The sequence below is a fragment of the Lacrimispora algidixylanolytica genome, assembly GCF_003609635.1.
In the GTDB taxonomy this organism is placed as follows: Bacteria; Bacillota; Clostridia; order Lachnospirales; family Lachnospiraceae; genus Lacrimispora; species Lacrimispora algidixylanolytica.
Window position 1 is genome coordinate 1 of sequence record NZ_MCIA01000007.1, and the last position, 115,343, is coordinate 115,343.

General features: G+C 41.3%; 116 protein-coding genes and 1 riboswitch (1 of these 117 running past the window's edge). Of the genes, 94 read left to right on the forward strand and 22 right to left on the reverse strand.

All coding sequences use genetic code 11. The annotated features are described in order from the left end of the window. Positions 1-63: 63 nt before the first annotated feature. From asrC to BET01_RS05570, 6 genes are all read right to left on the reverse strand, one after another. Positions 64-1,026, reverse strand: coding sequence for a sulfite reductase subunit C (gene asrC / locus BET01_RS05545; protein ID WP_120195785.1), 963 nt, complete (start codon positions 1,024-1,026; stop codon positions 64-66). Between the two features lie 15 nt (positions 1,027-1,041). Then, positions 1,042-1,836, reverse strand: coding sequence for an anaerobic sulfite reductase subunit AsrB (gene asrB / locus BET01_RS05550; protein ID WP_120195786.1), 795 nt, complete (start codon positions 1,834-1,836; stop codon positions 1,042-1,044). Continuing rightward, positions 1,826-2,845: an anaerobic sulfite reductase subunit AsrA gene (gene asrA, locus BET01_RS05555; protein WP_120195787.1), complete on the reverse strand. Its 1,020-nt coding sequence runs from the start codon at positions 2,843-2,845 to the stop codon at positions 1,826-1,828. The genes asrB and asrA overlap by 11 nt, the downstream gene beginning before the upstream one ends. Before the next feature lies 1 nt (position 2,846). Further along, complete coding sequence (locus BET01_RS05560; RefSeq protein ID WP_120195788.1) at positions 2,847-3,614, reverse strand: formate/nitrite transporter family protein; 768 nt, start codon at positions 3,612-3,614, stop codon at positions 2,847-2,849. Between the two features lie 83 nt (positions 3,615-3,697). Continuing rightward, entirely contained in the window at positions 3,698-4,384 is a 687-nt protein-coding gene (locus BET01_RS05565; protein WP_120195789.1) for a Crp/Fnr family transcriptional regulator, read from the reverse strand. A 70-nt stretch (positions 4,385-4,454) separates the two neighbouring features. Further along, positions 4,455-6,008: a putative polysaccharide biosynthesis protein gene (locus BET01_RS05570; RefSeq protein WP_120195790.1), complete on the reverse strand. Its 1,554-nt coding sequence runs from the start codon at positions 6,006-6,008 to the stop codon at positions 4,455-4,457. 182 nt (positions 6,009-6,190) lie between these two features. Here BET01_RS05570 and nifS point away from each other — a divergent pair, with 182 nt between their 5' ends. The 6 genes from nifS to BET01_RS05600 all read left to right on the forward strand — a co-directional run bounded on the left by nifS (position 6,191) and on the right by BET01_RS05600 (position 11,749). After that, positions 6,191-7,375, forward strand: coding sequence for a cysteine desulfurase NifS (gene nifS, locus BET01_RS05575; RefSeq protein WP_120195791.1), 1,185 nt, complete (start codon positions 6,191-6,193; stop codon positions 7,373-7,375). Between the two features lie 61 nt (positions 7,376-7,436). After that, complete coding sequence (nifU, locus tag BET01_RS05580; protein WP_120195792.1) at positions 7,437-7,874, forward strand: Fe-S cluster assembly scaffold protein NifU; 438 nt, start codon at positions 7,437-7,439, stop codon at positions 7,872-7,874. A gap of 99 nt (positions 7,875-7,973) precedes the next feature. Further along, positions 7,974-9,053: a tRNA 2-thiouridine(34) synthase MnmA gene (gene mnmA / locus BET01_RS05585; protein WP_120195793.1), complete on the forward strand. Its 1,080-nt coding sequence runs from the start codon at positions 7,974-7,976 to the stop codon at positions 9,051-9,053. Further along, positions 9,050-10,168: an N-acetylmuramoyl-L-alanine amidase gene (locus tag BET01_RS05590; RefSeq protein WP_243117132.1), complete on the forward strand. Its 1,119-nt coding sequence runs from the start codon at positions 9,050-9,052 to the stop codon at positions 10,166-10,168. Before mnmA ends, BET01_RS05590 begins: the two co-directional genes overlap by 4 nt. Before the next feature lie 180 nt (positions 10,169-10,348). Continuing rightward, positions 10,349-11,239: a patatin-like phospholipase family protein gene (locus BET01_RS05595; protein WP_120195794.1), complete on the forward strand. Its 891-nt coding sequence runs from the start codon at positions 10,349-10,351 to the stop codon at positions 11,237-11,239. Between the two features lie 36 nt (positions 11,240-11,275). Continuing rightward, positions 11,276-11,749 carry a GNAT family N-acetyltransferase gene (locus tag BET01_RS05600; RefSeq protein WP_120195795.1) on the forward strand — a complete coding sequence of 158 codons (474 nt, stop codon included), beginning with the start codon at positions 11,276-11,278 and terminating at the stop codon, positions 11,747-11,749. A gap of 134 nt (positions 11,750-11,883) precedes the next feature. Here the strand turns inward: BET01_RS05600 and BET01_RS05605 are convergent, their stop codons facing one another. Then, positions 11,884-13,107 carry an argininosuccinate synthase gene (locus tag BET01_RS05605; RefSeq protein WP_120195796.1) on the reverse strand — a complete coding sequence of 408 codons (1,224 nt, stop codon included), beginning with the start codon at positions 13,105-13,107 and terminating at the stop codon, positions 11,884-11,886. 220 nt (positions 13,108-13,327) lie between these two features. Between BET01_RS05605 and argC the strand changes: the two genes are divergently transcribed. The 15 genes from argC to BET01_RS05680 all read left to right on the forward strand — a co-directional run bounded on the left by argC (position 13,328) and on the right by BET01_RS05680 (position 29,409). Beyond that, positions 13,328-14,368, forward strand: coding sequence for an N-acetyl-gamma-glutamyl-phosphate reductase (gene argC, locus BET01_RS05610; protein ID WP_120195797.1), 1,041 nt, complete (start codon positions 13,328-13,330; stop codon positions 14,366-14,368). Positions 14,369-14,397: 29 nt separating this feature from the next. After that, positions 14,398-14,844: a GNAT family N-acetyltransferase gene (locus BET01_RS05615; RefSeq protein ID WP_120195798.1), complete on the forward strand. Its 447-nt coding sequence runs from the start codon at positions 14,398-14,400 to the stop codon at positions 14,842-14,844. 10 nt (positions 14,845-14,854) lie between these two features. Next, positions 14,855-15,229, forward strand: coding sequence for an ACT domain-containing protein (locus BET01_RS05620; RefSeq protein ID WP_120195799.1), 375 nt, complete (start codon positions 14,855-14,857; stop codon positions 15,227-15,229). An 18-nt stretch (positions 15,230-15,247) separates the two neighbouring features. After that, positions 15,248-16,471: a bifunctional glutamate N-acetyltransferase/amino-acid acetyltransferase ArgJ gene (gene argJ / locus BET01_RS05625; RefSeq protein WP_120195800.1), complete on the forward strand. Its 1,224-nt coding sequence runs from the start codon at positions 15,248-15,250 to the stop codon at positions 16,469-16,471. A 24-nt stretch (positions 16,472-16,495) separates the two neighbouring features. After that, entirely contained in the window at positions 16,496-17,392 is an 897-nt protein-coding gene (argB, locus tag BET01_RS05630; RefSeq protein ID WP_120195801.1) for an acetylglutamate kinase, read from the forward strand. Continuing rightward, positions 17,382-18,581: an aspartate aminotransferase family protein gene (locus BET01_RS05635; RefSeq protein ID WP_120195802.1), complete on the forward strand. Its 1,200-nt coding sequence runs from the start codon at positions 17,382-17,384 to the stop codon at positions 18,579-18,581. The genes argB and BET01_RS05635 overlap by 11 nt, the downstream gene beginning before the upstream one ends. 173 nt (positions 18,582-18,754) lie before the next feature. Then, a complete protein-coding gene (locus BET01_RS05640; protein WP_120195803.1) occupies positions 18,755-19,639 on the forward strand; it encodes a helix-turn-helix domain-containing protein in 885 nt (294 codons plus the stop codon). Between the two features lie 69 nt (positions 19,640-19,708). Next, complete coding sequence (locus BET01_RS05645) at positions 19,709-20,341, forward strand: cyclodeaminase/cyclohydrolase family protein (protein WP_120195804.1); 633 nt, start codon at positions 19,709-19,711, stop codon at positions 20,339-20,341. A 17-nt stretch (positions 20,342-20,358) separates the two neighbouring features. Next, positions 20,359-21,204, forward strand: coding sequence for a bifunctional 5,10-methylenetetrahydrofolate dehydrogenase/5,10-methenyltetrahydrofolate cyclohydrolase (locus BET01_RS05650; protein WP_120195805.1), 846 nt, complete (start codon positions 20,359-20,361; stop codon positions 21,202-21,204). Positions 21,205-21,545: 341 nt separating this feature from the next. Continuing rightward, entirely contained in the window at positions 21,546-21,635 is a 90-nt protein-coding gene (locus BET01_RS22485; RefSeq protein WP_120195806.1) for a potassium-transporting ATPase subunit F, read from the forward strand. Further along, positions 21,632-23,317, forward strand: coding sequence for a potassium-transporting ATPase subunit KdpA (gene kdpA, locus BET01_RS05660; protein WP_120195807.1), 1,686 nt, complete (start codon positions 21,632-21,634; stop codon positions 23,315-23,317). Before BET01_RS22485 ends, kdpA begins: the two co-directional genes overlap by 4 nt. A gap of 14 nt (positions 23,318-23,331) precedes the next feature. Beyond that, positions 23,332-25,389 (forward strand): potassium-transporting ATPase subunit KdpB, encoded by a 2,058-nt coding sequence (gene kdpB / locus BET01_RS05665; protein WP_120195808.1) that lies wholly within the window; start codon positions 23,332-23,334, stop codon positions 25,387-25,389. Positions 25,390-25,402: 13 nt separating this feature from the next. Then, positions 25,403-25,960: a K(+)-transporting ATPase subunit C gene (kdpC, locus tag BET01_RS05670; RefSeq protein ID WP_120195809.1), complete on the forward strand. Its 558-nt coding sequence runs from the start codon at positions 25,403-25,405 to the stop codon at positions 25,958-25,960. Between the two features lie 45 nt (positions 25,961-26,005). Further along, positions 26,006-28,699: a sensor histidine kinase gene (locus BET01_RS05675; protein ID WP_120195980.1), complete on the forward strand. Its 2,694-nt coding sequence runs from the start codon at positions 26,006-26,008 to the stop codon at positions 28,697-28,699. A gap of 2 nt (positions 28,700-28,701) precedes the next feature. After that, on the forward strand, positions 28,702-29,409 hold the full coding sequence (locus BET01_RS05680) for a response regulator transcription factor (protein ID WP_120195810.1): 708 nt from the start codon (positions 28,702-28,704) through the stop codon (positions 29,407-29,409). 73 nt (positions 29,410-29,482) lie between these two features. Here the strand turns inward: BET01_RS05680 and BET01_RS05685 are convergent, their stop codons facing one another. Beyond that, positions 29,483-31,045, reverse strand: a complete 1,563-nt coding sequence (locus BET01_RS05685) for a class I SAM-dependent methyltransferase (RefSeq protein WP_243117133.1) — start codon at positions 31,043-31,045, stop codon at positions 29,483-29,485. A 121-nt stretch (positions 31,046-31,166) separates the two neighbouring features. Between BET01_RS05685 and BET01_RS22490 the strand changes: the two genes are divergently transcribed. Genes BET01_RS22490 through BET01_RS05700 form a run of 3 tightly spaced genes read left to right on the forward strand, consistent with a single transcriptional unit; the run spans position 31,167 to position 33,324 of the window. Beyond that, on the forward strand, positions 31,167-31,349 hold the full coding sequence (locus BET01_RS22490; protein ID WP_408610151.1) for a DUF6783 domain-containing protein: 183 nt from the start codon (positions 31,167-31,169) through the stop codon (positions 31,347-31,349). 13 nt (positions 31,350-31,362) lie between these two features. After that, positions 31,363-31,818, forward strand: coding sequence for a MarR family winged helix-turn-helix transcriptional regulator (locus tag BET01_RS05695; RefSeq protein ID WP_243117134.1), 456 nt, complete (start codon positions 31,363-31,365; stop codon positions 31,816-31,818). 54 nt (positions 31,819-31,872) lie between these two features. Next, positions 31,873-33,324 carry an MFS transporter gene (locus tag BET01_RS05700; protein ID WP_120195982.1) on the forward strand — a complete coding sequence of 484 codons (1,452 nt, stop codon included), beginning with the start codon at positions 31,873-31,875 and terminating at the stop codon, positions 33,322-33,324. A gap of 65 nt (positions 33,325-33,389) precedes the next feature. Here the strand turns inward: BET01_RS05700 and thiT are convergent, their stop codons facing one another. Next, entirely contained in the window at positions 33,390-34,061 is a 672-nt protein-coding gene (thiT, locus tag BET01_RS05705) for an energy-coupled thiamine transporter ThiT (RefSeq protein ID WP_120195812.1), read from the reverse strand. Positions 34,062-34,087: 26 nt separating this feature from the next. Continuing rightward, a riboswitch (TPP riboswitch) is annotated at positions 34,088-34,186 on the reverse strand. A gap of 141 nt (positions 34,187-34,327) precedes the next feature. On the opposite strand from thiT, the gene BET01_RS05710 reads away from it, so the two are divergent. The 48 genes from BET01_RS05710 to BET01_RS05945 all read left to right on the forward strand — a co-directional run bounded on the left by BET01_RS05710 (position 34,328) and on the right by BET01_RS05945 (position 78,772). Beyond that, complete coding sequence (locus BET01_RS05710; RefSeq protein WP_120195813.1) at positions 34,328-34,753, forward strand: DMT family transporter; 426 nt, start codon at positions 34,328-34,330, stop codon at positions 34,751-34,753. Between the two features lie 102 nt (positions 34,754-34,855). Beyond that, the gene (locus BET01_RS05715; RefSeq protein ID WP_166428721.1) at positions 34,856-35,506 is read left to right on the forward strand and encodes a helix-hairpin-helix domain-containing protein; all 651 of its coding nucleotides are present in this window, start codon (positions 34,856-34,858) and stop codon (positions 35,504-35,506) included. Positions 35,507-35,527: 21 nt separating this feature from the next. After that, on the forward strand, positions 35,528-36,226 hold the full coding sequence (locus BET01_RS05720; RefSeq protein WP_120195814.1) for a response regulator transcription factor: 699 nt from the start codon (positions 35,528-35,530) through the stop codon (positions 36,224-36,226). A gap of 123 nt (positions 36,227-36,349) precedes the next feature. Continuing rightward, positions 36,350-38,206, forward strand: a complete 1,857-nt coding sequence (locus tag BET01_RS05725; RefSeq protein WP_120195815.1) for a DUF6320 domain-containing protein — start codon at positions 36,350-36,352, stop codon at positions 38,204-38,206. A gap of 24 nt (positions 38,207-38,230) precedes the next feature. Beyond that, on the forward strand, positions 38,231-39,259 hold the full coding sequence (locus BET01_RS05730; protein ID WP_120195816.1) for an alpha/beta hydrolase: 1,029 nt from the start codon (positions 38,231-38,233) through the stop codon (positions 39,257-39,259). Between the two features lie 9 nt (positions 39,260-39,268). Continuing rightward, the gene (gene rlmH, locus BET01_RS05735; protein WP_120195817.1) at positions 39,269-39,748 is read left to right on the forward strand and encodes a 23S rRNA (pseudouridine(1915)-N(3))-methyltransferase RlmH; all 480 of its coding nucleotides are present in this window, start codon (positions 39,269-39,271) and stop codon (positions 39,746-39,748) included. Between the two features lie 409 nt (positions 39,749-40,157). Further along, positions 40,158-40,820, forward strand: coding sequence for a pentapeptide repeat-containing protein (locus BET01_RS05740; RefSeq protein WP_120195818.1), 663 nt, complete (start codon positions 40,158-40,160; stop codon positions 40,818-40,820). A 213-nt stretch (positions 40,821-41,033) separates the two neighbouring features. Next, positions 41,034-41,336: a CD3324 family protein gene (locus BET01_RS05745; protein ID WP_120195819.1), complete on the forward strand. Its 303-nt coding sequence runs from the start codon at positions 41,034-41,036 to the stop codon at positions 41,334-41,336. A 101-nt stretch (positions 41,337-41,437) separates the two neighbouring features. Beyond that, on the forward strand, positions 41,438-42,046 hold the full coding sequence (locus BET01_RS05750) for a DUF1062 domain-containing protein (protein ID WP_120195820.1): 609 nt from the start codon (positions 41,438-41,440) through the stop codon (positions 42,044-42,046). Positions 42,047-42,179: 133 nt separating this feature from the next. After that, on the forward strand, positions 42,180-43,118 hold the full coding sequence (locus tag BET01_RS05755) for a M14 family metallopeptidase (RefSeq protein WP_120195821.1): 939 nt from the start codon (positions 42,180-42,182) through the stop codon (positions 43,116-43,118). Then, a complete protein-coding gene (locus BET01_RS05760; protein ID WP_120195822.1) occupies positions 43,115-44,050 on the forward strand; it encodes a M14 family metallopeptidase in 936 nt (311 codons plus the stop codon). Before BET01_RS05755 ends, BET01_RS05760 begins: the two co-directional genes overlap by 4 nt. A 92-nt stretch (positions 44,051-44,142) precedes the next feature. Further along, entirely contained in the window at positions 44,143-44,682 is a 540-nt protein-coding gene (locus BET01_RS05765) for a DUF3877 family protein (protein ID WP_120195823.1), read from the forward strand. Positions 44,683-44,706: 24 nt separating this feature from the next. Beyond that, complete coding sequence (locus BET01_RS05770; RefSeq protein WP_120195824.1) at positions 44,707-45,243, forward strand: C40 family peptidase; 537 nt, start codon at positions 44,707-44,709, stop codon at positions 45,241-45,243. Between the two features lie 191 nt (positions 45,244-45,434). Continuing rightward, positions 45,435-47,204, forward strand: a complete 1,770-nt coding sequence (locus tag BET01_RS05775; protein WP_120195825.1) for a sensor histidine kinase — start codon at positions 45,435-45,437, stop codon at positions 47,202-47,204. Positions 47,205-47,216: 12 nt separating this feature from the next. Continuing rightward, on the forward strand, positions 47,217-48,806 hold the full coding sequence (locus tag BET01_RS05780) for a response regulator transcription factor (RefSeq protein ID WP_120195826.1): 1,590 nt from the start codon (positions 47,217-47,219) through the stop codon (positions 48,804-48,806). Positions 48,807-48,933: 127 nt separating this feature from the next. Next, positions 48,934-50,619 carry a type 2 periplasmic-binding domain-containing protein gene (locus BET01_RS05785; RefSeq protein WP_120195827.1) on the forward strand — a complete coding sequence of 562 codons (1,686 nt, stop codon included), beginning with the start codon at positions 48,934-48,936 and terminating at the stop codon, positions 50,617-50,619. 72 nt (positions 50,620-50,691) lie between these two features. After that, positions 50,692-51,627 carry an ABC transporter permease gene (locus BET01_RS05790; protein ID WP_120195828.1) on the forward strand — a complete coding sequence of 312 codons (936 nt, stop codon included), beginning with the start codon at positions 50,692-50,694 and terminating at the stop codon, positions 51,625-51,627. 14 nt (positions 51,628-51,641) lie between these two features. Then, a complete protein-coding gene (locus tag BET01_RS05795) occupies positions 51,642-52,541 on the forward strand; it encodes a carbohydrate ABC transporter permease (RefSeq protein ID WP_120195983.1) in 900 nt (299 codons plus the stop codon). A 12-nt stretch (positions 52,542-52,553) separates the two neighbouring features. Then, positions 52,554-53,681, forward strand: coding sequence for a glycosyl hydrolase family 8 (locus tag BET01_RS05800; RefSeq protein WP_120195829.1), 1,128 nt, complete (start codon positions 52,554-52,556; stop codon positions 53,679-53,681). A 199-nt stretch (positions 53,682-53,880) separates the two neighbouring features. Then, positions 53,881-54,885: a stage III sporulation protein AA gene (gene spoIIIAA, locus BET01_RS05805; RefSeq protein WP_207667576.1), complete on the forward strand. Its 1,005-nt coding sequence runs from the start codon at positions 53,881-53,883 to the stop codon at positions 54,883-54,885. After that, complete coding sequence (locus BET01_RS05810) at positions 54,878-55,408, forward strand: stage III sporulation protein AB (protein ID WP_120195831.1); 531 nt, start codon at positions 54,878-54,880, stop codon at positions 55,406-55,408. The genes spoIIIAA and BET01_RS05810 overlap by 8 nt, the downstream gene beginning before the upstream one ends. A gap of 10 nt (positions 55,409-55,418) precedes the next feature. Beyond that, positions 55,419-55,613 carry a stage III sporulation protein AC gene (gene spoIIIAC, locus BET01_RS05815; protein WP_024838702.1) on the forward strand — a complete coding sequence of 65 codons (195 nt, stop codon included), beginning with the start codon at positions 55,419-55,421 and terminating at the stop codon, positions 55,611-55,613. Between the two features lie 57 nt (positions 55,614-55,670). Then, positions 55,671-56,057, forward strand: coding sequence for a stage III sporulation AC/AD family protein (locus BET01_RS05820; RefSeq protein ID WP_120195984.1), 387 nt, complete (start codon positions 55,671-55,673; stop codon positions 56,055-56,057). A gap of 17 nt (positions 56,058-56,074) precedes the next feature. Next, the gene (locus BET01_RS05825) at positions 56,075-57,259 is read left to right on the forward strand and encodes a stage III sporulation protein AE (protein ID WP_120195832.1); all 1,185 of its coding nucleotides are present in this window, start codon (positions 56,075-56,077) and stop codon (positions 57,257-57,259) included. Between the two features lie 5 nt (positions 57,260-57,264). Next, positions 57,265-57,921 (forward strand): stage III sporulation protein AF, encoded by a 657-nt coding sequence (locus BET01_RS05830; protein ID WP_243117135.1) that lies wholly within the window; start codon positions 57,265-57,267, stop codon positions 57,919-57,921. Beyond that, a complete protein-coding gene (locus tag BET01_RS05835) occupies positions 57,869-58,495 on the forward strand; it encodes a stage III sporulation protein AG (RefSeq protein ID WP_120195834.1) in 627 nt (208 codons plus the stop codon). The genes BET01_RS05830 and BET01_RS05835 overlap by 53 nt, the downstream gene beginning before the upstream one ends. A gap of 15 nt (positions 58,496-58,510) precedes the next feature. After that, on the forward strand, positions 58,511-59,341 hold the full coding sequence (locus BET01_RS05840) for a SpoIIIAH-like family protein (protein ID WP_243117136.1): 831 nt from the start codon (positions 58,511-58,513) through the stop codon (positions 59,339-59,341). Positions 59,342-59,417: 76 nt separating this feature from the next. Beyond that, the gene (locus tag BET01_RS05845) at positions 59,418-59,807 is read left to right on the forward strand and encodes an Asp23/Gls24 family envelope stress response protein (RefSeq protein WP_120195835.1); all 390 of its coding nucleotides are present in this window, start codon (positions 59,418-59,420) and stop codon (positions 59,805-59,807) included. Between the two features lie 154 nt (positions 59,808-59,961). Continuing rightward, positions 59,962-61,389, forward strand: coding sequence for a sensor domain-containing diguanylate cyclase (locus BET01_RS05850; protein WP_120195836.1), 1,428 nt, complete (start codon positions 59,962-59,964; stop codon positions 61,387-61,389). Between the two features lie 113 nt (positions 61,390-61,502). Then, positions 61,503-61,946, forward strand: coding sequence for a transcription antitermination factor NusB (gene nusB / locus BET01_RS05855; RefSeq protein ID WP_120195837.1), 444 nt, complete (start codon positions 61,503-61,505; stop codon positions 61,944-61,946). A 1-nt stretch (position 61,947) separates the two neighbouring features. After that, positions 61,948-63,246 (forward strand): exodeoxyribonuclease VII large subunit, encoded by a 1,299-nt coding sequence (gene xseA, locus BET01_RS05860; RefSeq protein ID WP_120195838.1) that lies wholly within the window; start codon positions 61,948-61,950, stop codon positions 63,244-63,246. Between the two features lie 11 nt (positions 63,247-63,257). Continuing rightward, positions 63,258-63,470, forward strand: a complete 213-nt coding sequence (gene xseB / locus BET01_RS05865; protein WP_120195839.1) for an exodeoxyribonuclease VII small subunit — start codon at positions 63,258-63,260, stop codon at positions 63,468-63,470. Then, positions 63,448-64,347, forward strand: coding sequence for a polyprenyl synthetase family protein (locus BET01_RS05870; RefSeq protein ID WP_207667577.1), 900 nt, complete (start codon positions 63,448-63,450; stop codon positions 64,345-64,347). The genes xseB and BET01_RS05870 overlap by 23 nt, the downstream gene beginning before the upstream one ends. A gap of 15 nt (positions 64,348-64,362) precedes the next feature. Next, positions 64,363-66,288, forward strand: a complete 1,926-nt coding sequence (gene dxs, locus BET01_RS05875; RefSeq protein ID WP_120195840.1) for a 1-deoxy-D-xylulose-5-phosphate synthase — start codon at positions 64,363-64,365, stop codon at positions 66,286-66,288. After that, the gene (locus tag BET01_RS05880) at positions 66,285-67,100 is read left to right on the forward strand and encodes a TlyA family RNA methyltransferase (RefSeq protein WP_120195841.1); all 816 of its coding nucleotides are present in this window, start codon (positions 66,285-66,287) and stop codon (positions 67,098-67,100) included. Before dxs ends, BET01_RS05880 begins: the two co-directional genes overlap by 4 nt. 11 nt (positions 67,101-67,111) lie before the next feature. Continuing rightward, positions 67,112-67,969 carry an NAD(+)/NADH kinase gene (locus BET01_RS05885; RefSeq protein WP_120195842.1) on the forward strand — a complete coding sequence of 286 codons (858 nt, stop codon included), beginning with the start codon at positions 67,112-67,114 and terminating at the stop codon, positions 67,967-67,969. Between the two features lie 12 nt (positions 67,970-67,981). Then, a complete protein-coding gene (argR, locus tag BET01_RS05890) occupies positions 67,982-68,431 on the forward strand; it encodes an arginine repressor (protein WP_120195843.1) in 450 nt (149 codons plus the stop codon). A gap of 12 nt (positions 68,432-68,443) precedes the next feature. Beyond that, on the forward strand, positions 68,444-70,114 hold the full coding sequence (recN, locus tag BET01_RS05895) for a DNA repair protein RecN (protein ID WP_120195844.1): 1,671 nt from the start codon (positions 68,444-68,446) through the stop codon (positions 70,112-70,114). Positions 70,115-70,217: 103 nt separating this feature from the next. Continuing rightward, positions 70,218-71,492 (forward strand): SpoIVB peptidase, encoded by a 1,275-nt coding sequence (gene spoIVB, locus BET01_RS05900; protein ID WP_120195845.1) that lies wholly within the window; start codon positions 70,218-70,220, stop codon positions 71,490-71,492. Positions 71,493-71,970: 478 nt separating this feature from the next. Further along, positions 71,971-72,777, forward strand: a complete 807-nt coding sequence (gene spo0A, locus BET01_RS05905; RefSeq protein ID WP_120195846.1) for a sporulation transcription factor Spo0A — start codon at positions 71,971-71,973, stop codon at positions 72,775-72,777. Positions 72,778-72,884: 107 nt separating this feature from the next. After that, positions 72,885-74,330, forward strand: coding sequence for a glycogen synthase GlgA (gene glgA, locus BET01_RS05910; protein ID WP_120195847.1), 1,446 nt, complete (start codon positions 72,885-72,887; stop codon positions 74,328-74,330). Positions 74,331-74,471: 141 nt separating this feature from the next. Continuing rightward, positions 74,472-74,936 carry an HD domain-containing protein gene (locus tag BET01_RS05915; protein WP_207667578.1) on the forward strand — a complete coding sequence of 155 codons (465 nt, stop codon included), beginning with the start codon at positions 74,472-74,474 and terminating at the stop codon, positions 74,934-74,936. 13 nt (positions 74,937-74,949) lie between these two features. After that, the gene (locus BET01_RS05920) at positions 74,950-75,408 is read left to right on the forward strand and encodes a divergent PAP2 family protein (protein ID WP_120195849.1); all 459 of its coding nucleotides are present in this window, start codon (positions 74,950-74,952) and stop codon (positions 75,406-75,408) included. A 111-nt stretch (positions 75,409-75,519) separates the two neighbouring features. Then, positions 75,520-76,077, forward strand: coding sequence for a putative ABC transporter permease (locus BET01_RS05925; RefSeq protein ID WP_120195987.1), 558 nt, complete (start codon positions 75,520-75,522; stop codon positions 76,075-76,077). A 62-nt stretch (positions 76,078-76,139) separates the two neighbouring features. After that, positions 76,140-76,739: a Maf family protein gene (locus tag BET01_RS05930; RefSeq protein WP_120195850.1), complete on the forward strand. Its 600-nt coding sequence runs from the start codon at positions 76,140-76,142 to the stop codon at positions 76,737-76,739. Beyond that, positions 76,732-77,517 (forward strand): HAD family hydrolase, encoded by a 786-nt coding sequence (locus BET01_RS05935; RefSeq protein ID WP_120195851.1) that lies wholly within the window; start codon positions 76,732-76,734, stop codon positions 77,515-77,517. The genes BET01_RS05930 and BET01_RS05935 overlap by 8 nt, the downstream gene beginning before the upstream one ends. Positions 77,518-77,536: 19 nt before the next feature. Next, a complete protein-coding gene (locus BET01_RS05940) occupies positions 77,537-78,508 on the forward strand; it encodes a foldase protein PrsA (protein ID WP_243117137.1) in 972 nt (323 codons plus the stop codon). Positions 78,509-78,535: 27 nt separating this feature from the next. Further along, the gene (locus BET01_RS05945; protein ID WP_120195853.1) at positions 78,536-78,772 is read left to right on the forward strand and encodes a hypothetical protein; all 237 of its coding nucleotides are present in this window, start codon (positions 78,536-78,538) and stop codon (positions 78,770-78,772) included. Between the two features lie 104 nt (positions 78,773-78,876). On the opposite strand, the gene BET01_RS05950 is transcribed toward BET01_RS05945, so the two are convergent. Beyond that, positions 78,877-80,163, reverse strand: coding sequence for a M18 family aminopeptidase (locus tag BET01_RS05950; RefSeq protein WP_120195855.1), 1,287 nt, complete (start codon positions 80,161-80,163; stop codon positions 78,877-78,879). A gap of 155 nt (positions 80,164-80,318) precedes the next feature. On the opposite strand from BET01_RS05950, the gene BET01_RS05955 reads away from it, so the two are divergent. The 5 genes from BET01_RS05955 to BET01_RS05975 all read left to right on the forward strand — a co-directional run bounded on the left by BET01_RS05955 (position 80,319) and on the right by BET01_RS05975 (position 86,184). Further along, positions 80,319-80,816, forward strand: coding sequence for a DUF5721 family protein (locus BET01_RS05955; RefSeq protein WP_120195856.1), 498 nt, complete (start codon positions 80,319-80,321; stop codon positions 80,814-80,816). 150 nt (positions 80,817-80,966) lie between these two features. After that, positions 80,967-82,967: a molecular chaperone HtpG gene (gene htpG, locus BET01_RS05960; protein ID WP_120195858.1), complete on the forward strand. Its 2,001-nt coding sequence runs from the start codon at positions 80,967-80,969 to the stop codon at positions 82,965-82,967. 159 nt (positions 82,968-83,126) lie between these two features. After that, positions 83,127-83,969 (forward strand): DegV family protein, encoded by an 843-nt coding sequence (locus BET01_RS05965; protein WP_120195860.1) that lies wholly within the window; start codon positions 83,127-83,129, stop codon positions 83,967-83,969. A 361-nt stretch (positions 83,970-84,330) separates the two neighbouring features. Continuing rightward, positions 84,331-84,636, forward strand: a complete 306-nt coding sequence (locus tag BET01_RS05970) for a hypothetical protein (protein ID WP_120195862.1) — start codon at positions 84,331-84,333, stop codon at positions 84,634-84,636. Positions 84,637-84,957: 321 nt separating this feature from the next. Next, entirely contained in the window at positions 84,958-86,184 is a 1,227-nt protein-coding gene (locus BET01_RS05975; protein WP_120195864.1) for a CapA family protein, read from the forward strand. Here the strand turns inward: BET01_RS05975 and BET01_RS05980 are convergent, their stop codons facing one another. Beyond that, on the reverse strand, positions 86,185-87,144 hold the full coding sequence (locus tag BET01_RS05980; protein WP_120195866.1) for a TIGR01212 family radical SAM protein: 960 nt from the start codon (positions 87,142-87,144) through the stop codon (positions 86,185-86,187). A 171-nt stretch (positions 87,145-87,315) separates the two neighbouring features. On the opposite strand from BET01_RS05980, the gene BET01_RS05985 reads away from it, so the two are divergent. After that, the gene (locus tag BET01_RS05985; protein ID WP_120195867.1) at positions 87,316-88,614 is read left to right on the forward strand and encodes a galactokinase; all 1,299 of its coding nucleotides are present in this window, start codon (positions 87,316-87,318) and stop codon (positions 88,612-88,614) included. 81 nt (positions 88,615-88,695) lie between these two features. Beyond that, positions 88,696-89,343: a cytidylate kinase-like family protein gene (locus BET01_RS05990; RefSeq protein WP_120195868.1), complete on the forward strand. Its 648-nt coding sequence runs from the start codon at positions 88,696-88,698 to the stop codon at positions 89,341-89,343. An 83-nt stretch (positions 89,344-89,426) separates the two neighbouring features. On the opposite strand, the gene BET01_RS05995 is transcribed toward BET01_RS05990, so the two are convergent. The 4 genes from BET01_RS05995 to BET01_RS06010 all read right to left on the reverse strand — a co-directional run bounded on the left by BET01_RS05995 (position 89,427) and on the right by BET01_RS06010 (position 91,309). Continuing rightward, entirely contained in the window at positions 89,427-89,957 is a 531-nt protein-coding gene (locus BET01_RS05995; protein ID WP_120195869.1) for a flavodoxin family protein, read from the reverse strand. A gap of 81 nt (positions 89,958-90,038) precedes the next feature. Next, a complete protein-coding gene (locus tag BET01_RS06000) occupies positions 90,039-90,329 on the reverse strand; it encodes a putative quinol monooxygenase (protein ID WP_120195871.1) in 291 nt (96 codons plus the stop codon). A 15-nt stretch (positions 90,330-90,344) separates the two neighbouring features. Then, positions 90,345-90,848: a nitroreductase family protein gene (locus tag BET01_RS06005; RefSeq protein ID WP_120195873.1), complete on the reverse strand. Its 504-nt coding sequence runs from the start codon at positions 90,846-90,848 to the stop codon at positions 90,345-90,347. 11 nt (positions 90,849-90,859) lie between these two features. Next, positions 90,860-91,309 (reverse strand): MarR family winged helix-turn-helix transcriptional regulator, encoded by a 450-nt coding sequence (locus BET01_RS06010; protein WP_120195875.1) that lies wholly within the window; start codon positions 91,307-91,309, stop codon positions 90,860-90,862. A 188-nt stretch (positions 91,310-91,497) separates the two neighbouring features. On the opposite strand from BET01_RS06010, the gene BET01_RS06015 reads away from it, so the two are divergent. Next, the gene (locus BET01_RS06015; RefSeq protein WP_120195877.1) at positions 91,498-92,046 is read left to right on the forward strand and encodes a glutathione peroxidase; all 549 of its coding nucleotides are present in this window, start codon (positions 91,498-91,500) and stop codon (positions 92,044-92,046) included. Between the two features lie 36 nt (positions 92,047-92,082). After that, positions 92,083-92,526: a MarR family winged helix-turn-helix transcriptional regulator gene (locus tag BET01_RS06020; RefSeq protein WP_120195879.1), complete on the forward strand. Its 444-nt coding sequence runs from the start codon at positions 92,083-92,085 to the stop codon at positions 92,524-92,526. A 46-nt stretch (positions 92,527-92,572) separates the two neighbouring features. Here BET01_RS06020 and BET01_RS06025 read toward each other — a convergent pair whose 3' ends face one another. Both BET01_RS06025 and BET01_RS06030 read right to left on the reverse strand, forming a co-directional pair. Continuing rightward, entirely contained in the window at positions 92,573-94,360 is a 1,788-nt protein-coding gene (locus BET01_RS06025; protein ID WP_120195881.1) for a methyl-accepting chemotaxis protein, read from the reverse strand. A 446-nt stretch (positions 94,361-94,806) separates the two neighbouring features. After that, a complete protein-coding gene (locus BET01_RS06030; RefSeq protein ID WP_120195883.1) occupies positions 94,807-96,165 on the reverse strand; it encodes an FAD-dependent oxidoreductase in 1,359 nt (452 codons plus the stop codon). A 298-nt stretch (positions 96,166-96,463) separates the two neighbouring features. On the opposite strand from BET01_RS06030, the gene BET01_RS06035 reads away from it, so the two are divergent. Then, the gene (locus BET01_RS06035) at positions 96,464-96,670 is read left to right on the forward strand and encodes a hypothetical protein (RefSeq protein ID WP_330512464.1); all 207 of its coding nucleotides are present in this window, start codon (positions 96,464-96,466) and stop codon (positions 96,668-96,670) included. A gap of 12 nt (positions 96,671-96,682) precedes the next feature. Here BET01_RS06035 and BET01_RS06040 read toward each other — a convergent pair whose 3' ends face one another. The 3 genes from BET01_RS06040 to BET01_RS06050 all read right to left on the reverse strand — a co-directional run bounded on the left by BET01_RS06040 (position 96,683) and on the right by BET01_RS06050 (position 98,412). Next, entirely contained in the window at positions 96,683-97,432 is a 750-nt protein-coding gene (locus BET01_RS06040) for an MBL fold metallo-hydrolase (RefSeq protein ID WP_120195885.1), read from the reverse strand. 42 nt (positions 97,433-97,474) lie between these two features. Continuing rightward, positions 97,475-97,948, reverse strand: a complete 474-nt coding sequence (locus BET01_RS06045; protein ID WP_120195887.1) for a glutathione peroxidase — start codon at positions 97,946-97,948, stop codon at positions 97,475-97,477. Positions 97,949-98,124: 176 nt separating this feature from the next. Further along, positions 98,125-98,412: a PAS domain-containing protein gene (locus tag BET01_RS06050; protein ID WP_120195889.1), complete on the reverse strand. Its 288-nt coding sequence runs from the start codon at positions 98,410-98,412 to the stop codon at positions 98,125-98,127. A gap of 510 nt (positions 98,413-98,922) precedes the next feature. Between BET01_RS06050 and BET01_RS21840 the strand changes: the two genes are divergently transcribed. The 5 genes from BET01_RS21840 to BET01_RS06080 all read left to right on the forward strand — a co-directional run bounded on the left by BET01_RS21840 (position 98,923) and on the right by BET01_RS06080 (position 102,704). Continuing rightward, the gene (locus BET01_RS21840; protein WP_207667572.1) at positions 98,923-100,383 is read left to right on the forward strand and encodes a LysM peptidoglycan-binding domain-containing protein; all 1,461 of its coding nucleotides are present in this window, start codon (positions 98,923-98,925) and stop codon (positions 100,381-100,383) included. A gap of 181 nt (positions 100,384-100,564) precedes the next feature. Next, complete coding sequence (locus BET01_RS06065; protein ID WP_120195891.1) at positions 100,565-100,921, forward strand: GIY-YIG nuclease family protein; 357 nt, start codon at positions 100,565-100,567, stop codon at positions 100,919-100,921. Then, a complete protein-coding gene (locus BET01_RS06070; RefSeq protein WP_120195893.1) occupies positions 100,905-101,189 on the forward strand; it encodes a DUF2087 domain-containing protein in 285 nt (94 codons plus the stop codon). Before BET01_RS06065 ends, BET01_RS06070 begins: the two co-directional genes overlap by 17 nt. A gap of 22 nt (positions 101,190-101,211) precedes the next feature. Then, the gene (locus BET01_RS06075; protein ID WP_120195895.1) at positions 101,212-101,796 is read left to right on the forward strand and encodes a helix-turn-helix domain-containing protein; all 585 of its coding nucleotides are present in this window, start codon (positions 101,212-101,214) and stop codon (positions 101,794-101,796) included. Between the two features lie 86 nt (positions 101,797-101,882). Then, the gene (locus BET01_RS06080; protein WP_120195897.1) at positions 101,883-102,704 is read left to right on the forward strand and encodes a MerR family transcriptional regulator; all 822 of its coding nucleotides are present in this window, start codon (positions 101,883-101,885) and stop codon (positions 102,702-102,704) included. 269 nt (positions 102,705-102,973) lie between these two features. Here the strand turns inward: BET01_RS06080 and BET01_RS06085 are convergent, their stop codons facing one another. Continuing rightward, a complete protein-coding gene (locus BET01_RS06085; protein ID WP_120195899.1) occupies positions 102,974-103,585 on the reverse strand; it encodes a TetR/AcrR family transcriptional regulator in 612 nt (203 codons plus the stop codon). Between the two features lie 523 nt (positions 103,586-104,108). Here BET01_RS06085 and BET01_RS06090 point away from each other — a divergent pair. Together BET01_RS06090 and ppsA are read left to right on the forward strand one after the other, a co-directional pair. Further along, the gene (locus BET01_RS06090) at positions 104,109-105,815 is read left to right on the forward strand and encodes a CocE/NonD family hydrolase (protein ID WP_120195901.1); all 1,707 of its coding nucleotides are present in this window, start codon (positions 104,109-104,111) and stop codon (positions 105,813-105,815) included. Positions 105,816-106,275: 460 nt separating this feature from the next. Beyond that, positions 106,276-108,888, forward strand: coding sequence for a phosphoenolpyruvate synthase (gene ppsA, locus BET01_RS06095; RefSeq protein WP_120195903.1), 2,613 nt, complete (start codon positions 106,276-106,278; stop codon positions 108,886-108,888). A gap of 308 nt (positions 108,889-109,196) precedes the next feature. Here ppsA and BET01_RS06100 read toward each other — a convergent pair whose 3' ends face one another. Further along, the gene (locus tag BET01_RS06100; RefSeq protein ID WP_330512468.1) at positions 109,197-109,781 is read right to left on the reverse strand and encodes a GNAT family N-acetyltransferase; all 585 of its coding nucleotides are present in this window, start codon (positions 109,779-109,781) and stop codon (positions 109,197-109,199) included. 80 nt (positions 109,782-109,861) lie between these two features. Between BET01_RS06100 and BET01_RS06105 the strand changes: the two genes are divergently transcribed. From BET01_RS06105 to BET01_RS06125, 5 genes are all read left to right on the forward strand, one after another. Beyond that, a complete protein-coding gene (locus tag BET01_RS06105; RefSeq protein WP_120195905.1) occupies positions 109,862-110,506 on the forward strand; it encodes a TetR/AcrR family transcriptional regulator in 645 nt (214 codons plus the stop codon). Continuing rightward, positions 110,496-111,812: an MFS transporter gene (locus BET01_RS06110; RefSeq protein WP_120195907.1), complete on the forward strand. Its 1,317-nt coding sequence runs from the start codon at positions 110,496-110,498 to the stop codon at positions 111,810-111,812. The genes BET01_RS06105 and BET01_RS06110 overlap by 11 nt, the downstream gene beginning before the upstream one ends. Further along, a complete protein-coding gene (locus BET01_RS06115) occupies positions 111,779-114,097 on the forward strand; it encodes an FtsX-like permease family protein (RefSeq protein WP_120195908.1) in 2,319 nt (772 codons plus the stop codon). The genes BET01_RS06110 and BET01_RS06115 overlap by 34 nt, the downstream gene beginning before the upstream one ends. Before the next feature lie 3 nt (positions 114,098-114,100). Further along, the gene (locus BET01_RS06120; protein WP_120195909.1) at positions 114,101-114,859 is read left to right on the forward strand and encodes an ABC transporter ATP-binding protein; all 759 of its coding nucleotides are present in this window, start codon (positions 114,101-114,103) and stop codon (positions 114,857-114,859) included. 419 nt (positions 114,860-115,278) lie between these two features. Continuing rightward, a protein-coding gene (locus tag BET01_RS06125) for an ABC-F family ATP-binding cassette domain-containing protein (RefSeq protein WP_120195911.1) crosses the window boundary here: on the forward strand, positions 115,279-115,343 show its 5' portion. It continues 1,465 nt past the right edge of the window; the window shows 65 of its 1,530 coding nt (coding positions 1-65); the start codon lies at positions 115,279-115,281; its stop codon lies off the right edge, out of view.

Consider the following 115,343-nt stretch of genomic DNA (forward strand, 5'->3'; position numbering starts at 1 on the left):
AAATCGGGAGATGGATTCAAGCCATTTTTTTATTTGTATAGAATTATAATCACAACACAAAGATTAATATTTCACGCCTTTCCAGTAAAGTGGCTTATAAACATCAGCCTCCTCTGGCAATGAAACATCTTTCATGGCCCACTTATAAAACTCTTCAAAGCCGGTTCGGTCCACAATATATCCGATGTGTTCTTTTCCACCGGGAGCGGTGAGATCGATGTATTTTGCAACATAGTCATAGGTATTTAACATGATTTTAAGAATACTTTCTTCATCCGCCCATTTTATGAAGTCCTCACCCAGACGAGGATTTTTCTTACCGGTACGTCCAAGGAGCGTAAGGCGGTAAAACTTTTCCCGGCTTCTTGTCCAGGCGCGGGTAGGACAGGCAAGCACACATTCCCCACAGCCGATGCAGGACTCATGATTTCTAGCAACCTTACCATTCACGGATGTAAGAGCACCGGTTGACTTTCTCTTACATGCTTTGACACAAGCACCACAATTGACGCAACGGTCCGCATCATAATGGGGGAGTGTCATTCCCATAATTCCAAAATCGTGCATCCGCACCTTGGCACAATCATTGGGGCAGCCAGTTAAGGCAACCTTAAAGTGGAGATTGTTTGGGAAGATTGCTTTTTCGATTCTTTTGGCAAAGTTGGTTGTGTTATAGCAGGCATAAGGGCATACATTGTTGCCGATGCAAGCGGTAACATTTCTAGTGCCGGCAGCGCTATATCCCTGTCCCTTTTCCGCCTGATTGATATCCAGTTCTTCGATAATAGGCTGTAACAGGGCATTGACCTTTGGTATATCGGCAAATGGTATGCCAGGAATTTCAAAGCCCTGTCTGGAGGTGATTTGTACGGTACCGTTACCATAGGTTTCAGCGATGTTCTGAATCATAGTCAGTAATTTGGCATCTAAGTATCCCCCGGGAACCCGGATTCGGGAAGCAGAAAGCCCTCTGTGCTTGGTGATTCGGAATGCATTTTTTTTCAGTTCCTTTGTGTTAATATCCATTCGTCATTCCCCTTTCTAGTCCAAAAGTTTGCGGCCTTTGGTATATGGAAAGACAGGTCCGTCCAAACACACATAGGTATCATCAATTTTACAGTGTCCGCATTTGCCGATTCCGCAGCACATTTTCCGTTCATGAGAGATCCAGATGTTCTCTTCTTTAAGTCCAATATCCAAAAGTCCCTGAGTGGTAAAACGCATCATGGCAGGAGGTCCTACCACGATTGCAGTAGTTTCTTCCTTGTTCTTAAGCTTTAAGCCTGGAATATACTGAGTGACTAGTCCAATCTGGCAGGCAGTATCATCATCGGCACAGTCAACGGTCAGGATAACTTCCATCGCCTGTTTCCATTTGCCGAAATCCTCTAAAAAGAGAATATCCTTTGGAGTTTTAAATCCGGCAACTAGTGTCATTCCATTTGTCTCTTCGATATGGTCGGAAAAATAGTCAACTACGGCTTTGACCGGAGAAAGTCCGGTACCTCCGGCAATGACAAGCAGTTCTTTTCCCCGATAATTCTCTACGTCAAATCCATTGCCGTAAGGACCTCTTAAAAACAAGCTGTCTCCCTGATACCGTTCAAAGATTTCTCCAGTAACGGTTCCCACCCGGCGAATGGTTAAATCTACGGAATCCTCACGAATGCCGCTGACCGATATGGGGGCCTCTCCAAACTTTGGAATGGAGACCTCGAAAAACTGACCCGGTTTTACGTCTCCTTCATAGGCCATACGAAACGTATATTCAATGTCTGTATGCTTCATCACTTCTTTGATTTCAGACCGGAAGGGAAGATATTCATTATGATTCATGTTCCGTTACCTCCTTCATGCCATTCTCCAACTGATTGATGCAGTGAGAAAATGAGATGTACTCCGGGCAGACATCGTCGCAGCGGCCGCAGCCTACGCACATATGAATCCCATTGCGTTTTTTATAATCATATACTTTGTGAAGTACCTTAAAGCGCATGCGCTGACCGTTATTCTTACGGTAGCTGCCGCCTCCGGCTACATCTGTAAAGCCATCTGTCATACAAGAAGCCCATACTCGGCGTCGTTCTCCGGTCTTACCATTATCCGTATAGAACACATCCTGCATGGTAAAGCAAGTGCAGGTAGGACACACAAAATTACATCGTCCACAGCCAATACAGCGACTGTCATATTGATTCCACATGGTTGATTTCATGATGTCTAAGGAAAGAGATTTAGGAATATTTACGCGAGTCTCTGTTTCCGTTACATAAGAAGGGGTTACGTCAGCCTGCTTCGTGCAGTTGGCGGTTAGGAGCTCATCCCACTCTGGATTTTTGTTATCAATCCGAACTCCTTCCTCGGAAAGATCCATGGAAGCATGGTAGTCATCAGACCGATTGGTCTCCATATCCACGCAAAAACAGCTTTCATAGGACTCTTTGCAGCCCATAAGTATAAATTTCACCCGATCCCGAAGTCTCTTATAATAGTGATCTTCGGCACCGTTATGCAAATACATGGTATCCAGCCGTTTCACCGCATGAAGATCACAGCTTCGTAAAAAGATGATGGCCTGTTTTTCTGGCGTAGCCGGTTCCATAACGGAATCCTCTGTAAAATAAAATAAGGTTTCAGAGATGGGAAGTAAGATTTCCTTAAAAGAGAAGTCTGACTTTCTATCAAAGACAATTTCTTCTATAGAAGTGACCTCACCGTAATGAACTGAGTCTGTGTCAGAAAATGCCCCTCCGTCTGGAATCAACTTTGGTGCGTAGATAACAAAATTCTTGTTCCACTGACGAAGCACCTCATTGATTTCTTTCAGTCCTAATAGGTAACCCATGTTAGACCTCCTTCTGTTTGGATATGAGATGGTAAGGAACTGCTATGAATAAAATTCCTCCAACCATATTGCCAAGGATTGCTACCAAAATATTATAAAAATATCCAGATAAGGAAACCGCAGCGCCGCCTGGATTTAAAATTCCGACTGTCAGCAGTGTCATGTTAGCTATGCTGTGTTCATAACCACTAGTAATAAAAGCAAAGAGACACCAAAAAACCATAATCAGCTTACCGCTTTCTGATTTGCAGCGGAAGCCGCACCAGATGGCAAGACAGACTAACGTATTACAGAGAACGGCTCTAAAAAAGAGAGGCGCCAAAGGGATGGCCATTTTCGCAGCAGCGGCTTTTGCCATGAATTCCCCAACAGGACCCGTTGCAAGACCAGCTCCCCAGAAAACAAGGGCAATGACAATGGAACCAGCCCAATTTCCAATCAAGCAGATCACCCACAATTTCATTGTCTCAGACAGTGTGACAGTACCCCGAAAAAGTCCTCCCGCCATAACTAAATTATTTCCAGTAAACAGTTCCGCACCTGCCATGATAACAAGGCTGAGTGCGATACCAAAGGATATGCCCATAATAATCTTGACGTAAGGCTGATTGGAAATCATTCCTCCGGCAGTAAAAATGAGCAGTACGCCGAACCCCACATAAATACCGGCTAACATAGAAGCAATCAAATAACCAATTGGATTGCTTTTTAATAAATTCGATTTGCTTTTGGCTGCGTTTGCTAACGTTGAATATTCCTCCTGAAACATAAACTACCTCCTTTGTTTATTTTTTATCAATCTTCCTATAAGTACAGTATAATCAACAAATTAAAAAATCACCGTGATATAAATCACGGTGACTTGAAAAAAACAGATAAGGCATTTCGGTCAGGAATGACGATTCTTCCCTTTTGAACCTGTATCAAACCTTGTTCGCTTAGATGCTTTAGCTGACGAGATACGGTTTCACGTCTAGACCCCAGCATATCCGCCAGATAAGTAACACTGATTTCCATATTAATTAAGGTACCATCACCATCTGCAATGCCGTAATCCTTAGATAACCTCCACAGCTTTGCAGCAATTCGTTTTTCTCCATGTAAAGAATTGGAGGTGTTTTTAAGCTGACGATAGAGGCGGCGGTTTTTTAGAGCCAGGGAATCGAAGATAGCCTTTGTTAGAGTAAAGTCATGGCGCATCACAGATAAAAGCTCCATCTTTCCAAAACAAAGAAGAAGGGAAGGTTCAAAGGCCTCGCAGTTAATGGAGGCAGGCATATTTTGAAGAACCTCTTCATTGACGACATCTCCCTTACCAAGAAGAAATATGGTCTTTCTCTCGCCTTGGGAATTGATTTTATAAAGGGATACAAATCCGCTTATAACAATATAAAGGGTTTGGTTCATTTCCTTATCCCAAAAGAGGTGGGTCCCTTTTGGAATACGCCGAAGGCTTCCGAAGGCCTCTAGGGCGGCGGTTGACTTTTCTGAAATCGATTGAAAGATTTCAACTTGGGAACATGCTTCTTTCACATCCATGAGATTGACCCTCTCCTTTTGTATCATTATATCAGTCAGGAGCCTTAAGTCAAGACAGGGATACCGTTTTTTAAAAAGCTTCTCCCTCCGGATCTTTTTTCATCATATGAACGCCTAAAAGCAATACCAGGTAGAAGATACTCAAGATTCCAATATGTAGGGCTGTTTTAAAGAACAGGGAAAGACCAGCAAAGGGATCAAAAAGGGAGAATGCAGCATAATAGATCCCAATTGCCAGTATCATAAGAGTCGATGGTTTCACAATCATATCCCATGCGTTCCAGACAAAATCCACAATCTTTTTTAAGGTAAGAACATGCATAAGAGCCAGCATAAGTTCACTAACCAGGGTCCCCACCAGGTAAGCCACAATACCAAACTTTGGAATCCCAAAGAGTACAAAGAAAAGGCGGACCATCATGCAGGCTACATTTTGGACAAAGGTAACAGAGGTTTTTCCTAGTCCATTTAGGATGCTTCCCATGGTAGTGACCAAATAGATAAATGGACATAACCAGGCAAGGATGGTCATATAGCTTCCAGCCGTATTATCTTTAAATACGCTGACGCCTAAATCATTACCAAATAAGGTAAATATACCAATACATAAGATACCAACATACAAACAGTAACGAAGAGACATGGAAATGGCTAATCCGATCCTACGATCATTCCCTTCTGACTGAGCTTCTGCAACGGTAGGTAGTAAAAGAACAGCAAGTGAATTAAATACTGTAGAGGGGAAGAGGATAAAGGGCAGAGCCATTCCGGTCAAAACACCGTATACAGAAAGCGCCGCAGAGTCAGAAAGACCTGACATCTGAAGTCTGCTGGGAATTAAGATTGCTTCTGCACTAAAGAGGATATTTAAAATTAAACGGTTTCCCATAAGAGGAAGAGCAACCTGAATCAGCTCTGGCGCGGTATCTTGAAAGCCAGAATGAATCTGAGAGACACCCGGAGCCATCTTGGGAGGAAAGAAACGGTAAGCGGTAACCGTAAAAAGAGAAGAAGCAATCTCTCCTATTAAATGCCCTAAAACAGCAAGCTGTACGGTAATGGTAATTCCAGACCGAATCATAATATCTGCGATCAGGAAAACGGCTCCAATCCGGATGGACTGTTCTATAATCTGTGCCAAAGCCGGAACCTGTGGTTTTTGCATACCATAATAGTAACCGTTGATGCAAGCATGAACGGCGGCGCAAGGAACCGATACGGCAACAAAGATAAGAAGAGGGGCACATCGGGGTTCCATGAGAATGTTATTGGCAATAATATCTTTAAACTGTATGATTGCATATGCCAAAACCACAGAAATCCCCATTGAAATAATAAGGCCTGACCGAAAAACGGATCGTCCTTTTCTGGCATTGGCGGCGACAGACTGGGAAATGGCAGTTTGAATGGAGCCTGCGCATAAGGCAAAACAGATACCAAAGACTGGGTGAATCAGATTAAAGACTCCAAGACCCTCAGCACCAATGGTTCTGGAGAGAAAGATCCGGTAAAAAAAGCCCAGGACTCTGGTAATAAGTCCGGCGGAGGTGAGAAGAATCGTACCGGTCAGTAGTGCATATTTCGTAGGAGAGAGTTTTCGGGGGATCTTTAAGGATTCATTCATAAAATCTCCTGTAAATGAGAATTGTTATAATATATGGAAGGGATTCTTTCTTAATGACAGTTTCATATTCACATAATTATAATGAGAATCATTCCTATTGAAATTCTAGGAAATGTGTGTATAATAGAATTTGTAGATGAAGCTTTTAACTTTAGAACTACAGAAAGGCGGAATTAACAACTATGAAACAATTGATTTATCTTGACAATGCAGCTACGACAATGACACGACCAGAGGTCGTGGAAGCCATGCTGCCTTATTTTACGGAATTTTACGGCAATCCATCATCCGTATATGAGTTTTCCGGGATCTCTAAAAAGGCCATTACAGGAGCCAGAGAGACCATAGCCAATGCGCTTGGCGCAAAATCCAATGAGATTTATTTTACAGCAGGAGGTTCTGAAGCCGATAACTGGGCGCTGATAGCAACTGCAGAAGCTTATGAATCAAAGGGAAAACACATCATTACCAGCAAGATTGAACACCATGCGGTTCTTCATACCTGCGAATATTTAGAAAAACGTGGCTTTGAAGTTACCTATTTAGATGTGGATGAGAACGGTGTGATAAAACTGGAGGAGCTTAAAAAAGCCATACGTCCAGATACCATTCTTATTTCCATTATGTTTGCGAATAACGAGATTGGTACCATTGAACCAATTAAGGAAATCGGCCAGATTGCAAAAGAGCATGGAATTTTCTTCCATACGGATGCTGTCCAGGCTTTTGGTCACGTACCAATTAATGTAGATGAATATAATATCGATATGCTCAGTACCAGTGCCCACAAGGTGAATGGTCCAAAGGGCATTGGCTGTTTATATATTAGAACCGGAATCAAATCCCGTTCCTTTGTACACGGAGGCGGACAGGAACGTAAGCGCCGTGCAGGAACAGAGAATGTCCCAGGAATCGTTGGCTTTGGGAAGGCCGTTGAGCTTGCAGTTGCCGAGATGGATGAGAGAATCCAGAAGGAAACAGAGCTTAGAGAATATTTAATGAATCGTGTTATGGATGAGATTCCATATACCAGGATCAATGGACATAGAAAGAACAGACTTTCAAACAATGTAAACTTTGCATTCCAGTTTATTGAAGGAGAATCTCTTCTTATCATGCTGGATATGAAGGGCATCTGCGGTTCCAGCGGTTCCGCTTGTACTTCCGGGTCATTAGATCCATCCCATGTATTGTTAGCCATTGGGCTGCCTCATGAGATTGCTCATGGATCTCTTCGCCTTTCTCTGGATCATATCAATACCAAAGAAGAGATGGATTTCGTAGTAGATTCTACGAAAGAGATCGTAGCAAAGCTGCGCAGCATGTCACCTCTTTATGAAGATTATTTAAAACATCAGGCAAAATAAATAGATATCGGCTGACTAGTTATAATCGGGAATCATTACCTGGAAATGGAGAATATAGAATATGTATACAGATAAAGTAATGGATCATTTTGAGCATCCAAGAAATGTTGGAGAAATAGAGAATGCAAGCGGTATGGGTACCGTAGGAAATGCAAAGTGCGGAGATATCATGAGAATGTATCTGGACATCGATGAGAATCAGATCATTCAGGATGTGAAGTTTAAAACCTTTGGCTGTGGCGCGGCGGTTGCCACCAGCAGTATGGCAACTGAGCTTGTAAAAGGTAAGACAGTAAAAGAAGCCATGGAGATTACAAACCAGGCTGTATGTGAGGCACTCGACGGACTTCCTCCAGTAAAGATACACTGTTCTTTATTGGCAGAAGAAGCCATTCATGCCGCATTATGGGATTATGCAAATAAGAACGGGATCATGATTGATGGCCTTAAGAAACCAAAGTCTGATATTGGTGAAGAAGAGGTTGAGGAAGAATATTAAGATGCCGGGCTTTTGCTTACCCGGCGGAAGAGATGAAAAACACCCTTCGGGTATACCTCTATGCCCAAGAGCATGGGCGGAAAGTGGAAGCGTGAAGCTATGAGTAAAGAAAAAGTAGTAGTAGGAATGTCAGGAGGCGTGGATTCCTCAGTCGCCGCCTGGCTTTTAAAAGAACAGGGATACGACGTAATCGGAGTAACCATGCAGATATGGCAGGATGAGGATACCAGTTCCCAGGAAGAGAACGGAGGCTGTTGTGGGCTTAGTGCCGTAGACGACGCCAGACGTGTTGCCTGGGATCTTGGTATTCCTTATTATGTTATGAATTTTAAAGAAGAATTTAAATCAAATGTCATTGATTATTTTGTAGAAGAGTACCAAAAGGGAAGAACTCCTAATCCATGTATCGCCTGCAATCGGTATGTAAAGTGGGAATCTCTTTTAAAGCGGAGTCTGGATATTGGAGCGGATTACATTGCAACGGGTCATTACGCCCAGATAGACAAGCTTCCAAACGGACGTTTTGCCTTAAAGAAATCAGTGACTGCCGCAAAGGATCAAACCTATGCCCTTTATAATTTGACTCAAGAGCAGCTCTCCCGTACGTTGATGCCGGTAGGTGCTTATTCTAAAGACCAGATCAGGGAAATTGCAACCCAGATCAATCTTCGGGTAGCCCATAAGCCAGACAGCCAGGAGATCTGCTTTATTCCTGATAATGATTATGCAGGTTTCATTGAAGAAAATGTAGGTGAGAAAGCACCGGAAGGTGATTTTGTGGATTTAGACGGCAAGGTAATTGGACGTCATAAAGGCATCACCCATTATACGGTTGGACAGAGAAAAGGTCTTAACTTATCCATGGGATATCCTGTTTTTGTAGTTGAGATCCGTCCTGAATCTAACGAAGTGGTCATAGGAAAGGGAGAAGATGTTTTTTCTACGACGCTCCGTGCCGGCCATATCAACTGGATGTCAATTGACGGAATCCATGGGGAAACCAAGACGGTAACAGCTAAGATCCGTTACAGCCACAAAGGTGGCACCTGTACCATACAGGAAGTGGAAGACGGACTTATCGAGTGCCGTTTTGAAGAACCACAAAGGGCCATTACGCCGGGGCAGGCCGTGGTATTTTATGATGGAGATTATGTTGTGGGAGGAGGAACCATACTGTGAGATATATAAGAAAAGGAAAAGTCTGGTTTCTCTTGTCCATGATTCTTATTTGTGCATCCATCCTTATGGGTTGCCAGAAAAAGTATACATCCATGGAAGCTCCCACGGTGGAAGAAGCCCAGGGAGGTCTGCCTCAGGAAGAAAAAGAGTCTACTCCTGTTTCTATTAAAGATAGTTCTGGAAAAGCGGAAACAAGCTCCCTAGAGGCATCGGTCACCAAAGAGACAGCTCCCGCCTTTCAGGGCGCAGATGAGACGGTATACGTAACGGCTACTTCTGTTAATGTAAGAAAATCCCCTTCCTCTGACGGCCAGGTTCTAACAAAGCTTGATAAGGGGACATCCCTAAAGCGCACTGGTTTTAACAGTTCCTGGAGCCGGGTGGTATATGATGGCAAGATAAGTTATATCTCTTCTCAGTTTCTATCTAAGGACAAACCTGTGGTAGAGGAAACAAGCAAAGCCACATCTGTAACCTCAACAGGAGCTGGAAAGATTATAGCAATTGATGCAGGTCATCAGGCAAAGGGGAATTCAGAGAAAGAACCAGTTGCCCCAGGTTCTTCCCAGATGAAAGCAAAGGTAGCCTCTGGAGCAACCGGAGTAAAGTCGGGAATACCAGAATATAAGCTTACCCTAGCCGTATCCTTAAAACTGAAAAAAGAGCTGACAGACCGCGGTTATCAGGTCTATATGATTCGGGAAACCAATGATGTGAATATCAGCAATGCAGAGCGCGCCGAGATGGCAAACAAAAGCGGAGCCGATATTTTTATCCGGGTACATGCCAACTCCTTAAACGACAGCAGTGTCCATGGAGTTCTTAACATGTGTCAGACCTCTAAGAATCCATACAATGGAAATCTCTACGACAAGAGCCATGCTCTTTCAAAGTCAGTTGTGGATGGCATCGTGGGACAGACTGGATTTAAGAACAAAGGAATACAAGAGACCGACTCCATGAGTGGTATCAATTGGTGCAAGATTCCGGTAACCATTGTTGAAATGGGTTTTATGAGCAATCCAGAGGAAGACCAAAAGATGGCTACGGAAGAATACCGAGATAAGCTTGCCAAGGGAATTGCAGACGGAGTTGACGATTATTATTCAAAATAGATCATTGCCGCAGGATATGTTTAGCAATGGAACTTAATAAAAGAACAGTTTTTAAGAAAATACCTCAAATAAGAGGATTGTCTTAAACTCTGTTCTTCTTTGTATCCGTAGGACAGTTATATATTCGATCTGATAGGCATAAATTTTTCTAAAACCTAGCTGAAAAGCGAGGAGAGAAAAATGGCAGATTACGGACTGGCGCTGGCAGGGGGCGGTACCAGAGGGGCTGCCCATGTGGGAGTTTTAACAGCCCTGGAAGAAGAGGGACTTCTTCCAAGTCAGATCGCAGGAGCTAGTGCAGGAAGCATTGTGGCGGGGCTTTACGCATCGGGTATGGGCATCGGGGAGATGAGGGATACTGTGCGGTGGTTAGCAAAGCATGGAAAGAACCTGATTGATCCTGATGTTTTTGGAATTGCTCTGTTTCTTCCTCAAATCATCTTGGGAAAGCAGACATCACTTCGAGGACTGATTAAAGGAAATCGACTTCAAAATTTTCTCTGTGATCTTACCATGAACATGGATATACAGGGAAAATGTAAAGGGATATTAATACCGGCAGTGGATATTAACAGTGGCGATACCGTGGTATTTACCAATCTATTTCACGAACAGATACCGCTCTCCGCTCTAAGGCTGGAGCATGTAAAATGGGAGAGAAGTGGATCTCTGTGTGAGATCATGATGGCCAGTTCCTCTGTGCCCGCAATCTTTCGCCCAAGACCAATAAAAAACTTTCTTTTAGTGGATGGAGGCGTGACCAATAACCTTCCCGTAGATTTACTCATTGCAGCTGGAGTTCCCAAAGTCTTAGGGGTAGATATTGGGGAGAAGTATGAAAAGCCTCATGATGATTCCATCATTGAGATTGCTTATCATTCCTTTTCCGTTATGAGTAGAGATTTAAAAGATTGCGGAAGTGGGGGTGAGGTCATGCTCTTAAAACCTACCCTTCCTAAGGACGCGGGACTTCTTACCTTTGATTGTATGGAGGAGTGCATGGATAGCGGTTACGTTTATACAAAGCAGATGATTCCCCGCATCAGAAAAGTGCTGGAAAAGCGTTCATAGATAAACAATATAGAATATTACATTTAGGAGGAACAAATGGAGATTACATTTCGATATGCTAAAAAACAGGACCTGGCTTTGATCTTTGATTATATCAAAGGATTGGCAGAATATGAGAACTTAGAAAATGAAGTAGTGGCAACTGAGGAGATTCTGGAGGAATGGATATTCAATCAGAAAAAGGCAGAGGTGATCTTGGCGCAGGCAAATGGAGAGGAAGCTGGCTTTATCTTATTTTTCCATAACTTCTCTACCTTCCTTGGAAGAGCTGGTATTTATCTAGAAGACCTTTATGTAAAGCCAGAATTTAGAGGTTCTGGAGTGGGGAAAGCGCTTCTTAAAAAACTGGGAGCCATAACCGTGGAGCGAGGCTGTGGAAGGCTTGAATGGTCCTGTCTTGACTGGAACCAGAAAAGTATTGATTTTTACCGCTCCCTTGGTGCTGTTCCAATGGATGAGTGGACCGTTTACCGGGTGACTGGAGATACATTAAGACAATTGGCAGAATAAAAAGAGACTGTTGCAAAATAGCAATCATAAAAACACGTTTTGATTGAGCTTTTATAAGCCAATCAAAACGTGTTTTTGTATAATGTATAACTATAATGTTATGATACAGCAACCTTATTTTTTGTATTCATGAATTAATTCTTCTTTTCTGCTTCCTGCATCTTCATAGCACGAACCTTCAATGGTAGGCCAAAGAGTGTAATAAATCCCTCTGCATCGTGGTGATCGTAAAGATCTCCAGTAGTAAAGGAAGCGAGTGATTCGCTGTATAAAGAATAAGGAGAGGTAGTTCCAGCTTTGATAATATTTCCTTTATAAAGCTTAAACTTCACTTCACCAGTCACATACACCTGAGTAGAAGTTATAAATGCCTGAACGGCTTCACGAAGTGGGGTAAACCATTTTCCTTCGTAAACGATCTGAGCAAATTTATTGCCCATATCTTTTTTTACTTCCATCGTAGCACGGTCTAAAACAAGTTCTTCTATTTGCTGGTGAGCTTCCATAAGAATGGTACCGCCTGGCGTTTCATAAACACCTCTTGATTTCATTCCAACCACACGGTTTTCTACAATATCAATGATACCAATTCCATGTTTTCCGCCCAGTTCATTTAAGGTGGTTATGATATCAGAAACTTTCATCTCTTTTCCATTAACGCTGACTGGAACGCCCTTTTTAAAGGTCATGGTCACATATTCGCCTACGTCTGGTGCCTGTTCTGGGGAAACACCAAGAACTAAGAGGTGATCGTAATTTGGCTCGTTAGCAGGATCTTCTAGTTCCAGACCTTCATGGCTGATGTGCCATAAGTTGCGGTCACGGCTGTAGCTGCTGTCTGCGGAGAAAGGAAGATCAATGCCATGCTGCTTACAGTATTCGATCTCATCTTCCCTGGACTGCATGGTCCAGACATCTGTCATACGCCATGGAGCGATGATTTTTAAATCAGGAGCAAGTGCTTTAATTCCAAGCTCAAAACGAATCTGGTCATTACCTTTTCCGGTGGCTCCGTGACAGATGGCAGTAGCGCCTTCGATTCTTGCGATCTCTACCAAACGTTTGGCAATGGCAGGACGAGCCATGGAAGTACCCAGCAGGTATTTATTTTCATATACAGCATTCGCTTGTACACAAGGAATGATGTAGTTATCGCTAAAATCATCAACCAGATCTTCAATATATAATTTGGAAGCACCAGATAACTTGGCTCTCTCTTCCAGACCGTCTAATTCATTCCCCTGGCCGCAGTCGATGCAGCAGCAGATAACGTCATAATCAAAATGTTCCTTTAACCATGGGATAATTGCTGTTGTATCCAGTCCTCCGGAATAAGCTAAAATAACTTTTTCTTTCATTCTATGTTTCTCCTCTGCTTAATTGTATTTTGTCTGTTGAACTTACATAAATATACACCAAAATATTCAATAATGCAAGCATTAATATAAAATATAAAAAGAACTTGCATAATATACAATGTAGATGTATAATTATGAACTAATAAAACCTGAAGCATAAAACGTGCTTTTGTAACAAAGAATGAGAGTATTATAATAGGAACGAAAAGGAGAGATGGATATGATAAAGGCAGGTATCATCGGTTCCACCGGATATGCAGGCGGAGAACTTGCAAGACTCTTGCTACAAAGAGATGATGTAGAGATCATATGGTATGGTTCTAAAAGCTATGTGGATCAAAAATATGCATCGGTCTATCAGAACATGTACAAAATAGTGGATGACAGTTGCCTTGATGATAATATAGAAGTATTGGCAGAAAAAGCAGATGTAATCTTTACCGCTACCCCTCAAGGATATTTGGCCTCCCTTTTGAATGATACGATATTGTCAAAGACAAAGGTCATAGATTTAAGTGCTGATTACCGGATTAAAGATGTGGCTGTATATGAATCGTGGTATAAAATGGTGCATAAAACACCTCAATATATAGAAGAAGCGGTCTACGGACTTCCTGAACTCAACCGAGAGAAAATAAAGGACGCAAGGTTAATTGCGAACCCTGGATGTTATCCTACCTGTTCCATTCTAAGCATTTATCCTCTTATAAAAGAAGGGCTAGTGGATCCGTTAAGCATTATCATCGATGCGAAATCAGGGACCTCGGGTGCTGGAAGGGGTGCTAAGACAGATAACCTTTACTGTGAAGTCAATGAAAACATCAAGGCTTACGGCGTAGGTGTTCATAGACACATACCTGAGATCGAAGAACAGCTTTCCTACGGATCGAATAATCCGGTGACTATCAGCTTTACCCCTCATCTAGTTCCCATGAACCGTGGTATTTTGGTAACTGCTTATGGAACTCTTAAAAAAGAGGTTTCAAGCGAAGAGATCAAGGCCATCTATGATAAGTATTATAAAGATGAATATTTTGTCCGGGTGTTAAAAGATGATATTACCCCGCAGACGAAATGGGTGGAAGGCAGCAATTTCGTAGATGTAAACGCTATCGTGGATAAGAGAACCAATCGTGTCGTTATGATGGGAGCTATGGATAACCTGGTAAAAGGAGCGGCAGGGCAGGCGGTTCAAAATATGAATCTACTCTTTGGACTTCCAGAACAAAAAGGACTTAAGCTTGTTCCCATGTTTCCATAATAATAAGTACATTTTATAAGGAGCAAAAGATGATCATTCGAACCATGACACTTAAAGATTATGATAAGGTCTATGAGCTTTGGTCTGGGATTAAAGGATTTGCACTTCGCAGCTTAGATGATTCCAGGGAGGGCGTAGGAAAGTTTCTAAAGAGAAATCCGGAAACCAGTGTGGTTGCGGAGGAAAATGGCAGAATCATTGGTACCATACTAAGTGGTCATGACGGGAGATCAGGAAGCTTTTATCACGTTTGTGTGGCCAGTGATTACAGAGGCAAAGGCGTGGGTCATCAGATGGTATCAGAAGCCCTTTTAAGACTTAACAAAGAGCAAATCAGCAAGGTGAGCCTGATTGCCTTTTGTTCCAATGAAATAGGAAATAAGTTCTGGCAGGATTTAGGCTTTACTTTGCGAGAAGATATTAATTCCTATGACTGTGTGTTAAATGAAGGAAACAAATACAATATAAATTCATAGGAGGAGCAAGATGAAATTAAAACAAATCACGGGAGATTATACCGTATGCAGGTTGTCCGGACTTTCGGAGCTGACGAAAGAGATTCAGTCGTCTCCGTTTTGGTTCTTTGGAAAGACTGATGATGAGTTTTCCCTGGTATGCGAAACTTCTCTTGCTCCAGAAAATCCAGTGGAACGTGAAGATGGATTTAGAGCATTTCGCATGGAAGGGGTTCTGGATTTCTCGTTAATTGGTATTTTATCCAAGCTATCCACTGTATTGGCAGATCAGGGCATAGGAATCTTTGCCGTATCCACCTTTCAGACGGATTACATACTGGTGAAAAAAGAATCTTACCATAAGGCAATGAAAGCGCTACAGGAAGCAGGATATACAACTATATAGACGAGAGAGGATAATCATATGAAGGAAATCATCGGCGGAGTTACAGCGGCGCAGGGATTTAAAGCGTCTTGCACAGCAGCAGAAATTAAATATAAGGACCGAAAAGATATGGCTATGATCTACAGCGAAGTGCCATGTAAGGCAGCAGGAACCTATACGACTAATATCGTAAAAGCAGCACCAGTAAAATGGGATAAGGAAATGGTGGATCATTCCCCATTTATCCAAGCAATCGTGGTCAATGCAGGAATTGCCAATGCCTGTACCGGTCAGGAGGGCTACTCTTACTGTAAGGAGACAGCAAAGGAAGCGGCTGAGTGCCTGTCCATTCCAGAAGATTCTGTATTAGTCGCATCTACCGGAGTTATCGGCATGCAGCTTCCTATGGACCGCATACGTGCCGGAATCAAAGTCATGACACCAGATCTTTCTCCTTCGATTGAGAGTGGAACCAATGCGGCTACTGCCATTATGACCACAGATACCGTGAAAAAGGAAGTGGCAGTTCAGATCGAACTAGGTGGAAAGATCGTGACCATCGGCGGCATGTGTAAAGGCTCTGGCATGATTCACCCAGATATGTGCACCATGTTAAGCTTCATCACTACAGACGTTGCCATATCAAAGGAACTTCTTGTGGAAGCCTTAAGAGTAGACATTAAAGATACGTATAACATGATTTCCGTAGATGGAGATACCTCCACCAATGACACCGTTCTCCTCCTTTCAAACGGTCTGGCAGGAAATAAAGAGATCACGGAAAAGAACGAAGATTATGATACTTTTTTCAATGCGCTTCATTATGTCAATGAAACACTGGCAAAAAAGATGGCAGGAGACGGAGAAGGCTGTACCGCTTTGTTTGAAGTGAAAATCATAGGCGCCGAATCAAAGGAGCAGGCAGTGACCCTTTCAAAGTCAGTCATCACCTCCAGCTTGACCAAAGCAGCAATATTTGGACACGATGCAAACTGGGGCAGAATCCTTTGTGCCATGGGTTACTCCGGAGCACAGTTTGATCCAGAAAAGGTGGACCTATATTTTGAAAGTGCAGCAGGAAAACTTAAGATCATAGAAGACGGCGTAGCTCTTCCTTACAGTGAGGAAGAAGCGACTAAGATATTATCAGAACCAGAAGTGACAGCAACCGCAGACATTAAAATGGGTGAGGCAAAAGCCACAGCATGGGGCTGTGATTTAACCTTTGACTATGTAAAAATAAATGCAGATTACCGCTCATAACCGGAAATAGGGAAGGAAAACATTATGGAATTAGATCAAAGCATCATGCAAAAGGCAGAAGTACTCATAGAAGCCCTACCATATATCCAAAGATTCAACAAAAAGATTATTGTAGTAAAATACGGCGGCAGTGCCATGGTAGATGAAGAACTGAAACGACAGGTTATCCAGGACGTGGTATTATTAAGGCTGGTAGGATTTAAACCGATTATCGTCCATGGAGGAGGTAAGGAGATCAGCCGATGGGCAGAAATGGCTGGTATGGAACCACAGTTTGTGGGTGGTCTTCGTGTAACCGATGAGCCGACCATGGAAATTGCTGAAATGGTTCTTAACCGTGTAAATAAAAGTCTAGTGCAGCTTGTCAACGAGCTTGGAACCAAAGCGGTTGGAATCAGCGGTAAAGATGGCATGATGTTAAAATGCAAAAAGCGTTTCTCTAACGGTGAGGACATCGGATACGTGGGAGAGATTACGCAAGTGGATCCTCAGATCATTTATGATTTGTTGGAGAAGGACTTTCTGCCCATTATCTGTCCCATTGGTTTTGATGAGGATTTTAAGACGTATAACATCAATGCCGATGATGCAGCCTGTGCAATAGCAACTGCCGTAAAAGCGGAGAAGCTGGCTTTTTTGACGGACGTGGAGGGGGTTTACCGGGATTTTAAAGATAAAGAATCCCTGATCTCTGAAATGCACATTGAGGAAGCAGAAGAATTTGTAAGCAGTGGAACGCTTGGAGGTGGCATGCTCCCAAAGTTGCAAAACTGCATCGATGCCATGAAGGAAGGCGTATCCAGAGTACATATCATGGATGGACGTATCCCCCACTGCCTTCTTCTTGAAATATTTACCAACAAAGGAATCGGAACTGCTATCATTAGTTCAGGAGAGGAGCGTTTCTATCATGCGGAGTAAACAAGAGTATATTGATAAATCAGAAGAAAATATTTATAAGACTTATAACCGTTTTCCTGTGGTATTCCATCATGGAGAAGGGGTTTCTCTTTACGATACCGATGGTAATCAGTATCTTGATTTTGCAGCGGGAATTGCAGTTATGGGTCTTGGATACCATGACAAGGAGTTTGACGATGCCTTAAAATCCCAGGTGGATCAGTTGCTTCACACCTCAAATCTGTTTTATAACGTTCCAGTTGTAGAGGCCGGAGAACGTCTTTTAAAGGTCTCACAGATGGATAAAGTGTTTTTCACCAACAGCGGAACAGAAGCCATTGAAGGAGCCTTAAAAATCGCCAGAAGATATGCTTATAATAAGGATCACAGTCATGACCATGAGATCATAGCCATGAACCATTCCTTCCACGGAAGAAGCCTTGGCGCTCTTTCCGTAACTGGAAATGATAAATACCAGGAGCCATTTAAGCCCCTCATTCCAGGAATTAAGTTTGCAGATTTTAATGATCTGGAAAGTGTGAAAGCTCAGGTCAATGAAAAGACATGTGCCATTATCATGGAGACGGTTCAGGGAGAAGGAGGAATCTATCCCGCCACCGAAGAATTTTTAAAAGGTATAAGAGCGTTGTGTGATGAACACGATATGCTTCTTATTCTAGATGAGATTCAATGCGGAATGGGACGGACAGGAGTTATGTTTGCCTGGCAGAGATACGGGGTAAAACCGGATGTGATGACGACAGCAAAAGCCCTTGGTAACGGCGTTCCCATTGGAGCCTTTTTAGCATCAGGTAAGGCAGCTACTGCTATGGCCCCGGGTGACCACGGAACCACCTATGGCGGCAATCCTTTTGTGACGGCAGCCGCCGCAAAAGTTTTAGAACTGTTCGAGAACCGTAATATCGTAGAACACGTGAAAGAGATTGGAGAATATCTTTGGGAAAAGGTAGAAGAGCTTGCCTCCAAATATCCAGTCATTACGGAACACAGGGGAGTTGGTTTAATCCAGGGAATTGAATTTTCAATACCGGTGGCACCAATTGTGGAGAAAGCTATTTTTCAGGAAAAACTTGTTATAATCAGCGCAGGGGCCAATATTATCCGACTAGTGCCACCTCTTGTGATAGAGAAAGAGCATGTAGATGCCATGATTCTAAAACTGGAGTCAGTATTAAAAACTTGTGAGTAAGAATTCATCTTCTTTCTATCAATATATTTAAAGTTTAATAACTCTTTATCTTAATTATAATTTTTTTCTAAAAGTCTATTTATTCAAAAAAAACATATTTGGAGCAGCGAACCATGTTTCATTCTGCTATAATCAGGTTACCACGTGGGAAACCAATAACAGGAGGCAGCGGAATGAAACATGGAGAATGGGCAGTTTTATGCACCCTGTATATCAATGAGCATTTAAAAGATGATCTGTCAGTGGAAGCCTTGAGTGCATGGGCAGGATACTCTCCCTGGTATTTTTCCCGGTGTTTTAAGGAAAAGGTGGGAGTATCTCCTATGGAATATTTAAAGCAAAGGCGTCTGCTGGCAGCAGCCGGAGAGATTGCCAAAGGCTATAGGATCTTAGATGTGGCTCTTGATTACGGCTGGGAAACCCATGGTGGCTTTGCCAAAGCTTTTATCAGCCAATTCGGCTATTCTCCCGTATTGTTAAGAGCCTTTCATATCCGTGATGTCTCATTGAAAGGAGAAGCAATGGGATTATCAATCAAACAAACAGAACTTAATAAGAAACCAGAAGAGCTTTTTGCAATACTTTTAAATATATTAAAAGAGAATGGTACAGAATATGAAGCGGAAAAACTGAGAAACCTATACGCGAAAGCGTCCCAGTACCATTACAATCAAAAACGCTATTCTGGAGAAGAATATATTACCCATCCGATCAATGTCTCTATTATTTTAGCTGACATGGGAGCAGACTTTGAAACTGTTTGCGCCGGACTTATTCACGATGCAGTGGATTTGGAAGTAGGGGGAAGAATCAAAGACATCTTAGATGCCTTCCAGGAATTTAAGAAAACAGGTAAATGTACCGATGACAATGGTGCATTGGTTGCGCTGGCAGATCGCCTTCACAATATGCGGACCATAGAATTTGTAGATCCTTCTACTTGGAAGAAGAGAGCAGAAGAGACCGTTAGAATCTTTTCCCCTCTTGCAGCAAAGTACGCAGATCTCAGACTGCGAGCAGAGCTTGATGATCTTTCTTTCAAACACCTTTCAAGTTAACCTTGTGTTTTTTCAAAAAGCCTTATATAATGTTAAATAAATTTTCAGTTTGAAAGGCGGTATGAACAAATGATACAGGATTTTACGGTTTCTTCCTTCTTAGAAGAACTATCCTCGAAAAAATCGACTCCAGGAGGCGGTGGAGCGGCTGGCCTTGCTGGCGCAGTTGGAACGGCTCTTGGTGAGATGGTAGTGAACTTAACACTGGGGAAAAAGAAGTATGCTGATGTGGAAGAAGAGATGCAGTCGATTCTTATGACTCTTACCCAGATGAGAGAGGAATTTTTAAGACTTGCCGATGAAGATGCCGTTGTGTTTGCACCTCTTGCTGCCGCCTATTCACTCCCTGCTACTACGGAAGAGGATAAGAAAAAGAAAGAAGCTATCCTGGAAGACCTCCTTGTATCAGCGGCACTGGTGCCCCTTTCTGTTATGGAGCTTTGCTTAAAAACGTTAAATCTTTTAGAGGTTTTAGGTGAAAAAGGAAGCCGTCTGGCAGTCAGTGATGTGGGAGTAGGGGTTCAGATGATCCGTGCTTCCATTCTGGGAGCTAAAATGAATGTGTATATTAACACGAAAACCATGATCCAAAGAGAAAAGGCCAGAGAATTAAATGCTAGGGCTCAGTCTGTTTCAGAAGAAGCAATCCGTTTGGCAGATACTATTTATACGCAGGTAGAAGCGGCGTTAAAGACAGAATAAAGGAGGCAGAAAAAGCCGTGATAACATTAAAGGGAGCAGAAGTTTCTGCTAAAATCAAAGAACAGGTGGATGAGCTTTATAAGGGGATTACTGGAAGTAAGCCTAAGCTTGCAATCGTAAGGGTAGGAGAACGGCCTGATGATCTTTCTTATGAGCGGGGAGCATTAAAAAAAATGGAGGCATTCGGTCTTTTGGCAGAAAGCTTTTCATTCCCCTGTGATATCTCGGATGAAGACTTTAAAAGAGAATTTTCAAAGATTAATAAAAATCCAGAAATACAGGGAATTCTTTTGTTACGTCCCCTGCCAAGTCAGATCCTGGAAAAAGATATCGAGCAGATGATTGATCCCAAAAAGGATTTAGACGGAATATCCCCCTATAACATTGCCAAGATTTTTGCAGGAGAAGAATCAGGATTTGCACCTTGTACGGCTGAAGCAGTGGTTGAGGTTTTAAAAACCAATGACATTGACTTGACTGGAAAAAAGGTCATCATCGTTGGCAGAAGTATGGTGGTTGGACGCCCGCTTTCCATGTTATTGTTAAAAGAGAATGCTACGGTCACCATTTGCCACACCCGTACGGAAAATTTAAAAGATACCTGCAAAAATGGAGATATTATAATTGCAGCCGTAGGACGGGCAAAGATGCTTGACGGCTCCTACATTGGAAAGGATGCCATTGTTATTGATGTAGGAATTAACGTAGATGACAATGGTAAGCTTTGCGGAGACGTGGATTTTGATTCTCTGGAAGGAATTGCTTCTATGGCAACGCCTGTACCTGGAGGTGTAGGTGCAGTTACAACCGCTGTGCTTGCAAAACATCTTGTTATGGCGGCATTGTCACAAGCAGAACATTAAGATAGGAAAAACAGGAAAAGAGTTTGTTTTGGTTTTGTAACAGGAACCGAAACAAACTCTTTTTTTCTTGCCAACTTTTTGACATGGATTGTTTTCATCTTGACACCGTTTTGATTTTATTTTTGATAAAATTACAAATGTAAGGAAGTTAAACGCATTAGAGGAATGCTTAAGAGGAATGCTTAAGAGGAATGCTTAAGAGGAGAGGGTGAAGGACTTGTTTGGATTGATTCTTTTAATTCTAGTCATTGTTTTATCAATGCTTTGCATGATTCAGTGGTGGATGATACCCATCGTTGAAAATCGGTAGCAAATAAAGGATGCAACAGGGAGATGATAAGATGGGTATTATTTTAATTGCAGCAGGCATCATTGGGCTTGCCTTGCTGATTTATTTGTTCTACGTGTTATTTCGAGGTGATGAATTATGAAGTATATGATTATGCAGGATGTTTTTTATATCGTTGTTTTGATGGGATTATCCATTCCCCTGGGCAATTATATCTATAAGGTAATGAGTGGAGAAAAGGTGTTTTTAAGTCCTCTGCTTGTTCCGGTGGAAAAAAAGATTTATAAGCTGATGGGAACAGATGGTCAGGAGGAAATGAGTGCAAAGAAGTATGCTTATTCCGTAGTTTTATTTAGTGTTGCAGGCTTTGTTTTCCTGTTCCTTTTGCTGATGTTACAAGGTTTTTTACCATTGAATCCCCAAAAGATGAGGGGAACAAGCTGGCACTTGGCTTTTAACACAGCAGCAAGCTTTATATCCAATACAAACTGGCAGGCGTATTCAGGGGAAAGCACTTTGTCTTACCTGACCCAGTTCTTAGGTCTTACGGTTCAGAATTTTGTATCGGCTGCTACTGGGATCGCGGTCCTTTTTGCACTGATCAGAGGTTTTACTGCAAAACAGAAAACTACGCTGGGAAACTTTTGGGCGGATTTAACTAGAATTGTAATCTATGTTCTGATCCCTCTTTCTATGGTAGTAGTCTTGCTTTTAGTTTCTCAGGGAGTTGTTCAGACTTTCAGCCAATATAAAGAGATTGCCTCTTTTGGAAGCGGGGAGGCCCAGGTAATACCTTTAGGTCCGGCAGCCAGTCAGATAGCAATTAAGCAGCTTGGAACAAACGGAGGCGGTTTCTTTGGTATGAATTCAGCATTTCCCCTGGAAAATCCTACGATTTTGTCGAACTTCATTCAGGTCTTATCCATCCTCCTGATTCCAGCGTCTCTTTGTGTAAGCTTTGGGAAGGCAGTAAAGGATGGAAAGCAGGGACGTACCGTTTATGCTGCCATGTTGATTTTCTTTGCAGCCGCTTTGATTGCTGCAACCGCAAGCGAACAGTTGACTGGCCCTATGTTAAATGGGGCAATTTCTTCTGGCAGTATGGAAGGGAAAGAAGTGATTCACGGCGTGGGAGGATCTACGCTATGGGCTGTAGCAACTACGGCTGCATCAAATGGTTCTGTAAATGCAATGCATGACAGCCTTACTCCCATGGCAGGACTGGTGACCATGTTTCTCATGCAGCTTGGAGAGATTGTATTTGGAGGTGTGGGAAGCGGTTTGTATGGAATGTTGGCCTTCGTGCTCCTGACGGTCTTTATAGCAGGGCTGATGGTGGGTCGAACTCCAGAGTATTTAGGAAAGAAGGTGGAGCCATTTGATATGAAGATGGTGTGCTTACTCGTTCTGACTCCTCCGCTTTTAACCTTGCTTGGAACAGCCGTAGCTGTCAGTATGCCTTTTGCAGCTTCCTGGCTGACAAATTCAGGCGCTCATGGATTTTCAGAAATCCTCTATGCCTTTTCTTCCATGGCAAATAACAACGGAAGCGCATTTGCCGGATTTAACGCAAATACGGTATTTACCAATGTGACAGGCGGGATCATCATGCTTTTGGTCCGCTTTATCCCCATAGGGGCAGCCATATTCCTTGCGGGAAATATGGCCAAAAAGAAGACCATTGCCGTCAGTGAAGGAACCTTGTCCACAAGCAATCCAACCTTTATCGGGCTTTTAATCGGAGTGATTCTGATTGTAGGTGCGCTCAGCTTTTTACCTGCTCTGGCGCTTGGTCCCATTGCTGATTTCGTTACTTCAAGATAACAGAAGGTGATAAAATGGAAAAAAAACGTATCAATAAAAGTGTTTTTGCAGATGCGGTGAAGCAGTCCTTTATAAAACTGTCTCCCCGTATACAAGTAAAAAATCCAGTGATGCTTGTGGTTTACTTAGGCGCAATACTGACCACGGCATTCTATGTACTCTCATTTTTAGGAATCAAAGACGAAAGGGCTGGCTATACTCTTGCCATCGCATTAATCCTTTGGTTTACCGTATTGTTTGCCAACTTTGCTGAATCCATTGCAGAGGGACGGGGGCGGGCTCAGGCAGCCAGTCTGCGCAGTGCAAGAAAAGATGTAAAGGCCAAAAAGTTGAAAACGGTCTCCAATATGATGGATTATACTGAGGTCCTTTCAAGTTCCCTGAAAAAAGGCGATATCGTATACGTCAAAGTCAATGAGCAGGTTCCCATGGATGGAGAAGTCATAGAAGGGGCAGCGTCCGTTGATGAAAGTGCCATCACCGGGGAATCGGCTCCCGTGATCCGTGAATCCGGTGGAGACAGGAGCGCAGTTACCGGGGGAACGACCCTAGTGTCTGATTGGCTGGTTATTAAGGTTACGGCAGAAGCTGGTGAAAGCTTTCTAGATAAGATGATCTCTATGGTGGAAGGAGCATCTAGAAAGAAAACGCCAAATGAAATTGCATTACAGATTCTTTTGATTACCCTAACCATTATCTTTCTTGTAGTAACGGCCTCTTTATTGCCCTTTACTGATTTTGCAAGCAAGCAGGCTGGTTCTGGTGCGGCTATTTCCCTAACCAATGTGATCGCCCTGCTCGTCTGCCTTGCCCCTACCACAATTGGAGCTCTTCTTTCTTCTATTGGAATCGCTGGAATGAGCCGTTTAAATCAGGCCAATGTTCTGGCTATGAGCGGCCGTGCCATTGAAGCCGCTGGAGACGTGGATGTATTATTGCTGGATAAAACAGGAACCATTACATTAGGTAACCGCCAGGCCAGTGAGTTTTTGCCGGTTTCCGGAGTAACAGAACAAGAACTTGCCGATGCGGCCCAGCTTTCCTCTCTTGCAGATGAAACTGCAGAAGGGAGGAGTATCGTGGTGCTTGCAAAAGAGCGATTTGGCTTGCGGGGAAGAGAGCTTTCAAAGCTTGATGCAGTTTTCGTGGAATTCACAGCAAAAACAAGAATGAGCGGAATTGACTTTCAGGGAAATGAAATCCGCAAAGGAGCTGCAGATACCGTAAAAGAGTATGCTTTAAAAAAGGGTGGCAAGTACCCAAAAGAATGTGACGAGATCGTAAAGCGGGTTGCCCAATCTGGTGGAACGCCTCTAGTTGTGGTAAAAAACAGCCAGGTGCTTGGCGTAATCCACCTAAAGGATATTGTGAAAAATGGGGTAAAGGAACGTTTTGAAGATCTGAGAAAAATGGGAATTAAAACCATTATGATTACAGGCGATAATCCAATGACTGCAGCGGCTATTGCTGCAGAGGCAGGAGTGGATGATTTTCTGGCAGAGGCGACACCAGAAGCAAAGCTGGCCCTCATTAGGGAGTATCAGGCCAAGGGACATTTAGTAGCTATGACAGGAGATGGAACAAACGATGCTCCTGCACTGGCCCAAGCGGATGTTGCTGTTGCCATGAATACAGGGACTCAAGCTGCAAAAGAAGCTGGTAATATGGTTGATTTAGACTCTAGCCCAACAAAGCTTATCGACATTGTGCGGATTGGAAAACAGTTGTTAATGACCAGAGGCTCCTTGACCACATTTAGCGTAGCAAACGACGTTGCAAAATATTTTGCCATTATTCCGGTGCTGTTTTTTGGCATCTATCCACAGCTTTCAACCCTTAATTTTATGAGACTGACCAGTGCGTCAAGTGCCATGCTCTCTGCAATCATTTATAATGCAGTCATCATAATTGCATTGATTCCACTTGCATTAAAAGGAGTAAAATACCGTGAACTGCCTGCTGGCAAGCTACTAAAAAGAAATCTGCTGGTCTATGGGCTTGGCGGAATAACCGCCCCTTTCCTGGCAATTAAGCTGATAGATATGCTTCTGACTGCCAGTGGTCTGGTATAAGGAGAGTGAAACGATGAAACGATTGAAAGAATTAAAACCCGCACTTGTATGTTTTGGCATTATGACAATATTGTGTGGCATGCTTTATACTGCTGTCATTACAGGAATATCCCAGATCTTGTTTCCAGTTCAGGCCAATGGCAGCATCATAACCATTCTTCAAAAGGATGGAACGGAAAAGGAATATGGTTCTAAGCTGATTTCCCAAGACTTTAAAGAACCGGAATATTTAATAGGAAGGCCGGCTGGAGTCACAAATCTCTCTCCTGTCAGCAAGGAAGAAAAAAAGCTGGTTCAGGAACGGATTGATTGGTGGCATTCCTTTGATCCCGGCAATCCCTCAGATATTCCTATGGATCTAGTCACTGCCTCAGGAAGCGGTGTGGATCCTCACATCACGCCACAGGCAGCCGAATATCAGGTAAATCGGATTGCAAAGGCCAGGGGAATGACAGAGGATGAGGTGCGAAATATTATAAAGGATTATACAAGTGGTCGGTTTCTAGGGTTCATCGGAGAACCTGCCGTCAATGTATTAAAGGTGAATTTAGCTCTGGATGGATTGCTATAATTTAAAAAAGTGGTATGATTCTTGAATAAAGGTGGTGAAGCAGGAATGGATAAGAATGATCAGAGGCCAGATCCGGATGAAATTTTAGAGAATATTCAGTCCCAGATGACGAAGCCAGCAGGGAAGCTTAAAATATTTTTTGGGTATGCCGCTGGCGTTGGAAAAACGTATGCCATGCTTGACGATGCCCAGGATCGTTTCCGAAGCGGAATGGATGTTTTAGTTGGTTATATTGAACCACATACCCGCCCTGAGACCATGGGAAAGCTTCAGGGCCTCCCGCTGTTATTGCCAAAAACTGTGTCATACCGAAATATAGAATTAAAGGAATTTGATTTAGATGAAGCACTGAGGCGAAAGCCTGAACTGATCTTGGTTGATGAACTGGCGCACACCAACGGAGAAAGCGGGAGAAATAAAAAAAGGTATCAGGATATTGAAGAGCTGCTGGCAGCAGGAATTGATGTTTATACCACTGTGAATGTCCAGCACATGGAAAGTCTTAATGACGTAATAGAGAACATTACAAATATCAGGGTTCAGGAAACCGTCCCAGATCATATTTTTGACCGTGCAGAGGAAATAAAACTGGTAGATATTGAACCGGAGGAGCTTTTGCGCCGACTTGAAGGTGGAAAGATTTACCGGCCTGAGCGGGCCAAAACGGCGACTCAGAACTTCTTTACCCGGGAAAACTTAAGGCTTCTGCGGGAAATTGCCCTTAGATGCACGGCTGATAAGATCAGCCTGGATAACCAAAGCCAGAGAAGTTTATCCAATAAGATGGCAAATACAAAAATGCTTGTCTGTATCGGTCCTTCTCCCTCCTCTGCCAAATGTATCCGGTGGACGGCCCGGGCGGCGGATGCCTTTCACGCAAGTTTCACAGCTCTTTATGTGGAAGATGCAAGAGGGGAAAGGCTAACAAAGGAGCAGCAAAAGACAATTCAGGAAAACGTTGAGCTGGCAGAAACACTTGGGGCTGAAATTGTAAACCTGACTGGGCACGACCTTGCTGTTGTCATATCAGAATATGCGAAGCTTTCTGGCATTACTAATATCGTGGTGGGCAAAAGCAGGAATAAAAAGACACTGAAAAGTCTGTTTGAGACAGATCTTGAAGACAAACTGATCTCACTTTTGCCGACCATTGAAGTTCATATCATCCCAGGGAACCCAGGAAAACGTAAATATAAAAAGCCAAGAAAAAATTTGAATCGTGAATCCCTTCATTTATCCTGGGGGGATTCCATTAAGACGCTTTCTATTTTAGTGCTAGCCACCCTGCTGTCCTATGGATTTCATCGTCTTAATATTTTGAACCAGAATATTATTATGGTTTATATTTTTTCCGTACTTCTGATTTCAAGGGTCACGGAAGGGTATGTGTATGGTATTGTTTCATCTGTCATCAGCGTCTTAACCTTTAATTTCTTTTTTACCGAGCCTTATTTTACCTTAGCTGCCATTCAATCCGGCTACCCACTTACATTTCTCATTATGCTTTTGGTGGCCTTTATCACAAGTACCATGACTGTAAGGATTAAGTCGGAAGCGAAGTTGGCTGTAAAGCGGGAGCACCGCACAGAGGTGCTTTATGAGATTAATAAAGGATTTTTGGCTACAAGGGGTCTTGAAAAAATAGTTGCCCTTACCAATGACTATATCATCAGGTTGTTTGACTGCTCTATTGTTTTTTTTACGATCGATCCTGAGCATGGAGAAGATGGATACGTAATGCAGGCTCCAGATGATTTTGACGCTTCCATTTTAAATTCACCAGATGAAAAGGCAGTGGCACATTGGGTATTCTTGAATCAAAAACGTGCAGGAGCAGGAACAGATACCTTAATGGGAGCTGCTGCTTTCTACATGCCAGTTATCTCACAGGGAAAGGTTCTTGCTGTATGGGGGATATCCAGTCTAAAAGGGAAGTTAGATCACGATACCCGCCTGTTTTTGCGCATGATAGCATCACAGGCTGCCATGGCCCTGGAGAGACAGAAGCTTTCCGATGAGCAGAACAAAATCATGTTGGATTCAGAAAAGGAAAGAATGCGAAGTACTCTTTTGCGGGCCATTTCCCACGATCTTCGTACCCCGCTTGCCGGTATTTTGGGCTCCAGTTCCGCTATCTTAGAAAACAAACACCCACTTGACGAAGCCACAAGAAACAGTCTCATTGCCAACATACAAGAGGAATCCCAGTGGCTAATCCGCATGGTGGAAAACTTACTTTCAGTTACAAGAATTAATGAGAATGCATCAAATCTGGTAACTAATCCAGAAGCAGCAGAGGAAGTGGTAGGAGAAGCGGTAAGCAGAATAAAGCATAGATTCCCTCATCGGGAAATCAAGGTAATCGTCCCAGAAGAATATTTAGAGGTTCCCATGGACGGTACGCTGATCGTACAGGTTTTAATCAATCTTTTAGAAAATGGAATCAAATATTCTCCTGATGACACCCCTGTGGAACTTCATCTAAAGAAAAATGGAGAACGAGCTGAATTTTTTGTGATGGATCAGGGAAACGGGATTTCAAATGAGGAGTTTCCTTATTTATTTTCAGGCAATAAACCAAGTGGGACCAAGAGTTCTGATTCTGCAAGAGGTCTTGGAATTGGCCTTTCCATCTGTAAAACAATTGTAAATGCCCATGGAGGAGAGTTAACTGCCAAAAACAGAGACGACAAAGGAGCGGTATTTCGTCTCACTCTGCCATTGAAAGGAAGTGAATGAAAATGGATATCAAACCAACGGTTTTAATCATAGAGGATGAAGAGGCAATCAGCAACTTCATTTCGGCTGTATTAACTTCGAATAATTACCAGGTTATAAAAGCCAAAACAGGTAAAGAAGGCCTGTCCCTGTTTACCTCCCATATTCCTGATATCATTCTTTTGGATCTTGGTCTTCCGGATATGGACGGAGTAGAAATACTAAAAAATATTAGAAGCTGGTCTAAGATTCCAATTATTGTTGTGTCAGCCAGAGGTCATGAGCGGGAGAAGGTAGCTGCTCTTGATCTAGGAGCAGATGATTATATTGTTAAGCCCTTTGGCACACCGGAACTTCTTGCCCGGATACGAACCGCCATGCGCCACAGCTTGGAGGCAGCTAGTTTAAGAGGCAAGGAAGTAGATCAATTTACAGTGGGAAATCTTGAAATCAATTATAGTAAGCGTCTCGTCTTTCGGGAAGGAGAGCCCATTCATCTCACTCCCATTGAATATAAGATACTGGTACTGCTCTCCAGGAATGCAGGTAAAGTATTAACTCATGATTTTATCATTCGTGAGATTTGGGGGATCTATACGGATGAAAGCCATACCTTGCGTGTAAACATGGCAAACATTCGAAGGAAAATAGAAGCCAATCCCGGAAATCCTCAATATATATTAACTGAGATGGGGGTTGGATACCGAATGGTAGAGGAACTTGGAGAATAACATAAGGGCGTATTGCAACCTGACGATAAAACGTTAGACTTGCAATACGCCCTTATTGTTAGATGAAGGGAACCTATCTTTTGGCCTTTACCAGGTACTGGTATGCAAGGAATGCATCTGTCTGGCTGGTGCTCAAAGCACATAGCTTATTAATTAAGTGCATCTGATCATCACTGACCCATACTCTGGTATTGCCCACATCAAGAATCTCATACCCTGCACGTGCGAACATCTTAATAATTTCCCCTTTTGTAAAGAAGCGTAGATGAGTCCGGTCTAAAATTCCGCTGTCTTGATAGGTAAAAGCTCCGTTTAACAAATCACCAATTACGGAAATGTGCATGATGTTTGGAATGCTTGCAAGAATCATACCACCTGGTTTTAAATAGCGTTTCATATTGACCAGAACAGCTTCCGGTTGATTTAAATGCTCCAGCACATCTCCAAAAATAATATAATCAAAATATTCCTTGGGGTAGTCTAAATCCTGCTCCACATTCCCCTGTGTCACCGGAAATAGCTTAGAGGCAATTCCCCATGAGCCTGGGTCCAGTTCAATGCCGTGAGGCTCTGATGCCGGAAACTTATTTTTTATAGACAAAAGAGAAGCTCCGCAGGCGCAGCCCACATCTAAAACCTTTAAGGGAGTGTCTGTAGGATCGGTGATGAGAGCAAGAATTTCGGGGCGGCTAAACATGGAGTAATTCAGGCGAACATCCCATTTAATATGAAAGTAGTTGTAGTCCAAAAGTCTGGCTGGATTATTCTGAGGTTGAACCAAAGTATAGACATAGCCGTGGTGACATACAAACGTCAGCTTCTTGATAGAAATAAGCTGAAAACTGAGATCTTTTTCTGCCACCTCCAGAGTCAGAAAGGAAGGGTCAAAGCCATTGATCTCATCCCAGCAGGTTCGTTTGACCAGAACGCTTCCACAAGAGGGTACAAGCAATGGATCCATGTGTTCATCCCCTGGCAGATTATGTTCGATGGCATATCCGTCAGCTCTTTTGATTGGAGTCTCAAACTCCGTAAGATCATAGGCAGGTCCGTTGGTAACGGCATTAACCGCACCAATCTCGTCATCTCTATAAAGTGAAATACGAAGATGATACAAGGCATGGTTTAATAAGGCGGAACCTTTATCCAATAAGAGGAGATCATCTCCATCCCCTGTTAAGCTTACTGCCTTTTCATAGGCCTTTTGGGAAGTGAGTCCTTTTACGGATAATAAGGTGATGTCTTTTACTTCTTTTAGCCAGTCGGTGACTTCTTTTGATTCTTCCCAGTCAAGAAGGACAATTACATTGGAGTCCTCTTTTAAAGCAAGGGTAGCAGATAATATCGCTTTCATCTGTGCCAGCATGGGAACGGCTGGGATGAGAATGGATACCTGAGGCGCATATTCCGGTGTCTCTTTCTTTATACGATCAATTTCCTTTGATACATGAATGACATCTTCCTTCTCATTTCCAAGGTACAAGCTGTGGATATAGCTTAAATACGCCCGCCTTACATTCCCTTGATCTTTGTAATAGTCTCCTAATTTATAATAAACCTTATAATCACGGCTGTCTTTGGCTGCTTCTTCTTGAAGTGCTTTCAAGTTTTTTAAAGATTCCACCTGGTTATTCATAAAATCTCCTTTTTTGCTTTTTATTTCATTATATTCCAGAGGTACTTGCTGATGTGATACAGACATGCTTCTTATAAATATAGTTGACTTATCAACCATATTGGATTATAATATCCAGCGTATGATTTCCAGGATACTTAGGGTGTGTCTGAAAACTCATTGCACCAATCTGCACGTCCCACTTCGCAGCATATTTGCTCCAAATTCAGTTGGCGTAGCCTACTACGCCGCCTTCATCTGGACCAAATCTTCCACAAAGTGTAACGCACATCTTGAAACAAGCAGTTTTCAGACACGCCCTTGATGGAAGAGGAGAGATGATGAAAGAAGAATACCGGAAGCTAAGTAAGTACACTGGAGGCATTTATCGCTGCACTCAGGCGTATATGAGTGATATATTAAAGCCATATGGACTTAGTAGCGCTAGCTGTCCCTATTTACTGGCTTTGTATCATGAAGATGGGGTCAATCAAAATCAACTGAGCAAAGAGTTAAGCGTGGATAAAGCCATGTCGGCCAGAGAATTGAAAAAGCTGATGGATCAGGGTTATGTAAAGAAAGAGGTAGACAAAAAAGACATAAGAGCCTATAAGCTTTATCTGACTGAAGAGGGAAAATCTTTGGTTCCGGACATTCGAAAGGAAATGATTAACTGGAATCGAACCATTACCCGGGGCCTTGATGAGGAAGAAAAAGATGAGCTTATGAGAATGTTAGATGTAGTTTTAATAAAAGCAAAGCAAATTCGCAATCTCAAAAAAGACGAGGAATAAAAGAGGCAGAAAGAAGAGAGAATTTATTATATGAATCTAGAAATGGAGAAATTAATGGAACAAACAAATGAAAAAGTATACAAAAATCGTATGCTTATTTTAATTAATGTGGTGTTGCTCACCCTTATGGCGACCCTAGACAGCAGCATCGTAAACGTGGCTCTTCCCCAGATGTCGGAGCTATTACATGTCAGCTCCGAGGCAATCGCTTGGGTAGTAACTATTTATCTTTTAGTGGTGGTTGGAACCATTTTGATCTTTGGCCGTTTGGGCGATATATTTGGAAAGACACGAATATTCCTATACGGAGTTTTAGTTTTTACTGCCGGATCATTGCTTTGCGGCATATCCCACAGCTTTTTACAGCTTATTATTTCTAGGGGAATTCAGGCTCTTGGAGCAGCGGCAGCTATGGGTACCAATCAAGGAATCATCACCCAGGTCTTTCCAGCAAATGAGAGAGGAAAAGCCCTTGGAATTTCCGGTACGGCGGTAGCGCTTGGGTCCATGGCAGGTCCACCCCTGGGCGGTTTTATTATACATTCCTTTGCCTGGGAATATATATTTTTAATTAACGTACCAATTGGAATTTTGGTTTATTTCTTAGGAATGAGGATTCTTCCCAGGTCTAAAAAGGCAACCCAACAGCCATTTGATAAAAAAGGAAGTGTTTTATTTCTGTTTTCCGTAGTCTCTTTGTTTTTGTCACTAACGTTTGGAAAGAACTACGGATATACAAACCCTCTGATTGTAGGAGGATTCCTTTTCTTTTTAATTTCCTTCCTTTTGTTTCTTTATCTGGAGAGCCGGACAGAAGTGCCCCTTTTGCCTCTTAGTCTGTTTCGCAACAGCCTGTTTTCCATCAGTATTTTATGTGCCTTTTTATCCTTTGTGGCGCTAAGCAGCTCTTCCATCATCCTGCCCTTTTACCTTCAAGATACCCTTAAGTATTCTCCGGCATTTACAGGAATCATACTAATGGTATCCCCGGTAATTCTAGCAGTGGTAGCCCCAATCAGCGGGTATTTATCCGATAAGATAGGTTCGGAGATTCTTACCTTTGCAGGACTATGCTTGTCAGGAGTGGGACTTTGTCTGATGGCCACCTTAACAGAAACCTCAGAAATTAAGGTTTTGGTGATTTATCTGGCAATCATGTCAGTGGGAAACGGATTATTTCAGTCTCCTAATAACTCCATTACCATGTCTACGGCTCCGAAAAATATGCTGGGAATCTGCGGTAGTGTCAATGCGTTGATTCGGAATCTGGGTATCATTAGCGGAGTGTCCTTTGCTGTTATTATTCTCTATAGCCAGATGAGTCAAAAGGTCGGCTATAATGTATCCGATTATATCAGGGGACGTGACGATGTATTTATCTATGGAATGAGAACCGTCTATCTCATTGCCGCAGCCGTTTGTGGAGTTGGTGCTTTCTTAACCGCAGTTAGACTGTATGGTCAAAAGCGAAAGAAACAGTCCCATATTACTGTAGAAACGAATTAAAACAACAAAAAAGTATCTTGAATGGCTCGTAAATCAGCCTTCAAGATACTTTTTTGTTGTTACACTTATTCGCTCACTGCCTGCCGCTTCACTTGCGTGATTGCTTTGAGTACAGGTGGCATATAAAGAACAATTATGGTGACAATTAACTCTGGAAGAATATAAGTAGCATTGTATACCAGAATATAGATCATGGAGTTGGTTCCTTCCGGAGCATAAGAAGCAAAAAATATGTAACCGGAAATCACATGAAAGAGATAGCGGCCGATTACGCCAGTGATATATCCGGCTATCAGTCCATGTTTTTTATTGCGGAACAGACCGGAAAGTCCAAGTGCTCCAAAAGCCAGGGGATAATCAAGAAGAACCTGTATTGGGGCAAAAATATATGGATTCATAATAAACTGTAGGATTCCGTATGCCACACCAGTCATAATTCCTGTTCTTACCCCGAATACATAGCCAATAAGGCAGATGAACAACATGGAGAAAAGGGTGATGGAGCCTCCAAACGGAAGTGATGCGAACTTGATTAAGGAAGTTACCAGGGAAAGAGCCATGGCACCTGCACAGTATACTAAGCGCTGTGTTCTAATATGAGGCGTTGTTTGATTGGGTTTTGAAAAAAATTGAAATCCCAAAAAGACAACTGCTAAAAGTAAGATAACAGCAATGTATCCGGCTGTCGTTAACATGTATTCCGCTTTGTCAGCGGAGTAATTTAGAAAAAAAGACATAAAAATACCTCCTTTTTATACGCAGGAGGGGACTACTGATGCTTCCTTACGCCGGTATTAGCCGGTTCAAGTAGTGAGGGTTAGGTAATTACCATTCTCAGCCTGTGGCTCCCCTAGCGCGTGAACATTTATTAGTTTAAGCTGAGTATAACTCAATTGGAAAGGCTTGTCAAGTTGTGTCAAATGATAATATTTGTATAAAAAAACAAATAAGGCACAACCTAGGATATAACAGAAAAAGAAAACAGGATCAATGGAGGTTATTTATGACAGGCTTTGTAATCGCTCTTATATCGGGAGCACTTATGAGCATCCAGGGAGTTTTAAATACAGGTGTGACCAAACAATCCAGTATGTGGGTGGCGACTGGCTGGGTGCAGCTCACTGCATTTTTAACTTGTATGATTTTATGGTATTTTTCAGGCCGGGAAAATATTACGGACCTTCTTAATGTACACCCAAAATACATGCTCATTGGAGGTGTAATTGGAGCATTCATCACCTATACGGTAGTAAAAAGCATGAGTAGTTTAGGACCTGCAAAGGCAGCACTTGTCATTGTGGTTTCCCAGATCATAGTGGCATACGGGGTGGAGCTTTTTGGCCTGTTTGGTGTAGAAAAAATAGGATTTGAGTGGAAAAAGCTAATTGGTGCTGTAGTTGCAATCATTGGCATCATGATATTTAACTAATTTGGAAATAGTGCTTGTATTTACGTATCTCTTTCGGTAGAATAATAACATAGGCTGAAGATGGTATCCTTTTTATCCAATATTTGTAACAGGAGGGATATCATGAAATTCCAAAAAGCGAAGATTGCATTCATCGTTTTATGTATTTTGATCTCAGGCATATGCTACAGCGTAAGCAGATTTTACGTCAACCGGACCGGTGAAACCAATATTTCTCAGTCATCAAAAGAGATGGAAGCAATGGCAAGCACTGTTTCCCCCTTAGAGAGCCAAAAGGAAGAATCTCCGGGCAGCAGTTCCTTGGATACACAAGAAGAGAAGAGTCTGCCCTGCTATGTACATATTTGCGGAGAAGTGGTTTTTCCTGGCGTGTACCAGCTTTCCAAAGAAAGCAGGGTATTTGAAGCGGTGGAAAAGGCCGGAGGTTTCACGCAGCAGGCATCACCAGAATATTTAAATATGGCACAACAGATCGAAGACGGCATGAAAATCGTGGTTTTAAGCAGGGACGAAGCAAAAACAGCAGAAGACCAAGCTTTGAAAGAAACCGGGCAGAAAGGATCTAAAATAAATCTAAATACTGCCCCAAAGGAAGAACTGATGACTCTTAGAGGAATCGGAGAGGCCAGAGCCGAAGACATCATAAAGTACCGGGATAGTCACGGTGCATTTAAGAAGATTGACGATATTATGAATGTATCCGGGATCAAGGATGCGGCATTCCAAAAGATAAAAGACGACATAACGATTTAAGATAGAAGACAGAGGTGTGAGATGGCAAGTGTTTTAGTAGTGGATGATGAAAAATTAATTGTGAAAGGCATGAGATTTAGCTTGGAACAAGATGGTATGGAAGTGGATTGCGCTTATGACGGGGAGGAAGCCATAAATCTGGCAAAGCAAAAAGAATACGATATGGTTTTACTAGACGTCATGCTTCCAAAGTTTGATGGTTATGAGGTTTGCCAAGCCATTCGGGAATTTTCTGAGATGCCGATTATTATGCTGACAGCAAAGGGCAATGATATGGATAAGATCCTTGGACTGGAATACGGAGCCGATGATTATATCACAAAACCCTTTAACATTCTGGAAGTAAAGGCTAGAATTAAGGCGATCATGCGTCGTAATGCCAAGAAAGGTAAGCGGGACCGCCAAGATGAAGGGCGCCTTGTTACCGCAGGAGATTTAAAGCTTGATCGGGACAGCAGGCGGGTCTTTATCGGTGAGAAAGAGATTAATCTGACTGCCAAGGAATTTGATCTTTTAGAGCTTCTTACCTGCAATCCTTCCAAGGTTTACAGTAGAGAACAGCTTCTTACGTTTGTTTGGGGGAATAAGGCAATGGACACAGGAGATGTCCGCACCGTGGATGTTCACGTGCGCCGTTTGAGAGAGAAGATAGAGCCTAGCCCAAGCGATCCAAAGTATGTGCATACAAAGTGGGGCGTCGGTTATTATTTCCGCGTCTAGGAAAGAATAATAAGACGGATTTCCTGCCGCATGCCGGGGAATCCGTCTTTTTCAAACGAATTAATAAGAAATGTCACCTATTATATACCGTCCAAATGGTAAGAGAAGAGAGGCACAAACTGGATGAAGCGAAGTCCCCAGGGAGAGCGATGGAGAAAACTTGATAATACAGCAAAGATATTCCCAGTTATAGCAAGCAAGAGCTTAAGCAGCGTGTTCCGCATTTCCGCAACCCTAAAGGAAGAGATCGATCCAGGAACTCTTCAGACAGCCTTAGAAGAGATTTTGCCTCAGTTTGAGGGATTCTCCGTAAGGCTTGGCAGAGGATTTTTCTGGTATTATTTTGAGCACAATAAGCGGATGCCTGTGATTGAACGAGAGACCACCTATCCCTGTAAATACATTGATCCCAGAAGCAGCCACCAGTTTTTGTTCCGGGTCAGTTATTTTGACAGAAGAATTAATTTAGAGGTATTTCATGCTGTGACAGACGGACTTGGAGCCGTTAACTTTTTAAAGGCCCTGGTTTACCGCTATCTGGATTTAAAGAAGGGGTGGAAATCAGTGCATACATTCGACCAGAAGATATCGTCTGATATCTCCATGAATGTAGAAGACAGCTATATCAGGAACTATAAAAAGACGGAAAAACGCAAATATAGCTCAAAAAAGGCGTTTCATCTATCCGGAGATAGCCTGCCTCTAGATGAAGAAAACATTCTTCATGGCTACATGGGCTTAAAGGAATTAAAAGAAGCAGGCAAACGTTATAACGCCAGCGTGACCAGGTTTTTAACTGCCGCTTTAATCTGGTCCATCTATACGGAACATCTTGAGAGAAAGGCTTGTGAAGCACCCATTGGAATCAGCATTCCAATCAACCTTCGTACTTTCTTTGGCTCCAAGACCATGGCTAACTTTTTTGCAGTCACCCTGATTGAATATCTCTCCGATGGAAAAGAGCATACCTTTTCGGAGATATTAAAGATAGTCAGTTCCCAGATGGATTTAAACATTACAAAGGAGAAGATGGAGGAAGTAATCTCCTATAATGTTTCCAATGAGAAAAAGTGGTATCTGCGCATTGTGCCTCTCTTTGTGAAGTGGTGCGCCATTAATTTCGTGTTTCGAAAGAATGATAGAGCATATACCATGACACTTTCTAATATTGGTTCTATCGATGTGTTAGAGGAATATAAGGAAGATGTGGAACGGTTCCATATGCTAATTGGAGTCTCTAAAAGGCAGCCGGTAAAATGTGCAGTTTGCTCCTATGACAATGAATTGGTGATCACCTTTTCTACCGTGTTTCAGGATACAAGACTCCAGGATCATTTTTTTGCTTTCTTAGAATCAGAAGGAGTACCAGTAGAAGCAGAAAGCAATGGGGTTCCCGGAACCCGTGACAATAAAGGAATGTATCCTCAGATCCGTTACGATAAAGAGAAAATGAAAAAGCTGGCCAATGTGTTTTATGGGCTGATGGTAATTATGGCTTTTGTTCTGGGAATTATAAATTATGCCACATATTCCGGCTCCACTTGGTCTGTCATAGCCATTGGATTAATGGCTTATGCTGTGATTACAGTCCGGTATTCCCTGATGCACCATTCCAATCTAGGTGCAAAGATATTGCTTCAGACAGCCGCCGCAGAAGCGCTATGGGTGGCTATCGATCATTCCAGTGGTTACAGCGGATGGTCTGTGAATTATGGCATACCTAGCACGATTCTTTTTGCGGATCTTTCTGTGGTGTCTTTAATTCTTGTAAACCGGATGAACTGGCAGAGCTACTTCATGTATCAGATTGCCATAACCGTATTTAGCTTTATTCCCTTGATATTCTGGGCAGCAGGCTTGATTACCAGACCGCCTCTCACCATAGTTGCTGTGACATTGACGGTGATTTTACTCATTGTCACCATACTTCTTGGTGATTGGAGCGTTAAAAATGAGCTGAAACGGCGGTTTCATATATAAAGGCAGAAAGGAGTTGGCATTTCATTGAGAAGAAAAAATGTAAGTGTAAGAGGAAATCTGGTGAGGGAAATGATGCAAAACGTGATGGAAACATCATTAAAAGAACCAATAAGAACCGGGGAATTAAGACGTAATCCCGTAGAACCTGCCTGGGCCTGTCCATCAGGATATGAGTATGAAATCATAGAGAATGAACATTTTAATATGGAATATTTAAGGCCTGTTGGAGTCTTCACTGGCCGGGTGATCTTACAGCTTCATGGAGGCGGCTACATTGGCCCTATGAAAAACATTTATAGGAGATTTGCCGTCCGCTATTCCAAGATCAGTTATGGAGGGGATGTGCTGACCCCAGATTACCGGGTAGCACCAGAGAATCCTTATCCAGCCGCTCTTAACGATGCCCTATTTGCATATGAATGGCTTATCAATGAGAAAAAATACGACCCAGCTGACATCGTGATTGCAGGAGATTCTGCTGGTGGCGGCTTAGGCCTTGCTCTTGGTCTTTATTTAAAGGATCATAATATCCCACTTCCTGGCGGTTTTATCGCTATGTCTGCCTGGACGGATCTAACCAACAGCGGGGAAAGTTATAAAACCAACTACGAGATAGATCCATTGTTTGGAAATTCCACCAACAATATGCTTTATAATTCTTCCTATGTAGGGGAAGAGGATCCTAAAAATCCATATATATCCCCTATGTTTGGTGATTTCAAACAGTTTCCTTTTGTTCTTTTACAGGTTGGAAGCTATGAAGTTTTATTGAGCGATACCCAATCTATGGCAGAAAAGCTAAAGGCTGCCGGAGTCAAGCACCGTTTTTCGGTATACGATGGCATGTTTCATGTATTCCAGATGGGCCTTGATCTGATTCCAGAGAGCCAGGAAGCTTGGGAAGAAGCAGAGGAGTTTTTAAGAATCATATATCATATCAATGTAAAGCCAGATGGCAAAGTAGTCCGTAAGGTACAAAACGGGCCGAAAAAAACAGTAAGAGACGTAACAAAGCTTCTAATCGCTATGATGAAAAAGGAGCTTGATGGATAGGAGATTTACATGAAGATAACTTTGGTAACAGTGGGAAAGATTAAGGAAAAGTTCTTTTCCGACGCCATTGCAGAATATACAAAAAGACTGAGTCGTTATTGTAAACTGGATATTATTCAACTGCCTGATGAAAAGACACCAGATAATGCTGGTGAGGTGATGGAAAGGCAGATTAAGGATAAGGAAGGGGAACGCATCATTGCATCCATTAAGGATGGTTCCTATGTGATTGCCCTTGCTATTGAAGGAGATATGCTGGATTCTGTAAAGCTTTCTGAAAAGATTGATTCCCTGGGAATTGGAGGTACTAGTCAAATCGCATTTGTTATTGGCGGTTCCCTGGGATTATCCGATGCCGTTTTAAAGCGGGCAGATTATAAACTTAGCTTCTCCCGTATGACATTTCCCCACCAGTTGATGCGAGTAATATTGCTGGAACAGATATACCGCAGTTATCGGATTATTTATGGGGAACCTTATCATAAGTAATTGGACATAGATAGAAGAAAAGAACAAGACCTTCTCCACAAAAGAGAGTCTTGTTCTTTTTTTACGAAAAATCCCCATTTTTCTTTCGGAACAAGTGAATTGGACAGAGAATAATCTAAAGTAATAGCAATAAAGGCCTTTTGCAGTCAAAATCAACGTAAGTTTCCTTGATGCCATCAATCAGATCACTCAGGGGATGGAGCAGATTTCCAGTGTGGTACAGGCCAATTCGGCGGCTGAGGAATTTTCCTCCTCCAGCCAGGAGATGTCACAGCTAGCCAGGGACCTTCAAAATGAAGTAGATAATTTCCATCTTCGTAGCTAAACAAAGAATTGTGGGAAAGGGTTGTCCACCTTAATTTCTTGTGGCATAATATAGGAAAGAAACGAAGAAGGAGAACCATATCGCATGTCTCAGAAATTACTTGGACCCATTTTAGGTGGGCAAATGGAATGGGTCTTTGAGGAAGATAACCAACTTCTTGTTCGAAAAGAGGAAGAAGAAGCAGTCAGGCATACCCTGATTAAAAACATTCATATGACTGGAGAAGAGCTATCTCATATGCGCTTTTTTTCAGTCTTATTTGAAAATTGTAGCTTTCAAAACTGTGATTTTCAGCGTGGAGAATTTAGTGATGTTGTTTTTAACTCCTGCGATATGTCCAATAGTGTATTTTCAGACGGCTACTTTAACCGGATGGAATTTCTCAACTGCAAAGGGATGGGAGCTGTGTTTGCTGGAAGTACCTTTCTCCATATTTCTATATCAGGAAGTAACTTTAATTATGCTAATTTTGACTCAAGCAAGCTGGAGCATGTCAAATTTCTTGAAAGTCAGCTTAAGGGAAGCTTTTTTACTCAATGTCATTTTAAAGATGTCATCTGGAATCAGGCTGATCTTGAAAAGGCAAGCTTGTTTAAAACCTCTTTAAGGGGAGCTGACTTTACCACAAGTAAGATAAGCGGGCTGATCCTTTCCGACGAGGGGAAAGAGATTAACGGTGCAATTGTGGATTTATATCAGGCGGCAGAGCTTTCCAGGTACTTAGGCATTGTCATTAAAAACGAATAGTTTAAATACTCAAACATCGTTCTATGATGATTTTGAGGTGTTATATTGATCTTTTTTATGATATAATTGAAACAACTAATGACCACCATAGAGATAGGGGGCGAGTATCTATGATGGAACCTTCAAAGACTGCATAGCACGGGTTATGCAGTGAATTAAGTAATTGTATGGCCTTTGCTATTCCGGACAGAAAAATATGTTTGGGAGGCAGCGATGCGCTATCAGAAAGCCAATGAGATCATGCCAGAAGAACTGGTGGAATTGATCCAGAAGTATATAGACGGAGAATACATTTATATACCAAGAAAACAAGAAAATAAAAAAACCTGGGGGGAGAGAACAGGAGCCAGAGAGGAAAGAAGTCTACGTGACCGATCAATCTTTTTGGAATACTCAACCGGGGCCTGCGTAGGTGATCTTGCGAAACGATACTACTTATCGGAAAAAAGCATTCAAAGGATTGTACTGCAGGAAAGAAAGAATATGGGACAAGGCAAGACATCAAAGGTAACATGATGTCTTGCCTTGTCTTTGTAATAGAAACGAGTATAAGGTGGGAGTAGGAAGGCAGTCATGGTAGAGTAATCCGTAAAGCGATAAGCTGATCGGAGGAAATTATGAATCAGAATTTACGGATAAACTGGACCATAAAACCAAAAGAGTTGCCCTCCATCTTAAAAAACTGTTCCAAGTGCAAAGAGAAAAAGGAATTTAAGAACAGTGGAAAATTCCGGGTAAATGCCAATGGCAGTCAACTTGATATTTGGTTGATATTTCGATGTGAAAGCTGTGAAACCACCTACAATCTTACGGTATTGGAACGGATCGAAGCAGGGCGGGTGGATAAAGAGGAATATAAGGGGTTTTTAAGCAATTCAGTCCAGCTTGCTGGGAAATACGGAAATGACAGGAAACTATTTGGAAAGAACAAGGCAGAAATGATTCAGAACCGGACAGACTATGAAGTCATTATAAGGAACACCACCGTTACGACTAGCAAGGAAGGCATCACTGAGGTGGAAATAGGTATCCCTGCCGGTTTTGATCTAAGGGTGGATGCCTTACTGGTCCGGCAGTTCTCTATTTCCAGAAGCACTGCAAAAAAATGGTGTGAAACTGGTTGTGTCTTAAACCATGGGTCACTCCTTTCGTATAAAAGCAAGGTCAAGGATTTCATGGTGCTCCAGATACTACCGCCTGTCCCGGATTCATTGACAAAATCATAAAATAACGGTATATTATTTCTTAGGCAACGACGCTTTTTGGGCATTCGTTGCCTTTTTAAAAAGGTTGGTAACGCTGTCTTTAAAGAAATGATAGCTAAAGCCAGCGAATAAAGAAATCAAAGGGCGTGGGATTATGATAGAAAAGGTGGTATCCATTGGGCTTTCCGTCGGGGAGAGCTGGAATATATATAAAAATAGAATAGAGCCAAAGGTACTGTCTGGGAATGAGAAGCGGTTAAGCGTTGTAACTGGGGTTCATGGAGATGAGTTGGAAGGTCAGTTGGTATGTTATGAGCTAAACCGGATACTCCGTGAGAAGAAAGAACATTTAAAAGGAATCGTAGATATCTATCCGGCGCTGAATCCTCTTGGAGTGGATTCCATTACAAGAGGTGTACCAGGATTTGATATTGATATGAACCGCATATTTCCAGGAGACGAAGAGGGCGCTGTTACAGAGCATATCGCTTCTCGGATCATGGCTGATATTTCAGGTTCTGATTTTTGTGTGGATCTCCATGCCAGCAATATATTTTTACGGGAGATACCTCAAATACGAATGAGCGGAAAGAGGGCAGATGCCCTTCTTCCCTATGCCAGTCTAATGAATGTGGATTTGATTTGGATTCACGAGAGTGCTCCGGTGCTGGAATCCACCCTTTCTCATGGACTAAACAGCATCGGTGTCCCTACCTTTGTGGTGGAAATGGGTGTGGGCATGAGGATAACCAAAAGCTATGGGCATCAGATTACGGAAGGAATCTTTTGTCTTATGAAGGAACTTGGTATGTGGACAGGAGAAACCATCATCCCAAGGGAGCCGATGGTATCTTTAAATCGGATGCTTGGTCTAATCCATGCAGAAAAGGCGGGTATCTTTCTTCCTTTTGTAGAGCATCTGGGAGTGGTTGAAAAGGGTCAGCCAATGGGTCAGATTTTAAATCCTATGGATGGAACGGTGATGGAAGAGGTGGTATCCCCTACTTCTGGTTTGGTCTTTACGTTAAGAGAATATCCGGTGGTCTCTACAGGTTCCCTGCTGGCTAGGGTGTTAGGAGGAGAAGAGGAATGAGAAAAGAGGCCGTTTTTACGGTAAGCAACCTCTACCGGGATGATATGAATATCTATGGCTATCGCTTTGGAAGAGGGGATAAGTCCGCCTGTATTGTGGGAGCATGCAGAGGGAACGAGATCCAGCAGCTTTATATATGCTCCCAACTGATCCGTCAGCTAAAAGAGCTAGAAGAAAGAGGAGCCATTGTAAAGGGAAATGAGATTATGGTGATCCCCACGTTAAATACGGCTTCCATGAATCTTGGAAAGAGATTTTGGCCCACGGATGATTCGGACATTAACCGGATGTTTCCAGGCGATAAGAATGGAGAAATTACAAAGCGAATTGCTGCTGGAGTCTTTGACGCTGTGAAGGAATTTAGCTATGGGATTCAGTTTACCAGCTTTTACATTCCAGGAGACTTTATTCCACATGTGAGAATGATGGACACTGGCGTGCAAAACCCAAGCCTTGCTAATTTATTCGGTCTTCCCTATGTTCTCGTCCGAGAGGCAAAACCAATTGATAAGGTGACCCTCAATTACAACTGGCAGCTAAATAACACCAGTGCGTTTTCTGTTTACACCAGCAGTACGGATCAAATTGATGAAGAATCGGCAAAGCTTGCGGCGGCTTCTGTGCTTCGCTTCCTCACAAGAATGGGTATGATTCGTTATCCCAGCCACAGCGGATACATTGCCACGGTTCTTCAAGAAAGTGACTTAGCAAGCGTAAGGACGGACCAAGGCGGTATTTACCGTCCCTGCTTTAAACCGGGTCAGGAAGTGAGACGAGGTGAGGTGCTTGCGGAGATATTAGATCCCTTTGAGGGAGAGATTATAAGCCAGATTCTAGCCCCTGCAGAAGGAATCGTCTTTTTTGCCCATTCCCAGCCTCTTGTAATGGAGGGCGCTATCATTTATAAAATTATTCGAAGGCTCCACCAGTAGCAGAAACCTACTTGACTGGTAAGGTGATAATTGTCTATAATAGGGAGAGAAACTGTTAGAAAAAGGACAGGCACCAGGTGGGGAGAAGAAACATGCAGTATGCTTTTTTGGAACAGATGCTCATTAATTCAATCAAGGAAGTTCAGATTAAATTAGGATATGAAAAAGAAGCCATCCGGTTTTATTACCCGGAAAAGGCTCTCATACGAGCAGTGAAGATAAATGGAAATTTAAAAGAAGAGATAAAAGCCTTTATGGAAGGCTTTAAAGAATATACAAAAGACAAGCTTCATAACGTAAGGATTACCAAAAGCCAGGAGAGATTCTGTTTTGAGATACCGCCAGAAGGTGTGGAATACGTGTATCAGAATGTGGAAGACAACGGATTTTTAAGAGAGTTTATAAAAGCAGTGGAAAAGCCAGGTACTACACTAGATGATATATTAAGTGTATTTGGAAGCTATTCTCAGGGCAGGATTATTTGTAATACTTCAAATCAGGAAGAATGTGATTATGTTATATTTTTTGAAGACGCTTCCTTTGATTATTACAGGTATTATATTAAGTTTCATGAAAACCATGTGACATACCACCGGTTTCTTCTGGAAGAAGCAGTGGAAATGGGATTATAAAATACATCAAACAGGGAGAAATATATGCGAAAGAAATTATTGGTCAAAGCTTTGCTATTAAGTCTTTTCATGATCTCTGCGGGCAGCATTCCGGCAAGGGCTGATACTGGAACCGTTCAAAACATTCCCATCGTGCCTCCTATGCCCTTTGAAGCTCTATCCGGTCCATCTTTTAGTGGAAAGGGCCCAGGTGTGTCTGGTGTTTTCTCAGGAAAAGGGCAAGACGTAGCAAATTATGCAAGACAGTTTCTTGGAAATCCTTACGTTTATGGCGGGACAAGCCTGACGGAAGGAGCGGACTGCTCTGGATTTGTCTTAAGCATTTATAAGCAGTACGGAGTGAATCTGCCAAGAACATCTGAGGAACAGGGAAAAGCAGGAATTGAGATTAATGGAATAGAAAATGCAAAACCAGGAGATCTGATTTCGTACATAGGCCACATCGGAATTTATGGAGGCGACCGTAAGCTGATCCATGCAAGCGGACCAGAGGATGGCATTAAGGTATCCAATATAGATTTTAAGCCCATCCAGTCCATAAGAAGAATTTTAAGCGAATAAAAGTGAGCGCATCAGGTTTTTTGTCAGCAGCCTGGTGCGTTTTTTGTATTTTCACCGGAGAATACAAATTTGCCGGGTCAATATATATAGTTTGTCAGGAGGATATAAAGAGTTTGTCCCGTATAATGAGTATAAAAGCAAAGGGTTTGTTGATATCATAAAATAGGGACAAAAGATAACAGGGGGCAGTTATGGGGCAGAGATGGAAACGATTTCGAAGTAGATTAGACGACTATAAATTAAGAAAAAAGCTAAAATTTCTATATATCTATTGTGTGTTGCTTCCACTTATTATTACAGACAGTGTAATTATCTACATATTCATTGCATCGGAAAACGCAAACGTACAAAGAGGCATGGAAAATATTGCCAGTGCAGTTAAATATAATTTCTTCTATGACGTGGAAGAGGCAGCAGGTGCAACCAAAAAAATCTATATGAACAAATACGTCAACCAGTTTTTGGACAAGCAATTTGAATCACAACTGGATTACTATTTAAGCTATCAGGCTTTTATGAAAGATTCTCTGTTTGAAAGCAGCATAGGATCCACTGCTTCAAAAATTACGATGTATGCGGACAACCAAACCATTGTAAGCGGAGGAAAATTTAAAAGGCTTTCCCCTGTAAGAGATCAGGAATGGTATCACTATTTAATCTCCTCCAATCAGGATGGGGTGCTCTATATCTATTACGATAGTAGTAGCATTCCAACGGTAGATGCCAAGAAGAGAATCACTTTTTTAAGAAAATTAAATTTTTATCAGCGGGATGGATTTGAAAAGATCGTAAAGATGGATCTTGATTATAGCAGCATGGTTCAAAGCTTTACGAAAATGAATTACGATGCTCCAGTTTATGTCTGTTGGAATAATAAAATAATCTTATCCAATCAAGGACATTCCGGCCTATGGGATGACTTTGATACTTTTGATCTTCAAAGCCAGGTTGGTTATGAAACTACCTTTGCCTCTTATGGAATGGATCTTCAAATCTATGTCTTAAAGCCAAAGACAGTTATTCTTAGCCAGATCATCAATAACATCCCGTTGATTTCCTTGCTCATTATGATTAATACCGTTCTCCCCTGGTTTTTTATGAAAATGATCAGCCAGTCCTTTACCGAGCGCCTTAGGGAACTTAGTGAAGCATTTAAGCGGGTAGATGATGAAAAGCTGATGGAAATAAAAAATGTCAGGGGAGAAGATGAAATCGGAATGGTAATGCGCAATTACAACCGCATGGTAACCACCATTAACGATTTGATTCAGACGGTTTACATCGACAGGTTACGAGAACAGGAGATGGATATTGAGAGGCAGAATGCGGAGCTTTTGGCACTGCACAGCCAGATCAACCCTCATTTTCTCTTTAATGCGTTAGAAAGCATTCGAATGCACAGCTTACTAAAAAACGAAAAAGAAACAGCCTGTATGGTGGAACAGCTCGCTAGGATGGAACGGCAGAATTTCGATTGGGGAACGGATTTCATAACCGTAAAAGAAGAAATATCATTTGTAGAGGCATACCTACAGCTCCAAAAATACCGCTTTGGGGACAGGCTTTCCTATAAGCTTGATATCATGGAGGAATGCTTAGATTACAGGATTCCAAAGCTTACCATAGTCACGTTTGCAGAGAATGCTTGTGTTCATGGAATCGAGAGTAAGTCAACACAGGGCTGGATTTTTGTCCGAATTTACTTAAAAGATGAGATGTTTTATCTGGAAATAGAGGATACAGGAGAAGGAATTGAGGAGTCATTCTTAGAAGAATTAAAATATAAGATGGAGCATGCCAGCATTGATAAGTTAAAAGATAAAAAAGGAGTTGGTATTTTAAATGCCTGCTTGCGGCTTAAGATGGCTACGGAAGATAAGGTCAGTTTTGATTTAGAAAGTGAAGCCGGGTTATCTACCATGATAACCATAAAAATACCGGTATCATATCTATCGAAATAGGGGGGAATATTTATGTTTCGAGTATTGTTAGTGGATGATGAGCCTTTTATTTTGCAGGGCCTAAAGGTTTTAATCGATTGGGAGGAAGAAGGATATGAGATTGTCAAAACAGCAGCAAATGGGATGGAGGCATTAAGCTATCTAAAAGAGAATAAGGTGGATTTAATCATTGCTGACATTAAGATGCCTGTAATGTCAGGGCTTGAGTTGCTGGAGCTTATAAGAAAAGATAAGATATCAGATGCTTATTTTATCATCTTAAGCGGATTTAGTGATTTCTCCTTTGCACAGCAAGCAATCCGAAATGACTGTTTTGACTACATACTTAAGCCCGTTGTAAGGGATGAATTAATTCGAGTACTACATCGGTTGAATTATTTAAGTCAGGGAAATAATACACAAAAACAAAACACGCAAAAAATGGAAAAGGCTTATCTGGCTAGAAATATGATTTCTCTTATTTTTGGGAAATACGATCAGATTAATCTGGATTACATCAGGGATCATATGAAGTGGTCAGAGGGAATCAGTTACGTAGACATTGAGATTGATAATATCGGTCAAATGGAAGAGCTCATGGATGAGGAAAAAAGGAACCAGCAAAGAAAACTCTACGATGCATGTCTGAATTTCTTAAAGGAGGATGGAGACCATTGCATCTTTGATGTAACAAGCCATGAAAAGAGCTATGATATTGGCTTTCTTTACTGCGATTATATGGCGGAGAATCAAAAGATGAATCAGAAAGAATTTCTGGAACAGTTTCGAAGTTCTTTATACGATGCAATCAAGCTTCCAGTCATCATGCTGGTAGGGAAAAAGGTAGGAGATATTTCTAAAATATCGACTTCCTATGGAGCCGCCCGTATTTTACGCTCTTTCCAGGCCTTTCGGAATAAGCGCCCGATTTATTTTTATGAAAAAGAGGTGCAGGTTAATAACAATGGAATTGTATTATGTAAACAACACCTGGACAATTTGCTTCTGGCTGTGGAACAGAATGCAAAGGGGAAAATAGGGCAAAGTGTAGAACAGCTATTTGAAGAGATGAAGCATATGAGATTTACCATGGATACAGTTAATCTTAACATCAACTACCTCTTATTTCAGTTCATACATCTTGCCTCGGAACAAGATAGTTATGTAAACCAAGAAGAGATTATGCGATTTATTGGTGAAAATTCCTTTGAAGGAGAAATGTTACGAGGAGGCAAGGAGCACCTGACCCGTTTATCCTGTGAATATGCAGATTATATCGAGCAGCTGCGCAAACACGTATCAAAGGATATCTTACATGAGGTAGAAAAAGATATCCGGAAAAACTATGGAAAAAATCTTACCTTAAGAGAGTACAGCAACAAATATTATTTAAACAGTGCCTATTTGGGTCAGCTTTTTCGCAAAAAATACGGGATGTCTTTTAAGGACTACTTAAATAACTGCCGCATCGAACAGGCTGCAGTTAGACTTTTAAGAACGGATGATAAGGTTTATCAGATCGCAGAGGAAGTGGGATATCATGACCTGGATTACTTTGTAAACCGGTTTATCTCCGTTAAGGGTTGTACCCCGTCAAAGTTTAGAAAAGGGGCCAGGCATTAAAACGAAACGGGGCGAATTATGTATATCACATATATAATTTGCCCTGTCTTCTTATATGCTTTCCCCAGTTGTGAAAACAGCAGATTCAAGTAAACTTATAGTATAAAATAAAAGGGAGGAAAAAGCTTTGAAACGAAAACAGTTTACAGCTCTGCTTTTAGTTGGTGCCGTAATAATGTCAACTCTTTCAGGGTGCTCCATGGGAGCGTCATCAAAAGGCAAGAATGCAGCAAAGAATGATGGGGGAATCAAGGAGTTTACATATTTTGTTGCAGTACCAGGCAATGAGATTAATGATGATAATGAGATTCAACAAAAGATTGCCGAAATCACAGGGGCTAAGGTAAAGGAAACATGGTTGACCGGTCAGACTGCGAAGGAAGCGGTTGGTACCTTAATTGCAGGAGGAGAGTATCCTGATTTTATCTGCGGAAGTGAAGGAAGTAGTCAGCTCTATGAAGCAGGAGCCTTGGTTGCACTTGATGATTACATAGACAAGTATCCGAATATAAAGAATTTTTTTACTAAAACAGAATGGGAAAGCCTGCGTCAGGCAGATGGACATATCTATTGGATTCCTCAGTTTAACAACAGCTATGGAAAAGAGATGGAAACAACCCATAACGACGAAGCCTTCTGGATTCAGACCCGTGTACTGAAATGGGCAGGCTATCCAAAGGTTACCACCATGGATCAGTATTTTGACCTGATTGAACGTTATCAGGAAGCCAATCCTACCATGCCAAATGGAACTAAGAATATTCCATACACCATCCTGTGTGATGACTGGAGATATTTCTGTCTGGAGAATGCTCCGCTGTTCTTAGACGGATATGCCAATGATGGAAGCTGTATCGTGGACCCAGAGACAAAAAAGGTAATTGATTACAATACCACACCAACAGCAAAGGTCTATTTCAATAAACTGAATCAGGAATTTAAAAAGGGAATCGTTGATCCCGAATCCTTCACTCAGAAATACGATGAATACATTGCAAAACTATCCACCGGCCGTGTGCTTGGAATGATTGATCAGTGGTGGGATTTTTATAATACCGTTAATGATGCATTAAAACAGCAGGGACTTGAAGATCTTGGCTGTAATTATGTGCCACTTCCAATTACCATTAAAGAGGGAGTACAAAGCAGATGGCATACCTCAGGAGACACTGTAAATGTAGGGTCCGGTATTTCCATCACCAAAGACTGCAAGGATGTAGAAGGGGCACTGAAGTTTATTAATGATTTATTAAGCCAGGAAGTCATTAATCTTAGAAACTGGGGCATAAAAGATGTAGATTATATGGTAGATAAAGATGGTTTATTCTACCGGACTCCTGAAATCCGTATGCAGGTTACCAACACTGGATACAAAGCGTCTCATATGTGTACTTATTCCTATTTCCCTATCTATTCTGGAATGAGCCAGGATAACCTCAATGCAAATAAGCCAGAGCAGCAGCCCAATGAATTCTTAAGCAGTCTGCCAAAGAATGTTCAAGAGTGTTTAGAAGCTTATAACAGCAAAAACTACATTGATATGGTTGGCAGAAATGAGATTCCAGGTCCTTGGTACCCAATTTATACCTTTGTCGGCACCATGACAACGGCAACACCAGGTGGAACCACTTGGATAAAAATGCGTGAAATCAAGCAAGAGTACCTGCCAAAAGTAGTTATGGCTCCTGATTTTGAAGAGGGTTGGAAGGAATATATGAAAGTTTATGAAACCTGCAATCCTAAGGCATTTTTAGATGAAGTACAGCCGGAAGTAGATCGAAGAATTGAACTCTCAGAAAAAGCAGCACAATAATAGCGTAAGAACAGGCAGAGCAATTTGTCCTTAAACTGCATCTGCCTGTTTTTTCAGTAAAGGGGTGATACCATGACATCTGTTGTGAATGGAAGAACTAGAAAGATCAACTGGAAAGAAATGAAACGACAAAAAGTGCTGTTGCTATGGTCTTTGGTTTATGTGATCTATGGATTTATATTTTGTTATCTGCCCCTGGCAGGCTGGCTTATGGCATTTGAAAACTACAAGCCAAAGGATGGATTTTTTCATTCCCAATTTATAGGACTTGGTAAGTTTAAACAGTTATTTGTTGACGATGGATTTCTTCGCGTAATTAGAAATACTCTGGCAATGGGAGTTATTAATCTTGTTGTAACCTTTGTTGCTGCTATCGTATTTGCAATCCTTTTAAATGAGTTAAAATCTCAGGGTGGGAAAAAAGTAGTTCAGACCATATCCTATCTGCCCCACTTTTTATCCTGGATTATTGTAACTGGTATCTTACATGACGCTCTTTCGGGAACTGGAATTGTAAACGATCTTCTATTACGCTTTCATTTATTAAAGGAGCCTCTTAACTTTTTTGCACACCCAAAGTATTTCTGGGGGATTGTGGCCTTTGCCAACGTGTGGAAGGAAACAGGCTGGAATGCCATTATCTACTTGGCAGCAATCGTTGCAATTGACACAAATCTTTATGAGGCGGCTGCCATTGACGGCGCAGGAAGATGGGCGAGAATTAGATACATCACACTGCCCGGAATCAAGCCAACGATTATCATACTCCTTTTGATGAATGCAGGAAATGTTCTAAATGCCGGCTTTGAGGTACAGTATCTTTTAGGAAACGGACTAGTACAAAGCGTCTCCCAGACCATAGACATCTATGTTCTGAAATGGGGAATCAGCCAGGGAGATTATTCCTTGGGTACAGCGGCAGGAGTATTCAAAAGCGTAGTAAGTATTGTCATCATATTAATAGCGAATGGGATGGCCAAACGAGCTGGAGAAGAGCGCTTATTCTAAGGAGGTCAGGCATGATGAAAAGAGCAACAACACGTAAAAAAACATCAGTAGGCGAAAAAGTCTTTGTTTTCTTAAATGGGTTTTTTATGATTTTATTTGTAATCATAACCCTTTACCCGGTTTGGAATACCTTGGTTATATCCCTTAATAATGGAACCGATTCCCTACGGGGGGGATTGTATTTATGGCCAAGAATGTGGACTCTTAAAAATTTTAACACCGTGTTACATAAGAAGAATCTGCTGGTAGGTGCCTATGTTACTGTGGCAAGGACCATAATAGGAACTCTTATGGCATTAGGAGCCAATGCCATCCTCGCTTATATCGTAAGCCGGAAGCGTTTTCTCTTTAAAAGACAGTTATCTTTATTCTGGGTTATTACCATGTATGTAAACGGAGGTTTGATTCCAACCTTTCTCTTATTCAAAGGACTTGGTCTTACCAACAACTTTCTGGTATATATTATTCCAGGAATGATAAGTGCCTTTTATATGCTCGTAATCCGTACTTTTATGGTAGGTATTCCAGATAGTTTTGAAGAATCTGCCCAATTAGATGGAGCTGGAGATGTGGTTATTTTTACAAAAATCATTTCTCCTTTATGCAAACCGGTATATGCCACGGTTGCGTTATTTTGTGCCGTGGGGCATTGGAATTCCTGGTTTGATGCCATGTTATACAACCGGATGAACTCGAATCTGACTACATTGCAGTACGAGTTAATGAAGCTATTATCCTCGGTGACCAATCAAAGCACCTCAGTAGAATCCATGAAGAATGCGGTGGGGACCGTAACTCCAACATCCGTCCGAGCTGCGGCAACCATACTTACTATGCTTCCCATCGTCTGCCTCTACCCATTTTTACAGAGGTATTTTGTTACTGGCCTTACCATTGGAGGAGTAAAGGAATAAGGAGGGAACAGTATGAGACGTAAGAGTTATCCAAACGTATTTTTAGAATGCGGCTATGGCGAGGATGAAATAAGAAGGAAAATAGATTCCTCTTTCCAGACGATTTTTTATGGAAGCAAAGCAGAGCGATTCTACCATCCAGTCGGAGCTGATATGGGATACGTAGAGGATACTGGTAATCATGATGTCCGAACGGAAGGGATGTCTTACGCTATGATGATGTGCGTACAGATGGACCGAAAAGAAGAGTTTGACCGTCTATGGAAATGGTCTAAAACCTATATGTATATGGACAAAGGGGAGAATGCAGGGTATTTTGCCTGGTCCTGTCAGACAGACGGAACTAAAAATTCATGGGGGCCGGCACCAGATGGGGAAGAGTATTTTGCCATGTCACTGTTCTTTGCTTCCAATCGGTGGGGAGATGGAAAGGGAATCTTTTGCTATTCCAAAGAGGCAAAGGACATTCTTCATTCCTGCCTACATAAGGGCGAAAAAAAGGGCGATGGAGACCCCATGTGGAATCTTGACAACCATTTGATTAAATTTATTCCAAATTGTGATTTTACGGACCCGTCCTATCATCTGCCACATTTTTATGAATTGTTTTCCTTATGGGCTTATGAGGAAGATCGAAAGTTCTTTAAAAAGGCAGCAAAGACGAGTCGGTTATATCTAAAGAAAGCATGCAACTCGGCAACCGGTCTCAGTGGTGAGTATGCGGATTATAACGGCACTCCCAGAAACAGGTTGCCAGATTCAAAAGATAGACATGACTGGTATTACAGCGATGCTTACCGCACCATAGCAAACATCAGCCTTGATCATCTCTGGTTTCCAAAGGATGAATGGGCTTGTGAAACAGCGGATAAGCTCCAGTGCTTTTTTAGTGAAAGGGGGGATGTGAACGGAGTTTATCTCATTGACGGTACAAAGGTTGAAAGAGTATCTTCCCTTCATCCGATTGCAATCATTGCAACCAACGCCCAGGCTTCCCTAGCCTCGAATGGCAAATACAAAAGGGAATGGGTTCACCGTTTTTGGAATACTCCACTGAGAAAGGGCAACCGAAGGTATTATGACAATTGTCTGTATTTCTTTGCATTACTAGCGTTAGGGGGGTGTTATAGAATTTATTAGGGGGATGTTTTAAGGGGGATGTAACAAGCTTTGTGATTGATCTGCTTTGTGGTGAAACCATTTGCAGATAAGTTTATATAGCGTGAAAACGGTCTTATCTTTCATGGAAAGATGGGGCCGTTTGTTTTATTGTATCGAAAAGTTTTTCTGGTATAATTTGTCCCTCTTTACATATATTGAGTTAAGAGGAGGGATGATGGTGGAGAGGAAAGACGAGCTTATCAATATATTTTCGAAGGATATAAGAGAGATTCTAAACCGGGTATCTGTGGACTTTAACGAGGTTCAGGAAATAAGACTCCGGGCGGCAGGCCCTCTTTTAATGATTTATAGAAACGAAGAGTATTATGTGGCTACTAACGGTGTCTTAAGCCAGGAAAGAACAGATGCTTACGTTGCCTCAAAAAATGAGCTGAAAGAGACCATGGAATATATGAGCAACCATTCCCTGTATGCCTTTGAAGAAGAGATGAAACAGGGATTTATTACCATACAGGGTGGTCACAGGATTGGCATCGCAGGAAAGACCATATTAGACGAATCCGGGATCAAGACCATGAAGTACATATCTTTTATCAATGTAAGGCTATCTCATCAGGTAAAGGGCTGTGCTCAGCCGGTCCTGCCTTATGTATATGGGGGAGGGAACGACATCTGTCATACGCTCATCATATCACCTCCAAGGTGTGGGAAAACAACTCTTCTAAGGGATTTAATCCGGCAGATATCTGACGGGGTTAAAGATCACCCTGGGGTTACGGTAGGAGTGGTTGATGAACGCTCCGAGATTGGTGCCTGCTTTCAGGGTGTACCACAAAATGAACTTGGAATACGAACGGATATCTTAGATTGCTGTCCAAAGGCAAAAGGAATGATGATGCTCATTCGCACCATGTCTCCCAGAGTAATAGCAGTGGATGAAATCGGCAGCAGGGAAGACATAGAAGCCGTGGAATATGTAATGAACTGCGGTTGTAAATTAATTGCCACCGTTCATGGAAGCTCTATCGATGACATTAAGCAAAAGCCGGTTCTTCGTAAATTGGTGGAGGAGAGGACCTTTGAACGATACATCATCTTAAACAGCCAGGGACGGATTGGAAATATAGACCAGATATACGATTCCAGAGGGACCCAGCTTTATAAAGCTCCACTACAACCAGTGGGTAAGCTATGGGACAGGCAGGAGTGGGCTTATGGATAGAACTTATTTCAAACTATTGGGAGCTGCACTTGTGATTATATCTTCCACTGGACTAGGATTTTATATGGCAGCTCAGTGGACGGAGCATTTAAAAACAGTGGAAAGGCTTAAAAAGATGATTCTTCTATTAAAAGGAGAAATCGTATATGCCAATTCTCCTCTGACAGAGGCCTTTGAACGCACCGGAAAAAAGGCAGGAGGAGGAATGGGAGATCTTTTTGTAGCAGTAGCAGAACGGCTGATCAGACAGCAGGCAGAACCTTTTTTTACGGTTTGGCAGGAGGAGATAGACAATCTGCCAAAAGAAGTCTGCTTATCCAAAGAGGACAAACAGAATTTAAAAGGACTGGGTGAGCATCTGGGATATCTGGATATGGACATGCAGGAGAGAAACATTCTTTTGTACCTGGAACAGCTTGATCTGACCATTGGTTATTTAAGAAAGCATAAGCAGGAAAAAAGTCGTCTTTATAGCACTCTTGGAATTATGGGCGGACTGTTCCTTACCATAGTAATGTATTAAGGAGGATAGCATGGGAGTCAATTTGATATTTAAAATTGCAGCAGTTGGAATTCTGGTTTCCGTCATATGCCAGGTTTTAAAGCATAGCGGACGGGAAGAGCAGGCATTCTTAACAAGCCTTGCGGGGCTGGTCCTGGTGCTGTTCTGGCTTGTGCCTTACATATACCAGTTATTTGAATCCATCAAAAATCTGTTTGCATTGTAGGTGAGCGCCTTGCAGGCATGCCCTTATGCCCTGGAGAGCAGGCGGGAAAGGGGAAATATGACGGTAGTAACCATTGCAGTAACTGGAATTATTGCAGTTATATTGGCAGTCTCCTTAAAAGGAGTCAAGGGGGAATATGGGACCTATGTGGTAATGGCAGCAGGCTTATTGATCTTTTTCTATGGTCTAGGAAAGCTTACTTCCATATTAGATACCATGAAAGAGATTCAGTCCTATATTAAGATCAACAATATCTATCTGTCTACCCTGGTAAAGATGATTGGCATTACCTATATTGCAGAATTTGCCGCAGGAATCTGCAAAGATGCGGGATACGGGGCCGTAGGGACCCAGATTGAGATATTTGGAAAGCTTTCTGTCTTGGCAGTCAGCATGCCCATACTACTGGCGCTCATTGAGACGCTTCAAGTATTCGTATCATGACAGAAGGGGGAAAGGCCATGAAAAGAATTACTTTTTTTCTTTTTTGCTTTCTGTCTCTTATCTTTTTTTCCATGAGCAGTTTTGCAGCAGACTTAAACGTTCAAAAAGGTGGCGAAGATAGCGCTACAGAAGTGGACAGCCTTGATTTGGACCAATACGACCTATCCGACATTCAAAGCTTTTTAGACGGCAGAAATGGGACAAAGGGTCTAGATCTTAACTTTAAAGAATTGATGATGGATTTAATCAGTGGCAAGCTAGATCAGGTGATGGCAAAAGTTGGGAATGCAATTAAGGAACTTTTGTTAGGGGAGATAAAAACCAATGGACACATGATGGGTCAGATCATCATACTGGGTATCATTGGAGCCGTATTTTCTAATTTTTCTAGTGTGTTTACAGGAAGTCAGATTTCAGAAACTGGTTTTTTTGTTACTTACCTTTTGCTGTTTACCTATTTGGCAGCCAGCTTTTTTACCAGTGTATCCATTGTAAGTGATGTGGTTGGGCAGATATTAGGATTTATGAAGGCCCTTCTTCCAGCATACTTCCTGGCGGTGGCATTTGCAGGAGGGAGTACCGCAGCAGCGGCATCTTATGGATTCACCCTTTTTGTCATAGCAGGTGCCCAGTGGCTCTTAGGGCAGGTTCTTTTATCTTTGGTACGTGTCTATGCCCTTCTTGTTATGGCAGGCCATATAACAAAGGAAGACATGCTCTCAAAGATGACAGAGCTGCTGGAACAAATCATATCCTGGAGTTTAAAGACTATGATAGGAATTGTATTGGGATTTCAGATTATACAAGGAATGGTTCTCCCTTACGTGGATTCCATGAAGACTGGGGCGATTCAAAAGCTAGCAGGTGCAATACCAGGAATCGGCAATGGAATAAACTCGGTAGCCCAGATGGTCCTTGGTTCTGGTGTCGTTATTAAAAACACCATTGGTGCAGCAGGAATCATTATTCTCTTAATCATTTCTGCCATTCCTCTAATTAAGCTATTGGTCTTAATGTTTCTCTATAAGTGTGTGGCAGCCTTGTTACAGCCAATTTGTGACAAGAGGATCGTCTCCTGTATTTCGGATATTGCAAAAGGGCATAAGTTGCTCCTTTCCATTGCCGCTTCTGGAGTCCTCTTATTTGTAATAACCATTGCGCTTGTATGTGCATCAACTAACGTAACGTATTTTTCTGGGTGAGTGACATGGAACAATTGTTTGAATGGATACGCAGTATTATTTATTATCTTATATTTATTACGGTTGTGGCAAATCTTTTGCCTAACAAAAAATACGAGAAATATATTCGCTTTTTTGCAGGTATGGTTTTAATTCTCCTGGTTTTAAAGCCAATTACAGGTGGACTAAGGCTTGATGATACGTTGGCTTATTATTTTGAGTCCATCAGCTTAAAAAAGGAGGCGACAGAGTTAACGGGTGAAATGGCCAAGATGGATGGACAAAGGCTTGATAAGATGATAACCAAGTACGAGGACGCTGTTTCTGGAGATTTAAAAGCCATGGCGGTTTCAGCTGGCTTTTCCTGCGATGCTTCAAAGGCAGAGATTAATCAAGATCAGGACAGTAAAAATTTTGGTCATGTGGTTCGGGTATCTTTGGTATTAAATCCAGAATCAGTAGAAGAGGAAGAAGAGGCGATCCCGGCAGCAGAAGGGATGGAACCGATCCAAAAAGTGGCCAAAGTGGAAGGCATAAAGATTACGCCATCCCCTCCGAGTCAAGGAGGAAATGTAAGACAAGAAGAAAATTCACAAGTATCAGGTCTTAGAAAGAAGATTGCTGAATATTATGGTTTGGAGGAACAGGATATTGAAATTCAAGTGGAAGATGGGAAAGGATAAATGGCTGATCCTACTGGCGATTGGAATGATTATCCTGATCCTTGCGATACCCTCTAATTCAAGTACATTAGGAAAGATAGGAGCGGCATCGGAGAGCAAAAACAAGACCGAGCTTCAAAAAGGAATTGTGACAGAGCCGGCAGGAAAAGATACGGCTGTGGCCGCAGGAGCAGACCGCACCTATGAGGAACAGATGGAATTAAGGGTAAAAAAACTTTTAAAAACCGTTGAGGGAGTTGGTCAGGTGGATGTGATGATTGTATTAAAATCTTCCAAGGAACAGGTGTTAAGGGTGGATAACAAAACATCAGATTCAGCGACTGTGGAAAATGACAGCTCTGGCGGAACCAGAAATATCACCAATAAAGAGCTGCAACAAAGTACAATATTGACCGGTTCTGGCGAAAATACGGCTCCCATTGTGGAGAAAGAGATAAGTCCAGAAATAGAAGGAATCATCATAAGTGCCCAGGGTGGTGGCAGTCCTACGGTAAAAGCTGAAATTTCCAGTGCCATGGAAGCATTATTTAACTTGCCCCCACATAAAATAAAAGTATTAAAGAGGGTGGAATAAAAAGGAGTGTCAGGTATGAGAAGTTGGAAAACAAGCAATGAACCAAATGTCCCTAAAACCCCAAAGAAAATGGATATGAAAAAACTGTTCCGAAGAAATCAGATCATCATTACCACACTGGCCGTTATGATAGCTGCCGCCGGGTATTTAAATTATGCCGGAAAACAGGAGGCAGTTTCTGGTAAAGATGTTTTTGAAGCAGGACTCACGGATATATCTGAAGAAGATGTCTTAGCAGAGAACAAAGCCCTTAATGAAAGTTCTCCCGCCCAGGATATTGCAAGTCTGGACCAGGATGCTTCCGATGTCGATAAAATGGCAGCAGCAGAAACTCAGCCATCAGAAAACAAAGAAGTAGCAGCCGCTGAAAGCACAGCAGCAGGCGAAACAAAGGCAGCCGCAGAGCAGGTAGCAGCCGCTGAGACAAAAGCAGCAAACACTGGACTGGATAACCCAGGAGAAGCTGTTCTTACAAGCGGAATGAGCGTAACGGATTACATATCTAGCGTACAGTTGAACAGAGAGCAGGTAAGGGCAAGAAACAAAGAGACCTTAATGAACCTGATCAACAATCCTAGCCTTGAGGAGTCTGCAAAAAAACAGGCCATTCAGGAAATGATTGATATGACAGCTATTTCCGAAAAAGAAAATGCAGCAGAGACCCTTCTTCTTGCAAAAGGATTCTCAGATCCAGTCGTCAGCATTTCAAGTGGAAAAGTAGACGTTGTCATCAATGCCTCTACCATTACCGACCCACAGCGTGCACAGATTGAAGATATCGTAAAGAGAAAAGCAGAAGTAGGTGCAGAGAATATCGTTATCACCCTTATGAAACTGGGTGAATAAAAAGCTTTGCAAACAATGGACAATTTTGCTATAATGATTCCATAACCCAGAAATTTTAGTACAGGAGGGAATTGCTGTGGCAGAAGCAGAAAGCAGAAATACTCACAAATTATATGAAAAAGATAAAATCGGCGAAGTGCAGATCGCAGACGATGTGGTAGCTATCATCGCAGGTCTTGCAGCAACCGAGGTAGAAGGTGTAGATTCCATGGCAGGCAACATCACCAATGAGTTGGTGGCGAAGCTGGGCATGAAAAATTTATCAAAGGGCGTTAAGGTTGAGCTGACTCCTGACGAACATGTATCTGTGGATTTGTCCTTAAACATCAAATATGGATACAGCATACCAACAGTCAGTGAGAAAGTTCAAGAAAAGGTACAGACTGCTATTGAGAACATGACAGGTCTTACGGTTTTAGATGTGAATATCCGTATCGCCGGTGTTGCAATGGAAGAAAACAAATAGATGTAAAATCTATAGCGGGGGTGGACTATTATGGTCAATACCCCCGCTTTTCTTTTGGTTTTCGTAATAAAGTTTATCTTGTAATGAAAATGGACAGGATTTATAATGAACCATATGCATTAGGACAGGATGTTAAGGACAGGTGTTTTTTAATATGATAAATCATAGGGATAGGAATCATTATTTGCCAAAGATGATGGGAATGGTCGGCCTGGTGGTTTCTATCATCGCAGGAATTTTTGCGATGAATCTTTATTATTTCAAAGAGGTGGAAAAGAGCCTTATAAAGCAGACGTGCCGTGATCTAAAACTGGAGAACGACAAGATATTGAGCTATCTGAAGAATTTAACAGAGGCAAAATTTGAATGGCTGGAATTGTTTGCGGCACTTTGTGATCTTCCGGATGGGTCCGGAAATGAAAGCTGGTGGGAGCTGTTAGAAGAAAGCGAGAAGGAGAGTTCAAGATTAGGGGTAGTAGATCATAAAGGAATCATTTATTATGGAAACCACCAATCAACAGATATCTCCTCCAGAGCCTACTTCCAGAAAGTCTTATTGGGAGAGAAGAATATTTCCAGACTCCTTCCTGGAGGGTTTGAAGGCCAAGACGGAATTGTCCTGGCTATTCCTATTATTAGAGATTCTAAGGTAGTAGGGGCGGCCTGTTTGGAGTATTCGGCAGCGGAGCTTGAAGCGCATTTAAACGACAGTCCTTTAAACCAGAATGGGGCCAATCTCATATTTACAGAAGAAGGGCAGATCATGGTTTCAAGCTCTGGAGTCAGTCGTAAGGGTACCGTATACGATCTTTTGGATAATATGGAATTTCGGGATGGACAATCCTTAGAACAGATGAAACAAGATGTTAAAAATGGTCAAGCAGGATATCTGATTTACTATGAAAATAACAACAAACGGCTTTTGTATTATCAGCCAACCGGAATCGAAGACTGGATGGTAGCTTCCCTGGTTAAGACCGAAATGTATGAAAGCATGCTCTACCGAATAAGGAGCTTGACCCTTGGATTTATCACCAGCTCAACCATTATGCTGGTAAGTGCTGTTTTACTCATACTTGGTATTCTTCATTATCGCAAGAAGGAAGAAAAACGGGCGCAAAAGGATTATCTGACAGGAGTATATACCAGGGAAACCGCAAGAAAGCTGGTATCTCAAGGGTTAAAGGGCGTGGGGAATAAGCGATTTTATGCCTGTATGTTCCTTGATATTGACGATTTTAAAAAAATCAATGATACCTTTGGACACCACAAAGGAGATCTGGTTCTGATTGAAGTTGGTCAGATTTTAAGTGCCTGTACCAGACAAGAGGATGTGATTGTCCGTTTCGGAGGGGATGAATTTTGTATTTGGCTGTACGGAATGAGGGGTAGAAAACAGCCGGAAGCCATAGCCGCAAGGATACTCAATGCTTTTAATATTTCAGGGAATATCCATGCCAGCATTGGAATCACACAGGTTGGAGAAAATGAAAATGATTACGATGCAATCTTAAGACGTGCGGATGAAGCTTTATATCAGGCAAAGAGAAAAGGGAAAAACCAATATGCCGTGAAGCGGTAATTTTTCATATAATCCATATATGGATAATGAAAAATACTATTGTATAATAAACCACGGTAAGGTATAATAATTCCAAACGTCCAGAAAAATTACCAACAGGAGGACCATGGTAAATGACCAGAAGTAAAATGCGTGAACACTGCTTTAAGCTGCTTTTTTGTGTGGATTTTTATCCAGCAGAGGAAAAGGAAGCACAGCTTATCCATTATTTTGAGGAACCAATGGAGTATGATTTTGACAAAGAAGGAAAGGAAGAAATCATACACGATGTGTCGATGAGCGGTGAGTATGCCGACCAGTTAAGAGAGAGAGCAAAAGCTGTCATGAGTAAGATCCCAGAACTGGATCTTAAGATCAACGAGGTGGCAGAAGGCTGGAAGACAAAGCGTATGGGCAGAGCCGAACTAACAATCCTCCGTCTTGCTTTATATGAGATTTTGTTTGATGATGAGGTTCCAGAAAAAGTTGCCATCAATGAGGCTGTGGAACTTGGTAAGAAATTTGGTGGGAACGAAGCTCCGGCATTTGTTAACGGAGTTTTAGCAAAGCTGGTGTAATATGGCTAGCGCTTATTCTGTTACCCAAGTCAATGCTTACATCAAGAATATGTTTGCCCAGGACTTTGCCTTGAACCGGATTTCCGTAAAAGGAGAAGTCTCCAACTGCAAGTATCATACCTCCGGACATATCTACTTTACCTTAAAAGATGGGAAATCTTCCATTGCAGCCGTGATGTTTGCCGGATACCGGAAAGGCCTATCCTTTCAAATGGAAGAGGGCCAGCAGGTCACGGTGAAGGGGAGTGTGGAGGTTTATGAGCGGGATGGGCGCTATCAGCTTTATGCCCAGGAGATTACAAGAGAAGGGCTGGGAGATCTGTTTGAGCGGTTTCAGAAGCTGCGCAATGAGCTGGAAGAGATGGGGATGTTTTCCCCTGAATATAAGAAGCCCATTCCCAAATATGCAAAGAAAATTGGAATTGTCACGGCTTCCACAGGCGCAGCGATCCAAGACATTATGAATATATCGGCAAGGAGAAATCCTTACGTACAGCTTTATCTCTACCCGGCTCTTGTCCAGGGTGGGAATGCAAAGACAAGTATAACAAAAGGAATTGAGGTACTGGACCAGATGGGACTTGACGTCTTAATCGTGGGAAGGGGAGGCGGTTCCATTGAAGATTTATGGGCATTTAACGAAGAAATTGTAGCCAGAGCTATTTTTCAATGCTCCACTCCTGTGATTTCTGCGGTGGGTCATGAGACCGATGTAACCATTGCAGACTATGTGGCAGATATGCGTGCTCCTACGCCCTCTGCTGCCGCGGAGTTAGCAGTATTTGATTATTCCCTGTTTGAAGAGCAAAAGGAATTGTACCGGAATACCTTAAAAAAGACGATGGAACGGAAGATGGAACGTTACCGTTTCCATGCGAACCAATACGGTTTAAGGCTTAAGTATTTCGATCCCAAGCGCAGCATTCGGGAGAGCCGCCAGAGGCTCTTTGATCTGGAGATTAAGTTTCAGACTCTATTGCTTTTAAAGACAGCAGGTTATAAGACAGAAGTGGCTCAGGTAGCCTTACGCATGAAGACCTTGCTTGATAAGCAGGCGGTTCGTGACAGGCACAGGCTTGAACTTTTTGCCAACCGTTTGGAAGCCCAGTCCCCGTTAAAGAAGATTGGCGGAGGGTATGGGTTCGTTACAGATAAAAAAGACCATAGGATAAACTCTGTAACTCAGGTAAAAGCTGGAGATGGCATCCGGGTTATAGTCAGGGATGGCAGTATGGAAGCAGTGATTTCTCAAATCATTCCAAACGACCAGACAAAGAATGATGATCTGGATATCAGATAAGGAGGTCCATTATGGCAGTAAAAAAAGAAAAGACCATTGAAGAGACATTTGCTGAAATGGAAGAACTAATTAAAAAGTTAGAGAGCGGAGAAAGCTCTCTAGAAGAGTCCTTTCAGTATTATGAGACAGGTATGAAGCTTGTTAAGTCATGCAATGATAAGATAGATAAAGTGGAAAAAAAGATAATTGTATTAGAGGATGATGGTGAAAAAAGTGAACTTTAAAGAATTGTTTTCTGCTCGTATGAAAGAGGTTCAATTGGTGGTGGAATCATATTTGCCCGAAGTGAGTGGCTACCAAAGCACAGTGATTGAGGCCATGGATTACAGCGTCAAAGCAGGAGGAAAAAGACTTCGCCCTATGATTATGGAGGAGACTTACCGTCTTTTTTCTGGCAAGGGCAAGGAGATTGAGCCGTTTATGGCGGCCATTGAGATGATTCATACCTTTTCCTTAATCCATGATGATCTTCCGTGTATGGATAACGACACCCTGCGACGTGGGCTTCCTACAGCTTGGGTGAAATTTGGCTATGATATGGCAGTGCTGGCAGGTGACGGACTTCTTATTTACTCCATGGAAACAGCGGCTAAGGCTCTTTCCATGTCCGACAGACCGGATCTGGTTGCCCGCAGCATGGGAATCCTTGCAGAAAAAACAGGGATTTTTGGAATGATTGGTGGACAGACCGTTGATGTGGAGTTATCAGGAGAATCCATTCCAGAAGATAAACTTGAATTTATATACCGTTTGAAAACAGGCGCTCTGCTAGAGGCCCCCATGATGATTGGGGCAATACTAGGCGGAGCAGGGGAAGAGGAATTAAAGCAGGTGGAGCGAATGGCATCTTTAGTTGGCATGGCATTTCAGATCCAGGATGATATTTTGGATCTAACCAGCAGTGACGAGATACTTGGAAAGCCAGTACTAAGTGATGAGAAAAACCATAAAACTACCTATGTTTCTTTATATGGGATGACTAAGGCAAAGCAGGATGTGGAACGTATCTCAAAAGAAGCAGTATCCGTTCTTCTTGAGCTTCCAGGAAAGAATGAATTCCTGGAAGGATTGATTCAGATGCTGATAAACCGTGAAAAATAAAGGATTTGATATAATATGATATTGGATATGATAAATGGACCGGAAGATATTAAGAAGCTAGACAAGCAGCAGCTTGATGTCCTAAGCCAGGAGATCCGGGATTTTTTACTGGAAAAAATAAGTACAATAGGAGGCCATTTGGCTTCTAATTTGGGAGTCGTCGAGCTTACTATGGCAATCTATCTTGCCTTTGACCTTCCAAAAGATAAGGTAGTATGGGATGTAGGGCATCAGTCCTATACCCATAAAATATTAAGCGGAAGGAAAGCCGCTTTTGATGAGTTGCGCCAATTTGGCGGTATGAGCGGTTTTCCAAAAAGAAAAGAGAGTCCTTGTGATGCCTTTGATACTGGCCATAGCTCTACTTCTATTTCCGCTGGCCTTGGACTGGCACAGGCAAGGGATGTACTGGGAGAGGATCATTATGTGGTATCAGTCATCGGTGATGGTGCTTTAACCGGCGGTATGGCGTATGAAGCCTTAAACAATGCGGCAAGGATGGAGAAGAATTTTATTATCATTCTTAATGACAATAATATGTCCATCTCAGAAAACGTAGGAGGCATGTCCTCCTATTTAAGCAGCATCCGTACCGGAGAAGGTTATCTGGATTTAAAAAAGCATGTAACTAACTTACTTTCTAGGGTTCCAGTGGTGGGAGATTCCATTATTGAAAAGATTAGCCGAACAAAAAATGGAATCAAGCAGCTTCTGATTCCTGGAATGCTGTTTGAAAATATGGGAATCACCTATCTTGGTCCAGTTGATGGGCACGATACAAAAGCCCTAGCCAGAGCTCTACGGGAGGCAAAGAAGCTTAAACATGCGGTATTGGTTCATGTGATTACCCAGAAGGGCAAGGGATATCCCCATGCAGAGATGAATCCATCCAGATATCACGCAGTAGAACCCTTTGATATTTTGACAGGTGAATCAAATAGAGTAAAAAAGAATCCAGGCTATACAGACGTATTTTCTAAAACCATATGCCGTCTTGCTGAGGCGGACGAAAAGATAGTTGCAGTTACCGCAGCCATGCCTGACGGAACCGGATTAAAGCGATTTGCCAAACAGTATCCCAACCGCTTTTTTGACGTGGGGATTGCAGAGGAGCATGCGGTTACTTCCGCAGCAGGAATGGCAGCCGGAGGCTTAAAGCCAGTGGTAGCAGTGTATTCCTCCTTTTTACAGCGCGGATTTGACCAGGTTCTCCACGATGTTTGTATTCAGAATTTGCCTGTAGTCTTTGCGGTGGACCGTGCCGGATTAGTGGGCAGTGATGGAGAAACTCATCAGGGGATTTTTGATTATTCCTTTTTATCTGCCATTCCAAACATGAGTGTTTTTGCACCAAAGAACCTTTGGGAGCTGATGGATGGGATGGAATTTGCTCTATCATATGGCGGTCCCATAGCCGTGCGCTATCCAAGAGGAGAGGCGTACCAGGGTCTTAAAGAGTTCCGTGCCCCCATTGAGTTTGGAAAGGGAGAGATGCTCTATGAAGAACAGGACATTGCCCTTTTAGCAGTTGGAAGCATGGTATCCACAGGGGAACATGTAAGACAAAAGCTAAAAGCCGAAGGTTGGAATTGTACCCTTGCCAACGGACGGTTTATAAAGCCCTTTGATAAAGAATTGGTTGACTCTCTGGCGAAAAATCACTGGTTGATTGTAACCATGGAAGAGAACGTGCTTCAGGGAGGTTACGGCCTTAATATTACCCATTATATCCATGAGCATTATCCCCATGTGAAGGTTGTAAATATTGCTTTGCCAGATTCCTATGTGGAGCATGGCAACGTATCTCTTCTTCGAAAAGGATTGGGAATCGACAGCGATTCTGTTATCTGGCGATTGAAAAAGGAATACCTTGACATGGAACGCCAGAATGCGGAATGGAAAAATTATAAAGACAAAACAAGAGAAGAGATAAAGGAATGAAAGAACGACTAGATGTGCTTTTAGTAAAACTAGGAATGGCAGAGTCCAGAGAAAAGGCCAAAGCCCTTATCATGTCTGGAATCGTCTACGTTGATGGAGACAAAGAAGACAAGGCAGGAACTGCTTTTTTAGATACTTCTGTCATTGAAGTAAGAGGAAGCACCTTAAAATACGTAAGCCGAGGCGGCTTAAAGCTTGAAAAGGCCATGACTCATTTTGATGTAACCCTGGAAGGAAAGGTCTGCATGGATGTAGGCTCCTCTACTGGCGGCTTTACCGACTGTATGCTGCAAAACGGTGCAGTAAAGGTATATGCGGTAGATGTAGGACATGGTCAGCTTGCCTGGAAACTCAGGGAAGACAAAAGAGTTGTCTGTATGGAGAAAACCAACATCCGTTATGTAACTCCTGAAAATATTGAAGACCCGATTGAATTCTCCTCCATTGATGTATCCTTCATATCCTTAACAAAAGTATTAGGGCCTGTAAAAAATCTTCTAAAAGAAGATGGAGAAATTGTCTGTTTGATCAAACCTCAATTCGAAGCAGGGCGTGAGAAAGTAGGCAAAAAAGGTGTTGTCAGGGAAAAATCGGTTCACCTTGAGGTAATAGAAACCGTAATTCATTATGCTCTATCCATCGGATTTTCTGTGCTTCATCTGGAGTATTCTCCAATCAAGGGGCCGGAAGGGAATATTGAATATTTACTTCATCTTAAAAACTGCCAGTCAGAAGGTTCCTCTCCAAGCATGGAAGTGAATCCAGAACAGGTTGTCGCATATGCTCATGAAGAGTTAAGCGCAGGCAGGTAAGGAGCAATATTATGAAACATTTTTATGTAGTCATGAATCCGGATAAAGAAGGAGCCAAGGAGACTGCGGACGTCATCAGCCGCTATCTTCTGGCTCATGGTGCTAGTTGCGTCATTGGAGGCAGTAACAAAAAGGAAGATTACCCCGGCAGCCATTATACCGATTCTGCCATGGTACCTAAGGAAATAGACTGTATCATCACTCTTGGCGGGGATGGTACCTTAATCCAGGCAGCCAGAGATTTAGCTGGTCGTAATATTCCGATACTGGGAATCAATCGGGGGACTCTAGGATATCTGACTCAGATTTCCCACACAGAGGAGATTGAGGAGGCGCTGGCTTCTCTTCTTGTAGGAGAATACACGCTGGAAGAACGAATGATGCTAAACGGATCCATAACACGTGCCGGTGAAGCTATTTTTCATGATATTGCCTTGAATGAGATTGTTATCATTAGAAACCAGAAGCTAAAAGTCCTTAAGTTCAAGGTATATGTAAATGGGGAATATTTTAATGAATATCGTGCGGATGGACTCATTGCAGCGACCCCTACGGGCTCTACCGCTTACAACCTTTCTGCTGGAGGACCGATCCTTGTACCAGATTCTAGGATGCTTGTATTAACCCCAATCTGTTCCCATGTTCTGGGAGCCAGGAGTATTGTCCTGTCCTCCGATGACTGTATCAGGGTTGAGATGATGGGGCAAGAGGATGTGTTCCAGGAGGCCGTTTTTGACGGTGACACGCAAATAAGGTTATGGCCTGGTGATACAGTGGAAATTGGCAGGTCAGAGGTAAAGACTATTTTGGTAAAGCTAAAACATATATCATTTTTAGATAACCTTCGTAATAAGATGACCGGTATATAAGGAGGAAACATAATGAAACTGGAAAGACACAGCAAAATTGTGGAACTCATCGGTAAATATGAAATCGAGACCCAGGAAGAGCTGGCGGAATATTTAAATAAAGCTGGTTTTGCAGTTACGCAGGCTACGGTATCTAGAGATATCAGAGAGCTTAAATTAACTAAAGTTCCTTCAGAAACCGGAAAGCAGCGATACATGGTGCTTCAAAGCCAAAGCTCTTTCAGTGATAAATATATAAGGATTTTAAAGGATGGATATTTGTCCATGGATATGGCGCAAAATATTTTAGTCATTAAAACAGTTTCCGGCATGGCTATGGCTGTGGCGGCTGCGTTGGATGCCCTGCATTTTAATGAGATGGTTGGCTGCATTGCAGGAGACGATACCATTATGTGTGCCGTACGGACGTATGATGATACCATATTAATGATGGATAAACTTAAAAAACTCGTTACGGGATAAAGGAGGCGTGCCATGCTTTCAGAATTACACGTAAGAAACTTAGCCCTGATTGAAAAGGCCGATGTGGAATTTAAGGAAGGACTCAATGTCTTGACCGGGGAAACCGGTGCCGGAAAATCCATTATCATTGGCTCTGTTACCATTGCCCTTGGAGGCAAGGTACCAAAGGATATCATCAGAAAGGGCGCAGAATATGCCTATATTGAACTAATCTTTACAGTCAGCGATCCGGAGAAGCTTTTGAAGCTAAAGGAATATGATGTCCATCCAGATGGCGATGGTACTGTAATTATTTCAAAAAAAATCATGCCATCCAGAAGTTTAAGCAAAATCAATGACGAGACGGTGACCGCAGGAAAGCTGCGGGATATCACCGGGCTTTTAATTGATATTCATGGACAGCATGAACACCAGTCTTTACTTTACAAATCAAAACATCTGGAGATTCTGGACCGATATCACGAAAAAAAGTCCCATGAACTAAAAGAGAATATTACAGGAACATACCGGGAATATTGCCGGTTAAAGGAACGTTTATCTACCTTTGCTCTTGATGAAGAGACCAGACTCAGGGAAATGGATTTTATTCGGTTTGAGATTGAAGAGATAGAAAACGCTGATTTAAAAGAGGGAGAGGAAGAAGAACTATCTTCCAGATACCGTCTTTTTATTCATGGAAAAAAAATCACCGAAAGTCTTTCCCACGCCTATTCTGTTGTTAGTGGAGATTTGATTAGCCGTACGTTAAAAGAAGTGGAATCGGTTGCTTCCTATGATAATAGACTCTCAGGTATCAGAGATCAGCTTTTTGACGCAGATTCCATCTTAAGCGATATCAGTCACGAAATATCATCTTATATGGAGGATATGTCGTTTGATGAAGAAGAATACAAACAGATGGAAGAAAGACTGGACGTACTACATAATCTGGAAGCGAAATATGGAAAAAGTGTAAGTCAGATTTTTACAAATCTGGAAGAAAGAAGGGCACGTCTTATTGAGCTAGAAGATTACGATTCTTTGAAGCGTGAAACGGAGCAGCAAATCCTTAGGATTGAGGATAAACTGGACCAATTATGCGGACAATTATCTTATATGAGAAAAGAGACTGCAAAAGAGCTGACAAAAAAAATTAAAACTGGCTTAAAAGATTTGAATTTTTTAGATGTGGAATTTTCAATGGAATTTAAGCGTTTGGACCATTACACCTCTGGAGGTTACGACGAAGCAGAATTCGTCATCTCCACCAATCCAGGTGAAGCCTTAAAGCCTCTAGGTCAAGTCGCTTCCGGCGGCGAGATGTCAAGAATCATGTTAGCGGTCAAAACAGTCCTTGCTGATTCTGATGACATTCCTACCTTAATATTTGATGAGATCGACACTGGAATCAGCGGAAGAACCGCACAAAAGGTTTCAGAAAAGCTCTCTTATATCTCTGAAAATCATCAAGTAATATTAATTACCCATCTGCCTCAGATTGCAGCCATGGCTGATGCCCATTATGAAATTTTAAAATCGGCAAAAGAAGGAAAGACACATACCACCATTCGCACCCTTTCTGATGGGGAGATGGTGGAAGAACTGGCAAGACTTCTCGGTGGGGCAAAGATCACAGAAGCGGTCAGAGAGAATGCCAGAGAGATGAAACGGCTTGCTGGCCAAAAAACCAATGTCCAAAAATAAATGAATTCAACTAAAATATGACAGAGTGTTTTTAGTGATTTCTCACATACTAGGAAAGGAGCAAAAAAATTGTCTCCTTCATTCTTCTAAGGAGGTATGTGAGATGGGTAAAAACAAAATTCATAGGCTTGTCGTGAGAGCGTTCTGGATCAGCCTGATCTTTTGCATCGGGTTTTCCTGGTTCTATATGAAACAGGTGATCCCCGACAAATTGAATATCGTAGCAGAGGAAGAAGAACAGTTTCATTTCTCCATGCCCTTTGATGTAACCCTCCATTCAGACAGTGAGCAAGTAGTACTAAACAATGGTTCCAATATTCCATCCGATCAGATTCACCTGCAGTTAAACCAACCGTTCTCGGTTTATTCCAAGAATCAGGGGAGTTACAAACTGGGCCTTAAGCTTTTTGGATTTATTCAGCTTAAGGACATAGAGGTGAATGTGGTAGACACCAAGTATGCGATTCCATGTGGAAGTCCAATTGGTATCTATTTGAAATCTAAAGGGATTATGGTAATAGGTACTGGAGATGTAACAAAAAAGGATGGAATGACAACAGAACCAGCATTTGGCATTCTTCAATCCGGTGATTACATTGAAACTATTAACGGAACACCATTAAAAGACAAAGAATCCTTGATGAGCGAGTTAAACAAAATAGGTGCAGCAGAAGCAATCTTGAAAGTCAGACGAAATGATGAAAGCATTGACGTAAAGATGAATCCTGTTGAGACGGAAGACGGCACTTATAAACTTGGAGTATGGGTAAGAGATGATACTCAGGGAATCGGTACAATGACTTATGTGGATATGAATGGACAGTTTGGAGCACTTGGGCATGGCATCAGTGACAGTGATACTGGCAATGTGGTGCAGATTACAGATGGTTCCCTGTATGAAACAGCAATTATGGGAATTGAAAAAGGAACCTTTGGAAAACCAGGAGTGATGAGCGGAATTATTTATTATGGCCCTGGATCTACCCTTGGCTCGATTACAGCCAACACAGAAGAAGGAATATTTGGAACGGTAAACGATCGCTTTAAGCAAACGATAAAGCAGGACGCCATTCCAATCGGTTACCGCCAGGATGTGAAAAAAGGTTTGGCATACGTTAGAAGTGATGTATCCGGTAAAATAAGGGATTATGAGATTGAAATACAACGTGTGGATTACTCAACAACTCATAAAAGCAAGGGAATGGTCATAAAGGTTACTGATCCAGATCTTCTGGCTCTTACAGGAGGAATCGTTCAGGGTATGTCCGGAAGTCCAATTATTCAAGACGGTAAATTAATCGGAGCAGTGACTCATGTATTTATTCAAGATTCAACAAGAGGTTATGGAATCTTTATAGAAAACATGCTGAATCATTAAACTTAATTATGATAAGAAAAGGACAGGATTGTAATGAAAATTACAGTGCTGTCCTTTTCTTCGTTCCTTTTTAGTCAATCATATCTTGTTGAAATGTATGAAAATAATTAGTTTGAGACTCAAAAAGTCTAAAAAAAAGTAATTTAATATATATTAATCTGATGATTAACACTTTTCAATGGAGAAGGAATATGTTAGTATAAGATACAGGGAGTGAAGCAATGCCAAGTTTTTTGCCGACACGGAGTATCAAAATTCAACACTGTGAAAAAAAGGGGGACACAAGCGAATCAAGATGCAAAAAGGCATTTTATCGTTTCGACATTTTTGTGAAATCAGAAAAATTTGTAAAACAGACAGTACAAACAATTATTTGTCGAATCATGCGATTGAATTCCATTGCGGCATAAGCCAAGGCAAGATTATAATGGCTATACACTAGTTTTTTTATTTTAGGAATCAGGAGGAGAGTATTAATATGTCAGAAATCAGTATTGCAATTGCCGATGATAACCTGCAGACATTGAATCTGCTGAACGATATACTGGAAGGAGAGGAGGATTTCCACGTTGTAGGAAGAGCGGATAATGGCGAAGATGCTTACAACATGATCCTTAAAACAAATCCCGACGTTGTCTTATTGGATGTAATTATGCCGAGAATGGATGGAATAACAGTAATGGAACGGGTAAGGGGCAATGGATCTATTACAAAGATTCCGTCGTTTATTATGGTAACAGCGGCAGGAAGCGAGAATATTACCGAAGATGCGTTTCGTATGGGAGCAAATTATTACATAATGAAACCATTTAATAAGGAAATTATCGTCGATAAGGTTCGAAGAGTTGGTCAGAGAAAGGCGAAAGTACCAAGCTTACAGGGCATGAAAAAGGTGAAGCCTTATGTCAATAAAACCGAATATATGGAGCAGAATCTGGAAAATGATGTAACACAGATGCTTCACGAAATTGGAATTCCTGCTCATATCAAAGGATACCAGTATCTTCGAGATGCAATTGTTATTTCTGTTCAGGACCAGGAGATGCTTACTTCTGTGACTAAGATTCTCTATCCATCCATTGCAAAAAGGCACCAGACAACACCGAGTAGAGTAGAAAGAGCCATCAGGCATGCCATTGAAGTGGCATGGAGCAGAGGCAAGATGGATACCATTAATGACTTGTTTGGTTATACGGTAAGTACTGGAAAAGGAAAACCGACGAATTCAGAGTTTATTGCATTGATTGCTGATAAAATACGACTAGATTACAAAAAACTTTCCTAAACTTTCCTAAATATACGGAAAGAGACTTTCTTATTTCCTTAAAATGAAGTATACTATAGACCAACAGATGCCGTCATTTGGGCGGTAAGGATAAGGGAGGTTTTTGGATGAAGAAGATACTTTTCGTGGCATCAGAGGCGGTACCTTTTGTCAAAACAGGAGGACTTGCAGACGTTGTAGGTTCCCTTCCCAAGTGCTTTCAAAAGGAGCATTTTGATATTAGAGTCATGGTTCCCAAATACCTCTGCATAAAAGAAGAGCTGAGAAACCAGATGACCTATATAAACCATTTCTACATGGATTATCTGGATCAAAGCAGGTATGTTGGAATTCTTCAGTATGTTCACGAGGGTATCACTTTTTATTTCATAGACAACGAAAGTTATTTTGGAGGTCCCAAACCATACGGGGACTGGTTGTATGATTTGGAGAAATTCTGCTTTTTCTCAAGAGCAGCTTTATCCGCACTTCCGGTGATTGGATTTCAACCGGAAGTGGTACACTGCCACGATTGGCAGACTGCACTTATTCCTATTCTGTTAAAAGATCGGTTTCATGATGGGGAATTTTTTTGCAACATGAAATCGGTGTTTACGATCCACAACTTAAAATTTCAGGGCGTATGGGATGTAAAGACCATACAAAGGCTCACCTGCCTGCCGGATTATTATTTCACACCGGACAAATTGGAGGCTTATAAGGACGGTAACTTATTAAAGGGCGGCATCGTCTATGCGGATGCAATCACTACGGTAAGTGAAACCTATGCAAAGGAGATACAGATGCCTTTTTACGGAGAAGGTCTTGATGGCTTGATGCGTGCTAGGGCTGGTAGTCTCAGAGGGATTGTTAACGGGATTGATTACGATGAATTTGATCCTGAGAACGACACTTCTATTGTACAGAATTATAATTCTAAGAACGTTCAAAAAGAGAAGGGAAAGAATAAAATAGCCCTTCAAAAAGAACTTGGTCTAGACCAGGATGAAACTAGGTTTATGGTCGGCATTGTATCAAGGCTGACCGATCAAAAAGGACTTGATCTGATTCAGTGTGTCATTGATGAACTGTGTCAGGATAAGATTCAGCTAGTGATCCTTGGAACTGGTGATGAACGTTACGAGAATATGTTCCGTCATTATGCATGGAAGTATCCAGATAAGATATCTGCGAATATATATTATTCTGAGGCCATGTCCCACAAGATTTATGCGGCCTGTGATGCGTTCCTTATGCCTTCCTTATTTGAACCGTGCGGACTTAGCCAGTTAATGGCACTTCGCTATGGGACCTTGCCGATTGTGAGGGAGACAGGTGGCTTAAAGGATACGGTAGAGCCATATAATGTATATGAAAAGAGCGGAACTGGCTTTTCCTTCTCCAATTATAATGCCCACGAAATGCTAGGGATCATTCGGTATGCGGAAAGCATCTTCTACGATAAAAATAAAGAGTGGAACGTGCTTGTCTGTCGTGCTATGAATAAAGATTTTTCATGGAAGACATCTGCCATGAAATATCAGGAGCTTTATGATTGGCTCCCTGGCTGCTAGCAGACGGATATTACAGAAAAGAAATGAGTGATTAAAATGAAAAGCATGCATATCACCCAGGAAGAAAAAGACAAAGCCCTTGAATGGGTGGAAGACTCTTCCTGGGTTAAGCTAGAAATTTACAACGAGGATTTGGAATATATGGAGTGTGTTAGAGATATCTTAGACAATCCAGTATTTCAGTCCATGGATAACTTTATGCAACATGGAGATACTACCTGCAAAAACCACTGCATTCAAGTATCCTATATGAGCTATTGCGTCTGTAGAAGACTGGGCTGGGACTATCGTGAGGTTGCCAGAGCTGGTCTTCTTCATGATTTGTTTTTGTATGATTGGCATACCCATGCCAGAGAAACTGGAGAACGTTTCCATGGTTTTACCCATCCGAGGGCTGCGCTGAACAATGCAGTCAAATACTTTGAATTAACAGAAAATGAAAAAGACATGATCCTGCGCCATATGTGGCCTCTGACCCCGATTCCGCCTAAGAGCCGGGGGGGATTGGTTATCGTTTATTCGGATAAATTCTGCGGTCTCGTAGAAACCGTGGCCAGGTTTAAGCGTTGGTTTTTATTTAGCGTTGGTTGGAAAAGTACGGCATAAGATGGAGGAAACCATGAATTATTGGGATGATATACTGGGAAACCAGGTTTTAGTAAGCGCTGTCGCAGCTTGGACGCTCGCTCAGTTTTTAAAGACACTGATTGATATGGCACTCAACAAAAATTTTAATCCAGAGAGGCTTGTGGGCTCCGGGGGAATGCCCAGTTCCCACTCCTCAACGGTTTGTGCATTGACAACCGCCGCCAGCTACCGCTATGGTGTCGGTTCTTTTGAATTTGCGATCTGCTTCGTTCTTTCCATGATTGTGATGTATGATGCCATGGGAGTCCGCAGGGAAACTGGAAAGCAGGCGAAATTATTAAACAGCATATTACTTGAAAATCCTTTGAAATTAAAAGGAGAGCTAATACAAGAAACATTAAAGGAATATGTGGGGCACACTCCACTGCAAGTGGCAGCGGGAGCACTCCTTGGCATACTCCTTACCCTGTTTTTGGCACAATTTTATTAATAAAACAGCTATGTTTCCGTGAATCGTAAGAAATTACGCCTTGATTTCTTAAGATATCCATATTATACTTTAACAAGTTCAAAAATTGTCAAATTTGGAGGTAAAATGGGTATGTCGATTTATCACAGGATTATTTGTTTCTTCCTGTTCAGCTTTCTTGGATACCTTCTTGAATGTGTTGTGCTCAGTTATGAAAATAAAAGACTTGTAATTAATCGCGGTTTTGGACACGGCCCCTTCTGTATCATTTACGGATTCGGAGCCATGGGAGCCATGATTCTTTTAAAGCCTCTTTCCGATAATCTACTTCTGTTATATCTAGCGTCAGCGATGATGGCTACCATCATGGAGCTTATAACAGCACGTATGATGATTAAGTTGTTTGGTTCCTTCTGGTGGGATTATAGCAGGAAGAAACTTAACTACAAGGGTATTATCTGTATGGAGAGCACCATTGCCTGGGGATTTTTGGGAATTTTCTATTTCTACTTCCTAGATGGATTTGTAAATCAGATGGCAGGAGTTGTTCCAGAGCAGTTGGAGCGCTTCGTAGCACTCAGTCTTTTAACATTTTATATGGCTGATTTTATTTATACAATGAGATTGCAGCTTAAGTCATCTTGTGACGAAGACGATGCAACATTGATTGGTCGTTTGAAAGTATATTAATGAATGGCGGGATTCGATTCGGGTCCCGCTTATTTGTACGTTTAAAAACAGGGAGGACGATTATGAAACGAATGATGAAACTTGTGCTGGCATCTGCTTCTCCACGAAGAAAAGAGCTTCTTGCCCAAATTGGAATCACCCCTTTTATTGAGCCAAGCACCATAGTAGAAAAGGTTACTTCTACCGTTCCCGAAGAGGTGGTTTTAGAACTTTCTAGTCAGAAAGCACAGGATGTGGCGCAACATCAGGAGGCAGGTACCATTGTCATTGGAGCAGATACCGTAGTTGCCCTAGATGGTCAGATACTATTAAAGCCCGTAAGTCACGAAGATGCTTATCGGATGCTTTCCATGCTGCAAGGCAGGAATCATCAGGTATATACCGGTGTGACTATGGTTTCTTGTGGACAACGGGAGAATAAAGTAAAGTCGTTTGTGGAAAAGACTGAAGTCACGGTATATCCTATGTCGGAAGAAGAGATAAAAGCGTATGCCTTTAGTGAAGAACCAATGGATAAAGCAGGAGCTTATGGAATCCAGGGTAACTACGCAGCGTTTGTCAAGGGAATTACTGGGGATTATAATAATGTAGTAGGGTTACCTGTAGGACGAGTGTATCAGGAAATGAAATGGATGCTTGAACAGGAGGGGAATAATGATTAAGCTGATAACATCGGATATCGATGGAACCTTAGTTCCGGACGGATACAACGAAATCAATCCAGAGCTTTTTGATGTGATATTAAAGCTTCGGGCAAAAGGAATCCAGTTTGCTGCTGCAAGTGGACGCCAATGGGCAAGCATTGAATCTATTTTTGATCCTGTGAAAGAAAAGATTTTTTATTTGTCAGATAACGGAGCTTACGTAGGCTGCCACGGAAGAAATTTATTTATCAATACCATTGAGCTAGAAACCATTATGGATATGGTGAAGGAAGTTCGTAAGATAGAAGGCTTAGATGTTATGGTGAGTGGTCCTGATGTGGTGTATCTTGAGACCAAAGATCAGGAATTCTTAGACTGGTTGATCCACGGCTATAAGTTTAAGGCACAGTGGGTTGAGGATCTGACAAAAGTGGAATCAGAATTTATTAAGGTATCCGTATACCGCAAATCAGATGTGGAAGAGAATACCAGAATGCTTCGCACGATGTTTAAAGACCGTTTGAAGATGACCATATCAGGCGATATGTGGATGGATTGCATGAGACCAGGGATCAACAAAGGACAGGCAGTCAAGCTTCTTCAAGATAGCCTTTCAATCAAACCAGAAGAAACCATGGCTTTTGGTGATCAGTTGAATGATATTGAGATGCTTCAACAGGCGTATTATAGCTTCGCAGTAGGAAATGCCAGAGAAGAAGTAAAGAATGCGGCTAGTTTCCAAACGGATCTTAATATCAACGACGGAGTATTAAAAATACTGAAGCTGCTTTTGTAGCAAGGAAAGAGGGAAGCTCGTGAAAGGTGATAAAAAACGAAGAGGAAAGACATTCCTGGCTGTTTTGGCACTTATTGCTCTGCTTACCGGTTGTAAGGCAGATATTCCTATTGTTTCTGAGATTGCAGAAACAAAGGCATATACACTGCCTCAGTCTATGATTATCCTGGCAACGGAGAGAAACCGGTACCAAACCATTTATACCAGCCAAATTTGGGGCATTGACCTGCCAGGAGACCAGAATTTTGAGACTTATCTGGTAGATCAGGTAAAAGAATTTCTTCAGGAAATGAAGATTATGAATCTTCTGGCAGAAAATAAGGGCGTTACGCTAACCAGCGGAGAAAAAGAAGCGGTGCGTAAAGCTTCAGATGAATACTTTGAGTCATTGACAAAAGAAGATATCACTTATATGAAAGTGACAAAAGAAGACGTCAAAACCATGTATGAACAGTATTACCTGTCCAATAAGGTTGTTACAGAATTGACCAAGGATATGAATCTGGAGATCAGCGATAGTGAAGCAAAAGTCATTATAATCGATCAAATTGTTTTAAAGGATAAGGAACAGGCGGATCATGTGCGATCACTGGCGACAGTGGAAGGTGCTGATTTTTCTGCCCTAGCGAGAGAGTATTCCATTGAGGAAACAATGGAACGTCATATCGGAAGGGGAGAAGTTTCAAAACCCTATGAAGAGGCTGTGTTTGCCCTGTTAGCAGAAGAAATTAGTCCTGTAGTAGAAGACAAAGGCAAGTATTATATCATCAAATGCGTCAATGATTATGATGAGACGGCGACCCAAGAAAGAAAATCCGGATTGTACCGGACACGGAAAAAGGAAGCATTTGATCAGATCTATAACAAATATAAAGAAGAACATCCAGTTACTTTTAGCAATGAAATATGGAAAGATGTGAAGTTTTCAAAGGAAGATAAAACCACAACCACTAACTTTTTTGAAATTTACAAAAAACATGTAACAGATTGATAAAAAGAAAGGACGGGCAAAAAGCAAATGAGCCAGAGAGATACGATTCAAAGAAAAAGCCACAGCCGAAGACGCAGACAAAGCCGTGGGCGGGATGTTTTTGGAGGTGTCATACTATTTTTGATTGTATTCATTCTATTTGCAGGTGTGATTGCCGGTGGAGTTTATGGTTATCGATACTGGGAGGGTAACCGGACGTCTAATTTGCCTTTGGAAACCAGCCGGGAGGTAGTTCCGGAAACCATGCAGGGAAATAAAAAATAAGAAATAATAAAACAGATTAGTAAATGTCTTTATTGTTTCATAAGCAGTGCCACAATTGACCACTAAGGAGTCAGTTGTGGCACTTTTCTTTTATTGTTGATCTATTAAGCCTGGAAGAAGGCTATGGTTAGCTTTACAAGTGCTTCCTGGTCACTGGCACTCATAACTTCTCTTGCAGAATGCATGGCCAGTATAGGAACACCTACATCAACGGTGCGCATGGTAAGCAGGGTAGAGGATATGCTGCCTAGAGTGGAGCCACCTCTGATATCGGAACGATTGGAGAATTTGCGATATGGGATATCTTTGGCACGGCAGATTCCCTCAATAACTCCAGTGCTTGTGGCATCAGTGGCATAGGATTGGCTGGCGGCAAGCTTAATGGCTACACCGTCTCCCATCATGATCTGGTTTTTAATGTCGCATTTCTCCATATGATTTGGGTGGATAGCATGGGCAACGTCCATGGAGAGAAGGAAACCACCTAAGAGCCCATTTATAAAGGTTTCTCTGCTATAACCTAAGGACAAATAGATCTTCTCCAGAACACGCTCTGTAATGGCAGAGGAGGCACCTTGTTTTGTGTGGTTTCCGATCTCTTCGTTATCATATAAGATAACAGCATGGATTCCTTCTTTGCAGGTGGATTCCACGATTCCGTTTAAACAAGCATGAACTGAGGTTATGTTGTCCAGACGGGGAGCGGAATAGAACTCTTCTTGTAAGCCCAATAAACTTCCAGATTCCCAGTTATAGATGTAGATCTCATAATCTAAAATATCTGTCTTCTCAACTCCGGCTTCTTTTGCCAGGGCTTCAAGGAAAAAGTCCTTCCGGCTTAATTCATCGGTAATTCTGGTGATCAAAGGAAGCATATCCACCTGGGCATTGATAGGAACACCCTCGTTAGCATTACGGTTCATATGAATGGCTACACTTGGAACTGTAAGCACGGGTCTTGCAAAATCTACAAATATGGTCTTTGGTTCCATTAAAGAGGAGCCCTTAACGGATACCTTTCCGGCCATAGAAAGAGGGCGGTCAAACCAGGTGTTAAGAAGTGGACCGCCGTAGACCTCTATGTTTAGTTTTCCGTAGTCTAGTGAGGTTACTTCCGGATATGGCTTAACTTTTAAGCAGGGCCAGTCTGTATGGGAAGCTGCCAGACGAAGGGAAGGAGAGTCTGTAAGTTCTTCTCCTATGGAGAATGCAATCAGGCTGGAATCAAAAACGTTTATATAATAGGATTCTCCTTTTATAAGCTTCCATGTGGCGGAAAGGGGTAGCTCATGAAAGCCAGCGTCTGATAACTGCTTTGATGCTGCCATAATACAATGATAGGGAGAAACGGATGCTGCAACCAGTGAATCTAATTGTTTGATGATAGTCATATGATAACCTCTTTTCTAACCTCTTTGTTGGTACCTAAATGAAACTGTTTCTGTTATTATAACATATAAGATTGTTGTTTGGAATCCTCCGTTGACAGAGGATGAGAATCCGTTGTATAGTAAACGAAGAACAATCATGAATAGGAGATTATGTTATGATTTCAGTGAAAATTGAGGATATCAAATCCTTTACCTCCAAGCTGTTCGTAGGGGAAGTGTTCGATCACTTTCTTGTTAAGGAGGTTTCTGTTTCTACCTATAATATATTTACCATAGATGGAACTATTAAAAATGGATATTACTCCAAAGAAGAGATGGAGGAGCAGGGCATAGGAACATACTCAACCTGGACCGCTCTTAAGCCCTTTTGCTTTTCTATGGTTAAGGGGAAGCGGTTGCCTACAAGCTTCCGCATTATTTTATTAATGCCAGAGGATGAGACGGAGCGGTTTCTCTCAACAAAAAACATAGGATTTCCCAAGGAACAAGTAAAAGGACTTTATGTGAATATACGTTATGAGGATGAAAAGTTGACTTGCATTACAGGAACCTCAGTTTCTGTGTTCACCATGGATAAGACTCTTGATGAAGAATGGGATAACGGATTTAAAGGTTTTTTAAAGCAAAATCAGATTCCATTTGAGGAAGAATGACATTATCAGCACTCATTTTAATTGAGTGCTGATTTTCTATTGACATTTTTTGGACTGCGTATTAAAATACTCTTTGCAGGTATATTTAGAAAGAATTCCATGAGCACATGGAACTAATTATAGAAAAATGAGAGCAAGGAGTGTACTAACATGGCGAAAAAAGGTAGTTTAACAATTAACAGCGAAAATATTTTTCCTATTATTAAAAAATGGTTGTACTCTGATCATGACATTTTTTATCGTGAGATTGTTTCCAATGGTTGCGATGCGATTACAAAGCTGAAAAAGCTTGATGGTATGGGAGAGTGGCAGAAGCCTGAAGATCTGAAATTTAAGATTGAGGTAATTACAGATCCCAATGAAAAATCCATTACTTTTATTGATAATGGTATTGGTATGACAATGGAAGAAGTTGATGAATACATCAATCAGATCGCTATTTCCGGTGCTCAGGATTTCATGGAGAAATATAAGGACAAGGCAAATGAAGAACAGATTATCGGACATTTTGGTCTTGGATTTTATTCTGCATTCATGGTTGCTGAGAAGGTTACCATCGATACATTATCTTATAAAGACGGTTCACAAGCAGTTCACTGGGAGTCAGACGGCGGTACAGAATTTGAGATGGAAGCCGGAGATAAAGCAGAGCAGGGAACTACAATCAAACTTTATCTGAATGAAGAAAGTCTGGAATTTTGCAATGAGTACCGTGCAAAAGAAGTTCTGGAGAAATATTGTTCCTTTATGCCAGTGGAGATTTATTTAACCAACGCTGCCGCAGAAGATCAGTTTGAGACCATTGAAAAAGATGAGCTGACCGAGAATGATACGGTAATTGAGACTATCTTAGAAGAAGCTAAAACTGAGGAAATAGAGAAAGAAAACGGCGAGAAAGAAGTTGTTGAAGTTTCTCCAGCATCTGAAAAATATAAAATTGCAAAACGTCCCGTACCAATCAATGATATCAATCCTCTTTGGAATAAGCATCCAAACGAATGTACCGAAGAAGAATATAAAGATTTCTACCGTAAAGTATTCCATGATTATAAGGAACCATTATTCTGGATCCACTTAAATATGGATTATCCATTTAACTTAAAAGGAATTCTTTACTTCCCTAAATTAAACATTAGCTATGACAGCCTGGAAGGAACCATTAAGCTCTACAACAGTCAGGTATTCATCGCAGATAACATTAAAGAAGTAATTCCAGAATTCTTAATGCTATTAAAGGGAGTCATTGACTGTCCAGACCTTCCTCTTAATGTATCAAGAAGTGCACTTCAAAATGATGGTTTTGTTAAGAAGATTTCTGATTACATCACAAAGAAGGTTGCCGATAAGCTGACAGGCATGTTTAAGACCGATAGAGAGAACTATGAAAAATATTGGGACGATATTAATCCATTCATCAAATTTGGCTGCTTAAAGGATGAGAAGTTTGCTGAAAAGATCAACGATTCCCTTCTCTTTAAGAACCTCAGCGATAAGTATCTGACAATTGCTGAATGTTTGGAAGAGAATAAAGAAAAGCATGAGAATAGCGTGTTCTATATCACAGATGAGAAAGAACAAGGCCAGTATATTAACATGTTTAAAGAAGCTGGTCTGGATGCAGTTTATATGAACCAGAACATAGACAATCCTTTTGTAGGCTACTTAGAGCAGAAGAATGAAAATGTGAAGTTCTTATGCATTAACTCTGACCTATCTGATATCTTTAAGGAAGAAGTGACCGAAGAGGATAAGGAAGCTATGAAGGCGGACGTAGATGCTCTTACTGAGCTGTTCCGCAAGGTCTTAGGCAAAGAGAACCTTGATGTTAAGGTTGAAAAGCTTAAGAATGAAAATATGTCCTCTATGATTACGATTTCAGAAGAATCACGTCGTATGGCAGAGATGATGAAGATGTATTCTATGCCAGGAATGGATAACTCTATGTTTGGCACCACTGAAACTTTAGTGCTTAATTATAACAATAAGCTGGTTCAGTATGTGTTAGGACATAAGGAGGGAGCTCATACCAATACGATTTGTGAGCAGCTCTACGATTTGGCAGGCTTAAGCCATGGTTCCTTAACACCTGAGCGCATGACTAAATTTATTGCAAGAAGCAATGAACTGATGATAATTATGGCAGAAGCATAAGTATAAATAATAAAATATAGAAAAGGACGGTAACCTTGGAAATCAAAGGGTAACCGTCCTTTTCTGTATAATGCTATTGACATCTATAACAGGTTTCTCTATAATATATGGTAATGAATACTACATGATAAATTTCGTGTTAGGAGGAAGAAAATAACTATGAGCTATAAAATTATTGGGGATAGTTGCTTAGATTTAACAGCGGATTTAAAAAAGGACCCCCACTTTCAGATAATTCCACTTACGTTACAAGTGGGAGAGATTCAGGTCGTTGATGATGATACCTTTGATCAGAAGAGTTTTTTGGAAATTGTAAAAAAAAGCAGTGAATCACCAAAGTCTGCTTGTCCTTCTCCAGAGCTTTATAAAGAGGCTTATGAGTGTGAAGAAGATCATGTTTTTGTCATTACTCTATCGGAACATTTAAGCGGCAGCTATAACAGCGCTGTCCTTGGGAAAAAGTTATATGAAGAGGAGCATGGCGATGATGGGAAAAAGATTGCAGTTTTAGGGTCTGATTCCGCTTCTTCGGGCCAGCTTAATATTGCTTTGCTAGTTCAGTCTCTTTGTCAGGCAGCACTTCCTTTTGAGGAAATTGAGAAAAGAGCAAGGGACTTTATTAAGGACATGAAGACCTACTTTGTGTTGGAAAGCCTGGATACATTAAGAAAGAATGGTAGGCTTACCGGGCTACAGGCATTCTTTGCTACTGCCCTTAACATCAAGCCAGTTATGAGCGCTCAATCCGGCATTATTGTAAAACTAGATCAGGCTAGAGGTATTAACAAAGCGTTAGTACGAATGGTGGATATCGCCATTAAAGATTCAGGAGATACCAGAGATAAGGTGTTGGCCATTGCTCACTGCAACAATCCAGAGCGAGCAGAGTTTGTTAAGCAGGAGATGCTAAAGAGATCCAAATATAAAGATATCATCATAACAGAGACAGCAGGTGTCGCTACAGTTTATGCCAATGACGGTGGAATCATCATGACACTATAATCAAAGGATTTGAAACGCATTTAAGAATAATAGCAAATAGCAAGGGTCTGCCATGGCTGAAAGGGAAGATGTTAACTTTTCACTGAGGTCAGGCCCTTTTTGACGTTATACGTTCCTTCTGACTGTATGGTCTCTTCTATATACTAACTTATTTTAAAAGAAAGCATGTGTGATATCAACAAATATAAAGAAGAAGACTATAAAAATTTAGTATAGAATGTGATAGTAACGAAAATTGTCTTATTCTATTGCTACATTTTGTTAATTCTACTCATAATTAAAACAAAGGAAAATATTTACCTTTATACCATTTTATGATATAAATATTGTTACATGGATAGGTATAGGGAGGTGAAATTATATGAATGATGTAACTATGATTGCTATATTAATTGTGTTTGTACTAGGAATTATGTTATTGTTTAATTTCTATACCAGACTGTTAAGTAAGATTTCCCAAAATGGGATCAGACGAAAACTGGAAAAAGGTAAGATAAGTGATCAGCAGTTGGAGAAGTTGTGTAACGCCGTGGATAAGGGCCGTAAAAGAAAGATGATGGCAATTTTTATGTACGGAATTTTTTATAAATCCTTTTTAAATATGCAGGAGGATATCTATCAGCTTTACAGAGCAGAGATGGAAAAAAGAGGTATGTTAAATCAGTAATTACATAAGTGCTACTCTATGATAGTTAGACGACTAAAGAATTAAAAAGTATATGCTTTATAAGGACATGGCAGTTTTGTCATGTCCTTTCCTATTGTCTCCAAGAATCTTTTTAATTTGACAAACCCTTATATTTTGGGTAAGATAAAAAAATGGGATTAAAATCCAGATAACCATAAAGGTTTAGTAATGTAAAACCAGAATGTATTATGTGGAAAACAATTAATTCAAAAAGAAATGTGGAGTTTTTTTCAAAAAATGTGGAAAACATCATGAAATTCATAAAATCATGTTGAAATTATTAACAATTGGGAGGCATTGATGAAGAAAAAAGGTAACTGGATCAGGATTCTGGTTTTCCTTCCTGCATTGCTGTTTATAATGCTTATCGGATGGATCGGGGTCAGTGAACGGAACGGAACGAAGTTGAATTCATCTTCAGCTTATGAATCCGATAAGGGAAAGATGGAGACGTCTCTGGCATCAGAAGAGGAATCTGGAAGTCAGGAGGAACCTGAGGTGCTGACGCTTAAGCAGTCCGAGGATCAGACAAAATCTGAAACCCAGAAGGAAAATCCGGATAAATCTGAAAATCCTATGGTAAATCTACTATTTGCTGGAGATATATTACTTTCTAGTCATGTAACTACAGCATATAATAATGCAAAAGGTATTAATGGAGTGTTAGATGCTGGATATCTGGCAGAAATTAGCCAGTCGGATATCTTTATGGCAAATCAAGAGTTTCCATTTAGCGATCGTGGAACAGCAGCACCGGATAAACAATTTACCTTTCGCCTTCCACCCTCTAAGGTCTCTATGATGAATGAGATTGGGGTGGACATTGTAACTATTGCAAATAACCATACCTTAGACTACGGAACGGATGCTCTGCTTGACACATGCATGGCATTGGATGGAGCGGGCATTCAGTATGTAGGAGCTGGTCCAAACATGGAGAGAGCGAAACAATTGCAGACCATGGAAGTCAAAGGTAAAACCATTGGCTATTTAGCAGCTTCCAGAGTTTATCCAGATCCAAACTGGGTGGCCAATAGCAAGAAGCCTGGAATGGTTAGTGGATACGACCCTACCATACTTTTGGAGGAAATAAAAAAAGCCAAACCTCTTTGCGATTACCTAGTCGTTTATGTGCATTGGGGAATCGAACGAGATGAGAAGCCACAGGGATATCAAAGAGCACTAGGCAAACAAATCATTGACGCCGGTGCAGATATTGTCATAGGAAGTCACCCTCATGTTCTTCAAGGCTTTGAATATTACAAAGGCAAACCAATTTGCTATAGCCTTGGTAATTACATTTTTGGAAGTTCGATTCCAAAGACCACACTTTTAAAGGTGGATGTGGATTTTGATAAGGAAAGCACCACACTATCACTGGTTCCCGGCACTTCAAAAGCAGGATTAACAAAAACCTTAACCGGAGATGGAGAAAAAAAGGACTTTTATCAGTATCTGCAGGGGATCTCCTTTGACGTTACCGTGGATGACAATGGAATCATCCATGAAACGAATAAAATAGAATAATTAATTCGATTCGAGGTATCTGTCTCCCTGGCAGGTACCTCGTTCTTTGAAGCGTTTCGCCAGCGAATTGAGTACCATACGCTTATTTCCACTCCAAAGAGGAGCCAGAAGAAGTTCCTTTGGACCGTCTCCGCTGATCCGGTGGATCACCATGTCCTTAGGAAGTAGGGCTAGACAGTCAATTACCAGATCAATATATTCCTCTAGGGTATATACCGGTATTAGGCCTTTTTCATATTCTAAGGCCAGATCGGTACCTTTTAAAATATGAAGAAGTTGTAGCTTGATACCATCGCCTCCATTGCTTTTATGGCTGTCAAGGCGTGCAAGATGGCGGATGGTATCAAAAATCATCTCTTTATTCTCTCCAGGGAGCCCTAGAATTACGTGGGTGATGACCGTTATTCCGATTACCTTTAACTGGTAGTAGCCATCTGAAAAGACATCCAGAGAATAACCTCTCCTGATGTACTTGGCGGTGGATTCGTGTATGGTTTGCAATCCTAGTTCTACCCAAACTGGCTTTTGCTGGTTTAACTCCTTTAATAACATAAGAATGTCAGGAGACAGGCAATCAGGCCTAGTAGCAATGGAAAGAATAGCCACATCAGGATGGGAGATAGCCTCCATAAAAAGCCTCCTTAAATAGGAGACAGGGGCATAGGTGTTGGTATAAGATTGGAAGTATGCAATAAAACGCCCTTCCCCTGGTTTCAATTTACGGCTGACTTTTTCTTTCGCAGCCTCGATCTGATCCGTGATAGAGGAATGGGCATGAATGGATTCCGCAAATTCTCCAGAGCCTCCGCCGCTGCAAAAGATGCAGCCATTATTTCCTAAGGTGCCGTCCCGGTTCGGACATGTCATCCCGCCATCAAGAGCCAGTTTATATATTTTTTGTCCGTATTGTTTTTTCATTTCAAAATCAAGTGAATGGTAAGGTTTTTCATTCCAAAGCATAGAAGTCTCTCCAATTTTTAGTCATTGCATTATTATAGTGTCTACTAGGTCAGACTGTCAAATTTTATTATATCTTTTCGTAGAATAATGTATTGTAGAAGTTTTGTAGATTATGTTATACTCATAATAATGATTCTTATGTATTTCATTGGGGAAAAGGAGAGTAATAACATGAAAATTACTGATACCGTCAAGCTTTTAAAATCAGAGGATTCCAGAAAGCTTATGGCTGCTTTATATGGAGAAGAAGGAATTGAGACGAATACAAAACGATATGAGGATCTTTTATTAAGTTTTGAAAAGAAGTTTCCAAAGGATGAGGACATGCTTTTATTTACAGCACCTGGACGTACGGAAATCAGCGGAAACCATACAGATCATAACCATGGAAAGGTCTTAGCAGGAAGCATTAATTTAGACTGCGTAGGCGTTGCTGCTAAGAACAATACCAGAACGGTTCATATTATCAGTGAGACTTATGATCAGAATTTTACGATTGACCTTGATGACTTAAGACCAAGTGAGAAGAAGGCAGGAACCATTGATCTGACCAAGGGACTATTCAAAGGATTTTTGGAAGCTGGTCATGAAATAGGAGGATTTGATGCCTATATCACCACCAATGTAATCAGTGCGGCAGGAGTTAGTTCCTCCGCTTCCTATGAGATGCTCTTATGCAGTATGGTTGATACATTTTTTAACCAGGGACGTTTAAATGCAGTGGATTATGCTCATATTGGTAAATACTCTGAGAATGTTTACTGGGGCAAGTCCTCAGGGCTTCTAGATCAGATGGCATGTGCCGTAGGCGGCCTTATTACCATTGATTTTAAGGATCCAACAGCTCCAGTGGTGGAGAAGATAGAATTTGATTTTGCCTCCAGAAATCACAGCCTTATTATCGTCAATACAGGGAAGGGACATGCAGATTTAAGCGAGGATTATTCCCATGTTCCCTCTGAGATGAAAAAGGTGGCTGAGTTTTTTGGAAAAGAAGTGTGTGCTGAAATCACAGAAAAGGATCTGATTGAAAACCTGAATGAAGTCAGGGAATTTGCTGGAGACCGTTCCGTTCTACGTGCCCTTCATTTCTTTGAAGAAAATAAGCGGGTGGATGCAGAAGTAGCCGCCTTAAAGGAAGGTCGGTTTGAAGACTTTTTATCTAATATTACTTCCTCCGGTAATTCCTCTTGGAAATGGCTTCAGAACTGTTTTACTAATACCAGCTATCAGGAACAGGGGATTACCATAGCTCTTGCTCTTACGGAACTTTTTCTTGCCGAGAAAAAAGCAGGTGCATGTAGGATTCATGGCGGTGGATTTGCAGGTGTTATCATGACTATGATTCCCAATGAATTGGCGACAGAGTATATCACCTATATCGAGAAAGCCATGGGAGAAGGAAATGCATACCGCATGAGCATCAGACCACACGGTGCTATCTGTTTTCAAGATATGATAGGGCAATAATAATTGAAAAACCTGCCATAATAGAGTACAATAGAAGTAAGAGATAGAATACAGAACGTGCAACTAAAGGAGGCAGGCAATATGAAAGAGAAAAATAATCTGATCATTACAATAGGAAGACAATACGGAAGCGGCGGTCGTATGGTAGGAAAGGCTTTAGCGGAAGAATTCGGGATTAACTTTTATGATGAAGAGATTTTAACCCTTACTTCCGAGCAGAGTGCTGTGGGAGAAGTATTTTTCCGCCTGGCAGATGAAAAGGCAGGGAACAATCTGCTTTATAAAATCGTAAGTGGATTAAAACCTCAGTTAGGCAAGCCATCTATGGATTCCGATATTGTGAAACCGGAAAATCTATTCCGCTTCCAATCCCAGGTGATTCGAGAACTTGCAGGGGAAGAATCCTGCATCATTGCAGGCAGATGTGCAGATTACATCTTAAGCCGTGAAGACGTTAATGTTCCAGGACTGGTTAAGATCTTTGTATATGCAGATACTCCTACTCTTGTGAGCAGAACTATGGATGTAGATAAGATTGATGAAAAAGAAGCAACCAAGCGCGTTAAGAAGATCAACCGGGAGAGGAAAGAATATTATCGCTACTATACCGGTGAGAGTTGGGATGACTGGGATAATTATGACCTGATTATCAATACCAGCAAGATTGATCTGGAGCAGACCGCAGAGCTTATTAAGGATTATATTAAATTAAGAGGGCTTGAGCTCTAAACATAACAACAAAAAAAGGGTGTTCCATATCGGGAGCACCCTTTTTTGTGTAAGGCTTATTAGAATATTTTATGTATTTCGTTTTAAGAGAGGCTGGCTGCAAAATCCTTTACTGATTCTAGTTTGTCGGACGAGTTCATGCTCCCTTTCTCTAACATACCGGAGATTTTAATGACTCCTTTGTTTTCCCATTTTAGATAGGAGCAGATGGCATTTAGCTGTGCTTCTGCAGCATCGTAAACATTGGGAGCACCGGAGTTTAAAAGCATGGCGATGGATTTAATCCGGAAGCCTTTTTTTGCAAAAGCATACATACGATCCACAAAAGCTTTAGTCTGAGCGGAAACATCAAACCAATAGATGGGAGAGGCTAAAACTAGCATATCAGTCTCAGCCAAATCACTTAATATAGAGTTCATATCATCTTGTTGGATGCAGGTTCCATCATGAGTAAAGCAGTATTGACAGGCTAGACATGGGTCTACCTTTAACGTGCTTAGGTTTTTAATCGTTACGTCATGACCGGCTGTTTTTGCAGACTCAGCAAAAGTATCTGCCATGATCTCTGTATTGCCATTTCTTCTAGGACTGCCTGTGATTATTAATATATTCAAACTAACTTACCTCCATTTATTTGGTATTCGATTTATGACCCGTAAACCGACCAATTGGTCAGAAGTTTGTAATGAAACATTTTATATAATCTTTTTGCATACGTGGACTTCAGCTGTTTTTTCTGCAAAGTCAGCAGTAGCAGTGGTAATCTTTATAAAATGAGGGGAGCTCATATGGCTTTTTAATGATTCCTGGTCCTCCCATTCCTCAAGCATCGTAAGAATCTGAGGATTCTTCATATCCTGTACCAGTTCATAGCGAATACACCCAGCATCTTTCGCTCTTGTTTCTTCCACCAGGCCTACGGCCAATTTTAAAAATTCGTCAACTTTGTCAGCTTTAATATAATTGTTTGCAATAATCTGTATCATGATTTTCTCCTTCGTTTACCAAATATTATTATGAACTCTCTCGGCTTTGTAACGATCTACAAATTTGTTTTCCTGTCCGTCTGGATAGCCGATGGCTATCATGGCATATGGTTTGATGTGATCTGGAAGATCAAAGAATTTTCGTACATTTTCTTTTACTTCATCAGAGGTAGCAACTCCCAGCCATACAGCTCCAAGTCCCAGATAAACAGATTCTAAAAGTATATTTTGAGTGGCTGCACCAAGATCCTCATCAAGTCCTGCGGCAACTTTTAATTCATTCGCATTTCCAAGTACAACAATGGTAACAGATGAATCTGCGGCAGGTTTTGCATAAGGAGAGGTGAGGGAGAGCTTTGAAAGCTGTTCCTTATCCTGAACTACGATGAATTCCCATGGCTGTTCGTTGATTGCTGAGGGAGCCTGCATAGCAGCCCTTAAAATTTTATCGATTTTCTCTTGCTCTACCGCTTGATCTGTAAATTTACGAATACTTCTGCGGTTAAATATTTCCTTCATAGTGAAACCTCCTAGTCTTTTTCTAAATGTTTTAAAAGCTTCCCGCTAATGGCAATAAATTGAGCGGTTTCTTCTTTCGTAAGGATTCCTTCGTATTCTTGATGGAGTTGTTCCCAAGAATTAATAATTTCCTTTTGTAAAACAAGCCCTTCTGGAGTCGTGCTTAAATATGCCTGCTTGCCTTCCGTCCTTTTGGTAACGAGATTTTTCCGCTCCAACTTCTCAACTAATCGGGTAATGGTAGATGGAGTCAGATGAAGCGCATCCCCTATTTCCTTTTGCATCATGCCTTCTTTTTGGTTTACCAGATAAAGAAGGAGTGCATGACTTGGTGAAAGACCAGTCTTTAAGAAGGCTTCGTCTGCGATTTTCCCCAGAGCCCTTGATAATTTGGCGGTGGAAAAAAACAAACAGCTATTCATATCGCAAACATGTTCTTCGGTATTTAAATCTTTGTTCAATTCATCACCTCTCTTGTTTGTACATACAAATATAGCACCAGATCAAACCATAGTCAATCCTTTTTGTAAATATTTAATTTGGTAAAATTTAATTTAGCAATACCGTTGACAAGATAATCAATTTAATTTATAATAAAGATGATTTTAACAAATATAATTTGATATAATACATTAAGGAGGTATATGACATGTCTGTTTATGATTTTAAAGTAAAAACAATGAATGGTGAAGAGAAGAGTTTATCTGATTATGAAGGCAAAGTTTTATTGATTACAAATACGGCTACTGAATGTGGGTTTACTCCTCAGTATACGGATCTTCAGGAGATTTATTCAAAATATGCGGATAAAGGTCTTGAAATTCTTGATTTTCCTTGCAACCAGTTTGGCAATCAGGCACCTGGGGAGAATGATGAAATTCATACTTTCTGCACCGGACGTTTTGGAGTTACCTTCCCTCAGTTTTCAAAGATTGATGTGAATGGAGAGAATGCCATTCCTCTTTATCAGTATCTGGTGAAGGAAAAAGATTTTAATGGTTTTGATGCTGGTCATAATTTAACACCTATTCTGGAAAAGAAGTTTGATGAAAGTAATCCAAATTATAAGAATGAACCAGATATTAAATGGAATTTCACAAAATTCCTGGTTGATAAGAACGGAAACGTAGTAAGAAGATTTGAACCTACTGCAGATATGAAGCTTGTGGAAGAAAGCATCAGTGAATTGCTTAAATAAATTAAGTTTTAGACAGTGGGAGAACGGAGATTAGTAATGAACTATGATAAATTGAAGATAGGCAACCAGCTTTGCTTTCCTCTATATGCCTGCTCTCGTGAGATTGTCCGGCTGTATAAGCCCTTTCTTGACGAGATTGGCCTAACCTACACCCAGTATATCGCTATGATGGTATTATGGGAGAGAAAGCAGCTTACAGTAAAACAGCTTGGCGAGATTCTTTATCTGGACAGCGGTACCTTAACTCCCCTGTTAAAAAAGATGGAAAGTTCAGGGCTTTTAAGCCGAAGCCGGGATAAGGCGGATGAACGCAGTGTTATAGTCAAACTGACCGATCAGGGAGAGGAATTAAAGGAACAGGCGGTATTGATACCGGAAAAAATTTCTAAGTGTGTTCCTCTTGATCAGGAAGAGTCAAAACAGCTATATCATCTGCTTTATAAGATTCTAGGCAATTCCAGCCGGAATCCAGAGAAATAAAATAGACTCAGGAAGACCTTATATGGGCTTCCTGAGTCTATTTTATTTAGTATTTACTATCGAGATTTGCTGGAGTGAAAGCAGGCTCATAATTATAATCATAAGAGTTGTTAATTGCAGTATACTCTTCTTTAACCGGATAATGGCTCTCTGTTCCTTCTTTTAGCTTAAAACGTTCTACTTCTTGCTTTAGCATTTGAGCCTGTGCTGCAAGCTCTTCACTGGAAGCTGAACTTTCTTCTGCTGTTGCAGCGTTACTTTGAACCACTGCCGAAACCTGGGCAAGTCCTTGATTGATCTCTTCAATAGCTAGTACCTGAGCGGAGGAGGCGCTGTCAATTTCATTAATAGACTGCTCAGCAAGTTTAGCCTTTTTCCCAACTTCCAAAAGAATGTTAGCGGCTTCTAGGGCAAGCTTTTCACCTTCTGAAACAGATGCGGCAGAATGACCGATTAATTCTGCTGTCTGTTTTGCTGCAGCGGCAGATTTGGCAGCAAGGTTGCGGACCTCATCAGCAACTACGGCAAATCCTTTTCCTGCACTTCCTGCACGGGCAGATTCTACTGCCGCATTCAATGCCAGGATGTTGGTCTGGAAAGCAATGTCTTCAATTACCTTTGTAATGCTTGAAATCTTATCGGAAGAAGCAGATATTTCCTTCATGGAAAGATTTAACTTCTGCATATGAGAATTACTCTCTATAACGCCTGCATCAGCCTCTCCTACATAAATGGTGGCTTTTTGTACGTTACCGGCGTTGGATTCAGCCTGCTGAGTTACACTTGATATGGCTGCATTTAGTTCTTCAATGGTAGCGGCTTGTTCTGTTGTACCAGAGGCAAGGGCCTGGGCGGCAGACGATACTTGCTCTGCTCCTGTGTTAACCTGAATGGCTGCCGTCTGAATGGAAAGAAGAGACTGGTTTAAGTCATTTTCAATCTTTAACAGAGCAAGTCCCATGGTATCTTTTTCTGAACGGAGAGGAACGTTTTGTGTAAAGTCTCCGTTGCTTATGTTGATAGCAGCAAAAGCTTGTTCTCTGATACCGCTTATCATTTCTGTAAATGCAGAAGCTAATTGTCCAGTTTCGTCCTTTGAAGTAATATCAGCTAGATCCACATCAAGGTGACCTTGTGAAATCAACTTTGCGGCGTCTACAACCTTTCCGATAGGAAGGCTGATCATGATTGCGATTTTTTTACCAAGCAATAAGGCAGATATAATACCAGCAACGATAAAGATGATTAGAACGATTGTGGCAACCATAGCAATGGTTCCATTTATATCGCTGATTTCCTTTGCCTCTATCATGCGGTTATCAATTAACTGATCGAAATTGTTATAGATTGTCTGGATTTCATCAGTCTGATCAGTTAAAGATGATGTTACGGTTGTTTTATTCCCTGATTTTGCCGCCTCAATGGATTTAAGTATAGCAGGATCGTAAGAATCTTTGAAAAGCTTCATAGCTTCCTCATATAACTTAATTGATTCCTGAGAGGAAGAAGGAATAGATTTTCGATAAATCTCTGAGCTAGTAAGGAATGTTTCTTTGTTCTTTACATAACTTTTCTCCAGCTCCCCAACCATTTGTGTATTGCCGGAGTTAATGATCAAATCCTTGGAGTCGGATCGGATTTGATATAAGCTTTGGACTGCACTGAACATATCGTCGAGAGGTGCAGTTTTTTCTTGATACATGTAGGTATCCGATGAATTGATACGAAGCATGCTTCCAAGGCCTAGTAGACCCACCACCAGCATGATTGCGGCTACGACTATAAATCCGGTGCTTAGTTTTTTTGAAATACTGTAGTCGTTAAAATTTTTCATAAATAATCCTCCTGATAGTTACAAGCTACCTGGCCCGGTAGGGACGAAATGAAAGTTTGCTGATTTTTCATCCAATTAGACAGGGAAAAGGTCTTAAAATGTAAGTCTGCAAGTCCCTTTGATTTTTGACGGAATTTCTTTTCTTATTTCTCTGCTTATACCATATTGTCCAAATGCTTTTTCTGGGCCGAAATACATATGTATTGGAACAAATTTTAAGTTTGGGGAAGTTTCCATAATAGTCAAAAATTATAATTATGATTATAGATGATAAAATGAGAAAACTCAATCAAAATAGTCAAAAACCGTCATATTTTGTAAAAATTTGTAACCTAAATTAAAAACCCATCTTTTTTCGTGATCAAATAAATAAAGACCTCGTGTAAAGGTCTTATTTACACGAGGCAATGTGAAATTTAAAAAGGTTGAAAGGATTGATTTCTTGCCTAATTAAAGGGTGATATCTTTAAGATCCCCTTAGGGAACGAGAAAACATCATAGGGATCATAATTTTGTTTCACTTCTTTTAACCGGTAGACGTTATTACCGTAATACTCATTTAGATAGCAGGGAAGCGAGCCATATGGGAAATTCACATAAGAGCCCTCTGTAATGGATTTTAAATAACAAAACCGATCCTTAATCCAGTTAGAGTTTTCACACTTACAGCTTTCAAATACAGTGTTGAGCCAAGTGATATAGTGAGCGTCCCGGTAGTAGAAGGCTGTGGCTTCAGGAGCAGTTTCAGAGACCTTGCCACCCAAAGCATAAAAGGAAAGAGCCGCGTAAATAGAGCCGCTAGGCCGGCTCGCAATCAGTTCTGACAGGCGGTTGCTTTCACATTCATTAAAGTCATGGAGAACAAAGCGGCTTGTGGACTGAAAGGATTCAAAGGGGGGATAAAATTCTCCGATGATTGTAACTGCTTCTAAAAAGGTAAGATATTTCAAGCTATATCTAACGCCCCCAAGTCCCAAGAGAGGTTTAATAATACCTAAGGCAGTTTCTGGCGGACCGTAAAAAATCCCTCTTGCTATGATCCCAAGACCTTCTTCCAGTGAGTTGAAGATCCTTGAAACCATAGTAACTCTTGCGTCTGCATTTGCTAACCAATCCTGCCAGGTCTGTATAAACAATGACTGCTTTTCCTGGTCAGCATTTGAATATCGGATATCAATTAACGTGACTTTATCAATTTTAGGAGGTAGTCGGAAAGTCATGGAGGTGACAACGCCAAAATTCCCTCCGCCTCCTCCTCGAAGCGCCCAGAACAAATCCTGATTTTCGTCATCGCTTGCGGTTAGTATATTACCTTCGTAGTTGACAAGCCGTAGACGGATCAAATTATCGCAGCCCAGTCCAAGGTAGCGGCAGGAGAGTCCCCAGCCTCCTCCAAGAACATAACCGCTAACACCTACGGTGGGGCAGGTACCTCCTGGAAAGGGATATCCCAGAGAAGAAATTGTTGCATATACCTGTTTGTTGGTGGCCCCGCCTTGGGCCGTAAACAAACCAGAAGCTTCATCTATGACAATCTGGCTTAATTCGCTCAGATCAATATCGAGAATATCATTTCCAGTGGAGTAGCCTTCATAGTTATGTCCTCCACTTCTAATTCGCAGGGAAACATGGTGAGATCTTGACCATAACACGGCATTGCTGACATCCGTCTCATTCTGACAAAAAACGATAGCCAGAGGGAATTTATTGACAGCTCTGTTGTAAACTTGTCTTAACTCATGGTAGAAAGGGTCGTCTGGTGTCACCACCCGGCCGGTCAGACCATTGAAATTGCAAATGTTCATACATAAGCGCCTCCTTTCTTACTATCATGTTATTAGAAGAAAGGAGATTTGGTGCGGCTTGTATGTCTTCCTATAAAAAGGGTATTACGCGTATTGCTTTAATCCAAAGCGTATGGTAACTATCTTTTTATGGCGTATGAGATGAGATTACCTGTGAATGATAGAGTAAAAAGTCGCAAAACGCCCGTTCCATTGCAACAATGGAACGGGCGTTTTATGATCGCAGTTTTGGATAAACAGCGACTTTGCAAAAACAATTGTTGCCAACTATTTTATAACCATTTTGTTGGAAATGATAATGGTTTTTGCAAAACATGAAATTGAAGCTTCCTCCAAAGAACAGGCGGCCGCCATCGAACAAATCAATCAGGGGCTGTCACAGGTCTCTTCCGTAGTTCAGACCAATGCTGCGACAGCCGAGGAAAGCTCTGCATCCAGTGAGGAGCTTGCGGCTCAGGCCCAGATCTTAAAACAGGAAGTGAATAAATTCCAGCTAAAAGAATAGGGACAGCCTAAATTATAATTTCATAATCCTTTTTTCTTCCAAACTTGCCAAGCTTTCTGGAGTATGAGTCGATAGATACACGGTTTTATTCTCCTTAATAAAAGCACGAGCTTTTAAAAGAGTCTCTTTGGCAGCTTCCAGGTCTTCAAAGACAATCGATAACCGATTCTCTATTAATGCAGCGTCAGTATAGGTAATATCACCGTGAATCAGGTAGAAGAGTCCATCTGATTCCACAATTACGATGCTGTTGCCCTTTGTATGACCTGGAGCTGGAAGGAAATAGACGCCATCGCTAATTTTCTCACTGGCTTCAAAGTTATGATAAGGACCATCTTGGTAAGCAACCCTTATAATATTGTCTCCCTCTAGCTTAAGGGCATCGGCTTCTGCCCCGGATAAATATATCTTTGCATTGGGGAAACTTCTTAACTCTCCGGAGTGGTCTGGATGTTTGTGGGTTAAAAGAATTTTTGTAACCTGCTCCGGGCCATATCCAAGTTCTTTTAAGGCTGCTAGATAATCATGGATCCGCTTTCCCTGATAAATCTTCTGGCCTTCTTTTGGTAGAGCGTCAGGTGCTTCTTTTGGGATTCCAGTATCAACAAGAATGACCTCACTCCCTGTGTCGATGACATAATTTTGTAGGCTGGAAGGATATGTTACGGAAGAATCGAAAATTGGCTCACTTACGCCTCCTCCCATTGCAAATGGCTGTGTCATAAAACCACCCTCATATAATTTGACCGCTTTGATTTTCATGTGAATACTTCCTTTCTTTGACTTCTTTTTATCTGTAACTCTTTATAAAAGAGCAGCGATATCTTTTTCGATTTTTTCTGGTTTATCAGTAGGAGCGTAGCGTTTTAATACGGTTCCGTTTTCATCTACCAGAAATTTCGTAAAATTCCACTTAATCTTTGAACCAAGGACACCTGACTGGCAAGATTTCAAATACGTATACAATGGTGATTCATTGGCACCGTTTACCTCGATTTTTGCAAATTGAGGAAATGAAACGTTGTAAGTCAGTTGGCAAAATTCATGAATTTCTTCTTCGCTCCCAGGCGCCTGATTACCAAACTGGTTGCATGGAAAATCAAGAATTTCGAAGCCCTGGTCCTTATATTTTCCGTATAGCGCTTCAAGTCCTTCGTATTGAGGGGTAAAACCGCAGCCAGTTGCCGTATTGACGATAAGCAGGACTTTTCCTTTATAATCTGAAAGGGAAACAGGGTTTTGTTTCATGTCCGTAACTGTTATATCATAAAGATTCATTGTTAACACCTCTCCAATTCTTTAATATTTAATACAATTGTATTGTACTCAATTTAATTTAAGAAGTCAATAGTTTTTTGAAATTTATTTTTTTGCTATTCAAAAGATAGTATCAAAGATTGAAGATATAAAAAAGTGCAGGACACTCCGGAGGTTTATGCCGGCTGGCCCTACACTTACTTATAGATAAATTTGATTAAGTCCCCTTGTTTGTTAAGAAGAACGGTATCATCGGCAAGTTCGATGGTTCTTCCTGTTTTTAGTACTTTTTTAATAGGATTAGGAACCATTTTACCGCTCATTGAATTTCTTAAATCAAAGGCCTCGCCAAACGGTTTCAGATAAGCCTCCTCCTGATTCCAACCGGAAATTATCTGGGCCGCTTGATTTAGATAGGTAATCTGTCCTTCGTTGTTCGTAGTAACCACACCATCCCCAATTGAATTTAAAGTAACTTTTAACACCTAGGTAGTAAAAAAAAGTGTCATTGGCATCTGCCAGAATGTACTCCTTACGTTGGCTTATGTTTACTGTCACTATTTTAAAATAGTCGCAGCCCACGGGGATTTGCTTAAAAATCTGTCTTGCAATCTCTGCAGTCACGATAGACCCCTCCTTTTCTTAGTTAATCGCTTGTAGTGCTAGTAAAATAATATCAAAGGCATTCGTAAATGCTCCATGGATTCTTTTCTATTAATTAGCGGACATACTTCATCTAATGATCTTCTTTTCTGCATGTACCAATATGATATAATATATTATAAAGTTTTATAGAGAGTGATAATATGCTTGTCTTTGTTGATTTTCGGTATAAAAGAGTTGTATTTATGGATTTCTTAAATGAAATAAGAAGATAAGAGTAAAAAAAATAATTTTTATGTGGTAGAGTGGTACTATTTTGGTTTTTCAAACATAACATAAGACAAATTGTTTAATTGAAAGGCAATCATATTATGACTCCTTGTCCAGAAGGAATGGCTTCATATACCATTCAAGCGGGTGATACGCTATGGCTGATTTCAAGACGCTATAATACAACTGTTGATGCCATTATGTATGCAAATCGTGGTTTGATGCCAGGTAATCTAAGGGTCGGTCAAACCATCTGTATTCCACGTGGAAGTAGACCTCAACCGCCTACTCCGCAACCACCGCAACCACAGCCGCAGCCACCTAGCAACTGTCCGGTAGGATTGCGGGCTTATACCATTCAGTCAGGAGACAGTCTCTGGAAGCTTTCCCAGACTTACTGTACGACGGTAGAAACAATTATGGCAATTAATCCAGGAATTAACCCCAACAATTTGATGGATGGCCAGGTTATCTGGATTCCTGCCGGATACAGATTTCGAAATTTCCCTTCATGGCCTCGTGTACAGGAAGGGTACTATGATGAAATGATGGAAGGCAATCAGCTTCCTGGTTGTCCAGAGGGACATCATTCCTATGTGATTCAGGCGGGCGATACGCTTTGGCTCCTTTCTCAGCGTTTTAACACTACTGTAGAAGCACTTATGACTGCAAACCCTGGAATTAATCCCAACACCCTATTTGTTGGTCAGGTGGTTTGCGTACCTGCTGGTCGGGTAAATACATTTCCACAGCCAATGCCTCAGCCGATGCCACAGCCGACCCCTCAGCCAATGCCTCAGCCGACGCCACGGCCAATGCCTCAGCCAATGCCTCAGCCGACGCCACAGCCAATGCCACAGCCAATGCCTCAGCCGGCTCCACAGCCAACGCCAAGGCCGATGCCTCAGCCGACGCCACAGCCTATGCCTCAGCCCACACCCCGGCCAATGCCTCAGCCGACCCCTCAGCCGATGCCTCAGCCCACACCTCAGCCAGCGCCCCAGCCAATGCCTCAACCACAGACGCCCATGGTTATGTGGGTCAGCAAGGCAGAGCAGAATCTGAATAATTATCTTCGTCTTCTGTGGATTCAAAACGCTTACTGGCTAAAAATGGCTATTCAGAGCATGATATTTGATCTGCCGGATTCCCAAATCGCGAGTGCTCGTCTCATGCAGAGTCCAATAGAATTTGAAACAGCACTCCAGAGCCTGTATGGTAATGATGATGCCGCGGCATTTGCAGAACTTTTAACGAATCATCTAACCATGGTAAATGAGCTTGTCACCGCACTTATGAATTCCAATGTAAATGCTGCCGCTGATGCTGAAAGACGGTGGTACGCCAATGCAGATCAGATGGCTTCTTTCTTAAGTGGAATTAATTCCAACTGGTCACAGGAAAGTTGGCAAAATATGCTCCGTGATTATTTGGATATGATTAAGAATGTAATAAATGAAATGCTAGCAGGTAATTTTGATGATGCTGTCACTACATTTACAGATATCGAGAGCCAGTCAATGGAAATGGCAGATATCATGACGGACGGAATCGTAAAACAATTTCCTCAGTATTTTAGATAAGACAAATCAAAGAAGCAGTCCGGTATGATAAGTAACCGGACTGCTTCTTAACTCTACGAAGCGTGGATTGAATAATAATGAACTTTCAGTTACAATGATTCTATAAAATGCCTGAAAGCAGATAGCATCCAAAGATAGGAGTTCTAATCTGTATGGCAGATTGAAAGGATGGTGAAACTAAATGGACAAGCTTTCAAAAAGATCTTTGAAAGAACAGTATAAGAACCGAACGCTTACCGGTGGGGTATACCTTATAAAATGTCGGGAAGGCGGAATGGTTTGGGTACGGGGAACCATTGATTTAAAAGGAGCAGAGAATCGCTTTGTTTTTTCTAAGTCCATGGATTCCTGTCCGGAAAATGCCATGAGGGAACTTTGGAATCGGTACGGAGGGGAAGCTTTTACATTTGAAATTGTAGAAGATATTAGAAAGAAAGATACTCAGTCGGAGGAAGAGTTCTCACAGGATGTAAAAGTATTATTTGAAATGTGGCAGGAAAAGCAGAAGGGGGAAGAGATAAATGGAAGAGAAGGTTGATATCAGCCGGATGCTGGATCAGTCAGGTAAGATCGAACAGTTCCCGAAGAAAATAGGAGCTAGAACGGCGGTATTAGAATATCTGGCTGATAAATTTATGGCGGATCGGGATTACACGGAAAAAGAAGTAAATGAGATTTGTGAAAAGTGGCACACGTTTGGCGACTTCTTCCTGTTAAGGCGAGAACTGATTCAACATGGTTTATTGTGTAGAATACCTGATGGATCCCGCTATTGGAGGCCAAAGAGGTCAGAAGAACAAATATAAACAGCAGACGGAGGAAACTACAATGGAGAACCGTAAAATCGGAGCTGTAATCCGCACACTTCGGCAGGAACAGAAAATGACGCAGAAACAGCTTGCAGATAAGTTAAATATCAGTGACAAAACGGTCTCCAAATGGGAGAGGGGCCAGGGACTGCCGGATATATCACTGATTCCAAACCTTACAGGAGTTCTGGGAGTAGATATGGAGAACCTACTAGCAGGAGATTTAGCCCCCAATGAATCCGATGGAGGAAACATGAAAAACACGAAATATTACGTATGTCCAACTTGCAATAGTCTAACCTTTAGTACGGGAGGAGCGGAGGTTTCCTGCTGCGGCAAAAAACTCACCTCTCTGGAAATAAAAAAGGCGGAGGAACGTGAAAAACTGACTGTTGAGGAAATAGAAGGGGACTGGTACATTACCAGTACTCATCCCATGAACAAAGAATGCTATATCTCTTTTCTGGCCTTTGCATCAGGAGATCAGATTCAGGTCATTAAGCAGTATCCGGAATGGTATTTAAATGTTCGGATCCCCAAAAGAGGACATAAGTTATTGATATGGTACAGTACCCAACAGGGGCTGCTCAGTCAATTGTTATAATATAAATATTTTTGTTGACTCTCACACTGTGAGATACTCTATACTGATACTGAGCTCAAGAACACATATATATGTGAGGTGAAAAAATGCTAAAAATAGGTGACTTTTCAAAATTAGCAAGGATCAGTATACGGATGTTGCGTCATTACGATGAAATCGGCCTGCTGGAACCCAAAAGCATTGATCAGATGACAGGGTACCGCTATTACGGGGAAGATCAGCTTCCTATGGCATCCCGGATTACCTCTTTAAAGGAAATGGGGTTCGGCCTTGCTGTAATTGGGAATATAATCGGAAATTATAATAACCCAAAGGAACTGGCCAGATTTTTAGAAATCAAGCAGTCGGAGGTAAACTTGGAACTGCAAGAGACCAACCGCCGTGTGAGGCTCCTTGAAACAGCCATAGAAAGGCTGAGAAAGGATGTAACTTCCATGAATTATAACGTAACATTAAAAAACATACCGCAGAGATATGTAGCAAGTGTAAGAAACATAATTCCAGCTTACAATCAGGAGGGGATTTTATGGAATCTTCTTATGACAGAAACAGCGGGTCACAACTTACAATCTGATGAGAATTGTTTCAGCCTTGCCATATTCCATGGCGAGGGACACAGCGACAACGAAGTAGATGTGGAGATACAGGTTTCCGTAAAAGGTACGTATCAGGATACGGAGCACGTGAAATTTAAAACGGTTCCGGAAGTAGAAATTGCATCTGCTATCTATAAAGGCAGCTATGAACAAATCACGGATGTCAACCAGGCAGTGGCAAATTGGGTCAATGACAACGGGTATGAGTTTAATGGTTCTCTGTTCTGCATCTACCATGTTAGTCCTGCACAGACGAACAATCCGGAAGAAATGGTCACAGAGGTGTGCTATCCAGTTCGATTAAGGTCATAATGAAAAACAGGAGCGGTTGGCAGCAGCCTTAATGATACCGCAAGAGTCATGGGAAAACGGCGATTTTGAATTCAATTCAAAATCGCCGTTTTTTACAATTAGGCACTTACGCTGCACTAATTGACTATGAAAACATCAACACAGATCATTTTAATAAATTTTATGCTAGAACGTTTGTTGGAACGAATATCCTTATCACCCTATAAGAAAACCTGATATTAAAAGGAGAAATGATCCTTGAAATAGTTCTCAAGAATAATTAGGGGATTTTAATCGCTGCATATAGTTTTATTATACATCTCCATCCCTTCACCTGTTAAATGAGGCAATATTAGGCTCCATAGGATGGATAAAATATTCTTCTGCTTTGGAAGAAATTCTTTAAGAAGAATTATTTCCTGTGTTCCATACATGTTTATTGATAATAAAGAAATAGACAAATCTTCATATTGTCCGGCATATAATTCTTCCTTCATAATTCCTCTATTAACGAAGTTAGAAAATATGTTGGTATAAAGTGTATAGAAATCATTAACTACCTTAACCTGCATTTTTGATACTTCAGGATACAATCTGGATAATTCAGTAAAGCTGGAGAAATAAAAGAAATATTTTTCACGAAATGCGTTAAGACTTAAAAATTGTTGATTTAAGCCTTCGATCGTAACGTCCCATGAAAAATTCAAGGTTTTGTATTCTTCGTATTGCATATCAATAATGCAAATCATCAGATCATTTTTTCTTTTAAAATAGTAAGTCAAATTACCTGGACTGATCTTCAATGCATCGGAAATATCTCTCATTGTTACATATGCATATCCTTTTTTATTAAATAATTCAATTGATGTCTCAATGATTTTATCTCTTAAATATTTATTCATCCCTATCTCCTTTACAGATAACTTATAAGCATCATCCTGTCTTTTCATTGTGGTTCAAATTTCTTGGAATTAAATAATCGACATTGGTCTTTAGCTGTAACCTGCACTTGAAATCAAAAAGCATTATATCATAAATGTGTCTTTAAATGTAGGAATAAGTAATTAGTGTATGATACATTCGAAAAAACGTCTTATTAGATTGAGCAAAAAATAATGAATCAAGAAAGTAAACGTTTTCAAAAGATAATAGAAGTAAATTTTAGGTAAGATGGATTAAAAAAAGCTTGAATTAGTACAATTGTACTGATATACTAAGTTTAGTACATATGTACTAAAATATCCTATAAAAAAATATTGATAGAAGGGGTGACACAAAATGCAAGAAATCAGAAAGTAACCGATTGAACAGGATACCGAAGCAGAATGTTTATTGATTGTCTGGTTGAAAGAAAGACTTTCGTAAAGACAATATATAAATTGTGGTTAGCTTTTAGATTAAACCTAAACGAATGGAGGGAAAACAATGAATCAACCAAATTTAGACATAAACGAAAGGACAAACCACTTCTATGAACTTACCTGGAAAGAGATACAAATTCCAATGCGGGACGGAAGTTACCTTGCAGCGAATCTTTATCAGCCAAAGTCGGAGGGCAGGTTTCCGGTAATTATGACGATGTGTCCGTATGGAAAAGATGCGCACTTTTCTCAATTTGCGCCTGCTAATCCAACGATTGTAATAGAATATTCTCATTCGCAAGATAAAGGTCCTTTACTTAGCTGGGAAACTCCAAATCCTGAATTCTGGGTACCCCAGGGGTATGCCATATTGAGGATAGATGAACGCGGTATCGGAAATTCTCCGGGAAAACTGGATATATTATCAGAATCTTTAAAGAAGGATTATTATGATGCTATTGAATGGGCTGGAACAGAGCCATGGAGCAATGGTAAGATTGGATTGCTGGGTATTTCATATCTGGCTATGAGCCAATGGGCTGTAGCATCGGAACAACCTCCTCATTTGGCCTGTATTGTACCTTGGGAAGGTACCGTGGATTATTATGCTGATTTCTGTTATCCGGGTGGAATTCAGTCGAACGGCTTTCTTACTTTCTGGTGGGAAAATGGGATCTTGACGCGTCAATACAATCCGGATGGAACGTACTCGAAAGAGCAATTGCAGGCGAATCGCGTTGAATTTACGGAGGTAGTTAGAAACAATCCACTGCGTGACAAAGTTTGGACAAATCGATTTTCTGATTTGAGTAAGGTAAAGGTACCTGTTTTATCAGCCAGCAATTGGTTTAGTGCCGGAATGCATACCCGGGGAAATTTCCTGGGCTTCCAGAATGCAGCATCGGAGAACAAGTGGCTTGAAGTGCATATAGGCAGTCATGTCGGTGAGTTTTACACCGCTGAGGGTCGTGCGCTGCAGAAAAAATTCCTGGATTATTGGCTTAAAGGAATTGATACCGGTATTATGCAAGAGCCCAAAGTGAAACTTGCAATTCCTCGTGGCGGCAATCACTACACATGGCGCTATGAGAATGAATATCCGCTTAATCGCACCCAATGGACTCGATTTTATCTTGATGCGAGTTCAAAAATACTTTCAAAAGAACCTGCGCATTCAAAGGCTATAGTTTGTTATGAAGGGGATAAGGATCGCGAGTCAAAATATTGGGCAAAACCTTTTATGATGAAGGCATTCTCAAGAGACGAAGACAATTCCAAACGTGTAATGTTTGAAACTACTCCATTTAAAAACGAGACAGAGATACTCGGACCTATCAAACTTCGTTTATGGGCCTCATCAACGACTGATGATATGGATATTTTTGTGTCTTTGAGAAACATTGACCCCTTAGGCAAAGAAGTAGTTAACTCAGGAGCATTAACAGAGAAATCCCCAATTAGTCAGGGGTGGCTGCGCGCTTCTTTACGAAAAACAAATGATGAATTATCAACTGATTATAAGCCTTATTATGCATTCGATGAGTTCCAAAAACTGGTTCCAGGGGAAGTCTATCCCTTAGACATTGAGATATGGGATAGCGCAATTGTTATAGCGAAAGGGAATCGTCTGCTTTTAGAAATTGGAAGCCAAAGTCAAAGTGGATGTGCGTTAATAACTCAGACAGGGGATGATAGAGTCTGGGAGGCAGACGTTACCATACATACAGGAGATGAATTTGATTCGTATTTAATGCTCCCAATAATACCCTGATATCAAAAACTTTGAAGATATTTAACTAAATAATAAGTATGTTTTATATTCCCTCAGACTGATAAGTTTGGGGGATTTTGAATTAGTGGGTTGTACTTTTACGCAGAAATGGGGTATTCGGGCTTAGATTTAGGGTTTTGTGTGATTGTTAATTGAGATAGCGGGAAATCGCTCTCTTCAATCGATAGAAAATATAGGAATGCTTAAGTGGAACAAGTTGAAAAAGTTTTAAGGATGATAGGGATAATATATCAAATATAATTATCTTAAAAGATATGATGGTTTAGAATATTTTGGAGTAAGTGACCTACAATCAACTCCTCCTCCTATATTTATTATAGCATATTAATTTTTTAAATAACAGACTTTTAATATGTAATTATTGTGTGTATTATATGAAAGATATCACTTCATAGAGAATAGTTTCACCTATACTTAAATTTGAGGGAGGAGAAAATGTATGAGTTCATATGTGCTTAGCTTTCAAGAAATTGACAAAACAAAGCGTTCCGTGGTAGGGGGGAAAGGTGCCAATCTAGGGGAACTATTCGGGCTTACGGGGATTCTAGTACCGGAAGGTTTTTGTATTACAACAGAAGCATATAAAAAGATAATTGGAAATAATCTGGAACTTAACAGTTTATTGCATGAACTATCGTACCTTAAAGTAGAAGATAGGAAAAAAATTGCTGAAGTTAGCAAAAAGATTCGCATGATCATCGAAAGAATATCTATTTCTAAGGATATAGCAGAAGAAATCGCCGTCTTTCTCTCCAGGATTGGAGAAAAGAATTCCTTTGCAGTACGATCCAGTGCAACTGCAGAGGATTTACCGACAGCTTCCTTTGCAGGCCAGCAGGATACGTATTTAAACATTATGGGAAAGGAAGCCATAATGAATCATATCAGCAAGTGCTGGGCATCGCTATTTACAGAGAGGGCAGTCACTTACCGTATACAAAACGGCTTTGACCACCGAAAAGTCTATCTGTCGGTGGTTGTTCAGAAGATGGTCTTCCCACAGGTGGCAGGAATTTTGTTTACTGCCGATCCCGTCACTTCCAATAGGAAGGTATTATCCATTGATGCCAGCTTCGGGCTTGGAGAAGCCTTGGTCTCCGGTCTGGTAAATGCGGATAACTATAAGGTACGTGAGGGTAAGGTTATCGGTAAGAAGGTATCCACCAAGAAGCTGGCTATTTATGCCTTAAAGGATGGCGGAACAAAAGAACAGGCGGTTGAGCCAGAGTGGCAGAACAGGCAAGTGCTGACGGATGAGCATATTTTACAGCTTGAGCACTTGGGCAGAAAGATCGAAGAACATTTTGGTTGTCCTCAGGACATCGAATGGTGTTTGGCTGATAAAACATTTTACATTGTCCAAAGTCGGCCAATTACAACTTTATATCCCATCCCAGAAGCGAATGATAAAGAAAACCACGTCTATTTATCTGTTGGTCATCAACAAATGATGACTGATCCCATAAAACCATTGGGAATATCTTTAATGAAGTTAATATCTTCTGGTAACTGGTTTAAAGCTGGTGGAAGGTTGTTTTTTGATGTGACACAAATGTTGGCTTCTCCAGACGGCAGAAAACTGTTATTAAATAACATGAGACAACTAGAACCGCTCACAGAAGACGCAATTATGACAATTATGGAGCGAGATTTTATAAAATGCTTACCAAATGATAAGAAAGAGCAGAATTCTGTTAATAGTGATAAAGTTACGCTGCCTGAAAAACCTCAAGCACAAATCGAAAACGATCCGTTCATTGTTTCTGATTTGATTAGAAAAAGTCAAACTTCCATAGAAGAGTTGAAACGAAACATTCAAGGGAAATCAGGAACGAATTTAATTGATTTTATATTAGAAGATATCCAGGAGTTAAAAAGGATTTTATTTGACCCTCAAAGTTCAGCTGTATTTATGGCTGCCATAAATGCTTCACTTTGGATCAATGATAAAATGAAAGAGTGGTTGGGTGAAAAGAACGCAGCAGACATACTTTCTCAATCGGTACCAAACAATATTACTTCGGAAATGGGTCTGGCGTTAATGGATGTGGCTGATGTAATTCGCCCTTATCCCGAAGTAGTTGATTACTTATTAAGTGTAAAAGATGATGATTTTTTGGAAAAACTAGTTAAGCTTGATGGTGGGCAGGAAGTCCGATATGCAATCCTGTCTTATCTTGACAAATACGGAATGCGATGTAGCGGAGAAATAGATATTACGAAACCCCGCTTTAATGAAAAACCAACAATGCTTCTTCCAATGATTCTTAGTAACATCAAAAACTTTGAACCAAATGAAAGCCATCTTAAATTTGAGCAAGGAAGACAGCAAGCTCTGAAAAAGGAACAAGAGTTATTAGATCGATTGAAGCAATTGCAGGATGGTGAAGAAAAAGTCAAAGAAACAAAGCGAATGATTGACCTCATCAGAAATTTCATTGGTTATCGTGAATATCCAAAATACGGCATGGTTAGTCGATACTTTGTTTATAAGCAGGCTTTACTGAAAGAAGCCGATCGACTCGTTCAGACAATTGTTATTCATGAAAGAGAAGATATATATTATCTCACTTTTGAAGAACTTCGTGAAGTCTTAGTCACAAATAAACTGGATTATGAAATCATCTGTAAGCGTAAAGAAGAGTATAAATCATTTAAAAAACTAACTCCCCCACGTGTTATTACCTCTGAAGGTGAAATAATTGCAGGCGAGTATAAACTAGAAAATCTTCCAGCGGGTGCTATGGCAGGTCTACCTGTTTCTTCAGGAGTTGTTGAAGGAAGAGCACGCGTCATCTTAAGCATGGAAGACGCAAATTTAGAAGATGGAGATATATTAGTCACTACCTTTACTGACCCTAGCTGGACACCATTATTTGTATCTTTGAAAGGCTTAGTCACTGAAATTGGTGGACTGATGACCCATGGAGCAGTGATCGCTCGTGAATATGGTCTGCCAGCAGTTGTCGGAGTGGAAAATGCCACCAAAATGATAAAGGATGGGCAACGAATTCGCGTGCATGGTACTGAGGGGTATGTAGAAATTCTATAATCGGGAAGATGTTGTCTTACTCCCAAGGAATTATATAAAAGTTGAAAACTAGGAAAGGCGGCCCAATCAAGGTCGCTTTTTCAGAAAGGAAAAGTAATTGTATGAGGCAAATTCATAATGTTGAAAATTGCATACGTAAATGACTGCTTCAGAAATATATCTGCCGCCAAGGCTCCACTAAGCTCAAGCGGCATGGTTTTATCTCCTCAAAGCATTTAGCTGTAGATACGACTACCATTTCCAGCGACGGCGATTTTGAAATCAATTCAAAACCGCCGTTTATTACGTGCTTACATAGGATTTAATCATTATTTAGCCCATTCCATAGCCAGCTCCGCTTCACCGGTATTTTCATCCATCTGTTCTCTTACAAGGGTGAAGCCTTCTCTTACATAAAATCTTACGGCACCTTCATTGCTTTTATATACCTGCAGGGATAAATCAGAGTGGTTTTTCTTTGCCTGATCTAAAAGCGCCTTTCCGATCCCCTGGGACTGACACCTTAAATCAATGAAAATACCTGCAATGTAATGATCCAAGAGTCCTATAAATCCCTTTATCTTGTGATTGTTTTCATAGACAAAAATTTCAGCTTCAGGCAACATGCGTTTCACTTCCTCGTAGTTATCCTGCCAATAGTTTTGAGGGATAAAATCATGTGCCTTTGTGTTGGTGTCCAACCAGATTTTCATGACGACATCCAGGTCTTTGTTGTTAAACTCTCGTACCATGTTCTTCTCCATTTCGTTCATACTATAAGTCAGTTCATACTTCTTGTGCGAGTATGCCTGACTTATTTCTATTATATCAACAATCTCCACCCGGTACAAGATTCTATTTGAATCCATCAGGCAGGTCAGCTCCCTATGAATCGTCTGTAATAAAAAATTCATAATACTCCATTGACACAAGGCGGAAAATCACATATGATAACTATAGACGGACAGTCGGTCTATAATAGGAGAGAGATAATATGAAAATAATTAAAAACCCAGAAGAACGTAAAAACGAGATTTTAGACGCAGCAGATAAGCTGTTTACCCAAAAGGGATTTGATGGTACCAGTACCAATGATATTTTAGAGGCGGTAGGGATTGCAAGAGGAACCTTATATTATCATTTTAAATCAAAGGAAGACATTATGGATTCCCTTATCGACCGTTACAGTACTAGCCTTTTAACCAGAGCAAAGGAAGTTGCCGATAACAAAAGCATTCCGGTTTATGAGCGGATTGTCCAAACGGTGATGGCACTTAACATGAACCACGTCAGTGGAAAAGAGATTATAGAGCACATTCATAAACCTCAAAATGCACTGATGCATTTCAAAGCCCAAAAGGCTATTTTAAATGGACTCACACCGATTCTTACGGAAATCATCAAGGAAGGAATTGAGCAGGGGTTATGCACCACACCCTATCCCTATGAAGCAATTGAGATGCTAGTCGTCTATACAAATACTGTTTTTGATGGCAATATGATTGACCTTACGGATGAGGACAGGATTTTGCGTGTGAAAGCATTTGTGTTTCACACAGAACGACTACTTGGTGTGGAGAGAGGAACTCTTTCCTTGGCGCATGAAATATTTGAAAGGGATGATACAGATGAATCATAAAGAGAAAGCGTTTCAAAAATTTCTTCTTCTTTGGGTTGGAGACTTGATTTCCTCCATCGGTGGAGGGTTAACAGCCTTTGGAATTGGCGTTTATGTATATCAGAAGACAGGAATGGCTTCCCATGTAGCATTGGTGACCCTCCTTTCCTTTCTTCCAACTCTGCTTCTTGGTGCTCCGGCAGGAGTGCTGGCAGACCGTTATGACCGCAGATTAATTATGATTTTGGGAGATGGACTTTCTGCTTTGGGCCCGTTGTTCATTCTGTTTTGTTTGTTAAACAATGATGTGCAGTTATGGCAAATCTATGTAGGAGTAACCATCAGTTCCATATTTTTCTCTTTATTAGAGCCAGCTTATCGAGCGACCATTACAGATATGCTTACTGGAGACCAATATACAAAAGCCAGTGGTCTAGCTCAGGCAGCAGGATCTGCCAAATACTTAATTTCTCCAGTGATTGCTGGATTTTTACTGAAATACTTTGATATCAACCTATTGCTGGTCATAGATATCTGTACCTTTTTTGTTACTATGGGTACGACCCTTGTAGTACGAAAGGGATTGGCATCCAAGAAAAAGACTACAAGTACAGCCTTTCTTACTGATTTTAAAGAGGGCTTTGATGCCCTGTCAAAGAACAAAGGTGTTATGACCCTGATTTTCATGACAACGTTTATCACTCTGTGCCTGGGCTATATTCAGACCCTTGCATCTCCCATGATATTAAGCTTTTCAAACACCACGACCTTGGGAGTGGTTCAAGCCCTGATGGCATCAGGAATGTTAGTAAGTAGCATCTTACTTGGAGTCGTGCCTATCAAAAGGGGATATGTAAAAGTACTGTGTTTTTCTTTGTTTGGTTCCGGTGTGTTTATGGCACTATTTGGTATGAAGGAAAATCTTACGTTTATTACTTTGGCAGGAATTTTATTTTTCTCTATGCTGCCTTTTGCAAATACAAGTATTGATTATCTGCTTCGAACCAATATTAATAATGAACTCCAGGGAAGGGTATGGGGACTGGTGGGACTAATCTCCCAGCTAGGATATATCTTTGCTTATGCAACCTCTGGAGTGCTGGCAGATTACGTGTTCACCCCATTGCTTTTAGAGGGAGGGGGATTGTCTGGCAGTGTTGGAAGAATACTGGGAACAGGACAAGGCAGAGGCGCTGGCTTTTTGATTCTCATAGCTGGCGGTCTTTTGTGTATCGTTTCTATCGCGTTATATCGTATGAAATCGGTTCAAACGTTAGAAAGTGGAGGTGACCTATGTTTAGACGGATCATCCGGAATGACATCTTAAAAAGCCGTACCGTATCGTTCATTACTTTGGTGTTTATTGCTGCCGCAGCGGCCCTGGTTTCTCTGGCAGCTTTGCTGACAGTCCATCTGACTGGTGCAATCGACGGGCTCATGATTCAGGCAAAGACCCCTCATTTTTTACAGATGAATACTGGGCAGCCTAACATATCCCGCCTAGAAAGCTTTGCAAAGAAGAATGAAAGCGTTACAGAGTTTCAGGTACTAGAATTTCTAAATGTGGAGGGATCAGAAATCGTTATCGGCGCCAATAGCCTGGCCGGCAGCGTACAAGACAATGGCTTCTCCACTCAAAGCAGCTCGTTTGATTACCTCCTTTCCCTTGATGGAACTGTCATTCATCCTTCTGACGGGGAGCTTTATGTCCCTATTGCATACGGCAGAGATGGCACAGCACAAATCGGGGATAAGGCGGTGATTCATGGAAAGCAGTTTACCGTAAAAGGCTTTCTTAGAGATTCCCAGATGAATTCTCTGTTAGCCTCTTCAAAGCGTTTTCTAATAAGTGAACATGATTATAATGAGCTTAAAAACTTCGGGAGCATGGAATATCTCGTTGAATTCAGGCTAAAGAATTTAGATGATCTGGGAGCATTTGAAACTGCATATATAAACGAAGGGCTGGAAGCCAACGGGCCAACGGTGACTTACCCTCTGTTTAAGATGATGAATGCAGTATCGGACGGTCTTATGATTGCCGTAATACTCTTGGTAAGTGCCTTAGTAGTACTCATTGCTTTTTTATGCATCCGCTTTACCCTCCTGGAAAAGATGGAGGAGGATGCAAGAGAAATCGGGGTCATGAAAGCCATTGGGCTACGGACCTTAGATATTAAAAAGCTATACCTTGGCAAATATACTGCCCTCGGCGGCGCAGGCTGCATAATAGGAGGCGGGATATCCCTAGGACTATCAAAAATAGCTCTAAAAAACATTCGCCTGACCATAGGAGACGGAGGAAATAAAACCCTTGCAATCAGTCTTTCAATCATTGGAATCCTGCTGATTTATCTCTTGATTCTGGTCTATGTAAGTCATGTGCTCCGGCGTTTTCATAAGATATCGGCCGCTCAGGCAATCCGGTTTGGAGGAATAGAGGAAACTGGGAAACGTACAAACAGGCTGACATTAAGCAACAACATGTTTTTAAATACCAATGTTTTTCTTGGAATAAAGGAAGTATTTCAGCGAAAAAGGCTATATGCAACCATGCTGTCTGTGGTGGTTGTTTCTGCATTCATCATCCTTGTTCCTCTAAATCTCCACCACACCATATCCTCCCCTGAATTTGGCACTTATATGGGAATTGGACGCAGTGATCTTATCATTCGGATGCAAAATACTTCTAATGATGATCAAATGGTGAAAGAAACCGTCCAAATGCTCCAAAGCGACAAGGACGTTTCTCAATATGCTGTGCTCACTTCCAAACGTTTTACCGCCAGAACCATAACAGGCAGAGAAGAACCAATCAAGATTGAACTAGGAAACCACTCTATTTTCCCCGTATTATATGTAACAGGAAAAGAACCTCAAAAGCAGGGAGAAATCGCACTTTCCGTACTCAATGCTAAGGAATTAAAGAAACAAGTTGGAGATATCGTAGTCCTTACAGATCATGGCATGGAAACACAGTTGGTGGTCTGCGGTATATACTCCGACATCACAAACGGTGGCAAAACGGCAAAAGCATCCTTTGTAGATGATAGCAAAGAAGCTCTGTGGAATACCATTTGTGTGAAGCTGTCTCAAGATGTTTCTGTGGACAAAAAGGTAGGGGAGTATGGCAAGAGTCTAGGCTTTGCAAAGATTTCTGGCATTAACGGATATATCACGCAGACCTTTGGGCCAACCATTCGTTCCGTAGGGAAAGCAGCAGCAGTAGGAATGGTGGCCGCTCTATTCATGACTCTCTTAATCACCTTACTGATGATTAAGATGCTTCTTGCAAAAGAGAGGTATTCCATCGCAGTTATGAAATCGGTGGGCTATACCTCTAAAGATATCTCGGCTCAGTATCTATCACGTTTCCTACTTATTCTCACAACTGGAGTCATACTGGGCACGGTCCTTGCAAACACACTGGGAGAAACTTTGGCAGGAGCCTTAATTGCTTCCTTTGGAGCTGCGTCCTTTCAATTTGTAATCGATCCGATTTCTGCTTATCTGGTCACCCCACTTTTACTGGGAGGTACGGTATTGCTAGCGGCGTTCTTTGGATCGTCAGGAGTAAAGAACATTAAAATATCCCAACATATAAAGGAGTAAGAGATGAAAAAACTGATCAAGGCAGAAGAAATTGTTAAAGTATTTGACCAGGGCGGAGAATCACAAACCGTACTAAGTCATGCTTCTTTGGATATTGGGGAAGGAGAATTTGTTGCGGTCATGGGTCCCTCTGGTTCCGGTAAATCCACTCTGCTATTTGTTCTAAGCGGAATGGACCCAGCAGACAGCGGAACCATTACCTTTGACGGAGCCGATCTATCTAACATGTCGGAAGATGAGCTGGCAGATCTTCGCCGTACAAAAATCGGATTTGTCTTTCAGCAGCCCACCTTGTTAAAGAATCTAAACATCATCGATAACATTCTGCTCCCTTCTCTAAGGGATAACAGAAAGGAAGCCAAATGGATTAAAAAGCGAGCAGAAGAACTAATGGAACAAATGGGAATTGGAGAACTAGCTGATCGGGAGATCAATCAAGTATCCGGAGGACAACTGCAGCGGGCAGGAATCTGCCGGGCGCTTATGAGTGGGCCGAAGATCATCCTTGCAGATGAACCTACTGGTGCTCTTAACTCTAAAACCGCTCAGGATATCATGGAATTATTTTCTGGAATCAACAGGGAAGGAACGGCGCTCTTACTGGTAACCCATGATCCCAGAGTCGCAGCCAGAGCGGAACGGGTTCTGTTTATGAGCGATGGGCGTATCGTAAGTGAGCTTAAATTTTTGGCAAGAGGAAGGGAGGCTCTAGAGAAAAATCTCATTAAAGTAATGGAGAAAATGAATGAGCTTGGTATATAAATAAGTTTGAGTTTGACAGTTAAATTATGATGTAGTATGATTTTAAGGAAGGGTTATACCCTCATAAGGAGATCAGCATGAACTTTTATTTGACGAATGAACTGAAAAAGAAACTCAACTCTGTACAATCCATACCGGTGAAACATTGTGCAGAGTATAGCGGATAAATCAACGCGATAGGATTTCATCGGGAAACATTGCAATAGAAGAGGTGACTTAGTCCCAACTTTTATTGTCTGTTTTCCGTGAACAAATTTGTGTTTGAAAAGGCTGAGGACAATGTTTTGTCCCCAGCCTTTTGCATTACTATAGGCCATATCAGGTTTAGAGGCAGAAGGCAGATACACTAGTGTATCTTTGTCTTCTGCCTTTTTTAGGTTCAAACGTCAGCCAGTTAAATAAGAAAGGAAATTGATTCTATGAGTTTATTGGAAATTGAAGGCTTAACACATTCCTTTGGTGATACTCTGCTTTATAAAAATGC

Bases quoted from the DNA above. Each gene is read 5' to 3' on its own strand.
- spoIVB (WP_120195845.1), top strand. From the start codon at position 70,218: ATGGGTAAAAACAAAATTCATAGGCTTGTCGTGAGAGCGTTCTGGATC.
- BET01_RS05725 (WP_120195815.1), top strand. From the start codon at position 36,350: ATGAAGCGAAGTCCCCAGGGAGAGCGATGGAGAAAACTTGATAATACA.
- BET01_RS05675 (WP_120195980.1), top strand. From the start codon at position 26,006: ATGGATAAGAATGATCAGAGGCCAGATCCGGATGAAATTTTAGAGAAT.
- BET01_RS22490 (WP_408610151.1), top strand. From the start codon at position 31,167: ATGATTTCCAGGATACTTAGGGTGTGTCTGAAAACTCATTGCACCAAT.
- BET01_RS05950 (WP_120195855.1), bottom strand. From the start codon at position 80,163: ATGACTATCATCAAACAATTAGATTCACTGGTTGCAGCATCCGTTTCT.
- asrC (WP_120195785.1), bottom strand. From the start codon at position 1,026: ATGGATATTAACACAAAGGAACTGAAAAAAAATGCATTCCGAATCACC.
- BET01_RS06070 (WP_120195893.1), top strand. From the start codon at position 100,905: ATGGAAGAGAAGGTTGATATCAGCCGGATGCTGGATCAGTCAGGTAAG.
- BET01_RS05740 (WP_120195818.1), top strand. From the start codon at position 40,158: ATGTCTCAGAAATTACTTGGACCCATTTTAGGTGGGCAAATGGAATGG.
- BET01_RS05605 (WP_120195796.1), bottom strand. From the start codon at position 13,107: ATGAAAGAAAAAGTTATTTTAGCTTATTCCGGAGGACTGGATACAACA.
- BET01_RS05965 (WP_120195860.1), top strand. From the start codon at position 83,127: ATGAGCTATAAAATTATTGGGGATAGTTGCTTAGATTTAACAGCGGAT.
- BET01_RS05820 (WP_120195984.1), top strand. From the start codon at position 55,671: ATGACGGTAGTAACCATTGCAGTAACTGGAATTATTGCAGTTATATTG.
- BET01_RS05795 (WP_120195983.1), top strand. From the start codon at position 51,642: ATGAAAAGAGCAACAACACGTAAAAAAACATCAGTAGGCGAAAAAGTC.
- BET01_RS05620 (WP_120195799.1), top strand. From the start codon at position 14,855: ATGAAATTAAAACAAATCACGGGAGATTATACCGTATGCAGGTTGTCC.
- BET01_RS06015 (WP_120195877.1), top strand. From the start codon at position 91,498: ATGTCTGTTTATGATTTTAAAGTAAAAACAATGAATGGTGAAGAGAAG.
- BET01_RS05980 (WP_120195866.1), bottom strand. From the start codon at position 87,144: ATGCTTTGGAATGAAAAACCTTACCATTCACTTGATTTTGAAATGAAA.
- BET01_RS05985 (WP_120195867.1), top strand. From the start codon at position 87,316: ATGAAAATTACTGATACCGTCAAGCTTTTAAAATCAGAGGATTCCAGA.
- spoIIIAC (WP_024838702.1), top strand. From the start codon at position 55,419: ATGGGAGTCAATTTGATATTTAAAATTGCAGCAGTTGGAATTCTGGTT.
- thiT (WP_120195812.1), bottom strand. From the start codon at position 34,061: ATGTCTTTTTTTCTAAATTACTCCGCTGACAAAGCGGAATACATGTTA.
- BET01_RS21840 (WP_207667572.1), top strand. From the start codon at position 98,923: ATGGCTTCATATACCATTCAAGCGGGTGATACGCTATGGCTGATTTCA.
- BET01_RS05955 (WP_120195856.1), top strand. From the start codon at position 80,319: ATGATTTCAGTGAAAATTGAGGATATCAAATCCTTTACCTCCAAGCTG.
- nifU (WP_120195792.1), top strand. From the start codon at position 7,437: ATGTATACAGATAAAGTAATGGATCATTTTGAGCATCCAAGAAATGTT.
- BET01_RS05935 (WP_120195851.1), top strand. From the start codon at position 76,732: ATGATTAAGCTGATAACATCGGATATCGATGGAACCTTAGTTCCGGAC.
- BET01_RS05975 (WP_120195864.1), top strand. From the start codon at position 84,958: ATGAAGAAAAAAGGTAACTGGATCAGGATTCTGGTTTTCCTTCCTGCA.
- BET01_RS05720 (WP_120195814.1), top strand. From the start codon at position 35,528: ATGGCAAGTGTTTTAGTAGTGGATGATGAAAAATTAATTGTGAAAGGC.
- BET01_RS06115 (WP_120195908.1), top strand. From the start codon at position 111,779: ATGTTTAGACGGATCATCCGGAATGACATCTTAAAAAGCCGTACCGTA.
- BET01_RS05990 (WP_120195868.1), top strand. From the start codon at position 88,696: ATGAAAGAGAAAAATAATCTGATCATTACAATAGGAAGACAATACGGA.
- kdpA (WP_120195807.1), top strand. From the start codon at position 21,632: ATGAAGTATATGATTATGCAGGATGTTTTTTATATCGTTGTTTTGATG.
- glgA (WP_120195847.1), top strand. From the start codon at position 72,885: ATGAAGAAGATACTTTTCGTGGCATCAGAGGCGGTACCTTTTGTCAAA.
- BET01_RS05565 (WP_120195789.1), bottom strand. From the start codon at position 4,384: ATGGATGTGAAAGAAGCATGTTCCCAAGTTGAAATCTTTCAATCGATT.
- BET01_RS06045 (WP_120195887.1), bottom strand. From the start codon at position 97,948: ATGAATCTTTATGATATAACAGTTACGGACATGAAACAAAACCCTGTT.
- BET01_RS05750 (WP_120195820.1), top strand. From the start codon at position 41,438: ATGAATCAGAATTTACGGATAAACTGGACCATAAAACCAAAAGAGTTG.
- rlmH (WP_120195817.1), top strand. From the start codon at position 39,269: ATGAAGATAACTTTGGTAACAGTGGGAAAGATTAAGGAAAAGTTCTTT.
- asrB (WP_120195786.1), bottom strand. From the start codon at position 1,836: ATGAATCATAATGAATATCTTCCCTTCCGGTCTGAAATCAAAGAAGTG.
- BET01_RS05970 (WP_120195862.1), top strand. From the start codon at position 84,331: ATGAATGATGTAACTATGATTGCTATATTAATTGTGTTTGTACTAGGA.
- ppsA (WP_120195903.1), top strand. From the start codon at position 106,276: ATGAGTTCATATGTGCTTAGCTTTCAAGAAATTGACAAAACAAAGCGT.
- xseA (WP_120195838.1), top strand. From the start codon at position 61,948: ATGGCTAGCGCTTATTCTGTTACCCAAGTCAATGCTTACATCAAGAAT.
- BET01_RS05595 (WP_120195794.1), top strand. From the start codon at position 10,349: ATGGCAGATTACGGACTGGCGCTGGCAGGGGGCGGTACCAGAGGGGCT.
- BET01_RS05710 (WP_120195813.1), top strand. From the start codon at position 34,328: ATGACAGGCTTTGTAATCGCTCTTATATCGGGAGCACTTATGAGCATC.
- BET01_RS05760 (WP_120195822.1), top strand. From the start codon at position 43,115: ATGAGAAAAGAGGCCGTTTTTACGGTAAGCAACCTCTACCGGGATGAT.
- BET01_RS06030 (WP_120195883.1), bottom strand. From the start codon at position 96,165: ATGAACATTTGCAATTTCAATGGTCTGACCGGCCGGGTGGTGACACCA.
- htpG (WP_120195858.1), top strand. From the start codon at position 80,967: ATGGCGAAAAAAGGTAGTTTAACAATTAACAGCGAAAATATTTTTCCT.
- BET01_RS05755 (WP_120195821.1), top strand. From the start codon at position 42,180: ATGATAGAAAAGGTGGTATCCATTGGGCTTTCCGTCGGGGAGAGCTGG.
- asrA (WP_120195787.1), bottom strand. From the start codon at position 2,845: ATGGGTTACCTATTAGGACTGAAAGAAATCAATGAGGTGCTTCGTCAG.
- BET01_RS06100 (WP_330512468.1), bottom strand. From the start codon at position 109,781: ATGAATTTTTTATTACAGACGATTCATAGGGAGCTGACCTGCCTGATG.
- recN (WP_120195844.1), top strand. From the start codon at position 68,444: ATGCTTTCAGAATTACACGTAAGAAACTTAGCCCTGATTGAAAAGGCC.
- BET01_RS05920 (WP_120195849.1), top strand. From the start codon at position 74,950: ATGAATTATTGGGATGATATACTGGGAAACCAGGTTTTAGTAAGCGCT.
- BET01_RS06080 (WP_120195897.1), top strand. From the start codon at position 101,883: ATGCTAAAAATAGGTGACTTTTCAAAATTAGCAAGGATCAGTATACGG.
- argJ (WP_120195800.1), top strand. From the start codon at position 15,248: ATGAAGGAAATCATCGGCGGAGTTACAGCGGCGCAGGGATTTAAAGCG.
- BET01_RS06025 (WP_120195881.1), bottom strand. From the start codon at position 94,360: ATGAAAAATTTTAACGACTACAGTATTTCAAAAAAACTAAGCACCGGA.
- mnmA (WP_120195793.1), top strand. From the start codon at position 7,974: ATGAGTAAAGAAAAAGTAGTAGTAGGAATGTCAGGAGGCGTGGATTCC.
- BET01_RS05745 (WP_120195819.1), top strand. From the start codon at position 41,034: ATGCGCTATCAGAAAGCCAATGAGATCATGCCAGAAGAACTGGTGGAA.
- BET01_RS05810 (WP_120195831.1), top strand. From the start codon at position 54,878: ATGGATAGAACTTATTTCAAACTATTGGGAGCTGCACTTGTGATTATA.
- BET01_RS05765 (WP_120195823.1), top strand. From the start codon at position 44,143: ATGCAGTATGCTTTTTTGGAACAGATGCTCATTAATTCAATCAAGGAA.
- BET01_RS06120 (WP_120195909.1), top strand. From the start codon at position 114,101: ATGAAAAAACTGATCAAGGCAGAAGAAATTGTTAAAGTATTTGACCAG.
- BET01_RS05775 (WP_120195825.1), top strand. From the start codon at position 45,435: ATGGGGCAGAGATGGAAACGATTTCGAAGTAGATTAGACGACTATAAA.
- argC (WP_120195797.1), top strand. From the start codon at position 13,328: ATGATAAAGGCAGGTATCATCGGTTCCACCGGATATGCAGGCGGAGAA.
- BET01_RS05790 (WP_120195828.1), top strand. From the start codon at position 50,692: ATGACATCTGTTGTGAATGGAAGAACTAGAAAGATCAACTGGAAAGAA.
- BET01_RS06085 (WP_120195899.1), bottom strand. From the start codon at position 103,585: ATGAATAAATATTTAAGAGATAAAATCATTGAGACATCAATTGAATTA.
- xseB (WP_120195839.1), top strand. From the start codon at position 63,258: ATGGCAGTAAAAAAAGAAAAGACCATTGAAGAGACATTTGCTGAAATG.
- BET01_RS06090 (WP_120195901.1), top strand. From the start codon at position 104,109: ATGAATCAACCAAATTTAGACATAAACGAAAGGACAAACCACTTCTAT.
- BET01_RS05715 (WP_166428721.1), top strand. From the start codon at position 34,856: ATGAAATTCCAAAAAGCGAAGATTGCATTCATCGTTTTATGTATTTTG.
- BET01_RS05645 (WP_120195804.1), top strand. From the start codon at position 19,709: ATGATACAGGATTTTACGGTTTCTTCCTTCTTAGAAGAACTATCCTCG.
- nusB (WP_120195837.1), top strand. From the start codon at position 61,503: ATGACCAGAAGTAAAATGCGTGAACACTGCTTTAAGCTGCTTTTTTGT.
- kdpC (WP_120195809.1), top strand. From the start codon at position 25,403: ATGAAACGATTGAAAGAATTAAAACCCGCACTTGTATGTTTTGGCATT.
- BET01_RS05885 (WP_120195842.1), top strand. From the start codon at position 67,112: ATGAAACATTTTTATGTAGTCATGAATCCGGATAAAGAAGGAGCCAAG.
- BET01_RS05570 (WP_120195790.1), bottom strand. From the start codon at position 6,008: ATGAATGAATCCTTAAAGATCCCCCGAAAACTCTCTCCTACGAAATAT.
- BET01_RS05770 (WP_120195824.1), top strand. From the start codon at position 44,707: ATGCGAAAGAAATTATTGGTCAAAGCTTTGCTATTAAGTCTTTTCATG.
- BET01_RS06035 (WP_330512464.1), top strand. From the start codon at position 96,464: ATGGTTTTTGCAAAACATGAAATTGAAGCTTCCTCCAAAGAACAGGCG.
- BET01_RS05615 (WP_120195798.1), top strand. From the start codon at position 14,398: ATGATCATTCGAACCATGACACTTAAAGATTATGATAAGGTCTATGAG.
- argR (WP_120195843.1), top strand. From the start codon at position 67,982: ATGAAACTGGAAAGACACAGCAAAATTGTGGAACTCATCGGTAAATAT.
- BET01_RS05640 (WP_120195803.1), top strand. From the start codon at position 18,755: ATGAAACATGGAGAATGGGCAGTTTTATGCACCCTGTATATCAATGAG.
- dxs (WP_120195840.1), top strand. From the start codon at position 64,363: ATGATATTGGATATGATAAATGGACCGGAAGATATTAAGAAGCTAGAC.
- BET01_RS06040 (WP_120195885.1), bottom strand. From the start codon at position 97,432: ATGAAAATCAAAGCGGTCAAATTATATGAGGGTGGTTTTATGACACAG.
- argB (WP_120195801.1), top strand. From the start codon at position 16,496: ATGGAATTAGATCAAAGCATCATGCAAAAGGCAGAAGTACTCATAGAA.
- BET01_RS05925 (WP_120195987.1), top strand. From the start codon at position 75,520: ATGTCGATTTATCACAGGATTATTTGTTTCTTCCTGTTCAGCTTTCTT.
- BET01_RS05560 (WP_120195788.1), bottom strand. From the start codon at position 3,614: ATGTTTCAGGAGGAATATTCAACGTTAGCAAACGCAGCCAAAAGCAAA.
- BET01_RS06075 (WP_120195895.1), top strand. From the start codon at position 101,212: ATGGAGAACCGTAAAATCGGAGCTGTAATCCGCACACTTCGGCAGGAA.
- BET01_RS06020 (WP_120195879.1), top strand. From the start codon at position 92,083: ATGAACTATGATAAATTGAAGATAGGCAACCAGCTTTGCTTTCCTCTA.
- BET01_RS06000 (WP_120195871.1), bottom strand. From the start codon at position 90,329: ATGATACAGATTATTGCAAACAATTATATTAAAGCTGACAAAGTTGAC.
- BET01_RS05945 (WP_120195853.1), top strand. From the start codon at position 78,536: ATGAGCCAGAGAGATACGATTCAAAGAAAAAGCCACAGCCGAAGACGC.
- spo0A (WP_120195846.1), top strand. From the start codon at position 71,971: ATGTCAGAAATCAGTATTGCAATTGCCGATGATAACCTGCAGACATTG.
- BET01_RS05685 (WP_243117133.1), bottom strand. From the start codon at position 31,045: ATGAATAACCAGGTGGAATCTTTAAAAAACTTGAAAGCACTTCAAGAA.
- BET01_RS22485 (WP_120195806.1), top strand. From the start codon at position 21,546: ATGGGTATTATTTTAATTGCAGCAGGCATCATTGGGCTTGCCTTGCTG.
- BET01_RS05880 (WP_120195841.1), top strand. From the start codon at position 66,285: ATGAAAGAACGACTAGATGTGCTTTTAGTAAAACTAGGAATGGCAGAG.
- BET01_RS05930 (WP_120195850.1), top strand. From the start codon at position 76,140: ATGAAACGAATGATGAAACTTGTGCTGGCATCTGCTTCTCCACGAAGA.
- nifS (WP_120195791.1), top strand. From the start codon at position 6,191: ATGAAACAATTGATTTATCTTGACAATGCAGCTACGACAATGACACGA.
- BET01_RS05700 (WP_120195982.1), top strand. From the start codon at position 31,873: ATGGAACAAACAAATGAAAAAGTATACAAAAATCGTATGCTTATTTTA.
- BET01_RS05840 (WP_243117136.1), top strand. From the start codon at position 58,511: ATGAGAAGTTGGAAAACAAGCAATGAACCAAATGTCCCTAAAACCCCA.
- BET01_RS05830 (WP_243117135.1), top strand. From the start codon at position 57,265: ATGGAACAATTGTTTGAATGGATACGCAGTATTATTTATTATCTTATA.
- BET01_RS05695 (WP_243117134.1), top strand. From the start codon at position 31,363: ATGATGAAAGAAGAATACCGGAAGCTAAGTAAGTACACTGGAGGCATT.
- BET01_RS05780 (WP_120195826.1), top strand. From the start codon at position 47,217: ATGTTTCGAGTATTGTTAGTGGATGATGAGCCTTTTATTTTGCAGGGC.
- BET01_RS05800 (WP_120195829.1), top strand. From the start codon at position 52,554: ATGAGACGTAAGAGTTATCCAAACGTATTTTTAGAATGCGGCTATGGC.
- kdpB (WP_120195808.1), top strand. From the start codon at position 23,332: ATGGAAAAAAAACGTATCAATAAAAGTGTTTTTGCAGATGCGGTGAAG.
- BET01_RS06005 (WP_120195873.1), bottom strand. From the start codon at position 90,848: ATGAAGGAAATATTTAACCGCAGAAGTATTCGTAAATTTACAGATCAA.
- BET01_RS05915 (WP_207667578.1), top strand. From the start codon at position 74,472: ATGGAGTGTGTTAGAGATATCTTAGACAATCCAGTATTTCAGTCCATG.
- BET01_RS05870 (WP_207667577.1), top strand. From the start codon at position 63,448: ATGGTGAAAAAAGTGAACTTTAAAGAATTGTTTTCTGCTCGTATGAAA.
- BET01_RS06065 (WP_120195891.1), top strand. From the start codon at position 100,565: ATGGACAAGCTTTCAAAAAGATCTTTGAAAGAACAGTATAAGAACCGA.
- BET01_RS05850 (WP_120195836.1), top strand. From the start codon at position 59,962: ATGATAAATCATAGGGATAGGAATCATTATTTGCCAAAGATGATGGGA.
- BET01_RS06110 (WP_120195907.1), top strand. From the start codon at position 110,496: ATGAATCATAAAGAGAAAGCGTTTCAAAAATTTCTTCTTCTTTGGGTT.
- BET01_RS06105 (WP_120195905.1), top strand. From the start codon at position 109,862: ATGAAAATAATTAAAAACCCAGAAGAACGTAAAAACGAGATTTTAGAC.
- BET01_RS05835 (WP_120195834.1), top strand. From the start codon at position 57,869: ATGGTTTGGAGGAACAGGATATTGAAATTCAAGTGGAAGATGGGAAAG.
- BET01_RS05600 (WP_120195795.1), top strand. From the start codon at position 11,276: ATGGAGATTACATTTCGATATGCTAAAAAACAGGACCTGGCTTTGATC.
- BET01_RS05635 (WP_120195802.1), top strand. From the start codon at position 17,382: ATGCGGAGTAAACAAGAGTATATTGATAAATCAGAAGAAAATATTTAT.
- BET01_RS05825 (WP_120195832.1), top strand. From the start codon at position 56,075: ATGAAAAGAATTACTTTTTTTCTTTTTTGCTTTCTGTCTCTTATCTTT.
- BET01_RS05680 (WP_120195810.1), top strand. From the start codon at position 28,702: ATGGATATCAAACCAACGGTTTTAATCATAGAGGATGAAGAGGCAATC.